The organism is Aeromonas sp. ASNIH4, from assembly GCF_002934425.1.
Taxonomy (GTDB): Bacteria; Pseudomonadota; Gammaproteobacteria; order Enterobacterales; family Aeromonadaceae; genus Aeromonas; species Aeromonas hydrophila.
Map to the genome: position 1 here is coordinate 5027501 of NZ_CP026217.1, position 114129 is coordinate 5141629.

Consider the following 114129-nt stretch of genomic DNA (forward strand, 5'->3'; position numbering starts at 1 on the left):
AGGGTGTGACACCTGCCCGGTGCCGGAAGGTTAATTGATGGGGTTAGCGCAAGCGAAGCTCTTGATCGAAGCCCCGGTAAACGGCGGCCGTAACTATAACGGTCCTAAGGTAGCGAAATTCCTTGTCGGGTAAGTTCCGACCTGCACGAATGGTGTAACCATGGCCATGCTGTCTCCACCCGAGACTCAGTGAAATCGAATTCGCCGTGAAGATGCGGTGTACCCGCGGCTAGACGGAAAGACCCCGTGAACCTTTACTACAGCTTGGCACTGAACATTGAACCTACATGTGTAGGATAGGTGGGAGGCTTTGAAGGCGTGACGCCAGTTGCGCTGGAGCCGTCCTTGAAATACCACCCTTGTATGTTTGATGTTCTAACGCAGGCCCATGAATCTGGGTCGCGGACAGTGCCTGGTGGGTAGTTTGACTGGGGCGGTCTCCTCCCAAAGAGTAACGGAGGAGCACGAAGGTTGGCTAATCCTGGTCGGACATCAGGAGGTTAGTGCAATGGCATAAGCCAGCTTAACTGCGAGACGGACAGGTCGAGCAGGTACGAAAGTAGGTCATAGTGATCCGGTGGTTCTGAATGGAAGGGCCATCGCTCAACGGATAAAAGGTACTCCGGGGATAACAGGCTGATACCGCCCAAGAGTTCATATCGACGGCGGTGTTTGGCACCTCGATGTCGGCTCATCACATCCTGGGGCTGAAGTCGGTCCCAAGGGTATGGCTGTTCGCCATTTAAAGTGGTACGCGAGCTGGGTTCAGAACGTCGTGAGACAGTTCGGTCCCTATCTGCCGTGGGCGTTGGATGATTGAAGGGAGTTGCTCCTAGTACGAGAGGACCGGAGTGAACGAACCTCTGGTGTTCGGGTTGTCACGCCAGTGGCACTGCCCGGTAGCTAAGTTCGGAATCGATAACCGCTGAAAGCATCTAAGCGGGAAGCGAGCCCTGAGATGAGTCATCCCTGACCCCTTGAGGGTCCTAAAGGGCCGTTGGAGACCACAACGTTGATAGGTGGGGTGTGTAAGCGCGGCGACGTGTTGAGCTAACCCATACTAATTACCCGTGAGGCTTAACCATACAACACCCAAGAAGTGTTCTAAGGCTTGTAGCAGATACCGAGAACGAACAACAAAATCAGCTTTCTTAGATTGAAGAATTTGCCTGGCGGCCATAGCGCCGTGGAACCACCTGAACCCATGCCGAACTCAGAAGTGAAACGCGGTAGCGCCGATGGTAGTGTGGCATTCGCCATGCGAGAGTAGGACACTGCCAGGCATCAATTAAGCAATCACAGCGATGTGGTTGGTCGCGATACAACGTCAGGTTGTATTGGACAAAAGATTTAGATAGCGCACACAGTGCGGTCTTTACCGGTTAGTGTGCTGATATGGCTCAGTTGGTAGAGCGCATCCTTGGTAAGGATGAGGTCCCCAGTTCGACTCTGGGTATCAGCACCATTATTGAAGTAGTAAAGCTTTTGCCTGACGGCAATAGCGCCGTGGAACCACCTGATCCCATACCGAACTCAGAAGTGAAACGCGGTAGCGCCGATGGTAGTGTGGCATTCGCCATGCGAGAGTAGGACACTGTCAGGCACCTATTTAGAAGAGGCCTCCCATTCGGGAGGCCTTTTTGCATAGGAATTTTGCCGTCCTGATGGGTTTCTTTTAGTAAAAATGCTGGGATGTCAGCACGTTGCCCGTTACTCTTGGTCTGGTATTGTCGGGAGTCATCGCCAGAGGAGTATGCATGGCCACGTTGAAGGAAATTGCACTGGAGGCAGGGGTTTCCCAGGCTACCGTGTCGCGGGTGCTCAATGAAGATCCGACGCTGAGCGTCAAGGAAGAGACCAAGCAGAAGATCTTCGAGATCGCCGAGCGGTTGGAGTACAAGACCAGCGGCGCCCGCAAGGGGGTTCACAAGAGCAAACTGCACTTCCTGGCGGTCTATGCCTACCCGCAGAGCACCGAGGTCAACGACCCCTATTATCTGGCCATCCGCTATGGCATCGAGACCCAGTGTGCCCGACTCAACATCGAGCTGACCCACTTCTACAACGGTGCCGAGGGGCGCGATCTCTCCGCCGTCGACGGTATCCTGGTCATCGGCCATCTTCCCGCAGAGCGTCTTGCCGCGCTCCACTCCCTCTCTGCCCAGCTGGTGTTCGTGGATTGCCGTTCTCAGGGTGACTTTGACTCGATTGACGTGGATCTGGCGCTGATCAGCCAGCAGGTAGTGGACTTCTTCATCGCCCAGGGACACCAGCGCATCGGTTATATCGGCGGCCAGGATGATGGCCCGGATCTGCGCGAGCTGGCCTTCCTCGACTACGGTCAGCGCCTTGGTGTGGTGCAGGAGAGCGACCTCTATCGCGGAGATTTCTCCAGCGCCTCCGGCTACAAGTTGGCCAAAGAGATGCTGGCCGGCGACTGGCCCAAGGCGCTGTTCGTCGCCTCCGACTCCATCGCCATCGGCGTGCTGCGTGCCATCCACGAGAAGGGACTAGCGATTCCCCAGCAGATCGAGCTGATCAGCGTCAACGATATTCCGACCGCCAAGTTCACCTTCCCGCCGCTCTCCACGGTGCGGATCCACTCCGAGTTGATGGGCTCCCAGGGGGTCAATCTGCTGGTTGAGCGGCTGCGTGACGAGCGCGATATCCCGCTGCGGGTGCTGGTACCGAGCAAGTTGACCCTGCGCGGTACTACGCGATAATTTTAGTAAAACTATCCTGTTTTTAGTCGCACCATCTTGCGGTGGTGCGACCACCCTCCCAAGCAAACCGCCTTCCCATATCATCCCACGACGTCATATCATATTGTTTTATAGTTGATTTTATTGCAGTTCAGCCAACTATTATCAACATCCATGCCACTCCTCTATAGCTTGCTCTCCTTTATCTCCCGCCTCTGATCTCGCTCACAAAACCATCCATACATTGTGATCAGGTTAAAACTTTACCAATACAAAACTGATATTTAGTAAATGTTTATCTAGAGTTTACCCAGTTAACGTTGCCTTGTTCCGGGAGGACATGTGAATAATTGGGAAAACGTCCAATTCGTTGGTGAAAACAGGCTGGCTCCGCATGCCTACTTCTTCTCCTATGCCGACCATGCGCTGGCGGCCACCATGCAGCGCGAGCTGAGCCGCCGTTTTCTGGGCCTTAGCGGCCAGTGGCAGTTCCACTACTTCGACCACCCCCTGCAGGTGCCGGAGGCCTTCTATCACAGCCCCATGAGCGAGTGGGACCAGATCACCGTGCCCAACATGTGGCAGATGGAAGGACATGGTCAGCTGCAGTACACCGACGAAGGTTTTCCCTTCCCCATCGACGTACCTTTCGTGCCGACCAACAACCCCACCGGCGCCTATCAACGCAGCTTCACGCTGAGCCCGGCCTGGGACGGCGAACAGGTGATCATCAAGTTTGACGGAGTGGAGACCTACTTCGAGGTCTATGTGAACGGCCACTACGTCGGTTTCAGCAAGGGCAGTCGCCTCACCGCCGAGTTCGATATCAGTGCCTACGCCAATATTGGCGAGAACCTGCTGTCAGTGCGGGTGATGCAGTGGGCTGACTCCACCTATATCGAAGATCAGGATATGTGGTGGATGGCGGGGATCTTCCGCGACGTCTATCTGGTGGGCAAACCGGCCGCCCATGTGCAGGACTTCTTCATCCGCACTGTGCTGGCGGATGACAATCAGAGCGCTACCCTGAGCTGCGATATCCAGCTGGAAAACCTGGGGGCACCTGCCCGTGATCACCGTCTGGTCTGGTCGCTGCTGGATCAGGGCAGCGAGATCGCCAGCGGCTCGCTCGATCATCTCGCCATCGATGGCAAGTGTGATTGCCGCTTCACGCTGGATCTGGCCAACCCCCATCTGTGGAGCGCCGAAGACCCTTACCTCTACCAGCTGCAACTTTCCCTCTACAACGGTCAGGGCGAGCTGCTGGAGGTGATCCCGCAGCGGGTCGGGGTGCGTGAAATCAAGGTCAAGGATGGCCTCTTCTACGTCAACGGCCACTACCTCAAGCTGCACGGGGTGAACCGCCACGACAACGACCACCTCAAGAGCCGCGCGGTCGGCATGGACCGTGTTGAACGCGACATAGTGCTGATGAAGCAGCACAACCTCAACTCGGTACGCACCGCCCACTACCCGAACGACCCGCGCTTCTACGAGCTGTGCGATCAGTACGGTCTGTTCGTGATGGCGGAGACCGACGTGGAGACCCACGGCTTTGCCAACGTAGGCGATCTCAGCCGCATCACCGATGACCCCTTCTGGGAGCCGGTGTTCGTGGATCGCATCGAGCGCCACGTGCACGCCCAGAAGAACCATCCCTCCATCATCATCTGGTCGCTCGGCAATGAGTCCGGCTACGGCTGCAACATCAGAACCATGTACCAGCGCTGCAAGGCGATCGACCCGACCCGGCTGGTGCACTACGAAGAGGATCGCGATGCCGAGGTGGTGGATGTGGTCAGTACCATGTATTCCCGCGTCTCCCAGATGAACTGCTTCGGCGAGTTCCCGATGGAGAAGCCGCGTATTCTCTGCGAATACGCCCATGCCATGGGCAATGGCCCGGGTGGCCTGAGCGAATATCAGCAGGTGTTCGACCGTCATCCCCACATTCAGGGCCACTACATCTGGGAGTGGTGCGATCACGGCATTCTGGATCAGGACGAGCAGGGGCGCCCCGTTTACAAATACGGCGGCGACTACGGCGACTATCCCAACAACTACAACTTCTGCATGGATGGCCTCATCTATCCGGATCAGACCCCGGGGCCGGGCCTGCGCGAATACAAGCAGGTGATCTGCCCGGTCAAGGTGCGCGCGCTGGATCTGGCGAGCGGCCGGCTTGAGCTGGAAAACCGCTACTGGTTCTCCAATCTCGACGACATCCGCCTGCTGGTCGAGGTGAAGGCCGAAGGCGAACTGCTGGCCAGCCAGCAGATCCGGCTGGAAGGGGTGGCTCCCGGTGCCACCACTGAGTTGCAGCTTGAGCTGCCGTCCCTCGATGGGCGGGAAACCTTCGTCCAGCTGCGGGTCATCAAGGCCAGTGCCACCCGCTACAGCGCCGCGGAGCACGAGTTGGGCCAGTACCAGTTCCAGCTGAAAGAGTCGACTCGTCAGCTGCAGCCCTTTGCCAATCCCAACGCCACACCGTTGCATATCGCCGACGAGCGCCTCGACCTGACCCTGAGCGGCAGCGGCTTTGCCCTGCGCTTCTCGCGCCTCGATGGCAAGCTGGTGAGCTGGCAGCAGGATGGCAATGAGCTTATCGAGCACTCGCCGCGTCTCACCTTCTTCAAGCCGATGATCGACAACCACAAGCAGGAGTACGAGAGCCTGTGGCACCCGAACCACCTGCAGATCATGCAGGAGCACTTCCGCACGTTGAGCTGGCGTCAGCTGGGCGAGGCGGTCGAGGTAACGGTGGAGAGTCTGATCGCGCCGCCGGTGTTCGATTTCGGCATGCGTTGCCGCTACGTCTACACCCTGAGTCCGAACGGCCAGCTGCACGTGGCGCTGTCCGGTCAGCCCTACGGCGGCTATGACGACATCATTCCCAAGATCGGCTTCGAGCTGGGCATTCGTCAGGATCTCGACCGGGTGCACTACTACGGCATGGGGCCGGGCGAGAACTATCAGGACAGCCGCCAGAGCAACTGGATCGACAGTTTCCAGAGCTCGGTGGGCGAGATGTGGGAGCACTACCCCTTCCCGCAGGACAACGGCAACCGTCAACAGGTGCGCTGGGCGACATTGACCAACCGTCACGGCGCCGGTCTCTACGTGCGGCCCGATGCCCCCATCAACCTGAGCGTCTGGCCCTACAGCTGGGAGCATATCCACGCGGCGCAGCACATCAACGAGCTGGAGCCCTGTGGTTATCTCACCCTCAATCTGGATCACAAGGTGCTGGGACTCGGTTCCAACTCCTGGGGCTCCGAGGTGCTGGACTCCTGGCGGGTGCGCTTCGAGCCGTTCAGCTTCGGTCTGACCCTGCTGCCCATCGCCCGTGGCAACCTCAATCCGGCTGCGCTGGCCGGGCTCGATCTCACCATCAACGGCGGGAGGAACCTCGCATGATCACCCTGGACAACCTGACCCTGTTCAAAAACATCTACCGGGAGGGCAAGAAGTGGGGCCGCTGCGTGGAGGCCATCAACAACTTGCCGAACCTCAAGCCCGGCATCTGCCACTCCATCGGCGACTCCCTCACCTACCGCTTGCAGGAGGGGGCCAGCCCGGCCACCTCACTGTTCGAGGGGCAGCGCCGCTACTTCGACGTTCACTACTACCTGGAAGGGGTGGAGACGGTGGAGTGGGCTGCCAAGTCGGATCTGCGGGTCGAGCGGGCCTATGACGACACCACAGACCGCGAGTGGCTGGCTGGCGAGGTGCGTGAGCGCCAGCAGGTGGGCAACGGGCAGGTGGTGATCTTCGAGAACGACGAGGCGTACCGGTTCACAGGCGACAGCCCGGTGCGCAAGCTGATCATCAAGGTCACCGTCGAAGGCGGCTACTTCAAAAACAAATAACAAGCCGCCGGTTCTGCACTGACAAAGCCGGAAGGGCGGGGCTCACCCTACAAATCATGCCCCGCTCTTTCGCGAGATAACTACAGGTCTGGAGATGCACCATGTCTGATTCCAAACGCAATACGATAGGCAAGTTTGGTCTGCTGTCGCTCACCTTCGCGGCGGTATTCAGCTTCAACAACGTCATCAACAACAACATCGAAATCGGTCTGGCCTCGGCACCGATGTTCTTTCTGGCCACCATTTTTTACTTCATTCCGTTTTGCCTGATCATTGCGGAATTTGTGTCACTGAATAAGAACTCCGAAGCGGGGGTGTATGCCTGGGTGAAGAGTTCCCTCGGCGGTCGCTGGGCCTTTATCTCCGCCTACACCTACTGGTTCGTGAACCTTTTCTTCTTCACCTCCTTGCTGCCGCGGGTCATCGCCTACGCCTCCTATGCCTTCCTCGGCTACGAGTACATTCTCACCCCGGTGGCGACCACGGCCTTGAGCATGGTGCTGTTTGCCTTTGCCACCTACGTCTCCACCAACGGCGCCAAGATGCTGGGCCCCATCACTTCGGTGACCTCGTCCCTGATGCTGCTATTGACCCTCTCCTACACCCTGCTGGCGGGTGCGGCACTGGTGGGCGGCGTGCAGCCAGCCGACCCCATCACGGTAGAGGCCATGGTCCCCGATTTCAGCTGGGCCTTCCTCGGCATTACCACCTGGATCTTCATGGCAGCCGGTGGCGCCGAGTCGGTGGCGGTCTACGTCAATGACGTGAAGGGCGGCTCCAAGTCCTTCGTCAAGGTGATCATCGTCGCCGGGATCTTTATCGGCGTGCTCTACTCCATCGCGTCTCTGTTGATCAACGTGTTCGTCCACAGCGACACCCTGAAATATACCGGCGGCTCGGTACAGGTGTTCGAGGGGCTGGCAGCCTACTTCGGCCTGCCGGAGATCCTGATGAACCGCTTCGTCGGGCTGGTCTCCTTCACCGCCATGTTCGGTTCCCTGCTGATGTGGACCGCGACCCCGGTGAAGATCTTCTTCTCCGAGATCCCGGCCGGCATCTTCGGCAAGAAGACGGTCGAGCTGAACGAGAACGGCGTGCCTGCCCGTGCAGCCTGGATCCAGTACCTCATCGTGCTGCCGCTGATGGTGATCCCGACCCTGGGCTCCAACACAGCGCAGGATCTGATGAACACCGTCATCAACATGACCGCCGCCGCCTCCATGCTGCCGCCGCTGTTCATCATGCTGGCCTACCTCAATCTGCGGCTGAAGCTCGACCATCTGCCGCGGGATTTCAAGATGGGTTCGCGCACCACCGGCATCGCCGTGGTCTCGGTGCTGATAGCCATCTTCTCGGTGGGCTTCCTCGCCTCCACCTTCCCGACCGGCGCCGACATCATGACCATCGTCTTCTACAACGTCGGCGGGATCCTGATCTTCCTCGGCTTCGCCTGGTGGAAGTACAACCGATACGAGGCCTCCCTCAGTGCCGAGGCGCGTGCGAAAGAGGCCCAGCCGGCGGCGCAGGCGGTCATCCAGCCGTCATGAGCACTGCATTGACTCCCCATCAAGCCGGGTGGCTGTTGGCCACCCGCAAACCGTTGAACCAGAAAAGGAAAAGAGCATGAGCGAGACGATCGAGTTTGCCGAATTCAAGCGGGTCGAGATGAAGGTGGGCAAGGTGCTGGAGGTGGTGCGCCACCCCGGTGCCGACAAACTCTATATCGTCCAGATCGACGTGGGTGGCGAGCGGCCACTGCAGACCGTCACCAGTCTGGTGCCTTACTACAGCGAAGATGAGCTGATGGGCAGCGAGGTGGTGGTGCTGACCAACCTCAAGCCCACCAGGATGCGCGGCGAGCGCTCCGAATGCATGTTGCTCTGCGCCGAGACCCCGGATGAGAGCCAGAGCGTGCTGTTGCAACCGCGGGTGCCGATGGCGCCGGGCACCCCGATCGTCTGAACGGGATTGCGAGCCGGTGCGGTGAGATTGCACCGGTTTACCAACGAGGCCGTCCAAGCGGCCCGATCATAACAAGAGAGTAAAGCGCAGGGCCGACAGACCCTTGCCGAACACATCACAGAGTCACAGCGTTACCCGCAGGGAGCGCGAGTCCACTGGAGGACACCATGTCTGAATCCGTACGCGGCACCATAGGCAAGTTTGCCCTGTTGTCGATGACCTTTGCCGCCGTGTTCAACGTGCGCAACATCGTCAACAACAACATCGAGCTGGGGCTCAGCTCCGCCCCCATCTTCCTGCTGGCGACCCTGGTCTACTTCATCCCGTTCGTCTTCATCATCGCCGAGTTTGTCTCGGCCAACAAAAACTCCGAGTCGGGGATGTACGACTGGCTTAAAAAACCGCTCGGCACCCGGATGGCCTATCTGGGCTCGTTTCTCTACTGGTTCGTGAACCTGTTCTGGTTCGTTTCCCTGCTGCCCAATGTCATCGCCTACGCCTCCTACGCCATGTTGGGCTATGAGTACAGCTTCTCGCCCATGGTCACCTCGGTCATCTCCATCGTGCTGTTTGCGGCGGCGACCCACATCTCCACCAAGGGGGCGAGCTGGCTCGGCAAGATTGCCGAGATCGTGGCCTACGGCGTGTTTGCCCTGTTCGCCATCTATGTGCTGGGCGCCCTGATGGCTCTGAGTGGCGATCATGTGCCGGCCCAGCCCATCACCCTGGAAGCCATGACTCCCACCATCAACTGGGCGACGCTCGGTATCATGTGCTGGATCTTCCAGGCGGCGGGCGGTGCCGAAACGGCGGCGGCCTACCTCAATGACGTGAAGGGCGGCCAGAAGTCCTTCATCAAGGTGATCATCAGTGCCGGCATCGTCATCGGTGCCATGTATGCGGTCGGTTCCCTGCTGGTGAACGTGTTCGTGCCGCGCGAGAGCCTCACCTATGCCGGTGGCATGGTGGAGATCTTCACCGGCATGGCGCAGTACTTCCAGCTGTCGGAGGCGCTGGTGGGCCGCTTCGTCGGCGTGGTGCTGTTCATCGCCATGTTCGGCTCCATGATGATGTGGACCTCGGCGCCGGTGAAGATCCACTTCTCCGAGATCCCGCAGGGGGTTTACGGCGAGAAGACCACCCAGCTCAACGAGCACGGCGTGCCGGTGCGTGCCGCCTGGTGGCAGTTTGTCTTCGTGTTCGTGATGCTGGTGGTCAACGGGTTCGGCTCCGAGTCGGTGCAGCAGATGATGAACACCGCCATCAATCTCACTGCAGGGACTGCCATGCTGCCGCCGATCTTCATCATGGTGGCCTACTTCGTGTTCCGCTGGAAACATGACGACACCCCGCGCGAGTTCCGCATGGGATCGCGCACCTTCGGGATGGCGGTGGTGTCGGTGCTGATCGCCATCTTCGTGGTGAGCATGAGCGCCTCCGCCTTCCCGAGCGGGGTAGATCTGGTGCGCGCCTTCTTCATCAATGTCTTCATGACCGCGGTTTTCTCGGCGCTGGCCTACTGGTGGATCTCCCGCTTCGAGAAGCGCCAAGCCCGCAAGCAGGCCACCGGCACAGCCGGCGGCAAGCTGGCCAAGCAGAGTTGAAGCACAAGGCTGGCCGGATCCGGTGGCCAGCCGGGCTTGCTTAATTTCCGGCAGATAAAGAGGGGTCGCTCAACTTTGCGCCTTCCGTTTATCGGGGTAAGCTGGGGATTCGTTTCAACAGGAGCTGTGCCACAGCTCCTGTTGTGTTTCCTGTCGTCCCCGATCACCGGCCCCGCGCGGGGACGGGATCTGCTTTCACCGGAGACCGCTCGTGCGTCTGGATCCCTTTACCTCTGTACTGATTGTGGTGGTCGCGCTGGCCTCCTTCTTCCCCTGCGAGGGGCAGGTGGCCGTCTGGTTCGGTCTGCTGACCAAGCTGGCGGTGGCGCTGCTGTTCTTCATGCATGGCGCCAAGCTGTCGCGCCAGAACCTGCTGGCGGGCCTCGGCCACTGGCGGCTGCACCTGGTGGTGATGGCCAGCACCTTCGTGCTGTTCCCGCTGCTGGGGCTGCTGCTCACGCCGCTGGTGCCCCACTGGCTGAGCCCGGCCATCTACCTCGGTTTCCTCTACCTCTGTGCCCTGCCCGCCACCGTGCAGTCGGCCATCGCCTTCACCTCCATGGCTGGCGGCAATGTGTCGGCGGCGGTGTGCAGCGCCTCGGCCTCTAGCATCCTCGGCATCTTCCTCTCGCCGGTGCTGGTGGGGCTGATGATCAATGTGCAGGGGGAGGGGGTCGATACCTGGCACTCCATTCAGGCCATCATGGTGCAGCTGATGCTGCCGTTCGTGGTGGGCCACCTGTCGCGCCCGCTCATCGGCCGTTGGGTCGACAGCCACCGGCCGCTCATTGGCAAGCTGGACCAGAGCTCCATCCTGCTGGTGGTCTATGTGGCCTTCAGCGAGGCGGTGGTGCAGGGGATCTGGCATCAAGTAGGCTGGTACGATCTGGCCAGTATCGTGCTGCTGAGCTGTGTGCTGCTGGCACTGGTGCTGGGCTGGAACATCTGGATCAGCCGCCGCCTCGGCTTCAACAGGGCGGATGAGATCACCATCGTCTTCTGCGGCTCCAAGAAGAGCCTGGCCAACGGGGTGCCGATGGCCAACGTCATGTTCCCGGCCGCTAGCGTCGGGGTCATGGTGCTGCCGCTGATGATCTTCCACCAGATCCAGCTGATGGTGTGCGCCGTGCTGGCCCGTCGCTACCGCGAGCAGGAGGCCGCGCCCCAGGTTCAACAAGGGTAAGCGGTCCGGATAAAAAAGAGGGAGGCCATGGGCCTCCCTCTTTCGTTTGTCGCCTCGTCAGCGTTTGCGCCAGACGGTGAGCTGGGCCACCGTGTGCTGGTACTTGCGGGCGGTCTCGCGGATGACGAAGGGGACGTCCCGCGGGGGCATCTGCTCCTCGAACTCCGCCGCCAGCAGCCGCTGCAGCGCCTGATAGGTGCCGAGGGCCTCGCCGTTCTCGCGCACACCGCCGAGCCAGTTGGCCTTGGGGGTGTAGTCGGTCAGCCAGGTGTAGGGGCTGGTGAGCACCAGCAGGCCGCCGCTGCGAAGGCGCGGAGCAATGTCCCGCAGGAAGCGGGCGGGTTCCCGCAGCCGGTCGATCAGATTGGAGGCGAGCACCAGGTCGTAGTCGCCGTACCTGGGCTTGAGGTTGCAGGCATCCCCCTGGCTGAAGTGGACCCGCTCGCTCTGCTGGCGGCCGAGCTCATGGCGGGAGAGCCGCGCCTCGCAATACTCCACCAGCTCCCCTTCCACCGGCACCGCGTAGCGGAAGCTGTCCTGGCTGGCGAGCGCCAGCGCCACGTCGATGAAGCGGGCCGAGTAGTCGACCCCGTCCACGTGGGCGAAGTGGCGCGCCAGTTCGAAGCTGGCACGGCCGGTGGCGCAGCCGATGTCGAGCGCCCGCTCATGGCGGCGGCACAGCTCGCTGGCCAGGCCGGCCAGGGTCTGGGCGTAGTTGGCGACCCCGAAGTGGGTCGGTCCGTACTGGAAGTCGAGATACTGAGCGACCAGCGTGTCGGTTTCATAGGGATTCACGATAACGGGTTCCTGATAACGGGAGACCAGATAGCGGAAACCCGCATGCTGGAAGAAGTGACGGCGGAAGGCGTAGCGGGAGGACTTGAGCGCCTCGTTGCCGGTACTGATCCAGCTGCCCCCCTTGATCAGGGTGTGCTTGCCGTCGAAGGTGGGGGTGGAGAAGTCGTCGTAGAGGGGATGCACCTTGAACCCCTCGAAGCCGTCAATGGCGGTGCTGGTCCATTGCCAGACGTTGCCCACCAGATCGAAGAAGCTGCCCTGCGGGCAGGCATCCACCGGACAGGACGATGCGAAGCGGGCCAGGTTGATGTTGCCGGGTGCCTCGATCCAGTCCGGCTGATCGCCGGCCAGCTGTTCGCGCAGCCGCATCCACTCCGCCTCGCTCGGCAACTGGACGGGCAGGCCGGTCTGGGCCGCCTGCCAGCGGCAGAAGGCGGCAGCCTCCAGCTGGTTGACCTCCACCGGCCAGTCCCAGGGCATAGGGACCTGCTCGGTCATCTGCCGCAGTTGCAGTTGCTCGGGTTCGAGGGGGTCGCCGACCCAGAAGGTGGGCATGCGGGCCTTGGCATACTGGCGCCAACCCCAGCCTTCGTCATCCCACCAGGCGCGGGTCTGGTAGCCACCCGCCTGCACGAAGTCGAAAAATTCTGCGTTGCTCACCAGCATGCGGCTGGCCTGGAAGGGGGCCAGTTCGATGTGGCGCTCGCCGTATTCGTTGTCCCAGCCGTAGGTGGCGTCCTGTTTGCCGAGCCGCACCCGGCCACCGGCGACCGGCAGCAGGCTGTTGGCGGGCACCTCGTCACGGCGATGGCGCGCCTCGGGGCAGACCGGCCACCGGGGCTGGCTGCGCACCCAGGCCAGCGGCAGCTGGCGGATCAGCACGCTGGAGGTCTCGAGATGGATGCGCTCGTGCTCTATCCCCATCAATATGACCCAGGCCGGGCTCTGCCAATGGATGGGCAGCTCGATCGGCATCCGCTCGATGAAATCACACACCAGGGCGCGCACCCGGCCGCGATAGTCGCGCAGCTCGCTGACGGAGGGCCAGTCGTAGTGGGTTTCATCGAGATCGTCCCAGCTCATCTCGTCCACCCCGATGGCGACCATGGCCTCGATGCGGGCATCGAGCCGACCCTCGATGAGGCGGGCCGCCAGCAGCTTGTTGATGAAGAAGGCGGCGGTGTGGCCGTAGTAGAAAATGAGCGGGTGGCGCAGGGGGATCGCCTTGTCAAACCAGGCCCGCTCGTCGGCCAGACAGTCGAACAGCGAGTCGTAGAGATCGAAGGTCTGGCAGAAGTAGGCGAGCAGCTCGCGGCGCTTGTGTTCGGGATCGCTGCCGGTCAGCTGCGGGGTACGGGTCGGTTCCGGCAGGCCGGTGGCGGTGGAATAGAGAAGAGTGGCTTGGGTCACGCTCTGACTCCTTGTTGGCAGTGAAGACTGACAAGACAGTGGTAATGGCATTACCGCAATGGAGAGCTTTGTACGCACAAGGTACCACTATTGGCTCAACAGACCGGCTCGGCAACCAAAAACTTCCACGGCTTGTCAGCATAGCGACCCCGTGAACGGCTCGCCAATCGGCCGTTCGCCTGCCCGTTCGGGGATGGTCAGATTCGCCAGTTTATGGTCTGAATGACTCTCCACTTGTTGTGCTCATGTGGCGTAAAAATAGATATTTTCTTTTAAATCATGCAGTTGATTAACTGGCGCAGGCTTTGCAATGGATGCTGACCAAGGGGCCACGACTGGCCAATACACAATGAGGAGAGTGGCGATGAAATGGATGATGGGCGTGGTGCTGGCGGTCGGGCTCAGCGGGTGCAGCTGGCTGGATGATACCCGGGTGAGCGGGGCGGGGGCCGTGATCGAACAGCAGCACGGGGTGGGCCGGCAGGTGACCCGGGTGCTGGCCGGGGTACCTGCCAGTGTTCATCTGGTGGCCGGCGAGCCGCGCGGATTGCGCATCCGCGGGCAGGAGAACCTGTTGCCCTACCTGGTGCTGAGCGAGCGGGGCGACAAGCTGGAGATCGAGGTGAAGGACGGTTACCGGCTCGATCCGACCGAGCCGCTGGAGATCACCATCACCCTGCCTGCGCTCCATGAGCTGGCACTGGCAGGGGTCGCCAACGGCGAGCTGCGCGGCTTCAAGGGGGAGGCGCTGGTGCTGTCGGTGGCCGGGGTCGGTGACATCGTCGCCGACGGGCTCGAGCTGGATCGGCTGGAGGGCAACATCGCGGGCGCAGGCAGCCTGGATCTGGGGAACAGCACGGCCAGGGCCATCGAGCTCAACATCGCCGGCTCGGGGGATGTGTTGGGGGCCGAGCTGAAGGGGCGCGAGGTGGAGGTCAATATCGCCGGCAGCGGCGACGTGGAGGTTCGGGCCCAGGAGCGGCTCAAGGTGGGCATCGCCGGCTCGGGCTCGGTCAGCTACTGGGGCGATCCCGTGCTGCAGAGCGAGATCGCCGGCTCCGGCGAGGTGAGCCGGCAGGGCAGCTGACTAGTTTTGTCCACCGACCAGAAAAAACAGGCCCGTCACGGGCCTGTTTCGATCAGAGGTGGCGAGCGTGAAAGCGCAGGTGCGCCTCGATGAAGCTCGCCACGAAGTAGTAGCTGTGATCGTACCCGGGGTGGCGGTTGAGCTCCAGCGGCCACTCCTTGCCGGCGGCCGCATCGGCCAGGGCGTCGATGTGCAGCTGTTCGGCCAGGAAGGGATCGTCCAGCCCCACGTCCACCAGGGTCGGTAGCGGCGTCACCGGGTGGTGGCGCAGCAGCTGGCAGGCGTCCCACTCCTGCCACAGCAAGGGGTTGTTGCCGAGGTAGGCGCCAAGCGCCTTCTGGCCCCAGGGGCAGCGGCTCGGGTGGCTGATGGGGCTGAAGGCCGACACCGAGCGGTAGCGACCTGGCTCGCGCAGGGCGGCGATAAGCGCCCCGTGGCCACCCATGGAGTGGCCGCTGATGGCGCGCTTCGTCGAGACCGGGAAGTGGGTCTCGATGAGCTCGGGCAGCTCGCGGGTGACGTAGTCGTACATCTGGTAGTGATCGCGCCAGGGATGCTGGGTGGCGTTGACGTAGAAGCCGGCGCCCATGCCGAGATCGTAACCGGGGTCGTCCGCCACGTCTTCGCCGCGTGGGCTGGTGTCCGGTGCCACCAGGGCGATGCCGAGCTCGGCGGCGATGCGCTGGGCGCCCGCCTTCTGCATGAAGTTTTCATCGGTGCAGGTGAGGCCGGAGAGCCAGTAGAGCACGGGCACCTTCTGGCCGGTGAGGGCCTGGGGCGGCAAATAGATGGCGAAGCGCATCTCGCAACCCAGCATCTCGGAGGCGTGGCTGTAGCGCTTGTGCCAGCCGCCGAAGCTCTTGTTGCTGCTGATTATGTCCAGATTCATCGGGGGAACTCCTGCACCCCGCCCACGATGGCGGGCGGGGTGATCATGCTCAGTAGTGGATGACGCTGCGGATGCTCTTGCCTTCGTGCATCAGATCGAACGCCTCGTTGATCTGCTCAAGGCCCATGGTGTGGGTGATGAAGTCGTCCAGCTTGAACTCGCCCTGCATGTAGCGCTGCACGTAGCTCGGCAGTTCGCTGCGACCGCGCACGCCGCCGAAGGCGCTGCCGCGCCAGACCCGGCCGGTGACCAGCTGGAACGGACGGGTGCTGATCTCCTGGCCGGCGCCGGCCACGCCAATGATGACCGACTCGCCCCAGCCCTTGTGGCAGCACTCGAGCGCTGCACGCATCACCTTGACGTTGCCGATGCACTCGAACGAGAAGTCGACGCCGCCGTCGGTGAGCTCGACGATCACCTCCTGGATGGGCTTGTCGTAGTCGTTCGGGTTGATGCAGTCGGTGGCGCCCAGCTTGCGAGCCAGTTCGAACTTGCTCTCGTTGATGTCGATGGCGATGATGCGGCCGGCCTTGGCCAGGCGAGCGCCGATCACGGCGGAGAGGCCGATGCCACCCAGCCCGAAGATGGCGACGCTCTCACCCTCTTTCACCTTGGCGGTGTTCATCACGGCACCGATGCCGGTGGTGACGCCGCAGCCGAGCAGGCAGACCTCTTCCAGCGGGGCGGCCGGGTCCACCTTGGCGATGGAGATCTCGGGCAGCACCGTGTATTCGCTGAAGGTGGAGGTGCCCATGTAGTGATAGATGGGCTGGCCATCCTTGGAGAAGCGGGTGGTGCCGTCCGGCATCAGCCCCTTGCCCTGGGTGGCGCGGATCTTCTGGCACAGGTTGGTCTTGCCGGATTTGCAGAACTTGCACTCGCCGCACTCGGGGGTGTAGAGCGGGATCACGTGATCGCCTACCTTGACGCTGGTGACGCCCTCGCCGACGGATTCGACGATACCGCCCCCCTCGTGGCCGAGGATGCAGGGGAAGACCCCTTCCGGATCTTCACCGGAGAGGGTGAAGGCATCGGTGTGGCAGACGCCGGTGGCGACGATGCGCACCCGCACTTCGCCCGCCTGGGGCGGCATGACCTCGACTTCTTCGATGGAGAGGGGCTGGCCCGGGCCCCAGGCGATGGCGGCCTTACACTTGATGCTTTGAACCTGTGCCATGACGGATGTCCTTATTGTTGAGCAGGGTGAGGAGAATGGGTTCGGACATCCAGTGTAGTTTCCCGCTTATTTGGTGATAATAAGGCGAAATCTGAAATCACTTTTACAGACAGGTAATAATGTTCGGCTGGGAAGGGATCTGTGAATTTGTCAGCGTGGCGGAGCAGGGGGGCTTTACCCCGGCGGCGCGCAAGCTGGGGGTGTCGGTGGCGCAAGTCAGCCGGCAGGTGGCACAGCTGGAGGATCGGCTGCAGGCCAAGCTGCTGCTGCGCACCACCCGCCAGGTGCGGCTCACCGAGCTCGGCGAGATCTACTATCGCCACTGTCGCCAGCTGCTGGACAACCTCTACGAGGCGGAGCTGGCGGTGGGGCGTCATCAGGCGGTGCCGCAGGGCACTCTGCGCATCACAGCTCCGGTCTCCTACGGTGAGAGTCGCATCGCCCCACTGGTGAACGACTTCATGGTGCGTTTTCCCCAGCTGGAGGTGACCCTCAACCTCACCAACCAGCTGCTGGATCTGGTGCACGAAGGCTACGATCTGGCGCTGCGACTCGGCCACCTCAAGGACTCCAGCCTGGTGGCGCGCAAGCTGGCGCAACGGGTACCCTATGTGTGCGCCTCGCCCGCCTACACCGCCCGCCACGGCATGCCCAACAGTCTCTCCGAGCTCACCCGCCACACCTGCCTGGTGGGCAACAGCGACGAGTGGCACTTCACCCTGGATGGCCGTCCCCACAGAGTGCGGGTGCACGGTCTGCTGCACTGCAACAGCGGCCACGCCCTGCTGGATGCGGCGCTCAAGGGGATCGGCATCATCCAGCTGCCGGACTACTACGTGAGCGACCACCTGGCCCAAGGCGAGCTTATCGAGCTGCTGCCGGAGCTGCGGGCGCCGGCGGAGGGGATCTGGGCCCTCTATCCCCACAACCGCCATCTCTCTCCCAAGGTGCGGCTGCTGGTGGACTATCTGGCGGAGCGGCTGAGCGATCCCCTTCAGCCTGCGCTGGTGCGCCCCGTCGGCTGACTTCGCTCAATAAAAAAGGCCCGCATGTGCGGGCCTTTTGCATGGCATGAAGGGCGGGACTATTCCCGCTCCTTGACGTAGGGGGTGCCGAGCGCCTTGGGTGCCACCGCCTTGCCGATGAAGCCGGCCAGCAGGAACACGGTCAGGATGTAGGGCAGTGCCTCGATGGCCTGTACCGGGATCGGGAAACCACCGATGCTGACCCCTTGCAGCCGGATGGCGACCGCATCGAGGAAGCCGAACAGCAGGCAGGCCGCCATGGCGTTCCAGGGGCGCCACTTGCCAAACACCAGCGCCGCCAGCGCCATGAAGCCCTTGCCGGCGCTCATGTTGGGGATGAACTGGGCGGTCTGGGCCACCGCCAGGTAGGTGCCGCCGATGCCGGCCAGCAGGCCGCCGATGATGAGCGCGGTGTAGCGCATGCGCACCACAGAGATACCGGCGGTGTCGACTGCTGCCGGGGCCTCGCCTACCGCCCGCAGGCGCAGGCCGAAGCGGGTACGGAACAGCACCCACCAGGCCAGCGGTACGGCGGCAAACGCCACGTACTCCAGCAGGGAGTGGCCGCTCAGCAGCTCGCTGTAGAGCTGGCCGATGACCGGCACGTCATACAGCTCCTTGGCATAGGGCAGGTCGATGGGGGCGAAGCGGGCCGCGCCGGACAGTGCCGGGGTCTGGCCGCCCTGATCGAACCAGTAACGGCCCAGGGTGACGGTCAGGCCGGCCGCCAGGATGTTGATGGCCATGCCGCTCACCACCTGATCACCGCGGTGGGTGATGGTGGCAAAGCCGTGCATCAGGGCGAACAGGATGGAGACGCCCACCCCGGCACCCAGCCCAATCCAGGCAGAGCCGGAGACGGCTGCCGCCGCCGCACTGGCGAACGCCGCCGCCAGCAGCTTGCCCTCCAGGGCGATGTTGACCACCCCGGAGCGCTCGCAGAACATGCCGGCCATGGCGGCCAGGATCAGCGGTGGCGCGGTGCGGATGGTGGCATCCAGCATCAGGATCAGAATTTCGAACATGATCAGGCCCCCTTAACTTGCGCAGAGCGGTTGGCAAACGCCAGATAGAGCTGCTCGATGCGCGGACGCATCATGTGCTCAAGGGCGCCACAGAACAGGATCACCAGACCCTGCAACACCACCACTATGTTGCGGTCCACCCCGAACTCGAAGCTGAGCTCGGCGCCACCCTGATAGAGGAAGCCGAACAACAGGCTGGCGATGATGACGCCGACTGGGTGGTTGCGCCCCATCAGCGCCACCGCGATGCCGGTGAAGCCGAAGCCTTCCACGAAGTTGAGCTTGATCTGGTGCAGTTCACCCTGCAGCACGTTGAGGGCGAAGAAGCCCGACAGCATGCCGGAGATCACCATGGCCAGGATCACCACCTTGGGATAGGAGATGCCGGCATAGGCGGACGCACTCTGGCTGGCGCCGACCGAGCGGATCTCGTAGCCCCAGCGGGTATGCCAGATGAAGATCCACACCAGGGCCGCGCAGAGCAGTGCCCAGAAGAAGCTGATGTTGAGCGGGCTGTTCGACATCTCCATGCCGAATGCCCCCGCCAGTTCGCTCATCTTCGGCAGCCAGCTCGCCTCGGCGAACACCTTGCTCTCGGTGGCCATGGAGCCCGCCGGCTTGAACACCTCGACCAGCAGGTAGGCCATCAGGGAGGCGGCGATGAAGTTGAACATGATGGTGGTGATGACGATGTGGCTGCCGCGCTTGGCTTGCAGCCAGGCCGGGATGAAGGCCCAGGCCGCGCCGAACAGGCCGCCGGCGATGATGGCCAGCGGCAGCAGCAGGGCGAACGGCAGGGAGTCACCCAGCAGCAGACAGACCAGACCGACGCCGAGGCCGCCGATATAGGCCTGCCCCTCGCCACCGATGTTGAACAGGCCGGCGTGGAAGGCCACCGCCACCGACAGACCGGTAAAGATGAAGCCGGTCGCGTAGTAGAGGGTGAAACCGACCCCTTCACCGGTGCCGAAGGCGCCGTACCACATGATCTCGGCGGCATCGACCGGGTTGATGTCGAGGTAATAGAACAGGATGGCCGACACCAGGAAGGCCAGCAGGATGTTGACCGCGGGCAGTACGCCCACGGAGATCCAGGCAGGGATACGTGCTTGGCTCATGGGCGAGCCTCCTTGGCAATCTGGTCGGTGACGGGGGTGTTGACCATCAGCAGGCCGAATCCGTTACAAGTGGCTGTGACCTTCATGATGTGGCTCCTTGTGATTGGCTGGCCGCCACGTCGTCAGGAACTATGTTCGCCATCATCAGACCGATAGTGCGCTCATCCGCCTTGGCTGCATCCAGCTCACCGACGATGCGACCGTCGGCGATGACCAGGATACGGTCAGAGAGGCTCATGATCTCGTCCAGCTCCACCGATACCAGCAGCACGGCTTTGCCCTTGTCGCGCATGGCGATGATCTGCTGGTGGATGTACTCGATGGCGCCGATGTCGACCCCGCGGGTCGGCTGGCCGATCAGCAGCACATCCGGGTCCTGCTCCACTTCCCGGGCGATCACCAGCTTCTGCTGGTTGCCGCCGGAGAAGTTGGCGGTCTTGTGCTCGGGGTGGGGCGGGCGCACGTCCCACTTGTCCATCTTGGCCTGGCAATCCTGCAGGATCGCCTCTTTGTTCTGCAGCCAGCCCTTGTTGTACTGGGGACGGCGGTGATAGCCGAGGATGAAGGCCTCTTTCGCCTCGAAGCGGTTGATGAGACCCATCTTGTGTCTGTCTTCCGGCACGTGGCCGAGACCGAAGTTGCGCACCCGCTCCGGGTCGGCCGGGTGGCTCACGCTCACTTCGTGGGCCTGGCCGCCACCGGTGATGGTGAAGCTGCCCTTGCTGGGCTTGAGGATGCCACCGAGCAGGCTGAGCAGCTCGGACTGGCCGTTGCCGGAGACGCCGGCGATGCCGACCACTTCACCGGCCCGCACCTCGAAGCTGACGGATTTGACCCGCTCCACCCTGGCGTCGTCCACATAGCTGAGGCCATCGACCTTGAGCTTGGCGTCGCCCGGCTGGGTCGGCCCCTTGTCGACCTTGAGGCGCACCTTGCGGCCCACCATCAGTTCGGCCAGCTGCTCCTTGTCGGTATCCTTGGTGGCGACGTGGGCCACCATTTCACCCCGGCGCATGATGGAGACCTGATCCGTGATGGCCAGGATCTCGCGCAGCTTGTGGGTGATGAGGATGATGGTGGCGCCCTGATCGCGCAGCTTCTTGAGCACCTCGAACAGGTGATCCGCCTCTTGCGGGGTCAGTACCCCGGTCGGCTCGTCCAGGATCAGGATGCGGGCGCCGCGATAGAGCGCCTTGAGGATCTCGACCCGCTGTTGCAGGCCCACCGGCAGATCCTCGACCTTCTCGTGCAGCGGCACTTCGAGACCATAGTCCCGTGCCAGCTCGCCCAGCAGCTTTTCGGCCGCCGCCAGGCTCTTGCCCAGGTGCCAGCCGTTTTCCGCGCCGAGAATGACGTTTTCCAAAACCGTGAAGTTGTTCACCAGCATGAAGTGCTGGTGCACCATGCCCACGCCTGCGGCAATCGCATCTTGTGAGCCATGGGGTTTGAACGGGTTGCCGTCGATGAACATCTCGCCTTTGTCGGCGTGGTAGAAACCGTAGATGATGCTCATCAGGGTCGACTTGCCGGCGCCATTTTCGCCGACGATACCGTGAATGCTGCCTTTACGAACCTTAAGGTCGATCTGCTTGTTGGCGTACACTTCGCCAAACCGCTTATCGATACCCCTTAATTCGATGGCATAGCGATCTGTCTGGTCCATGATGCAGTCCTTGCGGGTCATGAAAAGAGACTAAAAACCGGCCCGTGCGGGCCGGTCGTTGGGTTGAGAGTAGTAGCGGTTACTCAGTATTTGCAGGTGCTGTCGCTCATGTAGTCGTGCACCTTGACCTTGCCGGAGATGATTTCGGCCTTGATGGCGTCCACCTTGGCTTTCATCTCGGGGGTGATCAGCTTCTCGTTGTCTTTGTCGAGTGCCCAATCCACACCACCCTCGGCCAGGCCCAGGTTCTTGATACCCGGTTTCCAGGTGCCCTTGGCGGCGTCATCCCAGGTCTGGTAGGCGGCCAGGCCAACCGACTTGACCATGGAAGTCAGCATGGTGCCCGGTTGCAGGTGGTTCTGGTTGGAATCCACGCCGATGGCCAGCTTGCCTTCGTCCTTGGCGGCCTGGTAAACACCGATGCCGGTACCGCCGGCGGCGGCATAGACTACGTCGGCGCCCTTGGCGAACTGGGACTTGGCCAGTTCTGCACCCTTGGCCGGGTCAGCAAACGCCGCCGGGGTGGAGCCGGTCATGTTCTGGAACACTTCGATCTTCGGATTGACGTACTTGGCACCCTGCTCGTAGCCGCACTCGAACTTGCGGATCAGCGGGATGTCCATGCCGCCCACGAAGCCGACCTTGCCGGTCTTGGAGGCGATGGCAGCCAGGGCGCCCACCAGGAAGGAACCTTCATGCTCCTTGAAGATGACGGACTGGACGTTCGGCTTGTCGACCACCATGTCGATGATGGTGAACTGGGTTTTCGGGAATTCGGTCGCTACTTTCTCTACCGCGGAACCCATGTTGAAGCCGACGGCAACGATCGGGCCGTTACCACGGCTGGCCAGACGACGCAGACCCTGCTCACGCTGGGCTTCGTTCTGGGGTTCGAACTCCTTGACCTTGACGCCTTTGTCTTTGTTGTAGACCTCGACGCCATTGCGGAACACGGCTTCGTTGAACGATTTGTCGAATTTGCCTGCGGTGTCGTAGATGACGGCGGGCTGGGAGGCTGCCTGAGCAGAAAGGGCAGCGAGAGTGAGGGCGGCAACGGTGGCCAGCTTGAGCACTTTAGTCACGATCGTATCCTTGATTGTTATGTGAGGGTCCACAACCTGCCGGGGCAGGCCATAAAGCACGCTGGCTAACTGTAAGTGAGCCACGGTGTGGGTCAAGGAGATCATAAAGGAAAAACGTTTGCGTTAACGGTTTGAAATATAAGCAAATCGCTTTATAAGTGGTTGTTTTGATGCCTGTTTTCAGATTTAAATTCTGTGAATAATTAGCTCCAAATGACATTTCTGTTTGTATTCATAAGGTTATAAGCAAGCGTTTTCTTCAAATTGTACAAAAAGTGGCTTCCAATGGTGCCGGCTGATGGATTTTTCCCAGTTGGAACGCGTCATCCTCGGTGGCAAGCAATCGGCTTGCAGCGATCACCGACAAGCCGATTTGGTCTGTGGCGCCGCAGGTCGTATAATCCCCGCCTGTATAAATAAACAGGAGTGGTGATGGACGTTTCAACCCTGCTCGACGGGCTCAATGACAAGCAAAGAGACGCGGTGGCGGCCCCTCGTTGCAACCTGCTGGTGCTGGCCGGTGCCGGTTCGGGCAAGACCCGGGTGCTGGTGCACCGTATCGCCTGGCTGATGCAGGTGGAACGCTGTTCACCCTTCTCCATCATCGCGGTGACCTTTACCAACAAGGCGGCGGCCGAGATGCGCGGCCGGGTCGAGAAAGTGATCGGTGACGGCGTGCGCGGCATGTGGATCGGCACCTTCCACGGTATCGCCCACCGCCTGCTGCGGGCCCACCATCTGGATGCGGGGCTGCCGCAGGATTTCCAGATCCTCGACTCCGACGACCAGTACCGCCTCATTCGCCGGGTGCTCAAGGCGCTCAACCTCGACGAGAAGCACTGGGCCCCGCGCGCCGTGATGGGCTATATCAACGGCAAGAAGGACGAGGGGCTGCGCCCCGGCGACATCGACCTCTACGGCGACCCCGTCACCCGCACCTATCAGCAGATCTACAAGACCTATCAGGAGACCTGCGATCGCTCCGGGCTGGTGGACTTTGCCGAGCTGCTGCTGCGCGCCCACGAGCTGTGGCTCAACAAGCCGCACATCCTCGAGCACTACCGCGACCGCTTCCAGAACATCCTGGTGGACGAGTTCCAGGATACCAACGGCATCCAGTACGCCTGGCTGCGCATGCTGGCCGGCGACAGCGGCAAGGTGATGATCGTCGGCGACGATGACCAGTCCATCTACGGCTGGCGCGGCGCCAAGATCGAGAACATCCAGCGCTTCCTGACCGACTATCAGGGGGCCGAGACCATTCGCCTCGAGCAGAACTACCGCTCCACCGCCAATATCCTGAAAGCTGCCAACTGCGTTATCGCCAACAACGCCGAGCGCCTTGGCAAGGAGCTGTGGACCGAGGGCGCCGAGGGCGAGCCAATTTCGCTCTACGCCGCCTTCAACGAGGTGGACGAGGCGCGCTTCGTGGTCGGCCGCCTCAAGGACTGGAAAGAGAAGGGTGGTTTGCTCGCCGACTGTGCCATCCTCTATCGCTCCAACGCCCAGTCCCGGGTGCTGGAAGAGGCGCTGATGCAGGACGCCATGCCTTATCGCATCTACGGCGGCCTGCGCTTCTTCGAGCGGCAGGAGATCAAGGATGCCATGGCCTACCTGCGGCTTATCAACAACCGTGGCGACGACGCCAGCTTCGAGCGGGTAGTCAACACTCCGACCCGCGGCATCGGCGATCGCACCCTCGAAATCCTGCGCAATAACGCTCGCGATCAGGGCCAGAACCTGTGGCAGTCCGCCAAGACGCTACTGAACGACAAGGTGCTGACCGGCCGCGCCGGCAACGCGGTGCGTGGCTTCGTGGATCTGATCGATGCGCTGGAGGAGCAGGTCTCCCTGCTGCCGCTGCACCAGCAGGCGGACATCGCCATCCAGAACTCCGGCCTCAAGGCCATGTATCTGGCGGAAAAAGGCGAGAAATCCCAGGCGCGGGTAGAGAACCTGGACGAACTGGTCACCGCCTGCCGCCAGTACCAGCGCCCGGACGAGCTGGAAGACATGAGCGATCTCTCCGCCTTCCTCGCCCACGCGGCGCTGGAATCCGGCGAGAATCAGGCGGACGAATATGCCGACGCGGTGCAGCTGATGACGCTGCACAGCGCCAAGGGGCTGGAGTTCCCGCTGGTGCTGCTGGTCGGCGTCGAAGAAGGGATGTTCCCCAGCCAGCAATCCACCGAGGAGTCAGGCCGGTTGGAGGAGGAGCGGCGCCTCTGTTACGTCGGCATGACCCGCGCCATGGAGAAGCTCTACATCTGTTATGCCGAGAGCCGCCGCATCTATGGCCGCGAGATGTTCCACAAGCCGAGCCGCTTTATCCGCGAAATGCCTGCCGAGTGTCTGGAGGAGATCCGGCTGCGCACCCAGGTCAGCCGCCCCACGCAATATGGCCGTTTCAGCCAGAACGAGGTGCAGCAGAGCTTTGACGCCAGCGGCATCAAGCTCGGCCAGCGGGTGCTCCATCCGAAATTCGGGGAAGGGATAGTGCTCAACTTCGAAGGGGTCGGCCAGCAGAGCCGGGTGCAGATCCAGTTCGACGACGTCGGCGCCAAGTGGCTGGTAACGGCGTATGCCAGATTGGAAGCGCTTTGATTTTTCCTGCCTTTTGATAAAACCAACCCGGCTTAGGCCGGGTTGGTTTATATATCATAGCTTTCTTATGCAAGAATTTTTATTTATAAGAAAAATCCAAAGTTGCTAACTCACTCATAATCTCTAGGCGAACCACTAATAGTTAATTTGTAATCTGACAAACCGAATCTACCTATCTGTGGTGTACAACTAGCGATTATATTAACTGACAATTCTCGACCGAGAACATCATCTTCTTTTCGATGATGACCGCTAGCATAACCACTCATTGAGACTTCAAATTCGTCATTAAATTTAAAACTATCGACGGCTATCTCTAGGTCATCAAATATAGTGTCAGTCTCAGCCATTGGGCCTGATAATTCCTCACTATTAAGAATGTCATAACTTGTTTCATTGACCATATCACATATCTTTTCCGCTAATTCATCAGCAGATAACAAATCTATGTTGAAACCCTCCAATATCATCTGAACATGATCAAAAAGTAACTCTCCAGATATTATTTCTTCATTGTCATTTTCAGCACTTGCTATATTGCTAAGCTTATCAGCCAAATATACTGAATCGTGATAGATGAATTTTATTTCATCTAACTTTGAGTTGTTGAAATTTTTATCATTGATCAGCATATCTATGGTGTCATACCCAAACATGGCAGCGATAGTGTTAGTTAATCCACTAAGGCTCATGGTCACGCCATCTTGTTGGATGCTATTTGAAAGCAAATTCATCCATTGATACAAGATAGGAAAGCGATTTGAAGCTAACGTTGCCCTATGAATTGCGGCTTGCCTTTCAAATTTCATTTTTTCTGTGTCCTCTTGTCGTTTTTTCACTTCAAGCTCGACACGTAACTTCTCTGCCTGAGAACTTTTTATTTCCAACTCTGCACGTTTGTTTTTTGTCTTTAAATCTATATATTCCATTATCTTGTTACGGCGTTCACTTTTCCGCATCTCCTCTTGAAGATCCATTTCAATTTCTTGAGTAAGAAACTCTTTTTCAGGATTTGCTCTAAGCCTGACTTTGTTAAGTTGTTTCTGAGCCTTTGCCTGGTTAATATCCAATTCTATAGCTTGTTTGTGCTGTGATAAAATAACGGCATTCTGTTTTTGTTTTACCCATAGTGATAAATGTGGAAATACAAACAGATATAATATCGTCAGCATTAATGGAAGGATTATCAGATCTACATCATAAAGTAGATTTGTGATGTGCATGGTATCAACCATGTATTTTATTCTTTCATCAATTGAGGCTGTTCCTAAAAAGAGGGTTGCCAACTTATCCCAGTTACATATACACCAAGAGAAAATAAAGGTGCCAATTATAGGGTCTTTAACCCTTATTCTGGCATTACCTTTAATGGAACTCCATATATCCTCTAATATTCCCACTCTCACTCCCATCGGCAAAATAAGTTTTAATTTCTGATTGTTAATGTAACAAAAACACGCCTAATCTTATGATATATTTACATAAAATCTGTGACATCGATCTTTTAGTAGATGGCGTAGCTGGTGAAGCTACGCCGTTTTCTTTAATTGAAGGGCCGTAGGTTCGATTAGCGAAGCGTAATCGGACAATCGCGTAAGACGTTCACGTTATCGGACGCTTACAATGGAACAACCCTTTAGGGGTTTACTCCAATCCCTCCAACATCCCATCCACCGACCCGCACCAATCCAACGGATAGACGCCGCTCGCCACATAACGATGGAAGGTGGAATACGGCCAATCAGCCACCCGCGTAACATGACCATGTTTGAGCGGGTTGATATGGATGTAATCCATATGGTGGCGGTAATCCTGCTCATCCCGGATCAGGTGTTCCCAATAATGACGTTGCCAGATTCCCCGCTCCCCGTGGCGTAACCGGGTCTGGCTGCGCCGCTCGTTCACCGGCAAGGCGTGGGAAAAGTGGCTCTTGATCAACCGCCACCGCAGGGGGAAATCGGTGTCCCCTTCCGGCAAAGAGAGAATGCAGTGGAGATGGTCGGGCAACACCACCCAGGCGTGAATGGCGAAGGGGTGAGCCTGTTGCACCTTGGCAACGCTATGGCGCAGCAGGTCGATCTGCTCCACCAGCAACCGGTTGTTGCGCCGCTCCAGCAGGTTGACGGTAAAGAACCAGGTTCCTCCGGGCCACCATGCCCGCCGCCAGTTGGCCATACCCTTCCTCTCGCCTCGGCCGAAAAGCCAAGCATAGCCTTGCCTCACTTCGATCTGCTTGCAGGCCATGATGACGCGGATGTTCCATTACGCGATCGTCCGATTACGCTTCGCTAATCGAACCTACACGCTACATACAGGTATCGTGGCCGAGAGGCACAAACCCCAAGCTCCCGCCTGTCTGGCTCACCTCAGCTGAAACGCCTTGACGATAAATTCGATAAAGAGCCGCACGTTGGGGGACTGCTCTTTGTGGAAGGGGTAGACGGCGAACAGGGCGTGGGGGTCGGGTTGCCAGTCGGGGAGCAGGGTCACCAGGGTGCCATCCGCCAGTTCGCTCGCCACGAACTCGTGCGGCACCAGGATCACCCCAAGCCCTTGTACTGCCGCCTGTTTCAGGGCGATGCCGTTGTTGGCGGTGAAGCTGGCAGGTCGCACGTCCACCGTCACGCTCTCCTCTGCCCGGCTAAAGCACCACTTGTCGGGGGAGGACGAGAGGCTGTAGCGCAGGCAGTTGTGCGCCTTGAGATCCGCCGGGTGGGTGGGCTGGCCCGCTTCTTTGAGATAGTCGGGGGCCGCGCAGAGCACCCGCTGCACTTGGCACAGGGGTTTGGCGCGCAGGGTAGAGTCCTCCAGGGTGCTAGCCCCCCGGATCACCACATCCAGCCCCTGATCCACCAGATCCATGTAGGTGTCGCTCAGGATCACCTCGATGCCGATCGCTGGATAGCGGTGCTGGAACTCGCAGACAAGGGGGTTGAGCCGGATCAGCCCGTAGGACATGGGCATGCCGATCCTCAGCCGACCCCTGGGGGTGAAGGAGGCGGCCATGATGGACTGGTCGGCGGCCTCCAGGCCGTCCAGCACGGCGCAAATCTGGCGGTAATAGGTCATGCCGGCTTCGGTGACGCTCAGCCGCCTTGTGGTGCGGTTGATGAGGGCGATGCCGAGATAGGCTTCCAGCTCGTTGATGTTCTTGCTGACCGCCGCCTGTGAGAGGTGCAGGTCATCTGCCGCCGCCCTGAAGGTGCCCATCTCCACCACTCGGCGAAAGACGTTCAGCGCCGTGATCTTGTGCATTCTGCCCTCGATAATTCACCACTGGTAAACGATGGTGCCATCATGGCGCGGTGAATTCACCGTCTCCGGCTCGTCGGGCGCCAGGTAACAGAGAGGCGCAACAAGGGCGGCAGGGCCTTGACCCGACCGCCCGGTGCCGCGGTGGCCTATTGCGCCTTGCCCGGTGCGGGGGGCAGGTTGATGCCGACATCGGCCCAGGGGTTGGTGCCGAGCAGTTGGGCGTGGGGCACGTCGGCCTGGTAGCGCATGGTAAATTCCTTTGGACCGTGGGCGAAGGCCACCAGCAGCCCCTGTTTAGCATCCATCAGTCCGGCGTGCATGCCCAGCCCGTGATAGCTGATCCGCACGGCCTTGTCCGCAAGGCCCACCTTGTCTATCTGGAAGCGGGCGATGCTGCCGTCTTTGAGGGTAAAGCCCCAGCGGAACGGCCCGCCGCTGACCACCGTCATCACCTCGTCGATGTCGGTGCCGTCCTCGGCGGAGTTGACGTGCATGCGGCCATATTTGCCGAGCACGGCGCTGCGGGTGCGCTCGTCCAGCGCCATCAGGTCATAGACCTTGGGGTAGGGGCCGACGCCGGTCTCCTCGGTGGCGACGCCGCCCCCTTGCACCGAGGGCTCGCGGCCTGCGAGCCTGGCCTGCTCCAGCAGCCCCCCCTGACTCAGGTTGAAGGCTGCAATCAGAGTGCCGTGCTCCGCTTTGGTCAACGCGCGGCGGTGGGAGGCGGCGAGCAGCGGCCTGGCGGCGTCGGGGATGTCGACGGTGACCACGTGGACGCCGATGGGGTTCAGTGCTTTGTTGACCGCCTCGACCCCGCTGACGGCGGGGCGGCCATCGCTGAACTGCACCGAGACCAGATCACCGGCGAAGGTGTTGAAAGAGAGGGCCGACGCGATAACGCCGGTCAGCAATGCGAGATTGGTGAGTTTCATACAAGACTCCTCGTTAAGGTTCGATGAGCAGTCTAGGGTGGTGGAAAGTGCACTGAAATGGCACTCGGATGATATGAAAATTCACTGCCAGTAATGAATAGCAGGGGGGCAGGGGGGCAGGGGGGCTACTTCGGGGGATAGTATCCCCTGCCAGAGGATGTGAGCCCGGATAACACAACGGGGCCTGGATTGTGGTATGACTCGGGGCGTCACCCATCAGAACCCGTCGGAGGACACGATGATGCTGGCGTTGATCACCACGGCACACCACACCTGTTACCCCAATCCCATCGTCTTTCGGGTCGGAGAGCGGGTGCGCATCGGCCACGAGGATGACGAGTTTCCGGGCTGGGTGCGCACCTTTACCGCAGACGGTAACGAGGGGTGGGCGCCCCTGTCGCTGCTGACGCCGATCAGCACGGAGGAGGCGCTGGCACGCCAGGACTATACCGCCCGCGAGCTGGATGTGGCGGCGGGGGAGCGGGTACGGGTGGAGCGGGAGCTGGCAGGCTGGCTCTGGGTACATAACGATCAAGGGCAATCGGGCTGGATCCCGGCCAGCGCCATCGCGCGCGTCTCTTGAGGTCGTTGATGGTGGCGGGTGAGGTGTTGTGATCACCCGCCGTAACGATATGGCGCAGCAGGCTGGCGGATTCAGAGTGAATGTTGCGCCGCGCGCTCAATCAAGAGGGGGCGTTTTTCCCTGTCGCATCAGCTGATAAATCAGACGGCCATGTTCTTTGCGATAGATGTCACTGTGCGCGCCGCCACCACTTAGATAGGCGTTCTCACTGATGAGACTGCTCGCATCGATATAGGTGATGTTGCTGCGGGCTGAGCCGCTGACACCGAACAGGTTACCGTGATGATCGGCGAAGGCGCAGCGAATAAGGGTGTTGGTATTGGAGCAAGTATCTGCATAGCTCCTGGCATCGCCGGCATAGCCTCCCCCGGGCGCCTTGCTCATGGCTTGGTCATTGATCGATGCCGTCAGCGCTACCTGCTTCACCAGAGGGCAAAATACCGTCGCTGAGGTTGATGTGGCGTTATCGGTCAGCTGGGTCAGTTTAAAGGCTCCTTGCAGGTTGATCAGGTTATCAATACCCGCAGTGGGGGGCTGGTAGTGATCCTGATAAATGGCCGGACCAAAGCAGGCAGCCACATTGGAAGCGCGGCTGCCAAAGCTATGGCCAATCAGCGAGGTCGTGAGTTGCGCTTGCTGGGCTTGAGGCAATGCGGCTTTTACTTCCGGCAGTGTCTGCTGTATCAGCACTCCCAGCCAGCTCAGGCCAAGTTCGTCGGCGTCGCCGGCCTTGGTGGGGAAGCTGGTGAGTCGATAAATCGGTTCAATCCAACTGCTGCTCCATTGGCTAGGCCAGGTGACACCGATAACCAGGGGATTGAAATCGGCAGGGGCACTGCGTTTCACATTGAGCATGATGGAGTTGAAGTTGCGAATGGCTTCTTCTTGCACCGTATTCCAGCCCATGACAATGACCACGATGTCGCTGTAAGGCTTGCCTGTATTGGCCTGTGTCATCAGGCGCTGAATCATGCTCTGTTTTAACAGCTTCAGCGCATCCCAACTGTCGTCATAACCGCAGACCTCTTTATCCTGGCAACGCCGATGCGTGACGGCCATCGGTAGCACATTCTGCTCGGCACAGGGTTCAACCAGCTGGGATTGTGCGGGCTCCAGTCGTTGATAAAGGTTATACAAGGCACAGGTATGGTTTTCGGCGGATTGGGGTTGCGCCTGCTCTCGCAGAATATGTGAGATATACAACAACTTGGGCTGGTTTAATAATGCGTCTGTTGATGTCTTTAAGGTCTTCTCTGAGGGGGTACTGACCTTCACGCTTTGCGGTGTAGAGACCAGATCACGCGGGCTTTTTTCCACGCCAATCAGATAACCATCAAAACGCAAACTCAGTTCATCTGGGTAATAAAGAACAGAGTGATACAACATGGTGGTTTCACCATCCGTACTCAATTGCTTTTCTGCCGAGGCAAGCCGGCGTTGAGGAGCATTGGTACAACCCTGTAATAACAGACAGACGATCAGAAGGATTTTCCCGTACATGATTCACTCTCCTTGTTATGTGTCACCCCGATGAGGGTAGTCCGTACTGGTGAGTCGATGTAGTGGAAGGGGTTGAGCCGCCCCTTGTTCATGGTGATCCCCCGTGCCGATAGCGTACATGTTCCCATGACGCGGCGTGGGGACTGGGGTAGAGCGCAGAAACCCGGCCACTGACGGGGCGCGGTGGCCGGGTGAATTGTAAAGAGTAGGGTGACAGAGAACGTTGGGTATCAGCCTAGTCTAATCAACTCGATGGGGGCGTACTGCTCCCGGGAGTTGGCCAGCAGCACGCACTTTTCATGCTCGGCCTGATAGGGGGTCAGGTTGTCGGTGTGGGCCTCTTTCAGAAAGTCGACGGCGCCGGTGGCGGCGATCATCACGCGCTGACCGGGTGTGAGCGCATTGCGGTTTCGGTCATAGATTTTCATGGCACTCTCCTTTTGTGGGGCCCGGCGGTATGCCCGGGCTGCACGAATCAGCCTACGCTCCTGCCAAAGCGTGATGCATGTCACAGATCAAAAAAGAGCCAAAGAGGGACTCAGTGCGTCGGCAAGGGCGAGCGGACCTGCCGCGCGGGGTCGTCCAATCCTGTCGCTGGGAAGGCAGGTGGATTCTGCTTTTTGCGGGGGCGGGCTCGAACAAACGGGGGGATACGCTATAGTGGATGCCGCTCGTATAACTGCCTTCAACCAACCGAGAGCGCATTATGAATCGTGATATCGTCGCCCAGTTTATCAAGATGCTGACCAACCTCGATCAGTGCCTGGCCAAGGCCGAAGCCCACGCCGCCGCCAAGAAATTCAACGTGGAGAACTTCTTCGGCGATCGGCTGATCGTCGACATGCTGCCATTCAGCAAGCAGGTGCTGATCTGCTGCGACAGCGCCCGCGCCGTGGTGGCTACCGCCAGCCTGAGCGAGCCGCCGGTACTGGGGGATGACCCCAAGACCATGGCGGATCTGCGCGCCCACCTGGCCAAGACCCTCACCTATCTGCAGAGCAAGCTGGATGCCGATTTCAGCCAGTATGCGAGCGGCCACTACTACCCCTACTGGGCCGGTGGCAAGGGGATGGACGGCTACACCTGCGTGCATGAGTACGGCATCCCCAACTTCTACTTCCACCTCACCATGACCTATGCCCTGCTGCGCAAGGCCGGGGTCGAGCTTGGCAAGGGGGATTACCTGGGCGCCATCAACCTGCAATAAGCTCTTCCAGTCGTCCGGGCTTTGGCCCCGCATAAAAAGAGCCTGCCACTGTGGCAGGCTCTGTCGTTTTCGGGGTCACCGTGGGTGGGTTACTGCGCCGGGATTTCGGGCTCCACCAGGGCGGCCAGCTGGGCCAGCGACTCCTGCCAGCCGAGATAGCACATCTCCACCGGAATGACCTCGGGGATCCCCTCCTGCACGATGGCGAGCTCGGTACCGCACACCACCCCGGTCAGGATCACGGTCACGTGCATCACTCCCGGCAGGTTGGGATCGTCGAACCGGTCGGTGTAGCGGATGCGCTTGCCCGGTTCGAGCTCCAGGTATTCGCCGCCAAAGGCGTGGCTGTTGCCGTTGCCAAAATGGGTAAACGCCATCCGGAAGTGGCCGCCCACCTGGGCCTCCAGCTGTTCCACCCGGCAGGTGAAGCCATAGGGCGGCAGCCACTTGGCCAGCGCATCGGCCTCGATAAAGGCCCGGTAGATCCGCATCGGCGGTGCCTTGAGCACCCGGTGCAGCCGCACTGTTCCTGTCCTCATCTCTCTGTTCCTCGTTGCCTTGGGTCCATCAAGGATAGTCGGTTGCGTCCGTTTGCCGATGACTGGCCGGCTGCGAGCCCTAGAAGGGGCCGTTGCGCTCGCGCAGCTGGTCGGGCAGGCCGTCGTGATCCCCCAGCTCGCGCTCGGGTACCGCATCCCAGTGCCGCGCGCCGATGAAGCGGTTGCGCTCGGGGTGCACGGCGTAGTGGATGTGGTTGTCCGCCCGATCGGTGTCGCCCACGCAGAGCAGTCGCACCGGCTGATCGGTATTGTTGATGAAGGTGTGGGCCAGCCCGTCGCCGGCCTTGAAGCCGACCGAGTCACCGGGCTGCAGCCGATGCAGCACGCCGTCGAGCCAGACGTCCGGGGTGCCTTCCAGCACGTGGACGAACTCGTCCTCGGTCTCCTCGGCGTGGGGCCAGCTGGTGCGCCGGCCCGGCGGCAGCAGCTCGTGGTGAATGCCGAGGCGGGCAAAGCCGTAGTGCCTGCCGAGGGCGCTGCCCAGGGAGAGTGGCTCCTCGCTGCCGGAGTAGCGGCCGGGCTCGGGCTCCTGCAGTTCGCGCCAGTGCTTGATGCTGGGGGGACGGTTCATGACGGCTCCTTGTCGAAGTCAGGGGGAAACAAGCGGCCCCGGACTGGGCGCACGGGGCCGGGAATGGGCGTCTTGCGCCCGAGTGGCGATGAGCCGGACTAGCGGCCCAGGTTGTCGGCCAGTTGCTTGGCGCGGCCGGCGGCCCACTGGTCGATCATCTTCTCCATCTCGCTGGCGGTGATGGGGCTGTCCTTGTGGGTGGTGTCCGGGCTCTCGCGCGCATCCATCACCCGCACCAGCAGCTTGCCGTTCTGGGAGTCGAGCAGCTGGGCCATGCTGCCCACCTTAAGCAGATAGGGCTCCTTGCCGATCACCTCGCGGGTGACGTTGATGGCGATCTTGGCGGGCAGCAGATCCCGCAGCTTGGGGTCGGGCCGGGTCAGGTCGAAGTTGGTGATGGCGGCCTGCACCCGCATCACGCCGGGGCCGGGGGCGCTGGCAATCTTGACGCCGTGGCTCATCAGCTCGCGCTGGAAGGTGGCGTGGTAGTAGCGGCCGATTTCGTTCTGTTCGTTGGCGGTCAGCAGGTACCACTGGCCGTTCTCCTGGCGGATGAACTGCAAGGGATCGAGCAGCACCTGATGGTACTGGCGCAGATCCACGCCGGGCTCCTTGTAGATGCGCTGGTTGGGGTTGCTTTCGCTCTGCTGGAAGGCGGTCAGCGGAATCGCCTGCAGGCTGTGGGAGACCTGGTTCTTCACCGCGCAGCCACCCAGCAGAATGGCCACCATGCCCGCGATTACGGCTCTTTTCATCTTTTGCTCCTGATTGCGGCGCTTGCCCGACCCTGGCATCCGGTGCGCAGGGCATTGCAAGAGAAATAACCGATTCAAAGAGCGCCCACAAGCGAAGAGTGCGGCGGCGTTCAGGCGGGATCCAGCCCGCAGGCGGCCGCCACCCGTTGGCCGGGACGTGACGCTAATACGATGATTTTGCTTCGGATCGGCAATCATTTGATCAAGGTTGCGGATATTGGCGCCGTTCGCTCATATAATCGCCGCCATGAAACTGATTCGGAAGGATTCGATGACCAGCCTGATGGCGGCCCTGTGCGGGCTGCTGCTCTCCTGCCTGGCCTGGGCGGCACCCACTCCCTTCGTCACCACGCCCCCTGACAGCACCACCACGGCACCCTCCGCCAGCATGGAGCCGCTGCTCTCCTGGTTTACCGGCGAGTTCTCCAGTCGCGAGCAGGCCAGCTACGACAACCGCTTTACCAGCGCCGAGTTGCGGCTGGTGGAGATCTGGCCCGGCTACAAGGGGTTTCGCTGGGTCTATGCCGAGCAGTTCCTGACCGAGCGGGCGGTACGCCCCTTTCGCCAGCGCATCTACCGCTTCTCGCTGGTACCCGACGGCCGCATCCTGATGGCCGAGCTGACCATGCCACGGGCCATCGACTTCGCCGGCGCCTGGCGCCAGCCCGAGCTGCTCGACTCCCTCACGCCACAGCAGCTCTCTTTGCGTCAGGGCTGCGAGATCTGGCTGACCCGCCAGCCGTCGGGGGAGTACGCCGGCCACAGCAAGGTGGGCAGCTGCTCCACCAATTTCGGTGGCGCCAGCACCCTGGTGCAGTACCTCTGGATCGGTCCCCACAGCGTGAGACTGCTGGATCGGGCCTATGACACCGAGGCCCATCAGCGCTGGGGCAGCCCGGGGGAGGGCTATGTCTATCTGCGCCGGGTGAAACAGCGCGGCGAGTAAGGCTGCGCCCTACAGCTGGTGGCGCTGCTCGCTCAGATAGTCGATGAGCAGCCGCAGGCGCAGTGGCAGGGGCTCCCTGGCCGGGTAGAGCAGGTTGACCGGGCGCGGGGCGGGCAGGGCATCCGCCAGGATCTCCTGCAGGGTGCCGCGTTCTAGCTCCTCGCTCAGCAGGGCGCGCGGCTGCAGCAGGATGCCGGCATGGTTGAGGGCGGCCACCTTGAGGGCGCTGCCGTGGTTGCTGATGAAGGGGCTGTCCCACAAGTGCAGCTGTTCGAGCGGAAAGGCCTCGGCCAGGCTCGACTGGCCGAGCCAGGGACTGAATCCCAGGCAGTGGTGGCGGGCCAGATCCGCCAGCGTGAGGGGAGTACCGTGGCGTTGCAGGTAGTGCGGGGATGCGCAGAACACCGAATCGGAGCTGGCCAGCGGCCGGGCGATGTAGCCGGCGTCCTTGGGCTGACCGACCCGGAAGATGAGATCGAAGCCGTCGCCGATGACGTCCACCAAGCGATCCGACAGATCCAGCTCGATGCGGATCTGCGGGTAGCGCTCCATGAAGCGGCACAGCAGCGGCGTCAGCCGGTAGCTGCCGAAGGTGACGGGGGCATTGATGCGGATCCTGCCTGCCGCCTGGCCGGTATTGGCCAGGGTGTTCTGCTCCAGCTCCCGATAGTGTTGCAACAGGTTCTGGCAGCCGGCGAGGTACGCCTGGCCCGCCTCGGTCAGGCTCTGGCAACGGGTGTTGCGATTGAGCAGGCGGGAGCCGACCCTGGCCTCCAGCCACTTGATGTACTTGCCGATCATGGCCGGCGTCATCGCGAAACGATCCGCCACGGCGGCGAAACTGCCCGCGCGGGCCACCTCGACGAAGATCTCGATGGCCGTCAAGCGATCCACTCTAAACTCCTGGTTTATAAAGCCGAGCGCCACTATGTCTGGCTGGCGTCGCGGCTGTCAATATACTGGGCGGCAGCCAATCCACGCTGGAATCTCTCCCGATGACACTCGACTATTACGCCCTCTATCTGCTGCTCGCCATCGGCACCGTGCTGAGCCCGGGGCCCGCCGTGATCTACACCATAGGCAACACCCTGACCCGGGGCACCCGCCACGCCATCGCCGGCTTTTGCGGGGTGGCGGTGGGCATCCTGCTGGTGGCGAGCCTGGCCTCGCTGGCGGTGCTCTGGTTCACCCGCTGGCTGGCCGCGGGCCAGCAGATCCTCACCCTGGGCGGTGCGCTCTATCTGCTCTATCTGGGGCTCAACTCCTGGCGTCAACGGGCGGTGAGCCCGGTGCCGGGGTCCGGGCCGGATCGGGATTGCCGTCGCAGCTTCATCAAGGGGGCGCTCATCAGCCTGCTCAACCCCAAGGCGATCATCTTCTTCACCAGCCTGTTTCCCCAGTTCATCGACTTTCGTCATGGGGCGCTGGGCCAGTGCATGCTGCTGGCGGTCACCTTCAGCGCCGTGGTGCTGGTGGTGCATGGCGGTTACTGCCTGGTGTTCCACTGGGTGGGGGCGCAAGGCTATGGCGAACGCTTCGCCAGGGGGATCAACCGGCTGTCGGCGGTGATGTTCACCGGCTTCGCCCTGTTGCTGCTGTTCAAGGGGTTGAGGTAGGCGAGGACCCGGACTGGGTTCCTGTTGGCTGCAGTGCAGCGTGTATCCCGAATGGGGTGAGCAGGAAAAATAAGATTCCATTGGTGCTCTTTGTGCCGCATGCTCCCCGGTTCAGGGAGTGGGGCAAGGATAATCAGGACCCCAACTGACATGGTCGAGGCGATGCCCATGGCATGGCCTTTCAACAAGGTTGGCAACATGTCCTATTACGAACACGAGGTGGTCGGTCATCCCGACGTGGAATTGGGGTTGTGTGGCGAGCGTCAGGTACGCTATCGGATCCATGGTGCCGAACAGGCCGGCAGCGGCCTGGTGGTCTATATCCCGGGATTTGGCGGTGATCTGGGAGCTTACAGCCAGGTCTTTTGCGAGAAGGTGGCCGCGCAGCACGGTATGGCTGCACTTTGTGTCGACTATTTCTGCATGCGTTCGCGTCCGGCGGTGGGGGCCGCCATCTCCTTGCTGCCAGAGGAGCGTGAGCGTGCACTCGCTTTGCTGGGTTTGCCGGCCAAAACACCCGACATCGCGCTGCTGCGTGTGCTGGATGGTGTGCAGCCAGCTGCACCGTTGCGCTTTCAGGGGGTGTTGGTACCCCCCGATGGGGCCTACCAGAACTTCGGGGTGATGGCTGCCCTCGATATCCTCAATGCCATCGAAGATGCGATGCTCCGTTACGGTGGCAATCGCGACAACCTGATACTGGTTGGCTCCTCCTACGGTGGCTACCTGGCGCAGCTGGTCAACAAGTTTCGCCCTGGCTATGCCCGCGCCCTGTTTGACAACTCCTCATGGGCCGAGCCCAATCTGGCCTATGTGGTGGGACGGGACATCGGCGCGGTGGAGTACCAGTGCAGCCTGCAAGGCGGAGTGGAGCTGGCGCTGTGCGTGGACTCCCCCTGGCGGATGGTGGCCGGGCACCCGCACGAGTTCGATGTGGATGCCTTCATCATCCGGGCGTTCAGTGCCTCCCAGCTCGATCAGATGGCCGCGCAGGGGGGGACGCAGACCTTCTGTTTGATGGTGCACGCCATCCATGACGCCATCGCCCCTGCCGATGCCAAACTGGCCATGGCACGCGCCATGCTGGCACGGGACTTCAATGCCGAGCTGATCTTGTTCGACGAGTCGAGTGTCGATGGTGAGTTCATTCGCAACATGGAGCACGGTATGGGGCTTTCCATGCTGCAGTTCTTCGCGCAGGGGCTGACGCTGCTGGTCGAACGCTCGCCTGCCTTTACGGCCACTCACGCCGCCGAGGTGACTCTGCATGCCGGTCACTCGGTCTATCAGCTGAACTTTGCCAACCCTGAGGTGCGGCTGCAACGCCAGCGGATCGAGGCCTGACGGCCTCAGCCGAGAGCCTGGAGCTGGGTGCTTGCCAATAAACAACGGGGGCTTGGCCCCCGTTGTTGTTTCGATGGCTCGCGGCTCAGAGCTTGAACAGCGGGCGCAGGCGGATGCCGATCAGGCTGCCGGCGAGGGCCATCAGCATCCAGACCCAGCCGTGCAGGCTGCCGGAGGCGGTGCCGTCGAAGAAACCGCCGAGGTTGCAGGCGCTGTACATGGCGCCCATCCCCATCAGCAGGCCGCCGATGATGGAGGCCAGACTGTTGCCGAGCCGCATCGGGGCGAAGGTGCCGCCACCGCTGATGCAGCGCGCCAGCATGGCCCCCAGAATGCCAAGCCAGAACATGCCGACCATGGGGTTGATGAACAGCGGCTGGGCCAGCTTGGGGTTGCCCTCGAACAGACCGAACAGGGAGGCGCCGCGCAGCGCCATGTCATAGACGGCGCCGGTGATGGTCCAGGCCGAACCGTGCAGGGCGACGACGCTGGAGTTGAGTGTGGCGATGATGATGCCGCCTGTCAGCACGGTGAAGCGGCCGTCGCGCCAGAACAGGTTGCTACCGCTGAAGAGGGGCTTGAGCTCGCCGGTACGCTTGAGTTCGCTCTTGCGAAACAGCAGGAACAGCGCGGCGACCAGCGCCAGGTTGAGCAGCATGCCGCTCCAGATATTGCCGGTCAAATCCTTGGCCAGCACAACATGGCTGGTGAAGGTGGCCTCCAGTTCGGGGCGGAACTGGTTGCTGATCAGGGTGCCGATGCCGTAACAGAGCAGCACCAGCCAGAAGCGGGGTTGCCCCTCGCCGCAGCAGTAAAGAGTGCCGGTGGCGCAGACGCCCGCCAGCTGCATGCCGATGCCGAACAGGAAGGCGCCGACGATGAAGGGAATGCCGATGGCCATCACGTTGCCCACCATGGCATCGCCAAACAGGGCGTGGCTAAAGGAGAGGAAGCAGGTGAACAGCAGAATCTCGATGGCGATGGTGAGCAGGTGAACCCGCACGTAGTAGCTGTTGCGCTTGGTCAGCATCTCGCGCCAACCGAACACGATGCCGAAGCGGCTGAAGGAGAGGGTGAAGCCGAAGCCGAATCCGATCAGGGCCATCAGAGCCCATTTCATACCAAAGGTGTTGCCGAGCCAGAGTAACGCTCCCCCCGCGATTGCCACGATGGGGAGCGACCATTTTCGATTCATGCCTGTTGATCCTTATAGCTGGATGAAGAATTGGGAGTGCGGATCCTATTCCCTCATTGAGTCCAAGGCTATCGATTTAACCCTGCTGGGCGCGAATGGGGGCAGGACAGACCCTGCCCCCGGAGATCAGTGGCGGGGTGGTGGCGCGAGGTGAAAGTGCTGGGTCTGGCGGGTCAGTGCCTGGGAGTTAGTCGCTACCGTATCGGCTTCGCTCGCCGCATGGCGGGCGCTGTCGTTGACCTTGGCCGCAAGGCGGGACATCTCGCCGACGTTGCTGTTGATGGCCTGGAGCAGGCTCTTCTCCTGCTCCAGCAGGGCCCCGACCTGATCGATCCGTTGGCAGATATCGCCACAGCTCTGCTCAATGCTGGTGATGCTCTGCTTGGCGTCGGCCACGTGCTCAACCGTCTTGCTGACTCTGGCCAGCTCGGTGTCCATCTCGTTGACGGCCCGCTGGCTGGTATCCTGGATCTGGCCGATGATGCTGGTGATCTCCGTCGTGGCCTCGCCGGTGCGGCTGGCAAGGGAGCGTACCTCGTCGGCCACGACCGCAAAGCCGCGCCCCTGTTCGCCGGCCCGGGCCGCCTCGATGGCGGCGTTGAGCGCCAGCAGGTTGGTCTGTTCGGCGATGCCGTGAATGGCCCCCGCCAGGCCGGAGATCTGCTGGGACAGGCCGGCCAGGTCGCCGATGGTGCCGGAGACCCGCTTCACCCCATCGGCCTGGGCACGGATCACCTGTTCCACCTCCTGAATGACCAGCCGGGTGGCATTGGCGTGGGCCTCGGAGCCCGAGGTCATGCCGGTGACCTGCTGCAGCTGGGCGTCGCTTTGCTGGATCAGGGCCTGCAGCTGTTCAAGCACCTCCTCCACCTGATGGGCTGCATCCACCTGGGTCAGGCTGTCGTCCACATGCTGGCGGGAGAGGTTGCTCAAGCCGGTGGCCTGCTGATGCAGCGTCCCCGCACTCTGTTGCAGAGAGGCGACCAGAGTGGAGAGTTGATCCCGCATCCGGCCGATGCGCTGGATCAGATCGCCGATGGCATCGTCGCCGGGAGGCGGCATGGGGCTGTCGAGGGCACCCTCTGCGATGGCAGCGGTCGCCTTGCCGGCGGCCAGCAGCCGTTGCTGGGTAGGGCGGCCCAGCCAGAAGACCAGGGCGCAGCCGGTCAGTGCGGCGACGAGCAGTAGCCAGTAGCACATCCGGGTGGTGCTACTGAGCTGTGCCAGCTGCTCGGCGGCATACTGGTTGCCACGGCTGACGGTGGCATCGACTCCGAGCCGGTGGGCCAGATACAGGGGGCGCAGCTGGGTGGCGATGGCCGCTGCCTGCTCAAACCGTCCCTCCTTGATGGCTGGAATGAACTGGCCATCGAGCAGTTGCCAGAAGCGCTCACCCTGGGTGCGCTGTTCCCCCAGCAGGCTCTGCTTGAGCTGGTCGTCGAGTGTGCTCTCCTGCCAGAAGTGATTACGGTCGTTGAACTCCTGCTCCAGGCGGGCGAGCGATTGCAGCAACCCCTCCCGCTCGCTCGCCGCGGCATGCAGCAGGGTATAGACCTGCAGTTGCGCCTCGATGAGGTAGAGCGGGGGCGGCAGTATGTCCGCGACGACATCCTTGCCTTCGCCCATCTTGTCCGCTGCGCTCTTCACCGAGTCGAGGCCAAAGAAGCTGATGGATATCAGGATGATGAAGATCAATATGCCCAGCGCCTGGCTGAACAGCAGCGAACGATCATGGATTGCCTTGAACATGTAACCCCCATATGAATCCGGCACATGGATAGCATAGCCCCATCCCGTATAAAGGCCTGCCGCGCTGGCCATATTGCGGCGGGCGTTGCTGTCAGTGGGGACTGACGGAGCGATCGACATCACGGCCGGTCGGTTGAGCCATTCTCAAATGGGCGTTGAGAAGCGTTCGCGAAAAAATAGGAGAATGGCAATTCATGGCTGGTGATTTATTAAAATATGAATTTATATTTTGCGCCGCCAAATATTTCTGGGTAGAATCTTGGTGTGTTATCAACAGATGGAAGGATATTATGGAAAGCGACAGTTGTAGCCGATTGCACAGCGCGATGTGGGCTAATCAGAACTGAGGTTGATATCCCTTCTTCTCCCTCACTCTGATCGCTCAGAGTGTGGCATCTAGCGAGTCATCCCGACTCTTGCAACCCAGTCCCGCCGGGACCTGCGTTGCTCCCCGGATTGTTCCACTCCCTCTGCGAGCCATGCCGCCTCGCGCCCCAGCAATTGCACGCCTTGCCACGTACGCCCTTTGTCATGGGCCCGGGGCTGCCCGTTGCGCCCGCTCACCGGATCTTTGGCGAGCAGGGACAAACAGGCCGGCGTGAAATAACAGGATGGACAGCTCGTATTGAAAACAATGTGGTTTTCGATAGGATGCGCTGCGAATTTAAATAATGAAGGTCTCTTCTTTATATATTTTGAAATATGCGCTGGCTATTTCTCAATATATTCATGGGGTGCGGTTGATTGCTCATGTGACCGGACCATGAACCCTCCTCATTATTATTCGGCCATCATGCCGTTATTGTTGCCTGTGGTTATCCTGATCTCCTTTATCGGTCCTGGCCGCCCCGTTGCGGCCCTTGCCTCCTGTCGATAACGCCGCCGCGCGGATCTGCCCGCCGGCGATGACCTGCCGTGCCCTCGATATGCCGGGGCCGGCTTGCTGCCGCTCAACTCGGAGGAACCGTCATGACCGAAGAGCCCAAACCTAGACCCTCGGGGTCCACGCCTACCCACTCCTGATCCCCTGCGGGGAACGGGATGCGGTGTCCTGACCCCTGATCCGACCCGAGCATGCCGGTGTGGTCGCGCAGACTGCTGTCTGCGGGCCCCCAGTGTGCGGCGGCTATTTGCCCGCTGCCGGGTCCATTGCATTTCACTTCAGTACTGACGCCAGGCCCGGCCCGCGACAGGGCCCGCTTGCGCGTAGAAATCAGGATAACGAGTCATGAAACAACAACATACCGCCAGCCGGCACAAGCAGCAGGGGTTCGTTGCCCCGGCCAGTGCCAGGGAGAAGCTCTCCTCCCGGGTGCTCGATGAGGCCGACAAGTCCCTCGAGTACACCCTCACCGCCGTGCGCGGCAACATCGATGGCCTCACCGCGACCGAGGCCGCCAACCGCCTGATCCAGTTTGGTCCCAACGAGGTGACCCACGACAAGCCGCCCCATGCGCTGATCCAGCTGCTGCAGGCGTTCAAGAACCCCTTCGTGATGGTGCTGATCGTGCTCGGGCTGGTCAGCTATGTGATGGACGTGCTGATGGCCGAGCCGGGCGACGAGGACTGGGTCAAGGTGATCATCCTCGGCGTCATGGTGGGCCTGAGCGGTCTGCTGCGCTTCTGGCAGGAGTACCGCTCCGCCAAGGCGGCCGAAGCGCTCAAGTCGCTGGTACGTAACACCGCCACCGTGCAGCGCCGCCCTTCGCCCGGGGTCGCCCCCCAGCGCAAGGAGGTGGCGATGACCGAGCTGGTGGCCGGTGACATAGTGCACCTGCAGGCGGGGGACATGATCCCGGCTGACATCAAGCTGATCGAATCCCGCGATCTCTTCATCAGCCAGGCGGTGCTGACCGGCGAAGCGCTGCCGGTGGAGAAGTACGACACCCTGGGTGCCGTGGCCGGCAAGTCGGCGGACGGCGCCGGTGCAGGGGAGGCTGGGTTGCTCGATCTGCCCAACATCTGCTTCATGGGCACCAATGTGGTGAGCGGTACCGCCCGCGCCGTGGTGGTGGCCACCGGCAGCGACACCTATTTCGGTTCGCTGGCCCGCAACGTGGTGAGCCACAAGCGCATCGAGACCAGCTTCGATCGCGGCGTGAACAGCGTCACCAAGCTGCTTATCCGCTTCATGCTGGTGATGGTGCCCATCGTCTTCATGCTGAGCGGCGTCAGCAGCGGTGACTGGATGTCGGCGCTCACCTTCGCGCTGGCGGTGGCGGTGGGGCTCACCCCCGAGATGCTGCCGATGATCGTCTCCGCTAACCTGGCGCGCGGTGCGGTGGCCATGGCCAAGCGCAAGGTGGTGGTGAAGCGGCTCAACTCGGTGCAGAACTTCGGCGCCATGGACGTGCTCTGCACCGACAAGACCGGCACCCTGACCCAGGACAAGATCATCCTCGAGCACCACTACGACGTGCGTGGCCAGCGGGACGACCGGATCCTGCAGCTGGCCTGGCTCAACAGCTTTCACCAGAGCGGCATGAAGAACCTGATGGACATCGCGGTGGTCGAGCACGCCGATGCGCTGGGGGAGAGCTGCAAGCCGGCCAATTACAGTAAGGTGGACGAGCTGCCGTTCGACTTCGTGCGCCGGCGCCTGTCGGTGATTGTGCAGGATGATCTGGGCCAGCAGCTGATGGTCTCCAAGGGGGCGGTGGAAGAGATGCTGGCCGTCTCCAGCCAGATCGCCGATGGCCAGGAGGTGCGGGAGCTGACCGACGCCGATCGCCGCGCCCTGCTGCGCCAGAGCGAGGAATTCAACGCCGAGGGCTATCGGGTGCTGATCGTGGCGACCCGCGAGATCCCGGCTACCGAGTGCAAGCAGAGCTATCGCACCAACGACGAGGTCAAGCTGGTGGTGCGCGGCTTCCTCACCTTCTTTGATCCGCCCAAGGATTCGGCCGCACCGGCCATCCGCGCCCTCAATGAGTACGGCGTAGCGGTCAAGGTGCTGACCGGCGACAACCCCATCATCACCAGCAAGGTGTGTCGCGATGTGGGGCTGGAGCCCGGCGTGCCGCTGCTTGGCAAGGATATCGAGGTGATGGACGACGTGGCGCTGTGCACAGTCGTCAAGCACACCACCATCTTCGCCAAGCTCACCCCGCTGCAGAAGTCGCGGGTGGTGAAGGCGCTGCAGGCCAACGGCAACACTGTGGGTTTCCTCGGCGACGGCATCAACGATGCGCCGGCGCTACGGGATGCGGACGTGGGGATCTCGGTGGACAGCGGTGCCGACATCGCCAAAGAGACCGCCGACATCATCCTGCTGGAGAAGAGCCTGATGGTGCTGGAAGAGGGGGTGATCAAGGGGCGCGAGACCTTTGGCAACATCTTGAAGTACCTCAACATGACCGCCAGCTCCAACTTCGGCAACGTCTTCTCGGTGCTGGTGGCCTCCGCCTGGCTGCCCTGGGCGCCCATGCTGGCGATGCAGATGCTGATCCAGAACCTGGTGTACGACGTTTCCCAGATGTTGCTGCCGTGGGACAAGATGGACCCCGAGTTCCTCAAGCGGCCGCGCAAGTGGGAGGCGAGCAACATCAAGCGCTTCATGCTGTGGCTCGGCCCGACCTCGTCGGTGTTCGATATCAGCACCTACTGCCTGATGTGGTTCGTGTTCGGTGCCGGTGCCCTCTATGCCACCGCCAACGGCAGCATGGATCCGCTGGTCAACGGTCAGGCCATCATGAACTCCGGCTGGTTCATCGAGGGGTTGGTGTCGCAGACCCTGGTGGTGCACATGCTGCGTACTCGCAAGATCCCCTTCCTGCAGAGTACCGCCACCCTGCCGGTGCTGCTCTCCACCTCGATCGCCATCGCCATCGGCTGCTACCAGCCGTTCTCGCCGCTGGCCGAGCACTTCGGCTTCATCACCCTGGATGGGCCCAAGTACTTCATGTGGCTGGTGATCACCATGCTGGCCTACATGGGGCTGACTCAGACCGTCAAGAGCATCTACATCAAGCGCCACGGCCAGTGGTTCTGATGAAGGGCTAGTGAGAGGGTCGGTTACCCGGCCAGGAACAATGAACGCAAAGAGGGATGGCCTGGGCCATCCCTCTTTTTCATGGCTGGCACACGGGGGTCAGTGCGGGACCAGGGCGTAGGCCTCGCCAGCCATGCCGGTCAGGATGGAGAGGCTGACCGCGCCAAACAGCAGGCCGGTGACCAGATTGAGCGGACGCTGCACGCGGCCGAGCAGGCGCTGGGCCCGCACGGTGGAGAGGCTCCAGGCCAGCACGCCGAACCAGACCAGGGAAAGCAGGAACAGCTCCAGCACCAGCAGGCCACGGGTCAGGCCGTCTACCTGCGGCGTCACCATGGCGGCCAGCAGCCCCATGAAGAACAGCAGTGCCTTGGGGTTGAGCAGGTTGGTGGCAATGCCGCGCTGCACCCCCTTGCGCCAGCCCTGCGCCTCGCCGCCGGCGTGCAGGGCGAGCTCGGCCGAGCTGCGCCAGGCCGCCTTGAGCGCCCCCCAGCCGAGCCAGCCCAGATAGAGGGCGCCGACCACCTTCACCGTCATGAACAGCCAGGGGTGTTCGGCAATCAGCAGGCTGATGCCGGTGAGACTGAGGGTGGCGTGCACCACAATCGCCAAGGCGATGCCCAGCGCAGCCCCGAGGGCGGTGGGCCTGTGCAGGCTGGTGCGCAGGATCAGCGCGAAGTCTGGGCCCGGGCTCGCCAGAGCGATGAGATGGATGAGACCTATGGTCAGAAACAGGCTGGTGAACATGGAAACCTCTGCGACAGTATCGAGTTCACAGCATGGCGGATTGCGGGGTCGCCGGATTGTAAAAGATTGCAGTGCGGAGTTAGTCGATGCGCCCGCTGGCGGCCAGCATCTGCTGGCGAAAATCGGCAGGAGTGAGGCCGAACGCCTGGCGAAAGCCGTGGTGGAAGTGGCTCTGATCGAAGAAACCGACCGCCAGCGCCACCTCGCTCACCGGCAGGCCGCTGCCGAGCAGGCGCTTGCTCTGCTCGAGCCGCAACCGCTTGAGCCAGGCATAGGGGGTCATGCCGGTCTTTTTCTTGAACTGGCGCAGAAAGGCGAAGCGATCCAGCCCGAACAGGGCGGCCAGATCCTCCAGGCTGTGGCGTTCATCCAGCCGGGCCAGCAGATGGTCGCGCAGGAACCTGAGCTGAGGGTCGGCCAGGGCGTGGCGCTCGGGGGCGATGTGCAGCAGCTCGCCGAGCAGGGCCAGCAGCTGGCTCTCCGCCAGCAGGCCGTCTGGGCTGGGATTGTCCAGGTACATGTGCAGCCGGGCGAAGCCCTGATAGAGGTCGGGGCGGCTCTGCAGCCCCTTGTCGAAGAAGGGCTCCGGGCTGTCCGGCAGCCAGCGGGCCAGCTGTTCGGGGGCGATGGCGAACACCCGCACCTCGTACCCTTCCGGCCGCAGGCTGAGGCCGTCGTGCATCTCGTCCGGGTTGACGGTGGAGAGCTCGCCGCGCACCAGGTGGTGGCTGCTGCCCTTGTGGATGAATTTCTGGCCGCCCTGCTGCACCAGACCTATGTGGTAGTCCAGGTGCACATGGCGGCCATAGCTGAACTCCCTGTGGTGGGAGTGGGAGAGTTCAACCCCCGGCAGCAGCCGGGATTGCCAGTAGTGGATGCGGGATTGGGGTGTGCTCATCGGCTATTGATAACCTGAAACCCATGGGTGGGCTTGTAGATTATTGCAGCGTCAGGCGAGCGTCCCGTCAAGCCTGCTCCGCAGCCTGCCGGCGCTTGCCGCTGCGCAGCCCGTCCAGACTGAACAGCACCAGCGCGCTCCAGATAAAGGCGAAGGTGATCATCTTGTCCAGCGCCAGCGCCTCGCCATAGAGGGTGACCGCCAGGATGAACATCAGGCTCGGCCCTATGTACTGGAAGAAGCCCAGGGTGGAGAGCTTGAGCCGGGTGGCGGCGGCGGTGAAGCAGAGCAGGGGCGCCGTGGTGACCGCACCGGCGGCGATCAGCAGCAAGTTGAGGTGCCAGTCATTCTGGGTGAGATGGCTGGTGGGGCTGTCGGCAAAGCCCCACAGATAGATGGCGGCGGGCGGCAGCATGATCAGGGTCTCGATCAAGAGGCCGGTCAGCGCATCGAGGGCCAGCTTCTTGCGGATCAGGCCGTAGATGGCGAAGCTCGAGGCCAGTACCAGCGCGATCCAGGGCAGGGAGCCGAAGGCGATGATCTGGATGGCGACACCGATCGCCGCCAGCCCGACCGCCCACCACTGCAGCCGGCGCAGCTTCTCGCTCAGGAACAGCATGCCGAGCAGCACGTTGAACAGCGGGTTGATGTAGTAGCCGAGGCTGGCATCCAGCATGTGGCCGTTGTTGATGGCCCAGATGAACAGCAGCCAGTTGCCGCCGACCGTGATGGAGGTAAAGGCCAGGGTGAGCAGCACTTTCGGCTGGCGCAGCACCGCCTGTACCTTGTGCCACTGGCGGCCAAGCAGGGTCAGCACCATCAGCAGGGCGCACGACCAGATCATCCGGTGGGTCAGGATCTCGGCGGCCGGCACGGCGGCAATGGTCTTGAAGTAGATGGGCGCCAGGCCCCAAAGGGTATAGGCGCACAAGGCGTAGATGACGCCCTGGCGCTGAACGTGTTGCTGCATGCGGATAACCTTCACTGGAGAGTTGGATGCGGGAAAACATCGCAAAAAATCAGTGTAGCGATCCTTTTACGGGGAAAGAAGCGAATAAATGGTGATCAGCGGATTTTAACGGCGTACTGCCCGGCTCAGCGGCCTCCGCCGCGGCGGATCTTGTCCACGTCCAGCAGCAGCCACAGCATGAGTGCGATGGCGGAGATCCACGGACCCCAGGTCACGTAGGCCTCGCCGTGTCCCAGCATGTAGAACAGTAGCGGCAGTCCTATCACCAGAAACAGTACACTTCCCAGAAAAAATAACATTTTTATCTTTATATTTAAGGGCTTGTCTATTTGATGATTATATCGATTGAGGCCGGCGATGAAAGGGCAAAAATGAAAAAGGGGGATTTCTCCCCCCAATTCGCAGATAAGCGTCATTTCTGATGCTATTCGAGCTGGATCCAGGTGCTTTTCAGCTCGGTGTACTTCTCCAGCGCATGCAGTGACTTGTCGCGGCCGTTGCCGGACTGCTTGAAGCCGCCGAACGGCATGGTCATGTCGCCGCCATCCCAGTTGTTGACGAACACGGTGCCGGCACGCAGGGCGCGGGAGCCTTTCACCGCCTTGTTGAGATCCGCCGTCCAGATCGCGGCGGCCAGGCCGTAATCGGTGTTGTTGCCGAGCGCAATGGCCTCTTCCAGCGTGTCGAAGCCGGTTACTGCCAGCACCGGGCCGAAGATCTCCTCGCGGAAGATGCGCATCTCGGGGGTCACTTCGTCGAAGATGGTGGGCTCGATGTAGAAGCCGCCGCTCTCGGTATTGGTGCGCTTGCCCCCCAGCAGCAGCTTGGCGCCCTCCTGCTGGCCGATGGCGATGTAGTTGAGCACCTGCTCCATCTGGATGTGGTCCACCATGGCGCCGATGCGGGTGGCAGGGTCGAGCGGGTTGGCCGAGATCCATTCGCGGGCATGGGCCAGCAGCCGGTCCATGAACTGCGGTTTGATGCTGTTTTGCACCAGCAGGCGGGAGGCGGCGGTGCACACCTCGCCCTGGTTGTAGAAGATGGCGCCAGCGGCGCTTTTGGCGGCGGCGTCCAGGTCAGGTGCGTCCGCCAGTATGATGTTGGGGCTCTTGCCGCCGCACTCCATAAAGGCGCGCTTGAGGTTCGACTTGCCGGAGCACTGCACCAGATACTTGCCGATCTTGGTGGAGCCGGTGAAGGTGATGCAGTCCACGTCCATGTGCATGGCCAGCGCCTCGCCCACGGTATGGCCAAAGCCGGGCAGCACGTTGAACACGCCGTCGGGGATGCCTGCCTCCTTGGCCAGACCTGCGATGCGCAGGGCGGTGAGCGGGGATTTCTCGGAGGGTTTCAGGATCACCGAGTTGCCGGTGGCGAGCGCCGGCCCCAGCTTCCAGCAGGCCATCACCAGCGGGAAGTTCCACGGCACGATGGCGGCGACCACTCCCAGCGGTTCGCGGGTTACCAGTGCCAGGGCGGACTCCTCGACCGGCGCGACCTGATCGTAAATCTTGTCGATGGCTTCGGCGTTCCAGGCGATGCAGTTGGCGGCGGCGGGGGCGTCATAGCCCATGGCGTCGCCGATGGGCTTGCCCATGTCGAGCGACTCCAGCAGCGCCAGCTCCACCTTGTTGAGCCGCATCAGTTCGGCGAAGCGCTGCAGGATCTGCTTGCGCTGCTTGGGCGGCAGACCGCTCCAGCGTTTGTCGTCGAAGGCGGCGCGGGCAGCCTGCACCGCCAGTTCGGCATCGGCGGCGTCGCAGGCGGCGACCTTGGTCAGTAGCTTGCCGTTGGCCGGGTTGATGCAGTCGAAGGTGGCGCCGTTGATGGCGTCCCGGTAGCTGCCGTCGATGAAGGCTTGCGAGGGCAGGGTCAGGTGGGAGGCCTTGTGTTGCCACTGGGCCAGGGTCAGGTCACTCATGTTCACTCCTTGAACCGGCAAAAAGTCAGTTTCCGCGTATCAATATGCTAAACATCTTGCCGCTTGTAAATCCATCTTGTAACAATTCGTTAAACACTTTGCCGATTTGGCCTCATCCGGAATCCGTCCCGGCGAGGCTATCCGGCGGGGCAAACCGTACCGCAAGCGCGGGCCATCGGCGCCTGCCGAAGCGGAGGCCGGCACGAAGAGGTTGGTCGCTGTGCTGGGTCCGCCAAGGGGCGGGATCTCCCCTCTCATGGCTTAGAAGCTGGCGGGGGTGTTGGCCGAGATCAGCACGCATTCGTGCTCATCCACATTGCGGAAACGGTGCGGGGTGCGGCTGTCGAAGTAGTAGCCGTCTCCCGGCGTCAGCAGGTAGACCTGCTCGCCGACGGTGACCTCCACCTGGCCCTGGATGACGATGCCGCACTCTTCGCCTTCGTGGCTCAGCATGTCGTCACCGGTGTCGGCGCCCGGTGGGAGTATCTCCTGCATCATGCCGATGGCACGGTTGGCGCGGCTGTGGCCCACCAGGCGGTAGCTGATGGGGTGGGTGCCGAGATCCGGCATGTCGGCGGCGCGGAAGATCACCTCGGAGTCCATCTCCGTCTCATCGGTGAAGAAGGTGGCCAGCGACATGGGAATGCCTTCCAGCACCTTGCGTAGAGAAGCGACCGAGGGGCTCACCTGATTTTTCTCGATCTGGGAGATAAAGCCGTTGGTCACACCGGAGCGTTTCGCCAGCTCGCGCTGGGAGAGGGCCGCCTTGGTGCGAACCGCCTTGAGGCGGTGACCGATATCCATCGATAGACACTCCTTGACTGTTTACTATTATTAAATTTGTGTTAAATATCTTATACCACCCCGCTCAGAGCAGCTAGCCGGGTGATACCATATGGGGCAATTTTGAGCCCTTTTTTAAGATTTCAGGTGTTTAATTTAATAGGCATTGGCCGATAGTTACTAAACACCTTAAGGATGAGGTGACCATGAAACCGATCAGCGACATCAATACTCCCTCCGACATGTCCGCTTTCTGGATGCCGTTCACCGCCAACCAGCAGTTCAAGGCGGCGCCGCGCATCCTGAAGTCGGCAGAGGGGATGTATTATCACTCAGAGGATGGCCGCAAGATACTGGATGGCACTGCCGGGCTCTGGTGTTGCAACGCGGGTCATGGTCGGCGCGAGATTGCCGAGGCGGTTTCCCAGCAGATTTCCCACCTCGATTTTGCCCCCACCTTCCAGATGGGGCACCCCCTGCCGTTCGAGCTGGCCAACCGGCTGGTGGAGATCGCCCCCAAGGGGCTTGGCCACGTCTTCTATACCAACTCCGGTTCGGAATCGGTGGATACCGCGCTCAAGATCGCGCTGGCCTGGCAGCGGGCGCGCGGCCAGGGCACCCGTACCCGGCTGATCGGCCGTGAGCGCGGTTACCACGGGGTCGGCTTCGGCGGCATCTCGGTGGGGGGCATTCCCGGCAATCGCAAGTGGTTCGGCTCCCTGCTGACCGGGGTGGATCACCTGCCCCACACCCTCAACATCGCCAAGAATGCCTTCACCAAGGGGCTGCCCGAGGAGGATGTGGCGCTGGCCGACGAGCTGGAGAAGATAGTCTTCCTGCACGATGCCAGCAACATAGCGGCGGTGATTGTCGAACCCATCGCCGGCAGTACCGGCGTGCTGATGCCACCCAAAGGCTACCTCAAGCGGCTGCGGGAGATCTGCACCAAACACGGCATCCTGCTGATCTTCGACGAAGTGATCACCGGTTTTGGCCGCCTCGGTGCCCCCTTCGCCGCCCAGGAGTTCGACGTCATCCCCGACATGATCACCTGTGCCAAGGGGCTGACCAACGGCGCCATCCCCATGGGAGCCGTGCTGGTGAGCAACGCCATCTATGACGACATGATGGCGGCCGGCAAGGGAGCCATCGAGCTGTTCCACGGCTACACCTACTCCGGCCATCCGGTGGCCGCCGCCGCGGGCCTCGCGACCCTCGAGATCTATCGCAACGAGAACCTGCTGAGCCGCGCCGCCGATCTGGCGGGCTACTGGGAGGAGGCTACCCATTCGCTGAAGGGCTGCAAGCACGTGAAGGATGTGCGCAACTACGGGCTGGTGGCGGGCATCGAGCTCGAATCCATGCCGGATGCACCGGGCAAGCGCGCCTACGAGGTGTTCGTGCGCTGCTTCGAGAAGGGTCTGCTTATCCGCGTCACCGGCGACATCATCGCCCTGTCGCCGCCCCTCATCATCGAGCGCAGCCAGATCGACGATCTCTTCACCCTGCTGCAGGACGCCCTGCAGGCCCAGGACTGACTTTTAACCGGTTGATGGCGCCCGTCGCGGCGCCACTTGCCCGTGCCTGCTCCCCGGGGCGGCGCGGGCAGGCACGCATTACCCATCACGGAGGATTTATGACATACAGGGTCAGCAACTTCATCGACGGCGAGACGACCGAGAGCCGCAGCGAGCGCTTCGGGGCCATCTTCAATCCCGCCACCGGCCAGCAGCAGGGTCAGGTGGTGCTCAGCACCGCCGCCGAGTGCCAGGATGCCATCGCCAGCGCCGAGCGCGCCCTGGCTGACTGGGCGCAGACTCCGCCGCTGGTACGGGCCCGGGTGCTGTTTCGCTTCAAGGAGTTGATGGAGCAGCACAGAGACGATTTGGCCCGGCTGATCAGTCGCGAGCACGGCAAGGTGTTTTCAGACGCCCAGGGCGAGCTGACCCGCGGTCTGGAGGTGGTGGAGTTTGCCTGCGGCATTCCCCATCTGCTCAAGGGGGAGCACTCCCTCAACGTGGGCCGCGGGGTCGACAGCCACTCCATGATGCAGCCGGTGGGGGTCTGCGCCGGCATCACTCCGTTCAACTTCCCGGCCATGGTGCCGTTGTGGATGTTCCCGGTGGCCATCGCCTGCGGCAACACCTTCATCCTCAAGCCCTCCGAGAAGGATCCCTCCCTCTCCCTGCGCATGGCCGAGCTGCTCAAGCAGGCCGGCCTGCCGGACGGGGTGCTGAACGTGGTCAACGGCGACAAGGAGGTGGTGGACGTGCTGCTGACCGACCCGCGGGTCGGTGCCGTGTCGTTCGTCGGCTCCACTCCCATCGCCCAGTACATCTATGCCACCGCCTCGGCCCACGGCAAGCGGGTACAGGCGCTGGGCGGTGCCAAGAACCACATGCTGGTGATGCCGGATGCGGATCTTGAGCTGGCGGTCTCCGCCCTGATGGGGGCGGCCTACGGTGCGGCCGGCGAGCGCTGCATGGCCATTTCGGTGGCCGTGGTGGTGGGGGATGAGACGGCCGATGCGCTGGTGGCCAGGCTGTCGCCGCTGGTGGCGGCGCTGCGGGTGGGCCCGGGGCTGGGCCAGAGCCCGGAGAACGAGATGGGGCCGCTCATCAGCCGCGAGCACCTGGCCAAGGTGCGCGGCTATGTGGATCAGGGGGTGGCCGAGGGGGCCGAGCTGGTGGTGGACGGCCGGGGCCTGAGCCACGGGGAGGGGTACTTCATCGGCGGCAGCCTGTTCGACCGGGTCGGCCCCGAGATGCGCATCTACCGGGAGGAGATCTTCGGCCCTGTGTTGGCCATCGTGCGGGCGCCGGACTACGAGACGGCGCTCAGGCTCATCAACGAACACGAGTACGGCAACGGCACCGCCATCTTCACCTGTGACGGCGACACCGCGCGGGACTTCACCGCCCGCGTGCAGGTCGGTATGGTAGGGGTGAACGTTCCCATCCCGGTGCCCATGGCGTTTCACAGCTTTGGTGGCTGGAAGCGGTCCATCTTCGGGCCGCTCAACATGCACGGGCCGGATGGGGTGCGCTTCTATACCCGGATGAAGACGGTGACTGCCCGCTGGCCCCAGAGCCTGCGGGCGGGCGCGGAGTTCTCCATGCCGACCATGAAGTAATCAACCATGCAGCAGCTAGCCCGGACATGGCCCGGTGGCAGGAATCCACCTTCGTTCGCCGCTATCACTGTGAAGGAGTAACAGATGCGACTGGGAATTCTCGATTGTGACCGGCTGGACCCCGACTTGGTGGGGGATTTCGGCCCCGTTTACTCCGAGATGTTTATCAAGGGCTTCCGGGCACTGGCCCCCGGGCTGGAGTTTCGGGTCTGGTCGGCGCTCGATGGCGAGCTGCCGGCCGATCTGCACGAGTGCGATGCCTGGCTCATCACCGGCTCGCGCCACGATGCCTACAGCGACATCCACTGGATCCGGGCGCTGCGCGACTGGATCCGGCGTGCCCACGATGCCGACGTCAAGCTGGCCGGGGTCTGCTTCGGCCACCAGGTGATCGCCCAGGCGCTGGGGGGCGAGGTGATGAAGTCCACCAAAGGCTGGGGGCTGGGGGTATCGGTCCATCCCATGCTGGCGCGGCAACCCTGGATGGAGCCTGGGCTCGAGACCATCCGGATCCTGGCCAGCCACCAGGATCAGGTGGAGCAGCTGCCACCGGGGGCCACCCGGCTGGCGGGCAATGATTTTTGTCCCAATTTCATGTTTTTGCAGGGTGACCACATAGTGGCCATCCAGGGACATCCGGAATTCTCGGTGGAATACAACCGGGCGCTGATCGAGCGGCGGCGGGATCTGCTGCCGGACGATCGTTACCAGCGCAGCCTCTCCTCGCTGGAGGGAGAGGTGGATTCGGCCACCATGATGCAGTGGTTGTTGCAATTTTTGGGCATCCTGCCCGGCGCCGACACGGCCGCCGGCGGGATCACAGCAGGAGAGCGAGCATGATTATTGGCGTACCCAAGGAAATCAAAAACCATGAATACCGGGTCGGCATGACTCCCGCCGGAGTGCAGGAGCTGACGGCCCGGGGACACAAGGTGCTGGTGCAGCAGCAGGGAGGCGAGGCGATCGGGCTGTCCGACGCCGAGTACCAGGCAGCCGGTGCCGAACTGGTGGCCAGCGCGGCGGAGATCTTCGCCCGGGCCGAGATGATAGTGAAGGTGAAGGAGCCCCAGCCGGAGGAGTGTGAACTGCTCAGGCCGGGTCAGCTGCTGTTCACCTATCTGCACCTGGCGCCGGATCCGGTGCAGACCCAGCTGCTGGTGCACTCGGGGGCGGTGGCCATCGCCTACGAGACGGTGACCGACGAGCGCGGCGGCCTGCCGCTGCTGGCGCCCATGTCCGAGGTGGCGGGGCGGATGGCGATCCAGGCCGGTGCCCACAGCCTGGAGAAGGCGCAGGGAGGCAACGGCACCCTGCTGGGCGGAGTGCCTGCGGTGGCGCCCGCCAAGGTGGTGGTGCTGGGCGGCGGGGTGGTCGGCGTCAACTCGGCGCGCATGGCGCTGGGACTGGGGGCCGACGTCACCATCCTGGATCGCTCCCTGCCGCGACTGCGGGAGCTGGACAGCCTGTACGGCCCGGCCCTCAAGACCCTCTACTCCACCCGCACCAACATAGAGGCGTGCATCGCCCAGGCCGATCTGGTGATCGGTGCCGTGCTGATCCCGGGGGCGGCGGCGCCCAAGCTGCTGACCCGCGACATGCTCAAGCTGATGCGCAAGGGCTCGGTGCTGGTGGACGTGGCCATCGATCAGGGCGGCTGTTTCGAGACCTCCCACCCGACCACCCACGAGGAGCCCACCTACGTGGTGGACGGCATCATCCACTACTGCGTGGCCAACATGCCGGGCGGGGTGGCGCGCACCTCCACCTTCGCGCTGACCAACGCCACCCTGCCGTTCGTGCTGGCGCTGGCGGACAAGGGCTACGCCCGGGCGCTGCAGGACGATCGTCACCTGCGGGCCGGTCTGAACGTGTTCAAGGGCAAGATCACCCAGGCGGCGGTGGCGCAGGCGCTCGGCTACGAGTACGTCAGCGCCGAGTCGGTACTGGGCTGACGCAGCCGTCGCGCGCTCGCTCGGCAAACGTCGAGCGGGCTCACAAACCCCGCGATTTCAGGGAGGGCCGTCACGGCCCTTTCTCATATACTGGGCTCCCCTGTCAGTGAGGTCTCTTCATGTCCCGCATTCTGCTGCTCGCCAATCTCAACTGTGATCACGTGCTCTCCCTCTCTGAACCCCTGGTGGCTGGTGCCCGTCTGCAATACCTGGATCAGGGCCGCCGGCTCGGCGGCGGTGCCGCCAACACCGGCATCGGGCTGGTGTGGGCCGGCCACGAGGTGACCATCGCCTCGCGCATCGGGCTGGACGAAACCGGCGACTGGCTGCTGGAGCAGGCGGCGAGCTACGGCCTGGATTGCAGCCATGTGGAGCGCTTTGGCGGTGAGACCGGCGAGCTGCTGATCCTGGTGGACTCCACCGGCGAGCGCACCATCCTCAGGCGGCCACGGCGCCCGGATCTGCCCGGGGACCTGCCGAGCGAGGGGGTGGACTGCCTCTATGTGAATTACCCGGGCACCGCCATCATCGGCTACATGCGCCAGATGCTCGGCAAGAGCTTCGTGGTGGCCCAGTATCCCAAGGGCGGCCAGGCGCGTCGCCCCTGCCACGTGCTGGTGGCTTCCCGCTCCGATCTCGGCGAGGTGGACGACCCCTGGCAGCATGCCCGCCAGATCGCCGGCGAGCAGCTGGCCTGGCTGGTGCTGACCGAAGGCAAGGCGGGGGCGGTGGCCATTCACGGTGAGGAGCAGATCCGGGTGGCGGCGCGGCCGGTGTCGGTGGTGGACACCACGGGGGCGGGGGATGCCTTCGCCGGCGGCCTGATCCACGGGCTGGCACGGGGCATGGCGATCCGGGATGCGCTGCAGTGCGCGGTGGACTGGGGTGCCTTCGCGGTCGCCTCCGAGAGTTCCATCCCCTCCAGCGCCCTGAAAAACTGGCTCAGGCAGCCGCACTGAGCCGCCATGAACTGTTGCCGATGAGGTCGCCTTGTACGGGCCGAGGCGGAGGGGAAAACCGGCGAATTTAACCGCCATAACCCCCCAAAACCTTGGACTAACCCTGCAAGTTTGCGATCAATCAAAGAAAGTGTCGATTTATGTGCATCTTCATCGACACCCGCCTGAGCTGCTCTTAACCTTGTCATTCCACGACTCAGATTAAGATGCGGACCTTGCGCGGGCGCAAGCGCTTCCCCGCCTCTTAGCTTTAGGTTGTCGTCCTGATTTCTGACTTGTAGTAAGAGGCAAGTGCGACCATGCAACTGACACGATTTACCGACTATGCCCTGCGTACCCTGACTTTTCTGGCGGTCCAGCCGGGAGATCGCCTGTCGACCATCACCGAGGTGGCCGATACCTTTGCCATCTCCCGCAACCACGTGGTCAAGATAGTGCATCAGCTCGGTATCAAGGGGTACATAGAGACGGTGCGTGGCAAGCATGGCGGCATCCGCCTCGGCCGCTCCGCCGTCTCCATCAACCTGCGCGACGTGGTGATGGACATGGAGCACGTGCTCTGCCCGGTGGACTGCAAGCGCGAGAACTGCCGCCTCTCCGGTGGCTGCCGTATTCAGGGTATTCTGCGCCGCGCCATGAACGCCTTCCTCGAGGTGCTGGGGGAGTACACCCTGGCCGATGCGGTGCGCGATCCGACCCGGCTCTGCCACCTGCTCGGCATCGAACAGGATTCGATTCTGGCCATGGCATAAGCCAGGCAAGCATGACAAAGGGGCCCACGGGCCCCTTTGTCATCTCCGGGATTTGGGCTCAGAGCTGGGGGATCAGGGTGATGGCGCCGTGCAGGCAGGCGAGACCGCAGGCGCCGCAGCCGTCGCAGGCCGCCATGTTGATGCTGACACCGTCGGCGGTGGCCTTGATCGCTTGCTGGGGGCAGGCATCTTCGCACAGCAGGCAGTAGAAGCCCTGCCGGGCCTGGCAGCTGGCCTCGATCCGCACCCGGGTCTGCACCTGGCGGCCCAGCTGCAGGTCGAGGGCGCCGGTCGGACAGGCTCTGGCGCAGCTGCCGCAATAGCTGCACTGGCCGCAGGCGAGATCCAGCACGGGCGTGCCGGCGATGGGGGTGTCATCGTATTCGGGCTGGTTGGCCGGTTTGAGCAGGCCGTTGGGACAGGCCTTGAAGCATTCACCGCAGCGGGAGCAGAGAGAGAGGAATTGGGACTCTTCGATGGCCCAGGGGGGACGCGCTTCGTGACAAACCACCTCCGGTTTGCGAGAGCCCCCCAATGCTTGCGTCAGCCAGCGACAGAAAAAATGAGTCATGCTCACCCCTGATACCTATTAGGGGTTAATTTTATCCAAGTTTCCCTTCGCAAGCCAGAGAATAGCGCCGGCCAGGATCGCAAGCCGGGTTGCCCTTGTGTAAGCTAGGCGGGTCTTTTTGCAGGATTGAATGAACTCATGTGGTTATTTCTGTGGCGTGCTTCTCTGCTCTATGTCTTCCCCTTGCTGATGTGGGGCTACTGCCGCATCAAGGGGATCGAATTCGTCGAGCTCGACACCGGCGTTAACAGTCACAAGTGGGTGGTGCTGGCCGCCTATCTGCTCTACGTGCTGCTCTGGCTGCTGCTCAACCGCTATCTCGAACTCTTTCTGCGTCAGCGGAGCCGCAAATGATCGAGCCCGGGCTCTGGACCCTGCTGCTGGCTGCCGCCGTGCTGGCGGTCGGCCTTGGCTGGTTGGTGGGCCGGCGTGGTGCGGCCCAGCTGGCCCAACAGGTGCTGCTGAGCCAGGAGCGCCAGCAGGCGCTGCAGGATCGCTGTGACGAGCTGCAGGATGAAAAACTGCAGGGCCAGCAGAAGCTGGAGCAGCAGCAGACCCTGCTCATCAAGCTCACCGCCCGCCTCAAGGATGCCGAAGCCACCCTGCGTAGCGAGCGACTGGCCGCCGCCGAGAAGCTGCAACTGCAACAGGAGGCGGAGCAGCGCCTCAGCCAGCAGTTCGAGAACCTCGCCAACCGGATCTTCGAGCAAAACTCGGGCAACTTCCGCGAACTGAACCAGAACAGCCTGGATCTGCTGCTGACGCCGCTGAAAGAGCAGCTCGAGGGCTTTCGCCGCCAGGTGGGGGAGACCCACGCCCAGGAGACGGCCCAGCGCCATAGCCTCAAGTTCGAGCTGGAGCGCCTGGCCGAGCTCAACGCCCGCATGACCGAGGAGGCTGCGGCGCTGACCCGCGCCCTCAAGGGCGACAGCAAGCAGCAGGGCAACTGGGGCGAGGTGGTGCTGGCGCGGATCCTCAGCGAATGCGGCCTGCGCGAGGGCCATGAGTACCATACCCAGGTCAACATCGAGGTGGACAAGGGCAAGCGCTACCAGCCCGACGTCATCGTCCACCTGCCGCAGGACAAGGACATCATCATCGATGCCAAGGTGTCGCTGACCGCCTACGAGCGCTGGTACAACAGCGATGACGAGCTGGAGAAGGCGGTGGCGCTGAAAGAGCACGTCGCCTCGGTGCGCAACCACATCCGCGAGCTGGGCCGCAAGGATTACCAGCAGTTGCCCGGGGTGCGTACCCTCGATTACGTGCTGATGTTCGTGGCGGTGGAGCCCGCCTTCCTCACCGCGGTGGAGGCCGACCCCTCGCTGGTGCGATTCGGGCTCGACAACAACATCCTGCTGGTGAGCCCCACCAACCTGATGGTGGCGCTGCGCACCATAGAGAACCTGTGGCGCTACGAGCGGCAGAACCAGAATGCCCGCCAGATCGCCGAGCGGGCCGGCCGCCTCTACGAGAAGTTGCGGCTGTTCGTGGAGGAGATGCAGCAGCTGGGTGGCAGCCTGCACCGGGCGCAGGAGAGCTACGACAAGGCGATGGGGCGGCTGGTCAACGGGCGCGGCAACCTGATCGCCCAGGTGGAGCGCTTTCGCGAGCTGGGGGTGGAGGTGACCAAGACCCTGCCCGAGCCGCTGGTCAACCGGGCGCTGGAGCGGGAAGACCCGGCCGAGTGAGGCGAGGCCTCATGCTTCATGCAACAAGAAGGGCAGCCAGTGGCTGCCCTTCTGCATTGCTTCGTCTTGATACCCTTCGCCATTCGAGCTCGCGCGCTCGCCGGTTACTGCTTCCAGAAGGAGGGGAAGAAGAGCACCGCCACGGTCAGGATCTCGAGCCGTCCCAGCAGCATGCCGAACGACAGGATCCACTTGGCCGAGTCGGGCAGGCTGGCGAAGTTGGTGCTGGGGCCGATGATCGGCCCCATGCCCGGACCCACGTTGGCCACGGCGGTGATGGAACCCGAGATGGCGGTCAGGGGATCCAGCCCGATGGCGGCGAGCAGAGCGGCGATCAGCAGGATGACGGCGAAGTAGGCCAGCACGAACGAGATCATCGAGCGGATGATGGCGTCGTTGACCGGGCGGCCGTTGTACTTCTGCGGGAAGACGCCGGAGGGGTGCATCAGCTGGCGCATCTGCTTCTTGAACAGGGCGAACGCCACCTGTACCCGGAAGATCTTGAGACCGCCGGCGGTGGAGCCGGAGCAGGCGCCGAGGGCCAGCAGGATGATGAAGATGATGCTGGTGAGCGGGCCCCAGGTGCCGAAGTCACCGAGCCCGAAGCCGGTGGTGGTGAGCACGGAGACGATGTTGAAGCAGCTGATGCGCAGAGCATCCATGAAGCCGTAGATGTCCCTTAGCCACAGGTAGAAGGTGACCACCACGGTGACCCAGACCACCAGCCAGAAGAAACCCTGTACCTGGGCATCCTTGAGCAGGCTGTTGTCACGCCGGCTCAGGCTCTGCACATAGAGCAGGAAGGGCAGGCCGCCGAGGAACATGAAGACGGTACCGATCCAGTGCGCCGAGTTGGAGAAGTGGGACATGGATTGATCGGAGGTGGAGTAGCCGCCGGTGCTGAGAGTGGTCATCGAGTGGTTGACCGCCTCGAACAGGGTCATGCCGCTCACCCAGTAGGCCAGGAAGCAGAGCATGGAGAGCACCAGGTAGACCAGCACTATGTTGTTGGCCACCGTCTTGGCGCGTGGTGCACTCTTGTCGGACCAATCCGAGCTCTCGGTCTGGAACAGCTTCATGCCGCCCACGTTGAGGTAGGGCAGCACCGCCACCGCCATCACGATGAAGCCCACCCCGCCCAGCCACTGCAGGATGGAGCGCCACAGCAGTATGCTGTGGGCCATGCCGTCGAGCCCCGACAGCACGGTGGAGCCGGTGGTGGTGACCCCCGACATGGTCTCGAAGTAGGCGTCGGTGAAGTCGATGTGGTTGATGAAGAAGAAGGGCAGGGCGCCGAAGATGCAGGCAACCACCCAGACCGAGGTGGTGAGCAGGAACATCTCCCGCACGCCGAGGTGGAACACCGCCTTGCGGCCGTAATGCAGGCAAAGCAGGGCCGCGCCGTGAGTGATCAGCACCGACTTTAGAAACTCGACGAACCCCTCGGAGCCGGTCAGCAGGGCCAGCAGGGTGGGCAGCCACATGAACAGGGCCAGCTTGGAGAGCACCAGCCCGAGGGTGAAGATGATGGGACGCAGCTTGATCATGCAAGATAACCTGGTCGTTGATTGACAAAAGACCCGGACAATCCCTGGTAGAGGCTGTGCCGGGTCTGGGTTGTGCTGCCTGGGTGCATGGGCAGATTACAGGAAGAAGGGACTTGGCTGGAACAGACGTTCCACTTCCGGAATGTACTTCTTGTCCACCAGGAACATCACCACGTGGTCATCCTGCTGGATCTGGGTCCGGTCGTGGGCGATCAGCACCTCGTCACCGCGCACGATGGCGCCGATGGTGGTGCCGGGCGGCAGCTTGAGCTCACCCACCGTCTTGCCAACCACCTTGGAGGTGTTCTCGTCACCGTGGGCGATCGCCTCGATGGCCTCGGCCGCGCCGCGGCGCAGGCTGTAGACGTTGGCGATGTCGGCTCGGCGCACGTGGGTCAGCAGGGCCGAGATGGTGGCCTGCTGCGGCGAGATGGCGATGTCGATGGAACCGCCCTGCACCAGATCCACATAGGCGCTGCGCTGGATCAGCACCATGGTTTTCTTGGCGCCCATCTTCTTGGCGAGCAGGGCCGACATGATGTTGGCCTCGTCCTCGTTGGTCACCGCGATGAAGACGTCGATCTGGTCGATGTGCTCCTCCGCCAGCAGCTCCTGATCCGCCGCGTCGCCGCAGAAGACGATGGTGTTTTCCAACACCTCGGAGAGCTGCTCCGCCCGTTTCTGGTTGCGCTCGATCAGCTTCACGCTGTAGCGCTTTTCCAGCTGGCGGGCTAGACCGGCACCGATGTTGCCGCCGCCGACGATCATGATGCGCCGGTAGGGGCTCTCGAGCCGCTGCAGCTCCGACATCACGGCGCGGATATGGCCCGCCGCCGCCACGAAGAACACCTCGTCATCGGCTTCGATGATGGTGGTGCCCTGCGGGCGGATGGATCGGCCCTGACGGAAGATCGCCGCCACCCGGGTCTCGATGTTGGGCATGTGATCGCGCAGGGTGGAGAGGGCGTTGCCCACCAGCGGGCCGCCGTAGTAGGCCTTGACCGCCACCAGCCCCACCTTGCCGCCGGCGAAGTCCACCACCTGCAGGGCGCCCGGGTACTCGATCAGCCGGCGCACGTAGTCGGTCACCAGCTGCTCGGGGGCGATCAGGTGATCCACCGGCACGGATTCGGGCAGAAACAGCCGATCCCGCTCCACCAGATAGGCCGGCGAGCGGATCCGCGCCACCTTGTTGGGGGTGTTGAACAGGGAGTAGGCCACCTGGCAGGCGACCATGTTGGTCTCGTCGCTGTTGGTGACCGCGACCAGCATGTCGGCATCCTGGGCGCCCGCTTCACGCAGCACCTTGGGATGGGCACCGTGGCCGTTCACCACCCGCAGGTCGAACTTGTCCTGCAGCTCGCGCAGCCGGTCGCTGTCGGTGTCGACTATGGTGATGTCGTTGTTCTCGCCGGCCAGGTTCTCGGCCAGGGTGCCGCCGACCTGACCGGCGCCCAGAATGATGATCTTCATAGGACGGCCTCATGAGCGTCGCCGTTGCAACGGCGGCCAGGGTGCGTGGGGACGGTCATCAACAGGATGAATCTCATAGGGAAAGCGCGCTCGATGTTGGGCAGTAATGGGTGCCGCAAGCGGCACCCGTCGTGATGATGGCCCTGCTTACCGCTTGATCAGCTTGGCATAGTAGAAGCCGTCCATCTCGGCCTCGCCGGGCAGGAACTGGCGACCCGGGCACTCCGGGGTGTCCTGCGCATGCAGCGGCACCAGGGTGGCGTCCGGGTTGGCCGCAAGGAAGGCGCGGATCTGGTCGCGGTTCTCTTCCGGCAGCACGGAGCAGGTGGCATACAGCAGAGTACCGCCGCTTTTCAGTTTCGACCAGAGGGCGCCGAGGATGCGGTGTTGCAGCTCGGCCAGCTCACGGATGTCCTGATCCCGGCGCAGCCACTTGATGTCGGGGTGACGGCGGATGACGCCGGTGGCGGAGCAGGGGGCATCCAGCAGGATGCGGTCGAACTGACCCTCTGGCCACCACAGATCCGGGGTGCTGGCATCGCCGTGGATCACCCGGGCGGTGAGGCCGATGCGATCCAGGTTCTCCTGCACCCGCTTGAGGCGGTTGTCGTCGGCATCGACGGCGACTACGCCAGCCAGCGCGGGCTGGCGCTCCAGCAGGTGGGCGGTCTTGCCACCGGGGGCGGCGCAGGCATCCAGCACCCACTCACCCGGCTGCGGGTCGAGCAGCGCGGCGGCCTGTTGTGCTGCGCCATCCTGTACCGAGCAGTCGCCAACCTCGAAGCCGGGCAGCTTGGTCACGTCGCAGGGACGTTCCAGCAGGATGCAATCCTCACCCTCTTCACCGGCCATCGCATTGATGCCGGCCTCGGCCATGCGGGCCAGCATCTGCTCGCGGCTCTGGCGCTGGCTGTTGTTGCGGATCCACATGGGCGGGCGCTGGTTGTTGGCCTCCATGATGAACTCCCAATCTTCGGGATAGGCCTGGCGCAGCCGCTTGGTGAGCCACTCCGGGTGGCCGAGGCGAATGCTGGGAACGCGGTCGATACGCAGCAAGATGACTTCGGCGCTGCGCTGGAAGTTGCGCAGCACACCGTTGATGAGGCCGCGCAAGGAGGTGCCCTTGAGCAGCTTGACGGCGTTGACGGTCTCGGCCACCGCGGCGTGAGCCGGAATGCGGGTGTAGATGAGCTGATAGAGACCGACCAGGATCAGGTAGTGGAAGATGCGGCTCTTGTTCTTGAGCGGCTTGTCCATCATCTCGCCGACCGCCGCATCGAGGCGGGGCAGCCAGCGCAGGGTGCCGTAGCAGAGTTCTTGCAGGAGGGCGCGATCGCGGGGCGCAACCTTCTCCTGGGCAGCAGGCAGAACAGCGGAGAGGGATTGACCCTGATCCAGCACCTGTTGAATAACGAGAGCAGCCTGTGCGCGTGTTTTCATAATGTTACCTTAGATGCGCAAGTCGGGGCCTGGGCCCCGCCTTGTATCAATTCAGTTCAATTCAATTGCGTGCCGGGTTCAAACCAGTCGCGGCGAGAGTTGAGCAGGTCCGTCACGGACATGGCCTTCTTGCCGGGCGGCTGCAGGGTCAGCAGGCGCAGCACGCCCTTGCCGGTGGCGATGTCGATTCCCTGCTTGTCAGCCTTGAGCAGGGTACCGGCCGCCTGGCCGTGATCCTGTGCGACGACCTCGGCCTGCCATACCTTGACGGTCTGGCCGGCGACTTCAAACCAGCTGATGGGCCAGGGGTTGAAGGCGCGGATGCAGCGCTCGATGGCGACGGCTTCCATGGACCAGTCGATGCGGGCCTCTTCCTTGGAGAGCTTCTCGGCGTAGTTGGCCTGTGCATCGTCCTGCACTTCGGCGGCGGTGTTACCGGCAGCCATGGCATTGACGGTGTCGACCAGTGCCTGCGGGCCCAGCCCGGCCAGCTTGTCATAGAGGCTAGCGGAGGTTTCGTCGGCGGCGATGGGGCAGCTCACCTTGCGGATCATGGCGCCGGTATCCAGCCCTACATCCATCTGCATGATGGTGACGCCGGTTTCGGCATCACCCGCCCAGATGGAACGCTGGATCGGGGCGGCACCGCGCCAACGCGGCAGCAGGGAACCGTGCACGTTGATGCAACCCAGCCGTGGGGTATCGAGCACGGCCTTGGGCAGGATCAGGCCGTAGGCGACCACTACCATCAGGTCGGCGCCAAGGGCGGCCAGCTCGGCCTGGGCCTCTTCCTTGCGCAGGGAGGCGGGTTGATAGACCGGCAGATCGTGGGCCAGCGCCAACTCCTTGACCGGGCTGGCAGTGAGCTTCTGGCCGCGGCCGGCAGGCTTGTCGGGCTGGGTATAAACGGCGACGACCTCGTGGTCGGAAGACAACAACGCCGCCAGGTGACGGGCGGCGAAGTCGGGAGTACCGGCAAAAATCAGTTTCAGCTTATTCAATGGGGCAGATCCTCAGAGGACTTTGCGATCTTCACGGGCCATCTTTTCCAGCTTCTGGCGAATGCGCTGGCGCTTGAGCGGGGACAGGTAATCCACAAACAGCTTGCCGACCAGATGGTCCATCTCATGCTGGATGCAGATGGCGAGCAGATCGTCTGCTTCCAGCTCGAATGCCTTGCCGTGGCGATCCAGGGCGCGCACCTTGACCCACTCGGCGCGGGGCACCAAGGCACGACTGCCGGGCACGGAGAGGCACCCTTCCTCGATGCCGGTGCTGCCGGCCTGTTCGATGATCTCGGGGTTGATCAATACCAGAGGATCTTCACGGTTTTCAGAGACATCGATCACTATGATGCGCTGATGAATGTCGACCTGAGTGGCGGCGAGGCCGATGCCTTCCTCCGCGTACATGGTTTCGAACATATCATCTACAATGTGTTGTAACTCGGGTGTAAAGGTCTCGACAGGGGCTGCGACGGTACGCAGACGCTCATCGGGGAAACGCAATACATCTAGAATGGCCATAGTTTTTTCTTTAGTTTCGTATAAATGCAGTCAATATTGGCGTAATTCTAGTCATTTACGCCGACAAAAAACAGCAACACTTTGCGCGCAGAAGTAACAGGGAGTGTTATGTATCTGAAGCAAACCATCCTCGCCTGTCTGTTGGCCACCCTGAGCCAGGGCGTGCTGGCGGACCAGCTGAAACTGAAAGCGGGTTATCCCGAGACCTATGTGGTACAAAAAGGCGATACCCTCTGGGATATTTCCGGCCAGTATCTGGCAGAGCCCTGGCTATGGCCAAGGCTCTGGAACATCAATCCGCAGATCGCCAATCCGCACTGGATCTACCCGGGCGACGTGTTGCATCTGAGCTGGGTCAACGGCGAACCGCGGCTTGGCAAGGCGATGCAGGGCGGCAAGCAGGTTGTTCGTCTCTCTCCCAAAAGTCGTTACGAGAACAAGGCCAACCCCATTCCAACCCTGCCGCTCAGCGAGATCGGCCCCTTCCTGCAAACCGACCATATTCTGGCTGACAGCCAGCAGGCAAAGCAGCTGCCTTATGTGCTAGGCAATGATGAGGCGCACATCGGCATGCTGGAGGGAGATACCCTCTACGTACAGGGCTCGCTGATCCCGGGTCAGGACTATGGCATCTATCATCCGGGGACCATCTACAAAGACAAGAAGAGTGGCGAACAGCTGGGGCAAGAGGCGGTCTTCGTCGGCACGGCCAGGGCGGAAGCCCTGCTGCCGGACGGTCGCACCCGGGTTACCCTCAGCCACAATCAGCGCGAGGTGTATCAGGGGGACAAGCTGATGCCATTCCCGCCGCAAGAGAGCCTCTCCGCCGTGTTCACTCCCAAGGCTGCCCCCGTCATCTCGCCCGGCTATATCGTCGATTTGCCGAGCAAGGCCCGCGGTGGCGGCAAGTTCGATGTCGTGCTCATCAACAAGGGCATGCGTGATCAGGTTGCCCCCGGCGATGTGTTGGAGATACTGCGCCCCGGCGCCCGGCTGGTGAGCAAGAATGGCAAGGTCGCCTATCGGGAGTACTCCTCGGTCTATGACAAGGCGTTCTATTCGACCGGCAAGCCCCCCCTGCCGTCGGAGGCCGTGGCCCGAGTCATGTTGTTCAAGGTGTACGACAAGCTGAGTTATGGCCTGATCCTGCAGAGTCAGGACATGGTCAGCACCGGTTATCAGGTCAGCAACTTCTGACGTGCCTCTTCCATCTGGGCGACTCGCGCTGTGGTTGACGCTGGATGCCGTCACCGGCATTGGCCCGGTCACCGCCGCTCGCTTGCTGGCCCATTTTGGCGGGGACATCGTCACCCTGTTCGGCGTCGATGACGGCACCCTGCGATCCCTTGGTCTGCAGAGCGCTCAAATCCAGCAGATGAGGTGGCCCCAGTCGGTTGTCGAGCAGGCGCTGAGCTGGGCCGCCGAGCCCGGCAATCACCTCCTGTGTCCGGATGACCCCGTCTATCCCGCTTTGCTCAAAGAGATCCCCGCCGCCCCGCTGTTGCTCTACTGCCACGGTAATCTTGCCGCCTTGTCGGTGCCTCAGCTGGCGATGGTTGGCACGCGCCATCCCACCTATGCCGGCAAGGACAATGCTGCCCGCCTCTGCGGTGAGCTGGTCGCCTGCGGGCTGGCCATCACCTCCGGACTGGCGCTTGGTATCGATGGGGTGTGTCATCAGCAGGCGTTGGCGACAGGGGGGACTACCCTGGCCGTGCTGGGCTCAGGGCTCGACTGCCTCTATCCGAAGCGCCATCAGGGCTTGGCTATGGAAATCTTGGCGCGAGGCGGCTTGCTTATCTCCGAGCTGGCGCCCGACAAGGGACCGCTGGCCGAGCACTTTCCGCGGCGCAATCGCATCATCAGTGGCTTGTCGCTGGGTACTCTGGTGGTAGAGGCGGCCGAGCAGAGTGGTTCGCTCATCACGGCCCGTTATGCATTGGAACAGGGGCGAGAGGTCTTTGCCGTACCAGGTGCCCCGCAAAACGTGCAGGCACTGGGTTGCAACAAATTAATCCAGCAGGGGGCCAAACTTGTATTGAGCGCGGCCGATATAGTGGAAGAGCTGCCCGGATTTGTCGGTCTGCTGCAGCAAGTGGCTGACTTGTCTGAGCATTCGAATAATAGCGAATTGCCTTATGCCGATTTGTTGGATAACGTAGATTATGAGACCACGAGCGTGGATACCGTTGCCGAACGGTCCCAGCTTCCTGTCGAAGTGGTATTGGGCAGGTTGGTAGAGCTGGAGCTGGCCGGTGCAGTGATGGCGGTAGCCGGTGGATACGTCAGAGCGAGGAGGGCGAATCATGTTTGATGTATTGATGTACCTTTTCGAGACCTACATCCACAGCGATGCAGATGTGATGGTCGAGCAGAATGAACTGACCGACGAACTGAGCCGGGCAGGTTTCGACAAAGACGAGATCGAAAAGGCGCTCAACTGGCTGGAGCGACTGGCCAACCTGCATGACAGCGAGCGGGAGGTCTACGTGGCCGCCAGCGCGCAAGGCTCCATGCGTATCTATGCTCCACAAGAACTGGCACGCCTCAGTACCGAGTGCCGCGGTTTCCTGCTGTTTCTGGAACAAGCCCAGGTACTCAATGCCGAAACCCGCGAAATCTGCATCGAGCGCCTGCTCGAGCTTGATAAACCGGATATCGAGCTGGACGATCTGAAGTGGGTCGTCATGATGGTGCTGTTCAACGTACCGGGCAGTGAAAATGCCTACCAGCAGATGGAAGAGCTGGTGTTTGACGAGTCAGACGGCGTCATCCACTGACAGCCCGGTGCCGCGCTGGTAGAATTCAGGTCATCTGGATTTCAAGGCGCGGCCCATGTCAAAAATCGATCATCACCTCTTTTCAGCCCACGAACATGCCTTCGAGCGCGAACCGTGCCCGCAGTGTGGGGCCGAGCTGGTGATCCGCCAGGGCAAGCATGGTCCCTTCCTCGGTTGTTCTGCCTATCCTGTCTGTGATTACATCCGCTCCCTGACCCCGTCTGGTCGTGACATCGAGAAGGTACTCGAAGGCTCGGCCTGCCCGGATTGCGGCCAACCGCTGGCGATCAAGAAGGGGCGTTATGGCCTGTTTGTCGGCTGCACCCAGTACCCGGCCTGCCAGCACATCGAATCCCTGCAGGAGAGTGACGATACCCAGATCCTCTGCCCGGAGTGTGGCAAAGGGCACCTCATCAGCCGAACCTCCCGCTATGGCAAGCAGTTCTACTCTTGCGACGGTTACCCCCATTGCAAATATGTGGTGAATGACAAGCCGGTCCCCATGCCTTGCCCGCAATGTGGCTGGGGTATCATGGTCGAGAAAAAGGTGAGGGGAGCACTGCGCTGGATCTGTCCGCAAAAGAAATGCGGCCACCAGAGCGAGCAGGTATAATCCGGCCGCCACAAGCGAATTGAAACGTTTTCGGCGAACTTCAACCCCCCACTTGGAGTAAGGAAATTCCCACCATGAATAAACCCTTTGTTGCCGTATTGATGGGCTCTGATTCTGATTTTCCGGTGATGCAGACCACCCTCGAGGTGCTCAAGTCATTCGATATCGCGGTAGAAGTGAAAGTGACCTCCGCACACCGTACACCGGCTGCGACTCATCAGTACGTGACTGACGCCGAAGCCCGTGGCTGCAAGGTCTTTATCTGTGCCGCCGGCCTTGCCGCTCACCTGGCAGGCGCCGTGGCGGGTATCACGACTCGTCCCGTGATCGGTGTGCCCATCGATGGCGGCCCGCTCAAGGGGCTGGATGCGCTGCTTTCCACCGTGCAGATGCCGGGCGGGGTGCCGGTGGCGACCGTGGCGATCGGCAAGGCCGGCGCCAAGAATGCAGGCTATCTGGCAGCTCAGATGCTGGCAGTGGCAGATGATGAACTGGCGGCCAAGGTGCAGGCAGAACGCCAGAAAAATGCCGATGAGGTACTGGCCAAGGACGCTGCCTTGCAGGCCCTGCTCAAGTAAGCTCCGAGACGGCAACCACCACCCCGTTCGCCATCAGCCTCGCGCTGGTCGATAAAGGGGGACCGTCAGGGTTGCCGTTTCGTAGGTTCAATGTTAATCAATGATGAGGCGACAGCCCGGCTGTCGCATTTTTTATGCCCAATGAATTTGAACTTGCAGTTGCCGCCCTCCAGCGCGATGGGGTGATTGCCTATGCGACCGAGGCGGTATTTGGCCTGGGTTGTGATCCTGACTCCGAGTCGGCGGTACACCGTCTGCTGGCGATCAAGCAACGCCCGGTGGAGAAGGGATTGATCCTGATCGCTGCCGATCTGGCTCAGTTGCAGGATTATATCGATCTAGACCAGCTCACCAGCGAGCAGCTGGCCCGGGTGGAAGCGAGCTGGCCTGGCCCCTTCACCTGGATCATGCCGGCGCGCAGCAATACCCCGGCCTGGCTGACCGGTCAGTTCACTACCTTGGCTGTGCGTGTGACGGCCCATCCGCAGGTACAGGCCTTGTGCCGCGCGTTTGGCAAGCCGCTGGTCTCTACCAGTGCCAACCTGACGGGTGAGGAGCCTGCCCGCCGGGTGGCGGACATCGGCGAATTGCTGGCGAGTCAGCTGGCCTATATCCTGCCCGGCGAAGTGGGGGGACAGGCCAATCCGTCCGAGATCAAGGATGCCAGAACCGGCGCCATCATTCGCCCCTCTTGAACCGCTCGGAGAGCGGCAATGCGGATCGGCTTAGCCCATCCGGCGACATCACAATAATAGGGTCAGGCGACGATCCTGGCTGACTGGAGACAAGATGAGCAAACCGGATGTGGCCCAGGTCAAGGCCTTCCTGCTGCAGTTGCAGGACGAGATCTGCCGTGGTCTGGAACTGGCCGACGGCGCCGGACACTTTGTGGAAGATGCCTGGCGCCGCGAAGGAGGTGGCGGTGGCCGCACTCGTGTGCTGCGTCACGGTGCTGTGATCGAGCAGGGAGGGGTCAACTTCTCCCACGTTCATGGTGACGCCATGCCTGCCTCGGCAACGGCCCATCGGCCGGAACTGGCGGGCCGCCGGTTTGAGGCCATGGGGGTGTCGCTGGTGATCCACCCACACAATCCGTACGTGCCGACCAGCCACGCCAATGTGCGCTTCTTCATCGCCGAGAAAGAGGGTGAGGAGCCGATCTGGTGGTTTGGTGGCGGCTTCGATCTCACCCCGTTTTATCCGTTCGAAGAGGACGTGCGGCATTGGCATCAGCTCTCCCGCGATCTTTGTCAGCCGTTCGGCACCGACATTTATCCCGAGTTCAAATCCTGGTGTGATCGCTACTTCTTCCTCAAGCACCGGGACGAGACGCGCGGCGTCGGCGGCCTCTTCTTCGATGATCTGAATCGCTGGCCGTTTGCCGACTGTTTCGCCTTTATGCAGGCGGTCGGCAAGGGCTATCTCGATGCCTACCTGCCGATTGTCGAGCGCCGCAAGGCGCTGGCTTATGGCGAACGGGAGCGGGAATTCCAGCTCTATCGTCGTGGCCGCTATGTGGAGTTCAATCTGGTGTATGACCGTGGCACCCTGTTCGGCTTGCAGACAGGCGGGCGTACCGAGTCGATCCTGATGTCGATGCCACCGCTGGCGCGCTGGGAATATGACTGGCAGCCGTCCGCGGGCAGCCCGGAGGCATTGCTCTACAGCGACTACCTCAAACCACGCGAGTGGTTGTGACCAGAGGGGCCATGATGGCCCCTTCTTATTGGCCGATATTCGGCTTGTTCCTGAGTGCGAAAACCCGTTAAATCGGGAGATTGCCCTCTGAAGGAACTCTTTGATGGATCGTTATCTGGTTTTTGGCCACCCGGTGCGCCACAGCAAATCTCCCTTTATTCATACCCTATTTGCCAGACAAACCCAGCAGGAGCTGGAATATGGTCTGGCCGAGCCTGCCGTCGAAGAGTTCGCCACCAGTCTGAGAGCTTTCTTTGCCCAAGGTGGCAAGGGATGCAATGTCACCGTCCCCTTCAAGGAGCAGGCATTCGCCCTGGTCGATCGACTGAGCCCTCGGGCCCGGCGGGCGGGGGCAGTCAACACCATCAAGCTGACCGATGATGGCGTACTGCTGGGTGACAACACTGATGGTGCCGGGTTGGTGGCCGATCTCAAGGCGCATGGTGTGGCACTTGCCGGCAGCAGGATCCTGTTGCTGGGTGCGGGTGGCGCGGCGCGCGGTGCGCTGGCTCCGCTGCTGGCCGAGCAACCCGAGGCATTGGTTATCGCCAACCGTACTCACGCCAGGGCGGAGCAGCTGGCTGCCGAGTTTCGTGATCTGGGGGCGGTCAGTGCCCAGACCTATGAGCGGCTGGGCGGCCATTTCGATCTGATCATCAACTCCACCTCCGCCAGTCTGCAAGGAGAGCTGCCTCCGCTGGTGCCTGCCCTGATCCACGCCGATATCGCCATCTACGACATGATGTATGGCGCGACCGATACTCCCTTTATCACATGGGCAAAGGGGCAAGGGGCTCGCCAGACCGTAGATGGCCTCGGCATGTTGGTGGAACAGGCAGCAGAGGCCTTTACCGTGTGGCGCGGAATCCGGCCAGGGACTAAACAGGTATTGAGAGAACTGAAACGAAATCTGGGGACCCTATGAACCAAGGCATCTTGTTTCCCGAGCTGGCCGACTGGCAAGCGCACGAACAGCGGATCCACTTTCCTGCCCAGCAGATGGGGGCGCTGGTGGATTGTTACATCAGTCGCCGGCGTCTGGAGAAAATGACCGGGCTCTCCCTCGCGAGAGAGGAAGACATCCTGCGAGCCTTCGAAAGCGTGCGTTTTGACATCGAGGAAATTGCTGAAAAACTCATTGAGGAACAAGAGTTTGCAGAAGATGGCGCCATCTACCTCTGATTTTTTCAAGTTTTTTCTCAAAGCAGCGGAACTTGCGCCAAGTTGTGCTGACTAACTAGATAGTTGAGGAAGTGCTAGCTAGTCACTTTTATAACTCCCCGGTATTCGTACTGGGGATTTTTTTATCTATATGAAAAATAACATGATTTATGTAATTCATTTTTCGTGAAACTTAATTACATAAATTACTTTCACTTTCTGCTGCTTTGCTATACAGTTAGCAACGTAGGGTACAGAGGTAAGATGTTCTATCTTTCAGACCTTTTATTTCACGTAATTGAATGTGGCTGAATAGCGGCCCCGGTGAGTCATCATCGGGGTGTTTTTTTATGGGTTACGTTTAGAGTAAATGCTTTAATGTTGGCGAATGTTTGTTAGAATGAAGGGGCTTCTTGAGGAAAACCAGTCGTCTTTGTTCTCAAGATTTAGCTTCTTCCCAATTTTTGAACTGATTGTTTAAGGCCGGTACTGCGTTTGCAGAACCGGCCTCATTTTTATCCTTTCCATTGACTGCTTTGTAATAAAATTTCACTTTGGTACTTATTTGGTGAGGAAGCGCCCCCGCCGGCATCTATTTTTGAAAACGTTGCCAATGGGATGAAAAGTTAATTGTTATATAGAATTAACTATTTATCCCATTGATAAAAATAGTGTTTCAAGAACTCATCGTAGGGAGTGGGCGATGTCACTGGCGAGAGGGGTTATGGCAAGCAGACTGAAAGCCTTTCAATCAGCGGAGGAGCTGCTCCGCCAATTGCAGGGTTTGGTTGTGGTGTATACAGGACGTAGCTTACTCCTCGAGCGGTGCTTGCTCACCGTCAGCCATTTCATCGGCGCCCGCCAGATACCAGCCAGTCAGCGTCTGTGCCAGTTTTTCGACCCCGATCTGGGTCAGGGAAGAGAAGGCTTCCACCTGGATCTGCGGACCCAGCTCGGCTACGGCCTGACGTACCTTGATGACCTGATTGTTGCGCGGACCTGGGCTCAGCTTGTCGGCCTTGGTCAGCAGCAGCATGACCGGCAGTTTGCGGTGAGAGCTCCACTCCAGCATATTCATATCGGTATCTTTGAGCGGATGGCGGATGTCCATCAGGATCACCAGACCTTTCAATGACTCACGACGCTGCAGATATTCCGCCAGCGACTTTTGCCACTTGAGCTTCATTTCCAGCGGAACCTGCGCATAACCGTAGCCCGGCAGGTCGACCAGACGCTTGCCTGGTTCCAGCTCAAACAGGTTGATCAGCTGGGTACGTCCCGGCGTCTTACTGGTGCGGGCCAGGTTCTTGTGTTTGGTCAAGGTATTCAATGCAGATGACTTACCGGCGTTGGAACGGCCGGCAAACGCAATCTCGACACCCCCATCATTTGGCAGGTGACGGATGTCGGGTGCGCTGGTCACAAAATGCACCTTATTGAAATTCAGAGTTTGTGTATCCAACGTAAATTCCCCATAGAGATAGAGGGTTATAGAGTTACTTTTTTGTGAAATCGTGTAAAATGGCGTCGCTTAAACGCGTTTATTTTAACATGCCTTCAGCGGCATGGGATCTGGAAGCCTAATAACGAGAAGTTGGAACGCCATGAAGAACCTAGTCATTACTCTTGCTCTGATGGTTGGCGTAACGGGGATGGCACAAGCCAAGGGCGATGCCGCTGCGGGACAAACCAAGGCTGCCGTTTGCGCGGCTTGTCATGGACCGGACGGCAACAGCCTAGTCGATATGTACCCCAAGATTGCTGGTCAGCACGCATCATATATCAAAAAGCAGTTAGTTGAACTGAAGGCTGCAGCTTCTGGTCAAACTGGCCGGGTTGCTCCCATCATGGGGCCGATGGCGCTTCCTCTGTCTGAACAGGACATGGAAGACCTGGCTGCCTACTTCTCCAGTCAGAAGGTGACGCCGCTCGCGGTACCCGATGACGCCGTCGCTGCAGGCAAGGCGCTGTACATGGGAGGGGACATGAGCCGTGGTCTGGCTGCCTGTACTGCCTGCCATGGTCCGCGCGGTTCGGGCGTCGAGCAGGCCAAGTATCCGAGCCTGTCCGGCCAGCATCCTGCCTACATCAAGGCCCAGCTCACGGCCTTTAGGGCCGCAGCCCGTGACAACGACCCGAACAGCATGATGCGGGACGTTGCCAAGAAGCTGACCGATCAGGATATCGAAGTACTGTCCAAATATGTGGCAGGTCTGCACTGATCAAGCCGGATGATATTATCTCATTGATATTGACGAGGAGCCGCCGGCTCCTCGTTTCTTTTTGGCCTTTAACACCATTTGGCCAATTTTTTCTCGCATTGTTGTAAGAGATCTCCCATTCATCAGCCTGGCCAGGGCTTAAACATTTTTAGAAAAATGCTTAGTAATTCATTAATTTCAATATGTTAAGTGACAATAAGTCGTTTATCTCCGTTTGAAAACGTTCCTGATGGATTGAGTCACTTTATTAAATTGATACAGTGGATGCATGGAATGACCCACGCGGCGGTTCACGACCGGGATGTCGTGAAGACAGGATGTCGATGAGGCTGGATGCCAAGGGCCACGCGAGTGGCAGGCAATGGATTGAAAGACCAGGATGGTGACCGTTCAGGAAGAGCGGGGCTGCGGGAAGCAACCACCCCAGAAGATGACCGGACGTCGTCTGCATGGGTCAGGCAAGCACACGCACATTCAGGATCGACCAATTAAGGTCAGGATGACCATACACAAGATATGATGCGCAGAAGTATCACCATGGACAGGGTGATTTGCAGCCAGGGATGGGACTCGCATAAACATATCAAGGCAGCTTCGGCTGCCTTTTTTCTTTTGGGTCATTAACCCGCTTGGTCATTCTGTGTCAAAATACCAGCAACATGCCCAGAGGATGCCGATCCTGCGGTATTCGAAGGCCATTTATGGCCGGATTGGTGCGGGATCCCGCTCTGTTTCTAATCCATCGTCCCCCGTGTCAGCATCCTCTTCCGGACCCTTTCGAACCGGAAACGGGTTTCAATCCAGTTATTTGTCGGAGTCATTCATTCATGTCGGCTAAACAACCCAATCGCAAACCTGCCGGTAAGCGCAAAGAATCAGATGCCAGTGCCCAGGAAGGCCGTGAGCGCAAACGCGCCGCCAAGCGCAAGGGCTTGAAGGCAGGATCCCGCCAGCAGGTCGAGCAGGCCGGCAAGAAGAGTGGAAGCAAACAGGCCAAGGATCCGCGCATCGGTTCCCGCAAGCCGGTTGCCCTGATCGTGGAAGAGAAGAGCAGCAAGCCGGTCGCGCCCAAGCAGCTCAAAGAGAAGAAGCTGGTGATGACGCCGGAGCAGGAGCTGGCCTCCATCGAGAATGATGATCGCCTGAATGACCTGCTGGATCGGCTCGATGCCGGTGAAACCCTGGAGGCAACCGAGCAGGCCTGGGTCGATCAACGGGTTGACCGCTATCAGGAGCTGATGGACGAGCTTGGCATCATCGACACCGATGATGACGAAGACGAGGCTGACTTTGATGAGGCCGACTTTGACGAGCCGGGCCAGCCAGCCTCCGAAGAGGAGCTGTGGGATCGTTTCACCCAGGTCGACTATCAGCCAGAGCCCAAGCCTGAGCCGAAGAAAAAGTGATGAGTGGATGGATGCTGGCCGCCTTGTTGGGCGGCCTGATTTTGTTGGGACTGGCCTGGTATGCCGGTACCCTGCTGGCGCGTCTCAAGCGCCAGCATGACAGTCAGCAGCAGGCTATCGCGGCCCGCAATGAACGGATCCTCGAGAGTGTCAGGGTGATTGCCCATGCGGTACGGGATGGTCAGTGCGACTACTCCGAAGGCGCCATCCGGTTGACCAATCTGCTGGATGCATTGCAGATCAAGGGCGGTCGCGCCTTTGCCGGCGAATTTCCGGGTTTGTACGGTCTCTACGAGAAGGTGAAGGAGATGCCGACTCATGAGGCGAGACGGGCCCTCAAACGCAATGAAGTAATGAAGATGGATCTCGAACGCAGTGGCTATGAGGCCGAGCTGGAGGCGCAGATCCTCGAGGATGTGGCCAGACTGAAGGATTTTCAGTTAAGCCGGTGAGCCGATAACAAAAAAGAGGAAGCAAGCGTGCAAGCAGAACAGATTGTGTGGGATCAGGCCCTGATCGAGAAATATAACTACAGCGGTCCGCGTTACACCTCCTATCCCACTGCGCTGGAGTTCAACGAGGGTTTCGGTTATCCGGACTTCGTCCAGGCCGCGAGCCAGTATCCGGCGCGCAACCTGTCGCTCTACGTGCATATCCCCTTCTGTCACAAGCTCTGCTACTACTGCGGCTGCAACAAGGTGATCACCCGTCACCGCCACAAGGCCGATCAGTACCTCGATTTCCTCGAGCAGGAGATCAAGGCGCAGGCCCCGCTGTTCAAGCAGCGGCTGGTGACCCAGCTGCACTGGGGCGGCGGCACGCCCACCTATCTGGATGAACCCCAGACTCGCCGACTGATGGCCATGTTGCGGGAGCATTTCCACTTCGCCGAAGAGGGCGAAATCAGCATCGAAGTGGATCCGCGCGAGATCGAGCTCTCCATGCTGGACGTGCTGCGGGAGATCGGCTTCAACCGCATCAGCCTCGGCGTGCAGGATTTCAACAAGGAGGTCCAGGTCGCGGTCAACCGCGAGCAGGACAACGACTTCATCCGCGCCATGCTGGAGCGGGCTCGCGAACTGGGCTTTCGTTCCACCAACCTGGATCTCATCTACGGTCTGCCGCACCAGAACCGGGAGAGCTTCCATCACACCCTGGAAGAGGTGCTCAAGACCGATCCGGCCCGCCTCTCCATCTTCAACTATGCCCACCTGCCCAGTCGTTTTGCCGCCCAGCACAAGCTGAAAGAGGCCGACATGCCGGCGCCGCAGGAAAAACTGGCCATGCTGCAGGATACCATCGCCTTCCTGACCGGCCGTGGTTATCAGTTCATCGGCATGGATCACTTCGCCAAGCCGGACGACGAGCTGGCGGTGGCCCAGCGTGAGGGCAAGCTGCACCGCAACTTCCAGGGCTATACCACCCAGGGGGATTGCGATCTGCTGGGGCTGGGGGTCTCCTCCATCAGCATGATCGGCGATGCCTATTCCCAGAACCAGAAAGAGCTCAAGGCCTACTATGGCCAGGTGGAAACGCTGGGTCACGCCCAGTGGAAGGGGTGCTCTCTCAATCAGGATGACTTGATCCGCCGCGAGGTGATCAAGCGCCTCATCTGCGATTTCCGCCTGAACTTTGCCGCCGTCGAGCAGGCCCATGGTCTGGTGTTCAGGGAGTACTTCGCGGAGGATCTCAAGCTGCTGCAGACCTTCATCGATGATGGCCTGGTGCGCATGACCGAAGAGGGGCTGGAGGTGGTCTCCACCGGTCAGCTGCTGATCCGCAACATCTGCATGTGTTTCGATGTCTACCTGCGCAACAAGGCGCGCCAGCAGCAGTTCTCCCGGGTGATCTAAGCCGGTCGATGTCGTTGGAAAATAAAAAAACCGCCGAGAGGCGGTTTTTTTATTTGGGTTTGCCCGTACTCAGCGCCGGGCTGCGCGGGCGCTCAGCTCGGCCTTTTCGGTCTCGCTCAGGAAGGCCAGGGTCAGGCCGTTCTGCTGGGCGGAGCGGATCTCGTTGGCGGTCATGCCGGCAGCCGGGGCCGCCACCTGGTATTCGTGGGGCAGGTCGATGCCTTCCACCGCCGGGTCGTCGGTGTTGAGGCAAGCCAGCACGCCGGCGGCCAGGAACTGGCGGATCGGGTGCTCGATCAGGCTCGCCACCGTGGTGGTCTGAACGTTGGAGGTGAGGCAGGACTCGATGCCGATGCGGTGCTCGGCCAGATAGGCCATCAGGGCCGGATCCTGAATGGCTTTGACGCCGTGGCCGATGCGTTCGGCACCCAGCTCGCGAATGGCCTGCCACATGCTCTCGGGGCCGGCGGCTTCACCGGCGTGCACGGTGACGCGCATGCCCGCATCACGCACCCGGCGGAAGTGATCGGTGAACAGCTCGCCCGGGAAGCCCAGCTCGTCGCCGGCCAGATCGATGGCGACCAGCCGATCGCGATGGGCCAGACAGGCATCCAGCTCTTGTTTGCACTGCTCGGTGCCGAAGGTGCGGCTCATGATGCCGATGAGGTTGGTCTTGATGCCGAAGTCGCGGCTGCCGGCCGCCACGCCGTCGATGATGGCTTCGACCACGCCCTGCGGGTGCAGCTTGTGGGCCATCGCCATGTAGGCCGGGCTGAAACGCAGTTCGGCATAGTCGATGCCGGCGCGCAGCAGATCTTCCACGTTCTCGTAGGCGACCCGGCGGCAGGCGTCATAGTCGGCCAGCACGGCCACGCCCCAGTCCAGCTTCTTGAGGAAGGCGACCAGGCTCGGTTCATTCTCGACGATCTGCACATGGGGGCGCAGCGCCTCCAGCTCGAAGGCGGGCAGTTGGATGTTGTGCTGACGGCCCAGCTCGAGGATGGTCTGCGGGCGGATGTTGCCGTCCAGATGGCGGTGCAGGTCGGTCAGGGGAAGAGATCTGTCAATCATGATGGCGCCTTCTTCGAGTCGGGTGTGAAAGCCTGCCATTCTAGGCAGGGATCTCAAAAAAGATACCCCGTTTGAAATCAAACGGGGTCTTATTGGTCGGTGATTTGCCAAGGCGTGATGGGAATCGTTTTTCCCAAGGACTCAGGAGAGGTCGAGTTCCTTCAGCTTGCGGGTGAGGGTGTTGCGCCCCCAACCAAGCAGCCGTGCCGCCTCCTGTTTGTGACCATGGGTATGGTCCAGCGCGGTTTCCAGCATGATCCGCTCGAACTGGGGCAGGGCATCGGCCAGTATGTCGGTCTCTCCCAGCGCCAGCTTGGCGGCGACCCAATCCTGCAACTGCTGCTGCCAGCCGCCGGACAGGGCCGGCTGACCCGGTTCGGCGGTGCTGGTGATGGGGGTGAGCAGCTCGGTGGGCAGATCGCTTACCAGCACCTCCTGGCCCGAGGCCATTACGGTGAGCCAGCGGCAGACGTTCTCCAGCTGGCGCACGTTGCCAGGCCAGGGCAGGCGGCTGATGTAGGCCTGGGTATCCGGATGCAGGCTCTTGGCCTCCACGTTCAGCTCCTTGGCCGCCCGCAGCAGGAAGTGCTGGGCCAGCTGGGGAATGTCCTCACGCCGTTCCTTGAGGGCGGGAATGTGGATCCGGATGACATTGAGACGGTGGAACAGGTCTTCCCGAAACTCGCCGTCAGCCACCCGCTTCTCCAGATTCTGGTGGGTGGCGGCGATGATCCGCACATCCACCTGCACCGGCTGATGGCCGCCGACCCGGTAGAACTGGCCGTCGGCCAGTACCCGCAGCAGCCGGGTCTGCACATCCAGCGGCATGTCGCCGATCTCGTCGAGAAACAGGGTGCCGCCGTCGGCCTGTTCGAAGCGGCCGTGGCGAATGTTGTTGGCGCCGGTGAAGGCTCCCTTCTCATGACCGAACAGCTCCGATTCGATGAGATCTTTCGGGATGGCGGCCATGTTGAGGGCGATGAAGTTCTTGTGGGCGCGCGGGCTGTGCTTGTGCAGGGCGTGGGCGACCAGCTCCTTGCCGGTGCCGCTCTGGCCGTTGATCAGCACCGAGATGCTGGAGCGCGACAGCCGGCCGATGGCCCGGAACACCTCCTGCATGGCCGGTGCTTCGCCGATGATCTCCGGGCTGCTGGCCGGATCCTGCTGGCGTGCCTTGCGCTTGGTGCGCTGCTCTTTGAGGTGATTCTCGGCGCGACGCACCAGGGTGACCGCCTCGTCGATGTCGAATGGCTTGGGCAGGTATTCGAAGGCGCCGCGCTGGTAGGCGTTGACCGCACTGTCGAGATCCGAGTGGGCGGTCATGATGATGATGGGCAGATCGGCCTGGCGGCGATGGATCTGCTCCAGCAGGCTGAGACCGTCGATGCCGGGCATGCGGATGTCGGAGAGGATCACGTCCGGCGAGCGCATTTCCAGCGAGCTCAGCAGCGCCTCGCCATCGGCGAAGCTCTCGCACTCGAAACCTTCACTGCCGAGGGTGCGCTCCAGCACCCAGCGGATAGAACTGTCATCATCGACGATCCACACTTTTGCTGTCATGACGTTCCCTTATTTGCGAAGCGGTAGAAAGATGGTGAATTCGGTGTGGCCGGGCCAGCTGATGCAGTCGATCCGCCCCTTGTGCTGGTCGATCAGGTTCTGGGCGATGGAGAGGCCCAGCCCGGTGCCGCCCTCCTTGCCGGTGATCATGGGGTAGAAGAGGGTGTCGCGGATGGCGTCCGGGATGCCGGGGCCGTTGTCGATGATCTTGATCTCGGCAGCCAGCCGGTAGCGCTGGCCGTGGATGGTGATCTGGAACGCGGTGCGGGTCTTAATGCGGATGAGGCCGGTCTGCTCGCCGATGGCCTCGGCGGCATTGCGCACCATGTTGAGGAAGGCTTGCTGCAGCTGGTCCGGCTCCATCTCGAACTCCGGGATGCTGGGATCGTAATCCCGCTCGATGCGCACCGTCGGCGGCAGCTCCAGCTCCACTAGCCGGCGCACCTGCTCCAGCACCGAGTGCACGTTGTGCATCTGGTGACGACCCGGCCGCTGGGGGCCGAGCAACCGGTCGACCAGCACCCGTAGCCGGTCGGCCTGTTCGATGATGATACCGGTGTATTCGCGCAGGGCGGGGTCGGGCAACTCCTTTTGCAGCAGCTGGGCCGCGCCGCGCAGACCGCCGAGGGGATTCTTGATCTCGTGGGCCAGGCCGCGTACCAGCTCCTTGGCCGCCTGCTGCTGGGCATGCTGCTGCAGCTCCTGGCTGATCTTCTTCTGCTGGTCGATCTTGCGCAGTTCCACCACCATCAGCCGCTGCTCATGATCGGCCAGCGGGCTGACGCTCATCTCCACCAGTCTGGGCTCTCCTTCCACCACCAGGGTGACTTCGCTGTCGGTAAAACCCTGCCCCGAGCTGAGGCACTGCTTTAGCCGCTGCAGATCGAGGGAGATATGCTCCAGCAGATGGGGCAGTTCGATACCGATCAGCCGGCGCTGACTGAGGGAGAGCAGCTGCTCGGCGGCCGGGTTGACGAACTGGATGCAGAGCCGTTCATCCATCAGGATGACGGCGGTCAGCAAGTTATCGAGCAGTATCTTGGCTTGATCCGGGCGGGTTGGCACAGGTTTCTCCCTAAAACGGTGCTATACACCAGCAATGCACCAATGTGGTGCATTTAGTCTACCCGTATCGAGGCACAGGATCACCCCTTGTTGTTGAGGGGGGTCACTTTGGGTGCAGGATTGATGCTGGCCCGGTGCAGGTAGAAGGTGACTGGCTTAGATTTAGCAAGGATCGTACCGTCTTTGGCGAGCAGCTCGAGCTGGGCCTCATGGGCACCGCGATCGAGGTTTTCGACCCGGATGGCGAGCGAGTTTTTAACGATGGGGGCCGCCTTGCCGTCCAGGGTCAGGCGCACATCGTACTGGGTCGGCGGTTGGGGGCTGATCTGACCCTGAAACACCACGTTGCCGGTGTTGTCGCGCAGGGTGCTGCCCTGTTCCGGGGAGAGCAGTTCGATCACCAGCTTGGCCGCTTCCTTCTCTTTCTTGGCATCGACGCCGGTGAGGCTGTTGAAGTTGTCAACTTGCACCGAGCGGGGTGAACTGCCGATGAAGGGGGCGACGCGCAGATCGACCTCCTTGGCTTTCTGGCCGGGGGGAGGGGCATCCGTGTAGTGAACGACCCCCTGGCTGTCGGTCCAGGAGTATACCTTGGCAGCCTGGGCGCCGGTGGCGGCCAGCAGCAACAGGCTCAGCATCCATACTGGGTTGGCGTTTTTCATCCATCTCTCCTTGACGGGATTTTGCTTAATCCTATCAGAGAAAAAACCCGCCTGTCGGCGGGTTTGGTCAAGTTCTGAGCTGGCTTCCGGATTAAACGGAGTAGTACAGTTCGAACTCCAGCGGGTGCGGGGTCATGCGCACGCGGTCAACGTCCTGCTGCTTCAGCTCCAGGTAGGAGTTGATGAAGTCGTCGCTGAATACGCCGCCGCGGGTCAGGAACTCGCGATCCGCATCCAGTGCAGCCAGGGCTTCGTCCAGAGAGCCGGCCACGGTCGGCACTTCGGCAGCCTCTTCCGGCGGCAGGTCATACAAGTTCTTGTCCATGGCATCGCCCGGGTGGATCTTGTTGATGATGCCGTCGAGACCGGCCATCAGCTGGGCTGCGAAGGCCAGATACGGGTTGGCAGCCGGATCCGGGAAGCGTACTTCGATGCGGCGAGCTTTCGGGCTCGGCACGACCGGGATACGGATGGAGGCAGAGCGGTTGCGGGCAGAGTAGGCCAGCATGACCGGTGCTTCATAACCCGGTACCAGACGCTTGTAGGAGTTGGTGGTCGGGTTGGCGAAGGCGTTGATGGCCTTGGCGTGCTTGATGATGCCGCCGATGTAGTGCAGCGCCATCTCGGACAGACCGCCGTACAGGTCGCCGGCGAACAGGTTGACGCCGTTCTTGGCCAGGGACTGGTGGCAGTGCATGCCGGAGCCGTTGTCACCGAACATGGGTTTCGGCATGAAGGTGACGGTCTTGTTGTAGGCGTGGGCCACGTTGTGGATCACGTACTTCAGCACCTGCACTTCATCCGCTTTCAGAGTGAGGGTGTTGAAACGGGTCGCGATCTCGTTCTGACCGGCAGTCGCCACTTCGTGGTGGTGAGCTTCAACGACCTGGCCCATCTCTTCCAGCACCAGACACATGGCGGCACGGATGTCCTGGGAGGAGTCAACCGGTGCAACCGGGAAATAGCCACCCTTGACGAAAGGACGGTGACCCTTGTTGCCGTGCTCGTAATCGGTACCGGAGTTCCAGGCGGCTTCTTCGGATTCGATCTTCACGAAGCTGTGGCCCATGGTGTTCGAGAAGGTGATGTTGTCGAACATGAAGAATTCCGGCTCCGGCCCGAACAGCACAGTGTCGGCGATGCCGCTGGACTTCAGGAAGTCTTCGGCACGCTTGGCGATGGAGCGCGGATCGCGGTCGTAGCCCTGCATGGTAGCCGGTTCCAGCACGTCACAGACGATGTTCAGGGTGGTCTCTTCGGTGAACGGATCCAGTTTGGCGGAGGCCGCATCTGGCATCAGCACCATGTCTGATTCGTTGATGCCCTTCCAGCCGCCGATGGAAGAGCCATCGAACATCTTGCCATCTTCGAAGAAATCTTCGTCAACCTGATGGGAAGGGATGGATACGTGCTGCTCTTTACCCTTGGTGTCGGTAAAGCGCAGGTCGACAAACTTGACTTCGTGTTCCTGGATCAGGGCCAAAACGTTCTGGGCTGACATGCTAAGTAACCTCCGGTGTTAAAACTCTTAGGGTGAATGCGTCATCACATTCACATAAGCCAGTATCGTGCCAAGTTTGTGACAGCTTGATTTCAGGGCATTTGGGGCTATAAGCCAGCCCTGAGACCCGCCATCTCAGCGCGTTACGCCTCAAAGTAGTGCATCCATGGATCGTTTTGGTGCACTAAAATGGTGCGCGTTATACGGTCAGCCCCCATCTAAGCAGGCTTTGATCGGAAGGTCTATGATCCTGATCCCCTGTTGTGCGCGAATGTACTGCAATTCTGCTAGGCAGATCACAAAGGCGAGAGTACAATTAGCGCCCAATTTTACCCGGTGATTGAGGCGAGAATGTTAGAGAATTTACGCAATATTGCGATTATTGCGCACGTTGACCACGGCAAAACGACTCTGGTTGATAAGCTGCTGCAGCAGTCCGGCACCCTGGACCGCTCCACGGAAGGCCAGGAACGGATCATGGACTCCAATGATCTGGAACGGGAACGTGGCATCACCATTCTCGCCAAGAACACTGCGATCCGCTGGAACGACTACCGCATCAACATCGTTGATACCCCGGGTCACGCCGACTTCGGTGGTGAGGTAGAGCGCGTACTGTCCATGGTTGACTCCGTGCTGCTGCTGGTTGACGCCGTTGACGGCCCGATGCCGCAAACCCGTTTCGTGACCCAGAAGGCATTCGCCCAGGGTCTGAAGCCGATCGTGGTCATCAACAAGATCGACCGTCCGGGTGCTCGTCCTGACTGGGTAATGGATCAGGTATTCGATCTGTTTGACAACCTGGGTGCCACCGACGAACAGCTGGACTTCAAAGTTGTTTACGCCTCTGCACTGAACGGTTGGGCCACCATGGATCAGGACGTTGAGTCCGATAACATGGAACCCCTGTTCCAGGCCATCGTCGACAACGTGGAAGCGCCCAAGGCTGATGCCGACGGTGGTTTCCAGATGCAGATCTCCCAGCTGGACTACAACTCCTATGTTGGCGTCATCGGCATCGGTCGCATCACCCGTGGTCGTGTCAAGACCAACCAGCAGGTCACCATCGTCGGTGCCGACGGCAAGTCCCGTACCGGCAAGGTCGGTCAGGTGCTGGGTTATCTGGGTCTGTCCCGTACCGAAGTGGCCGATGCGCAAGCTGGCGACATCATCGCCATCACCGGTCTGGGCGAGCTGAAGATCTCCGACACCATCTGTGACAACGGCGCCGTTGAAGCGCTGCCGCCGCTCTCCGTTGACGAGCCGACCGTGAACATGACCTTCCAGGTCAACACCTCACCGTTCGCCGGCAAAGAGGGCAAGTTCGTGACCTCCCGCAACATCCTGGAGCGTCTGAACCAGGAGCTGGTCCACAACGTGGCCCTGCGCGTGGAAGAGACCGATGATCCGGACAAGTTCCGTGTCTCCGGCCGTGGTGAACTGCACCTGTCCATCCTGATCGAAAACATGCGTCGCGAAGGTTACGAGCTGGCGGTATCCCGTCCGGAAGTTATCCTGCGCACCGTAGACGGCGTTCTGCAAGAACCGTTCGAAACCGTAACCGTGGACGTGGAAGAAGCACACCAGGGTTCCGTGATGGAGCAACTCGGCCTGCGTAAGGGCGAGATGACCAACATGACCCCGGATGGAAAAGGCCGTGTTCGCCTTGACTTCATGATCCCGAGCCGTGGCCTGATCGGCTTCCAGACCGAGTTCATGACCCTGACTTCCGGTACCGGTCTGCTGTACCACACCTTCGACCACTACGGTCCGCACAAGGGTGGCAGCATCGGCGAGCGTCAGAACGGCGTGCTGATCTCCAACGCCACCGGCAAGGCGCTGACCTATGCCCTGTTCGGTCTGCAAGACCGCGGTCGTCTGTTCATCGGTCACGCGACCGAAGTGTACGAAGGCCAGGTGATCGGTATTCACTCCCGTTCCAACGACCTGACCGTGAACTGCCTGAAGGGCAAGCAGCTGACCAACATGCGTGCCTCCGGTACCGACGAAGCCCAGGTGCTGACTCCGCCGATCCGCATGTCGCTGGAACAGGCTCTGGAGTTCATCGACAACGACGAACTGGTTGAAGTCACTCCGAAGAGCATCCGTATCCGCAAGAAACTGCTGACCGAGATGGATCGCAAGCGCGCCGGTCGTGCTTGATATCTGTTCATCGACAGACAGAGAGAGGCCTTCGGGCCTCTTTTTTTAGGTTCTTCGCGGGATCTTGGGGAAGTGGAAGTTGACAGACAGGGTGCTGGTAAACTGGCTGTCTCCAAACACACCACCACCATCACCCTGCTGTCGCCGTGCATCATATTGATATTGCCTCCTTCTGGCCAGGTTATACCGTCATCGCCCAAGCGCTTTCTGCCAACCATCACACCCTGTTTACCCTTGAGCCTCGCGCCGACTTCTTGCCCCGTTGTCGCCGATGCCTGCAACCCACGCCATTGATCCACGACCAACGTATCCGCCGGGTGCGTGAGCGAGACCTATTTGACCGACAAGTCTGGTTACAACTGCCTGTTCGCCGCGTCGACTGTCTGCGCTGTGGTCGCGTCAGTGAACATATCGACTGGCTCCCCTCTGGCTCCCGCCTCACCCGGCGCATGCAGTGCTGGATTGAAGCGCTCGTTCAGTACCTCCCCATCCGCCATGTCAGCCAGCTCACCGGGGTCGGTTGGCACACCATCAAGGAGATCGACAAGCGCCGTTTGCAGACCAGTGTGGGCACCATCGAACTTGGGGAGGTGCGGCGGCTGGTGATGGATGAGTTTGCCCTGCACAAGGGACACCGCTATGCCACCGTGATCATGGATGCCGAGCGAACCCGCGTCCTGTGGGTGGGGCACGGCAACAGCCGGGCCGCTATCCGTCCCTTCTTCGAGCAGCTCGGCGAGCGATGCCAGCAGATTGAAGCGGTGGCGATGGACATGAACACGGCGTTCGACCTGGAGGTGAAGCAACACTGCCCGCAGGCGGAGGTGGTCTACGACCTGTTCCACGTGGTGGCTCGCTATGGCCGAGAGGTGGTGGACCGGGTGCGAGTGGAGCAGGCGAATGCACTGAAAAGCGATAAACCGGCGCGAAAAGTGGTCAAAAGTGCGCGTTGGTTGCTGCTACGTAATCGGGCGAAGTTGAGTGAAAAACAGGATGTGAAGTTGCAGGAGCTGTTGGCGGCGAATCAACCGCTGGCGATGGTGTACGTGCTGAAAGAGGGGTTGAAGGGCATCTGGTATGCGCCGAGCGTGTGGGAAGGATGGCGACGATGGCGGAGCTGGATGCGGCAGGTGAAGGAAAGCGGGCTAGCGCCGCTGCAACGATTTGGTCGAAATTTATCGAAATATATGCGGGGGATCCTGGCGAGTGCAAACTACCCGATGCACACGAGTGTGCTGGAAGGGGTGAACAACAAGATCAAAGTGATAAAGCGTATGGCATATGGATTTAGGGACTCAGAATACTTTTTTCTGAAAATCAAGGCGGCCTTCCCCGGAAAGCCGCGATGAACCTTTTTTTATGCCTGCTCGCAGCGGGCAGGCGATTGCAGGTGCCGGTGCGAGTCGCACCCGGCCGGCCCACGGGTGGTCAAATGACCATGCTATCTGACACAATGTCTGCACTATGAAGACGTTGGGAGCGACAATGCAGCAGAAATTCGGCGGCCGTCTTGGCCATGCCCTCTCTTTTTTACGCCACGATGGTGGCCACTTCGCCCAGTTCGTCTGGGGCCGTTTCCAGCAGGACAGGCTGACGGTCACCGCCGGCTATCTGGCCTATGTGACCCTGCTCTCCCTGGTGCCCATGATCGCCGTGGTATTCGGCATGATGTCGGCCTTTCCGGTGTTTCAGAGCCTGAAGCAGGCGATGGAGCAGTTCGTCTATCACAACTTCGTGCCTACCGCCGGCGAGATGCTCAAGGAGTACATCGACGGCTTCGTGGCCAACGCCACCAACACCACGGCAGTCGGCATCGGCGCCCTGATCGTGGTGGCGCTGATGCTGATCTCGGCCATCGACAAGAACCTCAACTACATCTGGCGTTCCACCCAGAGCCGGCCGCTGGCGCAGGCATTCGCCATGTACTGGATGATCCTGACGCTGGGGCCGGTGCTCATCGGGGCCAGCATCGCCATCTCCTCCTACATTTTCTCGCTGCGGCTGTTCGGGGCCGAGAGCCTGTTCGGCATCGGCTATCTGTTGCTGCGGGGCCTGCCGTTCCTGTTCTCGGTACTGACCTTCCTGCTGGTCTATACCGTGGTACCCAACTGCAAGGTGCGGCTGATGCACGCCTTCATCGGCGCGCTGGTGGCGGCCACCCTGTTCGAGCTGGCCAAGCGCGGCTTTGCCATCTACATCACCAACTTCCCCTCCTATCAGGCCATCTATGGCGCGCTGGCGACCATCCCCATCCTGTTTGTCTGGGTCTACCTGAGCTGGCTGGTGGTCTTGCTTGGTGCGGAAACCACCGCCTGCCTCGGCGAATATGAGCGACCGGGTGCCGATGAGTTGGCCTGATCCGGCCTCTTGCTGTTAGCATCGACGACCGCCCCCACCAGTAGATGGGGGCGGTCGTTTCGTTTTGAGAGGAGAGGGATGTGATTGCACTGATTCAGCGGGTCAGCGAGGCCAGCGTAACGGTAGAGGGCGAGGTGACCGGGGCCATCGGTCAGGGTCTGCTGGTGTTGCTCGGGGTGGAGCAAGGGGATGACGAGGCCAAGGCCGACAAGCTGCTGCACAAGGTGAGCGGTTACCGCATCTTCTCCGATGAGAATGGCAAGATGAACCTCAACGTAAGCCAGGCCGGCGGCAGCCTGCTGGTGGTCTCCCAGTTCACCCTGGCAGCGGATACCAACAAAGGGATGAGGCCCAGCTTCTCCGGCGGCGCCCATCCGGCCGAGGCCGAGCGGCTGTATGACTATTTCGTGGCGCAGGCCGCTGTCAGCGGCACCCCGACCGCCACTGGCCGCTTCGCCGCCGACATGAAGGTGGCGCTGGTCAACGACGGCCCGGTCACCTTCTGGCTACAGGTCTGACGCCAGCTCGTAGCGGGGGGCCGTGTGCAGCAGGACATTGCGCAGCCCCGGCACCGGGTAGGGGGTGGTGGGGCCGACCCACTGCTCCAGCAGCATCAGCACCCGGGTCAGCTCGAGACGGGTGCGTGGCAGCAGGTTGATGATGAGCTCGCCGTTCAGGCGGGGGGCCAGCGCCTGATAGATCCGCTCCTGGAACAGCAGCGGCGGATTGCCGTCCTGGCTGAACAGGTCGAGCAGGATGAGGTCGTACTGCGCCTCGCTCTGCTCCAGAAAGGCGAGGGCATCGGCCTGGTGCAGGGTTGGCGTACGCTGCGGGTGTTGGTCGGGCTGAAAGAAAAGCTGATAGAGGGTGATCACCTCTTCATCGAGGTCGACGCACTCGTGACGGGCATCTGGCCAGCGTTGGTGCAGATGGCGGGTGAGATCGCCGCCCCCCAACCCCAGCTCGAGGATGCTGTCGGCCTGCTCGGGCAGCAGACAGGCGATCACCTGCTGGTGCGGCAGGCAGAGGGTGGCGGGTTCGGCCAGGGACATGGCCGACTGCACCACGCCGTCGATCTCCAACCAGCGATGATGGGCATTTTCCTGTACGGTGAGCCGGCGCTGGGGCTTGGCGCTGAGGTGCAATAAGTGGTCGGCTTGGTACGCTTGCAGATTGAAGTCCATGAATTTGCACGGCAAGATGGTTTTCGACCAGTGTAACTCAAGGATGGAACTATGTACCGGGTGGTCACCCCCCAGACGGCAGCCGAACCGGATGCCCATTATCAGTTGAGGTGGGAGGCATGGGGACGCAAGCCCTTCCGTCTGTCCGTCGGCGCTAACTCAAGGATCGCTTTATGTACCGGGTAGTCACTCCTCAAACGGCCGCCGAGCTGGACTCTTACTACCAGTTACGCTGGGAACTACTGCGTAAACCCTTCAATCTGCCCGTCGGTTCCGAGCGGGATGAATACGATACCGTCGCCATTCACCGGCTGATGCTGGCCCCCGACGACACGCCCATCGCGGTGGGGCGGCTGTTTGTCGGCGGTGACGAGGCCCAGATCCGCTTCATGGCGCTGCGCCCCGAATTTCGAGGTCAGGGGCTGGGTGCCCGCATGGTGGAAGATCTCGAGCAGCTGGCCCGCAGCGAGAAGGTGAAGCGGCTGGTGATGAATGCCCGCCAGGAGGCGGTGGAGTTCTACCGCAAGTGCGGCTTTCTGGAGGTGGGGGAAGGCCCTGTCTCCTTCGGCCGCATTCCGCACCGCCAGATGATCAAGTCCCTGAGCCCGCTACAGACCATCCAGTACCGGCCGGAGTGGTGTCAGGACCTCACCACCCGCTGGTCGCGCGGCATTCCCATCAGCGAGAAGATGGGGGTGCACATCACCCACTACGATGGCCAGACCTTCCACCTCAAGGCCAATCTGGCGGCCAATCTCAACGTGCACGACACCATGTTCGCCGGCAGCATCTACAGCCAGTGCGTGCTGGCGGGTTGGGGCCTGATCTGGCTGCAACTCAAGGAGGCGGGGCTGGTGGGGGATACAGTGCTGGCGGAGGGCAACATCAAGTACTACCGGCCGGTCAAGGAGGAGCCGGAGGCGCGGGTGGCGCGCGAAGGCATGCCCGCCGTGCTCGAGCCACTTAAGGCCGGCGAATCCGCCAAGTTCAGCCTCAAGATCAAACTGTTCAGCGGCGACAAGCTGGCAGCCGAGTTCCTCGGTCACTACGTGGTGCAGCCGGTGAAGCGGCCGGGCCAGTAGCGGCGCGCTGGCTCCCATCAAGCAACAAGGCCTCATCGCGAGGCCTTGTTGTTTTCTATCGGCTAGCCGTTGGCCGCCTGTGCGGCCGGGGCCTTCGGCGCCGGTCGCCAGAGCGGACTGCTGTTGCCCTGGGGTGGGTAGCGTACGCCGGTCTCCCAGCCGCAGCCGTTTGGTTTTTGCTGGAAGCCCCAGCTGAGCGTCGGTTCGGCGAGCGGCCCGCGCCACTGGCCGAGCAGCTCGGCGCAGTTCTGGCCGTTGAGGACGCCCAGATCCAGCTGCCACTGCTCATTGACCAGATCGACGCTGCCCTGCACCCCCAGCAGGTGAGTGATGGTGGAAGCGCCGGCCTGCTCGATCTTCAGCTGGCCCTGTGCCACCTTGCCCTGCAGCTTGATGCGATAGAAGGGGGTGTCGCCCTCCTGCATCGCCTGCCAGAGCTCGGCCGGGGTGAGGGTTGGGGCCGCCGCCTGCTTGAACCACTGATCCAGCAGCGGATCTATCTTCACCTTGTCCCAGAACGGCTCGGTGGCATCGAGTGCAATGTTCCCCTGCAGGGAGCTGCGCCAGGCGCCCGGAGTGCCACCGTGCAGCGCCTGCAGATCGGCGCTCAGATCCACCTTGCCGGCGAAGGAGACGGGGGAGTGGAGGAGCTTGCCCCACTGCACCAGATCCAGTTTCTCGCCCTTGAGCTGCAACCGGCTGGTCTGGCCCGGCTCGCGTCCCCACTGGCCGCTCAGGCTGAGGCTGCCCTCATCCGGCAGCGAGCTGGTGAGCTTGTTGAGCTGCCAGGAGCCGGCCGTCAGCTCGCCATCCAGCTCGCCGTTGCGGGCGCTGAGGCCGTCCCACACCAGTTCGAACCAGGCGCTCTCGAGCCGGGCCCGGCCCAGCAGCGGGCCCGGCTGGTTGCCGCGCAGGCTGAGATCGGTCAGATAGAACTGCCAGCCGGTCAGCGACAGGGGCAGGGTATCGTCGAAGGAGAGCACCTTGAGCTTGTCGAAGGCCAGCTTGCGGATGTCGATCTGCTGCGGGCGCCAGCGCTGCCAATCCTGCCACCACCCTTCCGGCAGACTGATGTCCATGCCGCTCAGCGCCATGTCTTTGAGGGTCAGCTTCTGCTGCAGGGGATCGAGAGAGAGTTCCAGGTTGAACTCCCCTTCATAGGCCTTGCCCTGCAACTCGGCATCCAGCTGCTGGGGCGAGAAGGCGACCTTGCCCTGGATGGATTCCAGCTGGAACAGGCCGCGGCCGAGATCGCCGAGGGTCCCCGAGAAGTAGCCGCTGGGCGTGCTGCCGGCTTGCCAGTTGAAGGCGGTCAGCTGGCCGTTGAGGTTGTTGAGGGCCAGCTCCTGCTCGATGTCGTTGAAGCTGAGATCCCGGATTTGGCCGAGATCCAGGCTGACCTGGCGCAGGGGGGATTCGGCTTTGGCAAGGGTGCCCCACTCGATGCGCATGCCCTGGGTCTTGAGTTTGTTCAGCCGCAGGCTGCGGGCGGGCCAGTCCAGCACCATGCCGGTTTCGAGCAGACCGTCGAACAGGTTGGCGGTCAGCTTGTCGGTACTCAGCACCTGCCCCTCCAGCCGGCCGGCCAGGTTGAGGCGGGAGAGTGCCCAGGCCGGGGTCGCCAGCTCATTGATGTTGAGGGTCAGGTTGGCCTGGGGTGGGCGCACCGGATTGAGCAGCTGCCAGTCGCTCAGGGTGGCGTTGAGGCCGCGCAGGGTCAGCCCGTCGCTCTCCAGGCTGAGCCGGTCTATGGTGCTGTCGGCGATGGTGAGGGAGTGCACCGGCAGGCTCGGCAGCTGGTTGGGCAACGGCAGCTTGATGGCCGGGCGAATGAGATCGAGATGGGCGATGCGCACGTCCCGGCTCAACCAGTCGATGCTCTCTATCTCGAGATAGATCTTGTCGAGGGTCACGGCGTTGCCGTAACTCACCTGCTCCGCCAGCAGGGTGTAGGGGTGGAGCGGGTTGAACACCAGCCGGCCTATGGTGACCGGCACGCCGGTCTGCTGGCTGAGCCAGCCGGCGATGGACCCCTTGGCCCGCTCGGCGTCGAACAGGCCGAGCCCGACCCAGACAAAGAGCAACAGGAAGGCAAGGGTGTAGAGCAGGCCGCGCAGCCAGGAATTCATAAGCGCTTTCCTCCTGTATTGATTGAGTGATCAGGCGTTGGCAGCGTGATCCCGCAGGTCAGGCATTCGAGTAGTGATCCCGTAGGCCGAGCCAGCGCCGTATCAAGGGTTCGACATGGCTCGGGTGGCGGTCCATCAGGAAGCGCGCCATCTTCTGCACCTGCGGGATGAGCGATTGGTCGCGTACCAGATCGGCGATCTTGAGGTCGGCCAGCCCGGTCTGGCGGGTGCCGAGCAACTCCCCCGGGCCGCGCAGCTCCAGATCCCGCTGGGCGATGAGAAAGCCGTCGTTGGTCTCCCGCAGCACCCCGAGCCGGCTCTGGGCCGTCTTGGACAAGGGGGCATGATAGAGCAGCACGCAGTGGGAGGCCACCGAGCCGCGCCCGACCCGGCCGCGCAGCTGGTGCAGCTGCGCCAGCCCCAGTCGCTCCGGGTTTTCGATGATCATCAGGCTGGCGTTGGGCACGTCCACCCCCACCTCGATGACGGTGGTGGCGACCAGCAGCTGCAGTATGCCCGCCTTGAACTCCTCCATCACCCGCTGTTTCTCGACCGGCCGCATCCGGCCGTGCACCAGCCCGATGTGCAGGCCGGGCAGCAGGTTCTGCAGCTCGGCGGCGGTGTCCTCGGCGGCCTGGCACTCCAGCACCTCCGACTCCTCGATCAGGGTGCAGACCCAGTAGGCCTGCTTGCCCTCTTCGCAGGCCAGTCTGACCCGTTCGATCACGTCCTGGCGGCGGCTGTCGGGCAGCGCCACCGTGGTGATGGGAGTACGGCCCGGTGGCAGCTCGTCGATGATGGAGGTATCGAGGTCGGCATAGGCGGTCATCGCCAGGGTACGGGGGATGGGGGTGGCGGTCATGATCAGCTGATGGGGATGTACCCCTTCCCGCTCCCCTTTTTCCCGCAGTGCGAGCCGCTGATGCACCCCGAATCTGTGTTGTTCATCGATGATGACCAGGGCGAGGCGCTGGAACACCACCTGCTCCTGGAAGATGGCGTGGGTGCCCACCACCATCTTGACGCTGCCATCGGCGATGGCGGCCAGCGCTTCTTCTCGTGCCTTGCCCTTCTGCTTGCCCGCCAGCCAGCCGACTCCGATGCCGAGCGGTTCCAGCCACTTGGCGAAGTTGATGGCGTGCTGCTCGGCCAGCAGCTCGGTCGGCGCCATCAGCCCCACCTGGCAGCCGTTGCCGATGGCCTGCAGGGCGGCCAGCGCCGCGACCAGCGTTTTACCTGAGCCCACGTCCCCCTGCACCAGCCGCATCATGGGGTGGCTCTGTTGCAGATCCCGGCCGATCTCCGCCACCACCCGGTTCTGCGCTCCGGTGGGGGTGAACGGCAGGGCGCCGAGCAGCTGTTCGACCAGTGCCGGGGCCGGCTTGAGGGCGCGGGCCAGCTGGGTTTGTGCCTGGGCCCGCACTTTCAAGACCGAGAGGTTGTGGGCCAGCAGCTCCTCCAGCACCAGCCGCTGCTGGGCCGGGTGCTGGCCGCTCTCGAGCAGGGCCAGCGCCACCGAGGGGGGCGGACGGTGCAGCAGCTTCAGGGCCGCGGCCAGATCGATCTGCTGGGGATAGAGGCCGGCGGGCAGCAGCTCCTCTACCCCGTAGAGGTCGAGCTGGGCCAGCGCCTGATCGGTGAGGCTGCGCAGGGTGAGCTGGCGCAGCCCTTCGGTGGTCGGGTAGACGGGGGTGAGCGCCTCTTCGGTCTGGCCGGCCTGCTCCTCGCCGAGCAGCTTGTACTCGGGGTGGGCCATCTCCAGCCCGTATTTGCCGGGGCGCACCTCGCCGAAGCAGCGCATCAGGCGGCCCGGGCTCAGGCTGTTCTTCTGGGCGGCGGTGAAGTTGAAGAAGCGCAGGGTGAGGGTGCCGGTACCGTCGCTGATGCGGCACACCAGCATGCGGCGACGCCCCATCACCAGCTGAGTGTCCTGGATCTCCCCCTCGACGGCGCCGTGCAGGCCGGGCGGCAGATCGCCGATGGGCCACACCTGGGTGCGGTCCTCGTAGCGCAGGGGGAGGTGGAACAGCAGATCCTGCACCGTGGCCAGTCCCAGCCGCTCGAGCTTTTCCTGCATCTTGCTGCCGACGCCCTTGAGGCTGTCGAGGGAGATTTTATCCAATTTCATCAATTAGATGCCCGAAAACACTGTAAATATGTCCAGATGATAGGGTTTATTGCTGTCTCGACGCAAGCCGCGTCGTACGGTTGGGGCTCGGCTGGTGGGGAGCGGAGCCCCCAATGACAAGGGCCTGCCGATGTGCGGCAGGCCCTTGTGAGGATCCCTGAGGGTGCGATGCGTCCCGGTCAGATGATGCGCTTGAGCAGGATGTGGGCTTTGACCCTGTGGATCCGGGCCAGCAGCTTGCGTACCTGATCCGGGTAGTCCTGGATCTGCTCGATCTGATCGAAGTGGCTGATGCGCTTGGTGTTGGCCAGGATGTTCTCGCGCTCGGCGTTGAACTGGGGCCGCAGCAGGTGACGGCGATCGTAGACCAGCAGACCGTTCTCCAGATCCAGCGCCCAGGCGCGGGGATTGAGGTTGTTGCCGGTGAGCAGGGCCCACTCGTCATCCACGAAGATCCCCTTGAGGTGGTAGGAGTTGCGCTCGCAGCACCAGAGCATCAGGTTGAGACGGCCGGCATCGATGTGATGCTGGTTGCGCTCGGCGAACTTGCGCAGGTTGGTCTCGTACAGATAGGGCAGACCGCCGATGGTGGAGAATTTCTCCTCCGGCGGAATGAAGAAGTCGTTGGCGGTCTTGTCGCCCACCACGATCGTCACCTTGCAGCCGCGCTTGAGCAGGGCCTCGATATCCTTGTTCAACTCCTTGGGCGGGTTGAAGTAGGGGGTGCAGATGAAGATCTCCCGCTCGGTGGCCCGCACCAGAGTACGGATCATCTTGTTGAGCTGGTTGCCACGCTTGCCCAGGCCGCTCATCGGGGTGATGGCCACCTCCTGGCTGTTTACCGGCATGGTGTCGAAGCGGTACTGACCGAGGCGCAGGTTGTGCTTGAAGCGGCGGATCGGCCCCTTCAGCTGCTTGGCGCTGGGGATGTCGATGCGATCCAGCCGCTGCACCGCCTCGCTGCGCAGGAACAGGTCATCCACGTAGTTGACCATGCTGCGGGTCAGCTCCGGGCTGGTGATCTGGTGATAGCGGTCGAAACGGTAGCGATCCTGCTGGTGCAGGTAGATGTCGTTGAGGCTGGCACCGGAGTAGAGCAGGGTGTCATCGAAGATGAAGCCCTTGAGGTGCAGCACCCCGAGCAGCTCACGCCCCTTCACCGGCACGCCGTAGATGGCGATCTGGTGCTCATGGCGAGCGGCCATCTCCTGATACATCAGGTGGTTGCCGCCTTGCTTGCCCTTGCCGATCAGGCCGCGCTGGGCACGGTGGAAGTCGACGAACACCTTGACGTCGAGGGCCGGGTTGCGCTGCTTGGCGGCGTAGAGGGCGGAGAGGATCTCCCGTCCCGCCTCGTCATCCTGCAGATAGAGCGCCACCAGATAGATGCGCTGACGCGCGCTGGCGATGAGCGAAAGGATCCGGCTCTTGAAGTCCTTGGCGCTGTTGAGCACTTCAAACTGGTCTGCGGCGACGGCGATCTGGGGCAGACGCGCCAGCAGCTGTCGATAATGTGCCGATGAATGCATAGAGAAACCTGAAATCACTGCGTTAAGCGTTCCACTCGGAGCGATGGATAGGCGATTCTAGCAATCTCGCCCTGTTAGCCAAAGAAAGAATCGTCATAAAGATGAAAAAGGCCTCACATTGGAGGCCTTTTTCCGCACGGTTGCGATCAGAGGAAGCTGTAGATGATCATCGCCATCACGCCGCCGGTGGTGCCTATGATGGTCTCCATCACGGTCCAGGTCTGCAGGGTCTGCTTCTCGGTGAGGCCGAGGTAGCGGTTGGCCAGCCAGAAGCCGGAGTCATTGACGTGGGAGAGCACGATGGCCCCGCCGCCGATGGCGATGGTGACCGCCGCCAGCTGGGCGCCGTTCAGGCCGAGCGGCTCCAGCATCGGCAGCACCAGACCGCAGGCGGTCAGCATGGCGACGGTGGCGGAACCCTGAATGACCCGCACCGCGGCCGCCAGGATGAAGGCCAGCGCGACGATGGGCAGGCCGGAGTCCGCCAGCATGTTGCCAAGGGCGGCACCCACGCCGGAATCCACCAGGATCTGCTTGAACACGCCACCGGCACCGGTCACCAGGATGATGACGCCGGCTGGCTGGATGGCGCTGTTGCAGACGTTCATCACCTCGTCACGGGACATGCCGCGACGGATCCCCAGCAGGTAGAAGGCGGCCAGACAGGCGACCATGATGGCGGTGAAGGGGTGGCCGATGAACTCCAGCCAGCCGTGCAGGGGTGTGCCGGCCTCGACGAAGCGGCCAACGATGGTCTTGAGACCGATCAGCAGCAGCGGCAGGCCGATGAGACCCATGGCCAGCCCGAAGGAGGGCAGGTTATGGCCGTCGTCGTGGGCGCTGCTCTGGGCGTCGGCCGGCAGCGGCACGTCGACCACCTTGCTGATCAGCTCGCCAAACAGCGGGCCGGCCAGGATCAGGGCCGGAACGGCGGCGATCAGGCCGAACAGGATCATGTAGCCGAAGTCGGCGCCCAGCTGGGATGCCACCAGGATGGGGCCCGGCGCCGGGATCAGGAAGGCCTGGCAGGTGGCGATACCCGCCAGCAGGGCGATGCCGATCTTCACCACGCTGCCGCCACCACGGCGGACGATGGCGAAGGCGACGCCGATCAGCAGCACCACGGCCACGTCGAAGAACAGCGGCAGTGCGCAGACGAAGCCGGTCAGCGCCATGGCCCAGTTGGCGCGCTTGACGCCGAACTTGCCGAGCAGGGTATGGGCCACCCGGTCGAGGGCGCCGGTGACTTCCATCACCTTGCCGAACATGGCGCCCAGTGCCACCACCACGGCGACGAAGCCGAGGGTGCCGCCCATCCCTTTCTGGATGGTGGCGGCGATGTCGGCCGGGTTCATGCCGGCGGCGAGCCCCGCCACCATGGAGACCAGGATGAGGGAGACGACCGCGTGCAGGCGGGCCTTCATCACCAGAAAGAGCAGCAGCACGATGGAGCCGGCGGCCGTCATGATCAGGGAGAGGTCAGACATTGTTGTGCATTCCTTGTTCCAAGTTCAGTGTCGACACCCTGCCGATCCGTCGGCAGACCATATCTTTATGATTTATTTAGATTTATGGCCAGGGCTCAAACTCGATTGCCCAGGTGACTATGAGTGCGCTCAGTCTGTGGCAGACTTCACAATTCTTGTTGTTACCGGTAACATGTTACCGGTAACGTGCTAAGTTAGAACCCATCGGCAGCACGTTTTTTGAAAAATGAGATAGAGGTCAAACAATGGCGGGTAAGAGCATTATCGTGATGGGTGTATGTGGTAGCGGCAAGTCCAGCGTGGGCCTCAAGGTGGCCAGCGTGCTGGGCGCCAAGTTCATCGACGGTGATGATCTGCACCCCAGGGCCAACATCCAGAAGATGGCCGGCGGCAACCCCCTCAACGACGAGGACCGCGCCCCCTGGCTGGAGCGGATCCGCGACGCGGCCTACAGCCTGGAGCAGAAAAACGAGGTGGGCGTCATCGTCTGCTCGGCCCTCAAGAAGCAGTACCGCGACCAGATCCGTGAAGGTAACGAGTCGGTCAGCTTCCTCTTCCTCGACGGCAGCCAGCCGCTGATCCTCGAGCGGATGCGGGCCCGCAAGGGCCACTTCATGCGCGAAAGCATGGTACAAAGTCAGTTCGATACCCTGGAGCGCCCGGACGGCGAAGCCGGTGTATTCCACATCGATATCGACGGCACCTTCGAACAGGTGGTTGATCGCGCCGTCACAGCATTGGAGCAAGCCCAATGATCCATCAGGTCATTTCCAGCGTCACCGCCCGCATTCGCGAGCGCAGTGCCGCCCGTCGCCAGGCCTTCCTGGCCCGCATCCAGCGTCAGGCCGATCAGGGCAAGACCCGCGCCGCGCTGGCCTGCGGCAACCTGGCCCATGCCGTGGCCGCCTCCAGCTGTGACGAGAAGGGGCGCATCCTCGACATGACCCGTGCCAACGTCGGCATCGTCACCGCCTACAACGACATGCTGAGCGCCCATCAGCCCTATCAGGGCTATCCGGACATCATCAAGGCCGCGCTGGCCGAGCTGGGCCACAGCGCCCAGGTGGCCGGCGGCGTGCCCGCCATGTGCGACGGCGTGACCCAGGGGCAGCCGGGGATGGACATGTCTCTGTTCTCCCGCGATCTGATCGCCCAGGCGACCGCGCTGTCGCTCTCCCACAACACCTTCGACGCCACCCTGCTGCTCGGCATCTGCGACAAGATAGCGCCGGGCCAGATCATGGGGGCGCTCTCCCACGCCCACCTGCCCACCGCCTTCGTGCCAGCCGGCCCGATGGCGAGCGGCATCAGCAATGACGAGAAGGTGAAGGTGCGCCAGCAGTACGCCGCCGGCGAAGTGGGCCGTGACGCCCTGCTGCAGATGGAGTGCGGCGCCTACCACGCGGCGGGCACCTGCACCTTCTACGGCACCGCCAACACCAACCAGCTGGTGTTCGAGGCCATGGGTCTGATGCTGCCCGGCTCCGCCTTCGTCCACCCGCACAGCGAGCTGCGCCGCGCCCTCACCGAGGAGGCGGCCCGCCGCATCAGCGCAATGATCCCGGGTTCCCCGGCCTATCGCCCCCTGAGTGCGGTGATCGACGAGCGCTCGCTGGTCAACGGACTGGTGGCCCTGCTCGCCTCCGGCGGCAGCACCAACCACAGCATCCACATGGTGGCGCTGGCCCGCGCCGCCGGCCTGCACCTGACCTGGGATGACATCAGCGATCTCTCCGACGTGGTGCCGCTGTTGGTACGCATGTACCCGAACGGCCCGGCCGACGTCAACGCCTTCGAACAGGCGGGCGGTGTGCCCGGCCTGATGCGCCGGCTGGCGCAAGAAGGGCTGATCCACCTGGATGCCACTCCGGTGTTTGGCGAGATGCAGGATTACCTCAGCCGTCCGGCACTGGTGGATGGCCAGCTGGTATGGCAGCCGGTGGGCGAGAGCGGTGATGCGAGCGTGTTGTCGCCTTCCGGCAGCGTATTTCAGGCCACCGGCGGCACCAAGCTGCTGGCGGGCAATCTGGGCCGCGCCGTGGTCAAGGTCTCCGCCGTGGCTCCCGAGTATCGCGTCATCGAGGCGCCGGCACGGGTCTTCTCCTCCCAGCATGCGGTGGAGGCGGCCTACAAGGCGGGCGATCTCAATCAGGACGCCGTCATCGTGGTGCGCCACAATGGCCCGGCCGCCAATGGCATGCCGGAGCTGCACAAGCTGATGCCGGTGCTCGGCAACCTGCAAAAGGCGGGTTACAAGGTGGCGCTGGTCACCGATGGCCGCCTCTCCGGCGCCTCCGGCAAGATCCCGGCCGCCATCCACGTCACCCCGGAAGCGCTGCACGGCGGGACCATCGGTCTGCTTGCCGATGGCGACCTGCTGCGGGTGGACGCGGTAAACGGCAGCCTCGACTGCCTGACCAATTTGAGTGGCCGTACCCAGGCCGAGATCGACCTCACTCTGGAACAAGAGGGGTGGGGCCGTGAACTGTTCAGCGTGATGCGTCGCGCGGTATCGAGCGCCGAGTGTGGCGCCACCATTTTTGACTAAGGAAGAGCTATGCAGAACTGGAAAGTGAGCCCGGCCGAGGTGTTTGCCACCTCCCCGCTGGTACCCGTGATGGTCATCAACGAGCTGGAGCAGGCCCTGCCGATGGCCAAGGCGCTGCTGGACGGCGGCATCTCGGTGTTCGAGATCACCCTGCGCACCCCGGTCGCACTGGAGGCCATCGCCCTCATCGCCAAGGCGATGCCGGATGCCATGGTCGGTGCCGGCACCGTGCTCAACTGCGCGCAGTTTGATGCTGCCGTGGCCGCCGGTGCCCGCTTCGTCATCTCCCCGGGGATGACCCCGGCCCTGCTGGCCCACGCGGCCAACAGCACGGCGCCGCTGATCCCGGGCGTGGCCACCCCGTCCGAGGTGATGCAGGCGCTGGAAGCCGGTTACGACCACCTCAAATTCTTCCCGGCCGAAGCGAACGGCGGCACCAAGGCGCTCTCCGCCATCGCCGCGCCGCTGCCCCAGGTGAAGTTCTGTCCCACCGGCGGTATCGGCCCGAAAAACGTGGCCGATTACCTGGCGCTGAAATGCGTGGCCACCGTCGGCGGCTCCTGGATGCTGCCGGCCGAGGCCGTCAAGAACGGCAACTGGGAAGAGGTGACCCGCCTCTCCCGCGAAGCCGTCGCCCTGGTCGCATCCTGATTTGACACCGGCGTGAGCCGGACCTTCCGTTTGCCAAGCAAGCAGGCCACCCTCGGGTGGCCTGCTCTGTTTTGGCTGCATGGTGTGGATCTGGGCCTCAGCCCAGACTGTCCCCCTCGTACAGGGAGAAGCCCATGTCGAGGCGGGTGTCGGCCAGTGGCTGGCCGTTGAGGCGGGCCAGCAGCATGGTGGCGGCCGCACGGCCGATCTCCTTGCGGGGTGTGACGATACTGGCCAGTTTGGGGGTCATGGCGTGGCCGATGTCGAGGGCGTTGCTGCCGGCGATGGCGATCTGCTGGGGCACGGGTATCCACTTGGCCTGACACTGCAGCAGGGCGCCCACCGCCAGGTCATCGTTGGTGCAGAACAGGCCGTCCAGATCGGGATAGCGCACCAGTGCCTGCTCCAGCAGCTGGCCGCCGAGGGTGAAGCTGGAGGATTGCTCGGTCAGCAGGTGCTGGCCGTTCAGGCCGAAATCCTGCATCGCCTGGTAGTAGCCTTCCATCCGCAGCTGGGTGCGCACGTCGAGCCGCGCGCCCAGATAGACCAGCTTGCGTCGGCCCCGGCGCAGCATCTCTGTTACCATGGCCCGGGCGGCTGCCCGGTGATCCATGCCGACCACCATGTCGATGGGGCTCTGCGGCAGATCCATGGTCTCCACCACCGGGATGCCGGCGGTGGCGATCATCTTGCGGGTGCGCTCGGTGTGCTGGCTGTCGGAGAGGATCAGCCCATCCACGTGATAGGAGAGCAGGGAGGCGACCTGCTCCTCTTCCCGCTCCGGGCTGTAGCCGTAGTGGGCCAGCAGGGTCTGGTAGCCGGCGGGCCGGGTCACCGACTCGATGCCGTGCACCACGGCGGAGAAGACCTGGTTGGAGAGGGAGGGGATCAGGATGCCGATCGCCTTGCTGGTGGCATTGGAGAGAATGTCCGGCGCCCGGTTGGGGATGTAGCCGAGCTCCTCTACCGCGGCGGCGATCCGCTCGCGGGTGCCCTCGGCCACGGCCTGCGGGTCGCGCAGGTAGCGGCTGACGGTCATCTTGGTGACCCCGGTCAGGTCGGCTATGTCCTGCAGGGTGGGGCGGCGCTTGCGGGTGTCGTTCATCTCGGGATCCGGCAGAAATGTTACACGTAACATTACCGTTTTTGTTTAACAAAGTCAGCATATGACGCCATCAACAGGGGGAGTCGCGGGATGATCAAGGACAAGTGCTTCGAGGGCGTGCGCTTCGAGCAGCAAGACCTGGAGGGGGAGCAGTTCCAGGGTTGCCGTTTCATCGGCTGCAACTTCTCCTGGCTCGATCTGGCCGAATGCCGCTTCGTCGACTGCAGCTTCTATGACCGGGAGAGCGAGCAGAGCTGTCTGCTGCAGGGTTGCGACCTGCGCGAGGCGAGTTTTCTGCGCTGCGATCTCACCATGGCCGACTGCAGCCAAAGCCAATGTCTGGGGCTGGAGCTGCGCGACTGTCAGGCGCTGGGGATCAACTTCTCCCGCGCCAGCTTTGCCAACCAGATCACCGTAAAGAGCTACTTCTGCGAAGCGCACCTGACCGGCAACAACTTCAGTTACGCCAATTTCGAAGGGTGCCTGCTGGAGCAATGCGAATTGAGCGGCAATCGCTGGCAGGGGGCCAACCTGTTCGGCGCCTCGCTGGCGGGCTCCGATATCAGCGGATCCGAGTTTGGCCAAATAGACTGGGCCAGCGTCAACCTGCAGGGTTGTGACCTGCGCCAGTGCGATCTGCCCGGGCTGGATCTGCGGCGGGTCAATCTGGACGGGGTGCAGATCAACGAAGATCAGCAGCAGGCCTTGCTGGAGCAGATCGGGCTGATCGTCTTCCCCTGAGCCGGCAGGAAAAGAGGTAAGTTTTCGTCATCCGCCGTCTTGCCCGCTGCCGGCGGCGATCAAAAAAGCCTGCATCATGCAGGCTCTTCTGGATGGCAGGTTGGCGGCCGGGTGGCGGTGATCAGCGCTTGGCCAGCCACTTGGTGGGGTTGATCGCCTCGCCCTGATAACGGATCTCGAAGTAGAGGCCGGGTCTGTCCTGGCCGCCGCTGTCGCCGACCAGCGCCACCGGTTCACCCTGTTCCACGTTCTGGCCCACCTGACGCAGCAGCGACTGGTTGTGACCGTAGAGGCTCATGTAGCCGCGGCCGTGATCGATCACCAGCAGCATGCCGAAGCCGTCGAGCCAGTCGGCATAGACCACCTGGCCCGGTGCCACCGCCTTGACCTGGGTGCCTTCACTGGCGCCGATCAGGGTGCCTTTCCACTTCAGTTCGGCGGTGCGCGGCGAGCCGTAGGCGATGAGGATGGGGCCCTGCACCGGCCAGCGCAGGCTGCCGTTGGTCTTGAGTCCGCTGTAATAGCCGGCGCTGCTGATCCCAGAACCCCGCTCGGGTTTGTTGCTGGCCACTTCCTCGGCCGGTTGCTGTTGCTGGGCCGCCTTGTTTTGCTGGGCAGCGAGCCGCTGTTGTTCGGCACGGCGCTGCTCTGCCAGCTTGCGCTGCCGCTCCTGCTCCGCCTTCAGCTTGGCGAGGCGTTCCCGCTCGGCCCGTTCGCGGCGTTCCTGCTCTTCCCGCTGGCGGCGCAGCTCTTCCAGCCGGGCCTTCAAGGTTTTTTCTGCCTTGACCAGCTTGCTCAGCTTCTGTTCGTCATTCTGTACCGATTGCTGCAGCTGGTTGCGCACCTTGGCGCGGCTCTGCTGGCTGGCCAGCAGGCTCTGGTGATGTTGCTGCTGTTCGCTCAGCAGGCTTTGCAGCCGGCTTTCGGTCTCTTTGGTGGCCTGCTGGTTTTTGGCCAGCTTGGTGCGGGTGGCACGCAGCGCCTCGATGGCTTCGATGCGGGCCTTGTTGAGGTAGTCGTAGTAGTCGAGGGAACGGCTCAGTTTGGCCGGATCCTGCTGATTGAGCAGCAGTTTGAGGTAATCGTGGTTGCCGGCGGAGAAGGCGCTCTCGGCCTGCTTGGCCAGCAACTGCTTCTGATGGCTGGCCTGCTGTTCCAGATCCAGCTTGTCCTGTTGCAGCACCACCAGTTTCTGCTGGTTCTCTCTGAGCTGCTGCTTGGTCTGCTCGAGCTTGGCGGCGGCGGCCGAGATAGCCTGCTCATCAGCCTTGAGCTGGGTGTTGAGCTTGGCAAGCTCCTGCTTGCTGAGCTTGATGGTCTGCTGCTGTTCCTTGATCTGGGACTGCATGGCACCGAGCTGCTGGTTGGCAGCCCGTGCCGTGGCCGGCCCGAACGACAGACAAAAAAACAGCGCGCCGGCCAACAGGCCGACGCGACTGGTTTTGGTTGAAATAACTTCGCATCCCCGCATGGGGAAGGATTATTTCAGAATCATCAGGGGCTTGCCAGTCATTTCCGGCGGTACCGGCAGACCCATCAGGGTCAGCATGGTGGGGGCCAGATCGGACAATTTGCCGCCTTCAGCTACCTCGGCCTTGCGACCGAAATAGATGAGCGGAACCGGCAGATTGGTGTGGGCGGTGTGCGCCTGACCGGTCTCTTCGTCCATCATCTTCTCGGCGTTGCCGTGGTCTGCGGTGATCAGGCACTCGCCACCCACTTCGGCCAGCGCCTCGGTGACGCGACCGATGCAGTGGTCGACTGCTTCACAGGCCTTGACCGCGGCGTCGAACACGCCGGTGTGGCCAACCATGTCGCCGTTCGGGTAGTTGCAGATGATGACGTCGTACTTGCCGCTCTTGATGGCGCCGACCAGCTTGTCGGTCAGCTCTTCGGAGCTCATCTCCGGCTGCAGGTCGTAGGTGGCCACTTTCGGGCTGGCGACGATTTCTCGATCTTCGCCAGTGAAGCAGGCCTCTTCGCCACCGTTGAAGAAGAAGGTGACGTGAGCGTACTTCTCGGTTTCGGAGATGCGCAGCTGGGTCTTGCCCTGCTTGGCCAGCCATTCACCCAGGGTGTTGACCAGCGCGGTCGGCGGGTAGGCACAGGCGGTTTTGATGTCGGCCGCGTATTCGGTCAGCATCACGAAGTTCAGCGCCGGGGTGGCGGTGCGGGCGAAGCCGGTGAAGTCGCTGTCGACGAAGGCGCGGGTGATCTCGCGGGCACGGTCGGCACGGAAGTTCATGAAGATCAGCGCATCGCCATCCTGCATGGGGGCGGCGGCACCGATGCGGGTGGCTTTGACGAATTCGTCGTTCTCGTCGCGAGCGTAGGCTGCGGCCAGGGCTTCGCTGGCGCTGTCGGCGGTGAACTCGCCCTTGCCCTGGGTCATCAGGTCATAGGCTTGCTGCACGCGATCCCAGCGGTTGTCGCGGTCCATGGCGTAGTAACGGCCGATCATGGAGGCGAAGCGACCCTTGCCCAGACGGGCGAACAGGGCATCGAACTGCTCGATGGAGGACTGGGCGGAGCGCGGCGGCACGTCACGGCCATCCAGGAAGGCGTGGAAGTAGATCTGCTCGGCGCCACGCTTGGCGGCCATTTCGATCATGCCCATGATGTGCTCTTCGTGGCTGTGCACGCCACCCGGGGACATCAGGCCCATGATGTGTACGGCCTTGCCCTTGGTCACGGCAGCATCGACCGCCTTGGCCAGCTCGACGTTCTGGAAGAAGTCGCCGTCCTGGATGTCTTTGGAGATGCGGGTCAGTTCCTGATAGACGATGCGACCGGCGCCGATGTTGACGTGGCCCACTTCGGAGTTCCCCATCTGACCATCCGGCAGACCCACGTCCAGGCCGGAGCCGGAGATCAGGGTGCTGGTGTAGTCACGGGCGAGACGGTCGAGGTTGGGAGTCTTGGCGGCAGCGACGGCGTTGTGCTCTTGCTTGGTGCTGTAGCCCCAACCGTCCATGATGACCAGAACCAAAGGTTTCTTAGCTGTTGACATAAGGCTATGTCCTCTCGGATAGGAATGAATTGCGGGAAGTGAAACTAGCGTAATATTACTACATCTGCCGAAATAGTCACCTGATAGCCAAGCCCCGTCCGGCGGGGGCCGCACGCTGTTGCCGAGCTGTTTCTTCTTTGTCGCCGGCTTGTCGCACCACTCGACGAATCCTCGCCCTAGCGGGCTGAATGCCACTTTTTATGCCGCCGCTTTCCCCCGTCCCCGTCTGGTGGGAGCCCGCTCCCGCTTTGCCGCCAAGATGGCTGATCTTGGCTGGGTCCCCATGTATACTCGGGCACTTGTCTTGGTCCCTGGATAGTAGAAGATGCAAGAGTATTTGGATTTTGCGGCCCGCAACCCGCTGCTGACCGCAGCTTGGTTCGGCCTGGCAGGCACCCTGGTTTACACCACGGTGCGTGCTCGTTTTTCTCCGGTAAAGTCGGTGAACAACCACACCGCAACCCTGCTGATCAACCGTGAAAACGCCACCGTGGTGGATATTCGCAGTCAGGAAGAGTTTGCCAAGGGCCATCTGGCCGGTGCCCAGCACCTGCCGCTCAGCCAGATCCAGAGCAATAATCTGGGCCCGGTTGAAAAGCATAAAGATGCCCCCATCATAGTGGTGTGCGAGTCGGGGATGACCGCTGGTGGCGCGGGTCGCCAATTGAGCAAAGCCGGCTTCAAGCAGGTGTATGTGCTCAGCGGTGGCATGGCCCAGTGGCGTGCAGAGAATCTGCCGGTGACCAAAAAACGCTGATTTAAGGGCCTGCGCCCACCTATTTTCATAAAAAGGAATCAAACAAAATGGCTGAAGAGATCAACAACCAGGAAGTACAACCGGAATTCCACATCCAGCGCGTCTACACCAAGGACGTCTCCTTCGAAGCGCCGAATACCCCGCACATCTTCCAGAAAGAGTGGCAGCCGGACGTCAAGCTGGACATGGACACCAAGACCAACATCCTGGCCGACAGCGTCTATGAAGTGGTACTGACCCTGACAGTGACCTGCAAGCTGGAAACCGAAACTGCCTTCCTGTGTGAAGTTCAGCAAGCCGGTATCTTCACCATCGGCAACCTGCCGGAGCCGCAACTGGCACATTGCCTGGCTGCCTTCTGCCCGAACATCCTGTTCCCGTATGCCCGCGAAGCGGTGTCCAACCTGGTGAGCAAGGGTTCCTTCCCGCAGCTGAACCTGGCACCGGTCAACTTCGATGCCCTGTTTGCCCAGCACATGGCGCAGGCACAGGCCCAGCAGGCGACTGCGGAAGCCTGATAATGGCCGACCAGATCGCTATCTCGGTCTTGGGGGCGGGGTCTTATGGCTCCGCCCTTGCCATTTCTCTGGCGCGCAACGGTCATCCGACCCTGCTGTGGGGTCACGACCCTGCCCATGTCGCCGAGCTGGAACAAGACCGCTGCAACAAGGCTTTTCTGCCGGATGTCCCTTTTCCTGCCGATCTGCAGCTGACCGCCGATCTGCAACAGGCGGTACAAGCTGCCCCCGTGCTGCTGCTGGTGGTGCCGAGCCATGTGTTCGGTCAGGTACTGGCCCAGGTCAAACCCTTCCTGCGCCCGGATACCCGTATCGCCTGGGCCACCAAGGGGCTGGAGCCGGACAGCGGCCGTCTGCTGCAAGACGTGGCACGCGAGGTGCTGGGTGACGAGATGCCGCTGGCGGTCATCTCCGGCCCCACCTTCGCCAAGGAGCTGGCCGCCGGTCTGCCGACCGCCATCTCGGTGGCATCGACCCACGACGACTTCGCCGACGATCTCTCCCTGCTGCTGCACTGTGGCCGTTCGTTCCGGGTCTATACCAATCCGGACTTCATCGGTCTGCAACTGGGCGGGGCGGTCAAGAACGTCATCGCCATCGGTGCGGGTCTCTCCGACGGGCTGGGTTTTGGCGCCAACGCCAGGACCGCGCTCATCACCCGGGGTCTGGTAGAGATGCAGCGCCTGGGCGCCGCGCTCGGGGCCGACGCCAAGACCTTCATGGGGATGGCGGGGCTCGGGGATCTGGTGCTGACCTGCACCGACAACCAGTCGCGCAACCGTCGCTTCGGGCTGGCCCTCGGGGCCGGCAAGGACGTGAACACCGCCATGGCCGAGATCGGTCAGGTAGTGGAAGGCTATCGCAACACCAAGGAGGTGCATCTGCTGGCGGCCCGCTGTGGCGTCGAGATGCCCATCTGCGAGCAGATCTTCAAGGTGCTGTACGAAGGCAAGAATCCGAAAGAGGCGGCCATCGCCCTGCTGTCGCGAGACAAGAAGGACGAGTGATCCGCTCGCCACAGAATGCAAAAGGCCCCGCCAGCTGGCGGGGCCTTTTCTTTGCTGCAAGAGCAGCAAATCAGTAGTAGGAGTGATCGCCGCGCTGGTGCTCGGTGGCATCCCTGACGCCGTTGAGCTCGCCCGGGAATTTCTCCAGCAGCTGCTTCTCGATCCCCTCTTTCAGGGTGTAGTCGACCATGGAGCAACCGTTGCAACCGCCGCCGAACTGCAGGATGGCCAGCTTGTCCTCGGTCAGCTCGACCAGGGTGACCTTGCCGCCATGACCGGCCAGCATGGGGTTCACCTCGGACATCAACACGTACTCGATACGGTCGATCAGCGGAGCGTCGTCGGCCACTTTGCGCATCTTGGCGTTCGGGGCTTTCAGGGTGAGCTGGGAGCCCATCTGATCGGTGACGAAATCGATGGTGGCATCCACCAGGAAGGGGGCGCTCAGGGGATCGACCAGGCAGTCGAAGCCGCTGAAGGGCAGGTGTTGATCTTCCGGATCGACCGCGTCGGGTGGGCAATATGATACGCCGCACTCGGCATTCTGGGTTCCCGGATTGACCACAAACACCCGGATATTGGTGCCATCAGGCTGTTTTTCCAGCAGTTTACGGAAATGGGCCTGGGCGGTGTCGGAAATGCTGATCATCACTATCCTCATAAACCTGAGTGTACGACTAGGGTATTCATGATAACTCTCTTGGCAAGGCTTGGGTAGCATGCCGATGGTTACTTGAGATGCTTGAGGGTGCGACAGACGGCCCACACTTCCACCTTTGTGACTCCGCTCTCATGGAGCAAGCGGGTGAGATGGCCGGCGGTCGCGCCCGTGGTGACCACATCATCGAGCAGCGCCACGTGCTGGTAGGCGTGGGGCCTGATCTGGAAGGCTCCGCGCAGATTGCGCCGCCGCTGGCCGGCACTGAGCCTGGTTTGCTGCGGGGTTGCCCTGACCCGGCGCAGCAGGCGTTTGTCACAAGGAATGCCGGTCAGCTCGCTGAGGGTGATGGCTATCTCTTCCGCCTGATTAAAGCCGCGCCACCATTGGCGCCACCAGTGCAGAGGCACCGGAATGATGGCCTCTGGCGGCTCGCTGAGATCCAGATGATCGGCCAGCAGCCGGGCGAGCAGCGGGGCCAGCAGGATCTGGCCGGAATACTTCAGCCGGGGGATCAGCATGGGGTAGGGTGGCCGGTAGTTACCGATGACCTGCAGCCGCTCCCATGGCGGCGGCCTGCGCTGGCAACGACCGCAGATCGGCAGGCGCTCTTCATGCAATACCGGCAAGGGGGCCGCACACAAGCGGCAGGTGTGGTCAGCCTGCTGCAGTGCCTGCCGGCACCAGCTGCACAGCAAGGGGTCAACATCGCAAGGCTGCTGGCAGAGCAGGCAGTTGCCCTGCCAGTCGGCATGGCGGCCGAGGATCGGACTTGCTTTGGCGAGCAACCGCTTTAACATGCTGACCCCAACAGAGTGAACAGGATCTGAGTCTAGATGAGCGTGTCGGTTGAGCGGTTTGGTCAGGGGCCCGATCTGGTGCTGTTGCACGGATGGGGAATGAATGGCGCGGTCTGGCATGGCATTGTGCCGGCCCTGGCGTCTCGCTATCGCGTCCATCTGGTGGATCTGCCCGGCTTTGGCAACAGTCCGCTGGCAGGCGAGGTGAAGTACAGTCTGCCCTGGCTGGCTGAAGAGGTGGCAGCCATCCTGCCGGAGCAGTGCCATTTGCTGGGGTGGTCCCTCGGTGGTCTGGTGGCAAGCCAGTTGGCCTTGAGCCATCCCGAGCGACTGTACTCTCTCATCACGGTGGCCAGCTCCCCCTGTTTCATGGCCCGCGGCGAATGGCCGGGGATCGCCCCCAAGGTACTGGCCGGTTTCAACCAGATGCTGGCGGGGGACTTCAAGCAGACCATCGAACGCTTCCTGGCGATCCAGGCGATGGGTAGCGAACATGCCAGGGATGACATCCGCCAGTTGCGCCACTGGCTGGCGGAGCGGCCCGCTCCCCAGCTGGCGGCGCTGGAGGCCGGACTCGGTTTGCTGGCTGAGGTCGATCTGCGTGATGAGTTGACACCATTGAGCCTGCCTTGGCTGCGAGTCTACGGTCGGCTGGATTCACTGGTGCCCAAGGCATCGATCCCTCTGCTGGACGAGCGTTACCCAAGCAGCCGCAGTGTGGTGCTGGAAAAGGCCTCACACGCGCCCTTTATTTCCCATCCACAACAGTTCATTGAAATCATTGAACATTTTGTAGGTTGAAAAATAGCCAATTTACTTCATTAATCCTCTGGCGTGGCGGATAATTAATCCAGTGTCAGAGGAGAGTTGTCATGCGTATAGATTCAGCATTGAACAGCGGTGTGCAAGGCTTTCAGCGTGCAGAGCAGATCGCCGACAAGGCGTCCAGCCAGATCGCCAGGCTCAATACCCCGAGCGGTGACAAGGTGCAGCTGCCCGACGAGCTGGTGAACCTCAAGAGTGCCGAGGTGCAGGCCGGTGCCTCTGCCAAGGTGATCCAGACCGCCAGCGACATGATGGGAACCCTGATAGACATCCGGGTGTGACATGAACATCAATGTCAGTCTGCCGACCATCATTCCCAACCAGCTGCAACCGCAGACGGAATCGGCACGCACTGACAATCGTCGCGCGGCACTCATCCCCCAGAGCCGTCAGAGCGAGGCTTTCAACGCCGAGTCCGAAGTCGGCTCCCAGAAAGAGAAGTCCAGAGCCAGCCAGGCCAATCCCAATCAGACTTCCCAGCAGGCGCGAGATGGTGCCCAGACCGGCAACCCGCAGGCGGCGATCGACAACCGCTTCGTCGAGGCCACCGGTGAGGATGGCCAGCGCAACAAACAGCAAGATCCCAAGCAGCAGGAGCAACAGCAGAAGCAGGAGCTGCAGGTCAAGGAGCTGGCCGACAGGGATCAGGAGGTGCGCACTCACGAGCAGGCGCACCAGAGCACCGGTGGTCAGTATGCGGGCAGCCCTACCTATGAATTTGCCATGGGGCCGGATGGCAAGCGTTACGCGACCGGCGGTGGCGTCTCCATCGATATCGGGACCATCCCCGGCGATCCCAGAGCCACCATCGCCAAGATGCAACAGGTGCGGGCCGCCGCACTGGCGCCTGCCGAGCCCTCCTCTCAGGATCTGAGCGTAGCCAGAAGTGCTGCGGCCAAGGAGGCGCAGGCCCGCAAGGCACTGCTCTCTTCCAACCCTGATACTGCCCTGGCTGCCGACGGCAGCGCCAAGACGGGTGTGCTGAACGGCTACATGGAGCAGCGCAACCAGGTCATCGCCCAGCGTTATCAGCAGGCAGTCAAGCCTGCTGCCCAGCAGAACCTGAGCCTGAGTGTCTGAGGTTTCCAGTGTATTTCAGCCCGGTTTTTTCCCTCGCGAGCAGGCATTTGCAACTAATCTGAGGGGTAATCCCATCCACGCTCACAGGAGTCGTCATGCACTTTGATGAAGTCAAACCGGAAGATTTTGCCACCTTCTCCCGTGTACCACCGCCGCACCTCCAGATGGAGCAGTTCTTGATGCAGCTCGGTGGGGGCGGTACCGAAGGCACCCATTTCAAGAAGAAGGTGATGTTGGCAGCAGGCTGGAGCCATACCGGCGTGGTTTCCTATGGCAAGTATCCGCAAGAGGCCTGCAAGGCATTCAACCGGCTGCGGGAAGTACTGGCAGCCCATCGGGAGGCTGACGCCATTCTGGCTGCGCTGGCCCAATGAGGCCGAGCAACAGCGACAAAAAAGCCCCTCGCGGGGCTTTTTGCATTCTAGGGGCTTATTTCTTCAGCTTTGACAGGGCGGCCGCGAAGGCGTTGCCCATGGCACCCTCGGTCGGAGCGTTCTGACGGGGCGCCTGTTTCGGCTTGGTATTGCCGGTGTGGCGCGGCTCGGCCGGTTTGCGGGCTGGCTGGCCGGCTTTCTCATCCAGACGCATGGTCAGACTGATGCGTTTGCGCGGTACGTCGACCTCCAGCACCTTGACTCGGACGATGTCGCCGGCCTTGACCACCTCGCGGGGATCCTTGACGAAGCGATCGGTTAGGGAGGAGATGTGCACCAGCCCGTCCTGATGGACGCCGATGTCGACGAAGGCGCCAAAGTTGGTGACGTTGGTGACCACCCCCTCCAGCACCATCTCGGGCACCAGATCGCTGATTTTCTCTACCCCTTCCTTGAAGGTGGCGGTCTTGAACTCGGGACGCGGGTCGCGGCCAGGCTTGTCCAGTTCACCGATGATGTCGGTGACAGTAGGCACCCCGAACTGCTCGTCGGTGTAGTCGGCGGGTTTGAGAGTGCGCAGCAGGCTGCTGTTGCCGAGCAGGCTGTCCACGGTCTGCTCCAGCTTGGCGAGGATCCGCTCCACCACAGGGTAGGATTCCGGGTGCACCGCCGAGCCGTCCAGCGGGTTGCTGCCGCCACGAATGCGCAGGAAGCCGGCGCACTGCTCGAATGCCTTTGGCCCGAGTCGGCTTACTTTCAGCAGTTGCTGACGACTCTTGAAGGCGCCGTTCTCGTCGCGGTAGGCGACGATGTTCTGAGCCAGGGTCTGGGAGAGGCCGGAAACCCGGTTGAGCAGGGCGACCGAGGCGGTATTCACATCCACCCCGACCGCGTTCACGCAATCCTCGACCACCGCATCGAGGCGGCGGGCCAGCTGGCTCTGGCCGACGTCGTGCTGGTACTGGCCGACACCTATGCTCTTGGGATCGATCTTGACCAACTCGGCCAGCGGATCCTGCAGCCGGCGGGCGATGGAGACGGCGCCACGAATGGAGACGTCGAGCTCCGGGAACTCCTGGGAAGCGAGCTCGGAGGCGGAGTAGACCGATGCCCCCGCTTCACTCACCACGATTTTCTGCGCCTTGGCGGCCGGGTAGCGCTCGAACAGATCGCTCACCAGGCGGTCGGTTTCCCGCGAGGCGGTACCGTTGCCGATGCTGATGAGTTCGACCTTGTGCTTCTGGCACAGCTCGCTCAGGGTCTTGAGACTCTGGTCAACCTGGCGCTTGGGTTCGAACGGATAGATGGTCGCGTGATCGACCAGCTTGCCGGTGGCATCGACCACCGCCACCTTGACCCCGGTGCGGATGCCGGGATCCAGCCCCATGGTGCAGCGCATGCCAGCCGGCGCTGCCATCAGCAGATCCTTGAGGTTCATGGTGAATACCTTGATCGCCTCCTCTTCTGCTGACTCGCGGATGCGGCCGATCAGCTCGGTCTCCATCTGCAAGGAGAGCTTGATCTTCCAGGTCCAGCTCACCACCCCCTGCAGCCACTTGTCGGCCGGGCGGTGTTGCAAGTTGAGCCTGAGGTGATGGGCAATGATCCCTTCGCAGGGGCTGGCACCCTCATCGTCGCCGGCAACCAGCGCCAGGTTGAGGATCCCTTCGTTGCGGCCACGCAACATGGCCAGTACCCGGTGGGAGGGGGCCTTGTGCAGCGGTTCGTCGTGCTCGAAGTAGTCCTTGAACTTGGCCCCTTCCTGTTCCTTGCCGGCCACTACGCGGGCGCGCAGGGTGGCGTTGTGCCACAGATAGTCGCGCAGCTTCTCGAGGAGATCCGCCTGCTCGGCGAAGCGCTCCATCAGGATGTAGCGGGCACCGTCGAGGGCGGCCTTGCCGTCGGTGATCCCCTGTTCGGCATTGAGGAAGCGAACCGCCTCTTGCTCGGGATCTTTCATAGGGTCGCTCAGCAGCAGGTCGGCCAGTGGCTCCAGCCCCGCCTCGATGGCCATCTGCCCCTTGGTGCGGCGCTTGGGTTTGTAGGGGAGGTAGAGGTCT

At 61.9% G+C, this 114129-nt stretch carries 101 protein-coding genes, 1 tRNA gene and 3 rRNA genes (2 of these 105 only partly in view); 57 read left to right on the forward strand and 48 right to left on the reverse strand.

Annotation, left to right across the window (positions count from 1 at the left end; genetic code table 11):
* From C2U40_RS23585 to C2U40_RS23635, 11 genes are all read left to right on the forward strand, one after another.
* A 23S ribosomal RNA gene (locus C2U40_RS23585) occupies positions 1–1085 on the forward strand (it extends 1804 nt beyond the left edge of the window).
* An 83-nt stretch (positions 1086–1168) separates the two neighbouring features.
* A 5S ribosomal RNA gene (gene rrf, locus C2U40_RS23590) occupies positions 1169–1283 on the forward strand.
* 106 nt (positions 1284–1389) lie between these two features.
* Positions 1390–1465: transfer RNA gene (locus tag C2U40_RS23595), tRNA-Thr, on the forward strand.
* A 23-nt stretch (positions 1466–1488) separates the two neighbouring features.
* Positions 1489–1603 (forward strand): 5S ribosomal RNA (rrf, locus tag C2U40_RS23600).
* A gap of 154 nt (positions 1604–1757) precedes the next feature.
* Positions 1758–2723: a transcriptional regulator EbgR gene (gene ebgR, locus C2U40_RS23605; RefSeq protein ID WP_029302426.1), complete on the forward strand. Its 966-nt coding sequence runs from the start codon at positions 1758–1760 to the stop codon at positions 2721–2723.
* A 321-nt stretch (positions 2724–3044) separates the two neighbouring features.
* Positions 3045–6119, forward strand: coding sequence for a beta-galactosidase subunit alpha (gene ebgA / locus C2U40_RS23610; RefSeq protein WP_103829002.1), 3075 nt, complete (start codon positions 3045–3047; stop codon positions 6117–6119).
* On the forward strand, positions 6116–6571 hold the full coding sequence (locus C2U40_RS23615) for a beta-galactosidase subunit beta (protein ID WP_103829003.1): 456 nt from the start codon (positions 6116–6118) through the stop codon (positions 6569–6571). Before ebgA ends, C2U40_RS23615 begins: the two co-directional genes overlap by 4 nt.
* A 101-nt stretch (positions 6572–6672) precedes the next feature.
* The gene (locus tag C2U40_RS23620) at positions 6673–8118 is read left to right on the forward strand and encodes an amino acid permease (protein WP_103829004.1); all 1446 of its coding nucleotides are present in this window, start codon (positions 6673–6675) and stop codon (positions 8116–8118) included.
* A 76-nt stretch (positions 8119–8194) separates the two neighbouring features.
* Positions 8195–8533, forward strand: coding sequence for a tRNA-binding protein (locus C2U40_RS23625; RefSeq protein ID WP_005357433.1), 339 nt, complete (start codon positions 8195–8197; stop codon positions 8531–8533).
* Between the two features lie 167 nt (positions 8534–8700).
* A complete protein-coding gene (locus tag C2U40_RS23630; protein ID WP_103829005.1) occupies positions 8701–10137 on the forward strand; it encodes an amino acid permease in 1437 nt (478 codons plus the stop codon).
* Positions 10138–10348: 211 nt separating this feature from the next.
* Entirely contained in the window at positions 10349–11320 is a 972-nt protein-coding gene (locus tag C2U40_RS23635) for a bile acid:sodium symporter family protein (RefSeq protein ID WP_103829006.1), read from the forward strand.
* A gap of 57 nt (positions 11321–11377) precedes the next feature.
* Here C2U40_RS23635 and ovoA read toward each other — a convergent pair whose 3' ends face one another.
* Positions 11378–13528, reverse strand: coding sequence for a 5-histidylcysteine sulfoxide synthase (gene ovoA / locus C2U40_RS23640; RefSeq protein ID WP_103829007.1), 2151 nt, complete (start codon positions 13526–13528; stop codon positions 11378–11380).
* A gap of 364 nt (positions 13529–13892) precedes the next feature.
* On the opposite strand from ovoA, the gene C2U40_RS23645 reads away from it, so the two are divergent.
* Positions 13893–14615, forward strand: coding sequence for a head GIN domain-containing protein (locus C2U40_RS23645; RefSeq protein ID WP_103829008.1), 723 nt, complete (start codon positions 13893–13895; stop codon positions 14613–14615).
* A 52-nt stretch (positions 14616–14667) separates the two neighbouring features.
* On the opposite strand, the gene fghA is transcribed toward C2U40_RS23645, so the two are convergent.
* Both fghA and C2U40_RS23655 read right to left on the reverse strand, forming a co-directional pair.
* Complete coding sequence (gene fghA / locus C2U40_RS23650; RefSeq protein WP_103829009.1) at positions 14668–15504, reverse strand: S-formylglutathione hydrolase; 837 nt, start codon at positions 15502–15504, stop codon at positions 14668–14670.
* Positions 15505–15553: 49 nt separating this feature from the next.
* Complete coding sequence (locus C2U40_RS23655) at positions 15554–16681, reverse strand: S-(hydroxymethyl)glutathione dehydrogenase/class III alcohol dehydrogenase (RefSeq protein ID WP_005307638.1); 1128 nt, start codon at positions 16679–16681, stop codon at positions 15554–15556.
* A 119-nt stretch (positions 16682–16800) separates the two neighbouring features.
* Here C2U40_RS23655 and C2U40_RS23660 point away from each other — a divergent pair, with 119 nt between their 5' ends.
* Positions 16801–17706 (forward strand): LysR substrate-binding domain-containing protein, encoded by a 906-nt coding sequence (locus tag C2U40_RS23660; RefSeq protein WP_103829010.1) that lies wholly within the window; start codon positions 16801–16803, stop codon positions 17704–17706.
* Between the two features lie 59 nt (positions 17707–17765).
* On the opposite strand, the gene C2U40_RS23665 is transcribed toward C2U40_RS23660, so the two are convergent.
* The 4 genes from C2U40_RS23665 to C2U40_RS23680 form a co-directional block, all read right to left on the reverse strand.
* Entirely contained in the window at positions 17766–18731 is a 966-nt protein-coding gene (locus tag C2U40_RS23665; protein ID WP_016349044.1) for an ABC transporter permease, read from the reverse strand.
* Between the two features lie 2 nt (positions 18732–18733).
* Positions 18734–19849: an ABC transporter permease gene (locus tag C2U40_RS23670; RefSeq protein ID WP_101617528.1), complete on the reverse strand. Its 1116-nt coding sequence runs from the start codon at positions 19847–19849 to the stop codon at positions 18734–18736.
* 82 nt (positions 19850–19931) lie between these two features.
* Positions 19932–21512: an ABC transporter ATP-binding protein gene (locus C2U40_RS23675; protein WP_039214817.1), complete on the reverse strand. Its 1581-nt coding sequence runs from the start codon at positions 21510–21512 to the stop codon at positions 19932–19934.
* Between the two features lie 83 nt (positions 21513–21595).
* Positions 21596–22594, reverse strand: a complete 999-nt coding sequence (locus tag C2U40_RS23680; protein ID WP_024944638.1) for a BMP family lipoprotein — start codon at positions 22592–22594, stop codon at positions 21596–21598.
* Between the two features lie 432 nt (positions 22595–23026).
* Here C2U40_RS23680 and uvrD point away from each other — a divergent pair, with 432 nt between their 5' ends.
* Positions 23027–25198, forward strand: a complete 2172-nt coding sequence (uvrD, locus tag C2U40_RS23685) for a DNA helicase II (protein WP_103829011.1) — start codon at positions 23027–23029, stop codon at positions 25196–25198.
* Positions 25199–25308: 110 nt separating this feature from the next.
* On the opposite strand, the gene C2U40_RS23690 is transcribed toward uvrD, so the two are convergent.
* From C2U40_RS23690 to C2U40_RS23705, 4 genes are all read right to left on the reverse strand, one after another.
* Positions 25309–26598, reverse strand: coding sequence for a hypothetical protein (locus C2U40_RS23690; protein WP_103829014.1), 1290 nt, complete (start codon positions 26596–26598; stop codon positions 25309–25311).
* A gap of 244 nt (positions 26599–26842) precedes the next feature.
* Positions 26843–27373 carry an REP-associated tyrosine transposase gene (locus tag C2U40_RS23695; protein WP_103829015.1) on the reverse strand — a complete coding sequence of 177 codons (531 nt, stop codon included), beginning with the start codon at positions 27371–27373 and terminating at the stop codon, positions 26843–26845.
* 186 nt (positions 27374–27559) lie between these two features.
* On the reverse strand, positions 27560–28453 hold the full coding sequence (locus C2U40_RS23700; protein WP_103829012.1) for a LysR family transcriptional regulator: 894 nt from the start codon (positions 28451–28453) through the stop codon (positions 27560–27562).
* 146 nt (positions 28454–28599) lie between these two features.
* Entirely contained in the window at positions 28600–29385 is a 786-nt protein-coding gene (locus C2U40_RS23705) for a hypothetical protein (protein ID WP_103829013.1), read from the reverse strand.
* A gap of 238 nt (positions 29386–29623) precedes the next feature.
* Here C2U40_RS23705 and C2U40_RS23710 point away from each other — a divergent pair, with 238 nt between their 5' ends.
* Entirely contained in the window at positions 29624–29968 is a 345-nt protein-coding gene (locus tag C2U40_RS23710) for an SH3 domain-containing protein (protein WP_233768802.1), read from the forward strand.
* 96 nt (positions 29969–30064) lie between these two features.
* On the opposite strand, the gene C2U40_RS23715 is transcribed toward C2U40_RS23710, so the two are convergent.
* Together C2U40_RS23715 and ydfZ are read right to left on the reverse strand one after the other, a co-directional pair.
* Complete coding sequence (locus C2U40_RS23715; RefSeq protein ID WP_103828383.1) at positions 30065–31468, reverse strand: hypothetical protein; 1404 nt, start codon at positions 31466–31468, stop codon at positions 30065–30067.
* A gap of 230 nt (positions 31469–31698) precedes the next feature.
* Positions 31699–31896, reverse strand: coding sequence for a putative selenium delivery protein YdfZ (gene ydfZ, locus C2U40_RS23720; protein WP_011704234.1), 198 nt, complete (start codon positions 31894–31896; stop codon positions 31699–31701).
* 278 nt (positions 31897–32174) lie between these two features.
* Here ydfZ and C2U40_RS23725 point away from each other — a divergent pair, with 278 nt between their 5' ends.
* On the forward strand, positions 32175–32675 hold the full coding sequence (locus C2U40_RS23725; protein ID WP_024944643.1) for a DUF1993 domain-containing protein: 501 nt from the start codon (positions 32175–32177) through the stop codon (positions 32673–32675).
* Between the two features lie 89 nt (positions 32676–32764).
* Here the strand turns inward: C2U40_RS23725 and C2U40_RS23730 are convergent, their stop codons facing one another.
* The 3 genes from C2U40_RS23730 to C2U40_RS23740 all read right to left on the reverse strand — a co-directional run bounded on the left by C2U40_RS23730 (position 32765) and on the right by C2U40_RS23740 (position 34561).
* A complete protein-coding gene (locus tag C2U40_RS23730; protein WP_011704236.1) occupies positions 32765–33214 on the reverse strand; it encodes an SRPBCC family protein in 450 nt (149 codons plus the stop codon).
* 79 nt (positions 33215–33293) lie between these two features.
* The gene (locus tag C2U40_RS23735) at positions 33294–33806 is read right to left on the reverse strand and encodes a cupin domain-containing protein (protein ID WP_103828384.1); all 513 of its coding nucleotides are present in this window, start codon (positions 33804–33806) and stop codon (positions 33294–33296) included.
* A gap of 98 nt (positions 33807–33904) precedes the next feature.
* Positions 33905–34561, reverse strand: coding sequence for a DUF3313 domain-containing protein (locus C2U40_RS23740; RefSeq protein WP_024944646.1), 657 nt, complete (start codon positions 34559–34561; stop codon positions 33905–33907).
* Positions 34562–34832: 271 nt separating this feature from the next.
* On the opposite strand from C2U40_RS23740, the gene C2U40_RS23745 reads away from it, so the two are divergent.
* Complete coding sequence (locus C2U40_RS23745) at positions 34833–35507, forward strand: chromophore lyase CpcT/CpeT (RefSeq protein ID WP_041213570.1); 675 nt, start codon at positions 34833–34835, stop codon at positions 35505–35507.
* Positions 35508–35516: 9 nt separating this feature from the next.
* Here the strand turns inward: C2U40_RS23745 and C2U40_RS23750 are convergent, their stop codons facing one another.
* Positions 35517–36401: a LysR family transcriptional regulator gene (locus tag C2U40_RS23750; RefSeq protein ID WP_103828385.1), complete on the reverse strand. Its 885-nt coding sequence runs from the start codon at positions 36399–36401 to the stop codon at positions 35517–35519.
* A 101-nt stretch (positions 36402–36502) separates the two neighbouring features.
* Here C2U40_RS23750 and C2U40_RS23755 point away from each other — a divergent pair, with 101 nt between their 5' ends.
* Complete coding sequence (locus C2U40_RS23755) at positions 36503–37123, forward strand: LysE family translocator (protein WP_103828386.1); 621 nt, start codon at positions 36503–36505, stop codon at positions 37121–37123.
* A gap of 150 nt (positions 37124–37273) precedes the next feature.
* Positions 37274–38467 (forward strand): DUF2920 family protein, encoded by a 1194-nt coding sequence (locus C2U40_RS23760; protein WP_181014873.1) that lies wholly within the window; start codon positions 37274–37276, stop codon positions 38465–38467.
* Positions 38468–38552: 85 nt separating this feature from the next.
* Here C2U40_RS23760 and C2U40_RS23765 read toward each other — a convergent pair whose 3' ends face one another.
* A complete protein-coding gene (locus C2U40_RS23765) occupies positions 38553–39662 on the reverse strand; it encodes a YeeE/YedE thiosulfate transporter family protein (RefSeq protein WP_181014874.1) in 1110 nt (369 codons plus the stop codon).
* 126 nt (positions 39663–39788) lie between these two features.
* Complete coding sequence (locus C2U40_RS23770) at positions 39789–41411, reverse strand: methyl-accepting chemotaxis protein (RefSeq protein ID WP_181014875.1); 1623 nt, start codon at positions 41409–41411, stop codon at positions 39789–39791.
* A gap of 1228 nt (positions 41412–42639) precedes the next feature.
* On the opposite strand from C2U40_RS23770, the gene mgtA reads away from it, so the two are divergent.
* The gene (mgtA, locus tag C2U40_RS23775) at positions 42640–45402 is read left to right on the forward strand and encodes a magnesium-translocating P-type ATPase (protein WP_103828389.1); all 2763 of its coding nucleotides are present in this window, start codon (positions 42640–42642) and stop codon (positions 45400–45402) included.
* A 99-nt stretch (positions 45403–45501) separates the two neighbouring features.
* On the opposite strand, the gene C2U40_RS23780 is transcribed toward mgtA, so the two are convergent.
* The 6 genes from C2U40_RS23780 to C2U40_RS23805 form a co-directional block, all read right to left on the reverse strand.
* A complete protein-coding gene (locus C2U40_RS23780) occupies positions 45502–46149 on the reverse strand; it encodes a LysE family translocator (protein WP_181014876.1) in 648 nt (215 codons plus the stop codon).
* Between the two features lie 79 nt (positions 46150–46228).
* Positions 46229–47047: an AraC family transcriptional regulator gene (locus C2U40_RS23785; protein WP_103828391.1), complete on the reverse strand. Its 819-nt coding sequence runs from the start codon at positions 47045–47047 to the stop codon at positions 46229–46231.
* 67 nt (positions 47048–47114) lie between these two features.
* Positions 47115–48017 carry an EamA family transporter RarD gene (rarD, locus tag C2U40_RS23790; protein WP_011704249.1) on the reverse strand — a complete coding sequence of 301 codons (903 nt, stop codon included), beginning with the start codon at positions 48015–48017 and terminating at the stop codon, positions 47115–47117.
* 125 nt (positions 48018–48142) lie between these two features.
* Positions 48143–48316 (reverse strand): hypothetical protein, encoded by a 174-nt coding sequence (locus tag C2U40_RS26615; protein ID WP_016349064.1) that lies wholly within the window; start codon positions 48314–48316, stop codon positions 48143–48145.
* Between the two features lie 125 nt (positions 48317–48441).
* Positions 48442–49938, reverse strand: coding sequence for an aldehyde dehydrogenase (locus tag C2U40_RS23800; protein WP_103828392.1), 1497 nt, complete (start codon positions 49936–49938; stop codon positions 48442–48444).
* A 261-nt stretch (positions 49939–50199) separates the two neighbouring features.
* A complete protein-coding gene (locus tag C2U40_RS23805; protein WP_011704252.1) occupies positions 50200–50742 on the reverse strand; it encodes a cupin domain-containing protein in 543 nt (180 codons plus the stop codon).
* A gap of 185 nt (positions 50743–50927) precedes the next feature.
* Here C2U40_RS23805 and C2U40_RS23810 point away from each other — a divergent pair, with 185 nt between their 5' ends.
* The 6 genes from C2U40_RS23810 to C2U40_RS23835 all read left to right on the forward strand — a co-directional run bounded on the left by C2U40_RS23810 (position 50928) and on the right by C2U40_RS23835 (position 57517).
* On the forward strand, positions 50928–52259 hold the full coding sequence (locus tag C2U40_RS23810) for an aspartate aminotransferase family protein (protein WP_103828393.1): 1332 nt from the start codon (positions 50928–50930) through the stop codon (positions 52257–52259).
* 98 nt (positions 52260–52357) lie between these two features.
* The gene (locus C2U40_RS23815) at positions 52358–53854 is read left to right on the forward strand and encodes a CoA-acylating methylmalonate-semialdehyde dehydrogenase (protein WP_011704254.1); all 1497 of its coding nucleotides are present in this window, start codon (positions 52358–52360) and stop codon (positions 53852–53854) included.
* Between the two features lie 84 nt (positions 53855–53938).
* Complete coding sequence (locus C2U40_RS23820; protein ID WP_103828394.1) at positions 53939–54694, forward strand: glutamine amidotransferase-related protein; 756 nt, start codon at positions 53939–53941, stop codon at positions 54692–54694.
* Complete coding sequence (gene ald / locus C2U40_RS23825) at positions 54691–55806, forward strand: alanine dehydrogenase (protein ID WP_017410574.1); 1116 nt, start codon at positions 54691–54693, stop codon at positions 55804–55806. The genes C2U40_RS23820 and ald overlap by 4 nt, the downstream gene beginning before the upstream one ends.
* 119 nt (positions 55807–55925) lie before the next feature.
* On the forward strand, positions 55926–56765 hold the full coding sequence (locus tag C2U40_RS23830; protein WP_103828395.1) for a PfkB family carbohydrate kinase: 840 nt from the start codon (positions 55926–55928) through the stop codon (positions 56763–56765).
* 299 nt (positions 56766–57064) lie between these two features.
* Positions 57065–57517: an Rrf2 family transcriptional regulator gene (locus C2U40_RS23835; RefSeq protein ID WP_011704258.1), complete on the forward strand. Its 453-nt coding sequence runs from the start codon at positions 57065–57067 to the stop codon at positions 57515–57517.
* 58 nt (positions 57518–57575) lie between these two features.
* Here the strand turns inward: C2U40_RS23835 and C2U40_RS23840 are convergent, their stop codons facing one another.
* Positions 57576–58088: a ferredoxin-type protein NapF gene (locus C2U40_RS23840; RefSeq protein ID WP_011704259.1), complete on the reverse strand. Its 513-nt coding sequence runs from the start codon at positions 58086–58088 to the stop codon at positions 57576–57578.
* Positions 58089–58226: 138 nt separating this feature from the next.
* On the opposite strand from C2U40_RS23840, the gene C2U40_RS23845 reads away from it, so the two are divergent.
* Positions 58227–58442, forward strand: a complete 216-nt coding sequence (locus C2U40_RS23845; protein WP_016349071.1) for a hypothetical protein — start codon at positions 58227–58229, stop codon at positions 58440–58442.
* Complete coding sequence (gene rmuC / locus C2U40_RS23850) at positions 58439–59779, forward strand: DNA recombination protein RmuC (protein ID WP_103828396.1); 1341 nt, start codon at positions 58439–58441, stop codon at positions 59777–59779. The genes C2U40_RS23845 and rmuC overlap by 4 nt, the downstream gene beginning before the upstream one ends.
* Before the next feature lie 104 nt (positions 59780–59883).
* Here rmuC and C2U40_RS23855 read toward each other — a convergent pair whose 3' ends face one another.
* The 5 genes from C2U40_RS23855 to def form a co-directional block, all read right to left on the reverse strand.
* On the reverse strand, positions 59884–61326 hold the full coding sequence (locus C2U40_RS23855) for a TrkH family potassium uptake protein (protein WP_103828397.1): 1443 nt from the start codon (positions 61324–61326) through the stop codon (positions 59884–59886).
* A 96-nt stretch (positions 61327–61422) separates the two neighbouring features.
* Positions 61423–62799, reverse strand: coding sequence for a Trk system potassium transporter TrkA (gene trkA, locus C2U40_RS23860; RefSeq protein WP_011704263.1), 1377 nt, complete (start codon positions 62797–62799; stop codon positions 61423–61425).
* 147 nt (positions 62800–62946) lie between these two features.
* The gene (gene rsmB / locus C2U40_RS23865; RefSeq protein ID WP_103828398.1) at positions 62947–64239 is read right to left on the reverse strand and encodes a 16S rRNA (cytosine(967)-C(5))-methyltransferase RsmB; all 1293 of its coding nucleotides are present in this window, start codon (positions 64237–64239) and stop codon (positions 62947–62949) included.
* A gap of 56 nt (positions 64240–64295) precedes the next feature.
* On the reverse strand, positions 64296–65240 hold the full coding sequence (gene fmt, locus C2U40_RS23870; RefSeq protein WP_065480192.1) for a methionyl-tRNA formyltransferase: 945 nt from the start codon (positions 65238–65240) through the stop codon (positions 64296–64298).
* Positions 65241–65252: 12 nt separating this feature from the next.
* A complete protein-coding gene (def, locus tag C2U40_RS23875) occupies positions 65253–65765 on the reverse strand; it encodes a peptide deformylase (protein WP_011704266.1) in 513 nt (170 codons plus the stop codon).
* A gap of 108 nt (positions 65766–65873) precedes the next feature.
* On the opposite strand from def, the gene C2U40_RS23880 reads away from it, so the two are divergent.
* The 9 genes from C2U40_RS23880 (at position 65874) to C2U40_RS23920 (ending at position 72616) form a co-directional block, all read left to right on the forward strand.
* Positions 65874–66962 (forward strand): LysM peptidoglycan-binding domain-containing protein, encoded by a 1089-nt coding sequence (locus tag C2U40_RS23880; protein WP_103828399.1) that lies wholly within the window; start codon positions 65874–65876, stop codon positions 66960–66962.
* A 1-nt stretch (position 66963) separates the two neighbouring features.
* A complete protein-coding gene (dprA, locus tag C2U40_RS23885; RefSeq protein WP_103828400.1) occupies positions 66964–68079 on the forward strand; it encodes a DNA-processing protein DprA in 1116 nt (371 codons plus the stop codon).
* Complete coding sequence (locus C2U40_RS23890) at positions 68072–68545, forward strand: DUF494 family protein (protein ID WP_011704269.1); 474 nt, start codon at positions 68072–68074, stop codon at positions 68543–68545. The genes dprA and C2U40_RS23890 overlap by 8 nt, the downstream gene beginning before the upstream one ends.
* Positions 68546–68600: 55 nt before the next feature.
* The gene (locus C2U40_RS23895; protein ID WP_011704270.1) at positions 68601–69158 is read left to right on the forward strand and encodes a DNA topoisomerase family protein; all 558 of its coding nucleotides are present in this window, start codon (positions 68601–68603) and stop codon (positions 69156–69158) included.
* A 74-nt stretch (positions 69159–69232) separates the two neighbouring features.
* Positions 69233–69736 (forward strand): 5-(carboxyamino)imidazole ribonucleotide mutase, encoded by a 504-nt coding sequence (gene purE / locus C2U40_RS23900; protein ID WP_011704271.1) that lies wholly within the window; start codon positions 69233–69235, stop codon positions 69734–69736.
* 134 nt (positions 69737–69870) lie between these two features.
* Complete coding sequence (locus tag C2U40_RS23905) at positions 69871–70431, forward strand: Sua5/YciO/YrdC/YwlC family protein (protein ID WP_011704272.1); 561 nt, start codon at positions 69871–69873, stop codon at positions 70429–70431.
* Positions 70432–70525: 94 nt separating this feature from the next.
* Complete coding sequence (gene hemF / locus C2U40_RS23910) at positions 70526–71434, forward strand: oxygen-dependent coproporphyrinogen oxidase (protein WP_011704273.1); 909 nt, start codon at positions 70526–70528, stop codon at positions 71432–71434.
* Positions 71435–71537: 103 nt separating this feature from the next.
* Complete coding sequence (aroE, locus tag C2U40_RS23915) at positions 71538–72359, forward strand: shikimate dehydrogenase (RefSeq protein ID WP_103828401.1); 822 nt, start codon at positions 71538–71540, stop codon at positions 72357–72359.
* Positions 72356–72616: a DUF1488 domain-containing protein gene (locus C2U40_RS23920; protein WP_016349082.1), complete on the forward strand. Its 261-nt coding sequence runs from the start codon at positions 72356–72358 to the stop codon at positions 72614–72616. Before aroE ends, C2U40_RS23920 begins: the two co-directional genes overlap by 4 nt.
* A 790-nt stretch (positions 72617–73406) precedes the next feature.
* Here C2U40_RS23920 and yihA read toward each other — a convergent pair.
* Positions 73407–74057, reverse strand: a complete 651-nt coding sequence (gene yihA, locus C2U40_RS23925; RefSeq protein ID WP_076362593.1) for a ribosome biogenesis GTP-binding protein YihA/YsxC — start codon at positions 74055–74057, stop codon at positions 73407–73409.
* Between the two features lie 142 nt (positions 74058–74199).
* On the opposite strand from yihA, the gene C2U40_RS23930 reads away from it, so the two are divergent.
* The 4 genes from C2U40_RS23930 (at position 74200) to hemN (ending at position 78076) form a co-directional block, all read left to right on the forward strand.
* Positions 74200–74817: a c-type cytochrome gene (locus tag C2U40_RS23930; protein WP_016349084.1), complete on the forward strand. Its 618-nt coding sequence runs from the start codon at positions 74200–74202 to the stop codon at positions 74815–74817.
* An 827-nt stretch (positions 74818–75644) separates the two neighbouring features.
* On the forward strand, positions 75645–76223 hold the full coding sequence (yihI, locus tag C2U40_RS23940; RefSeq protein ID WP_171281929.1) for a Der GTPase-activating protein YihI: 579 nt from the start codon (positions 75645–75647) through the stop codon (positions 76221–76223).
* An 11-nt stretch (positions 76224–76234) separates the two neighbouring features.
* Positions 76235–76675, forward strand: a complete 441-nt coding sequence (locus C2U40_RS23945; RefSeq protein WP_016349087.1) for a DUF2489 domain-containing protein — start codon at positions 76235–76237, stop codon at positions 76673–76675.
* 27 nt (positions 76676–76702) lie between these two features.
* Positions 76703–78076 carry an oxygen-independent coproporphyrinogen III oxidase gene (gene hemN, locus C2U40_RS23950; protein WP_043126552.1) on the forward strand — a complete coding sequence of 458 codons (1374 nt, stop codon included), beginning with the start codon at positions 76703–76705 and terminating at the stop codon, positions 78074–78076.
* A gap of 69 nt (positions 78077–78145) precedes the next feature.
* Here the strand turns inward: hemN and add are convergent, their stop codons facing one another.
* From add to glnA, 5 genes are all read right to left on the reverse strand, one after another.
* Complete coding sequence (gene add / locus C2U40_RS23955; RefSeq protein ID WP_103828405.1) at positions 78146–79147, reverse strand: adenosine deaminase; 1002 nt, start codon at positions 79145–79147, stop codon at positions 78146–78148.
* 141 nt (positions 79148–79288) lie between these two features.
* Entirely contained in the window at positions 79289–80707 is a 1419-nt protein-coding gene (gene glnG / locus C2U40_RS23960; RefSeq protein WP_010635441.1) for a nitrogen regulation protein NR(I), read from the reverse strand.
* A gap of 9 nt (positions 80708–80716) precedes the next feature.
* A complete protein-coding gene (glnL, locus tag C2U40_RS23965) occupies positions 80717–81772 on the reverse strand; it encodes a nitrogen regulation protein NR(II) (protein ID WP_011704282.1) in 1056 nt (351 codons plus the stop codon).
* Positions 81773–81852: 80 nt separating this feature from the next.
* Positions 81853–82434 carry a DUF4124 domain-containing protein gene (locus C2U40_RS23970; protein ID WP_016349091.1) on the reverse strand — a complete coding sequence of 194 codons (582 nt, stop codon included), beginning with the start codon at positions 82432–82434 and terminating at the stop codon, positions 81853–81855.
* Between the two features lie 91 nt (positions 82435–82525).
* Positions 82526–83935: a glutamate--ammonia ligase gene (gene glnA, locus C2U40_RS23975; protein ID WP_011704284.1), complete on the reverse strand. Its 1410-nt coding sequence runs from the start codon at positions 83933–83935 to the stop codon at positions 82526–82528.
* 351 nt (positions 83936–84286) lie between these two features.
* On the opposite strand from glnA, the gene typA reads away from it, so the two are divergent.
* The 4 genes from typA to dtd all read left to right on the forward strand — a co-directional run bounded on the left by typA (position 84287) and on the right by dtd (position 88974).
* Entirely contained in the window at positions 84287–86098 is a 1812-nt protein-coding gene (typA, locus tag C2U40_RS23980) for a translational GTPase TypA (protein ID WP_011704285.1), read from the forward strand.
* A 146-nt stretch (positions 86099–86244) separates the two neighbouring features.
* On the forward strand, positions 86245–87447 hold the full coding sequence (locus tag C2U40_RS23985; RefSeq protein WP_081000878.1) for an ISL3-like element ISAeme19 family transposase: 1203 nt from the start codon (positions 86245–86247) through the stop codon (positions 87445–87447).
* Positions 87448–87583: 136 nt separating this feature from the next.
* Entirely contained in the window at positions 87584–88456 is an 873-nt protein-coding gene (locus C2U40_RS23990) for a virulence factor BrkB family protein (protein ID WP_011704286.1), read from the forward strand.
* A gap of 80 nt (positions 88457–88536) precedes the next feature.
* The gene (gene dtd / locus C2U40_RS23995; protein WP_103828651.1) at positions 88537–88974 is read left to right on the forward strand and encodes a D-aminoacyl-tRNA deacylase; all 438 of its coding nucleotides are present in this window, start codon (positions 88537–88539) and stop codon (positions 88972–88974) included.
* On the opposite strand, the gene C2U40_RS24000 is transcribed toward dtd, so the two are convergent.
* Entirely contained in the window at positions 88963–89640 is a 678-nt protein-coding gene (locus tag C2U40_RS24000) for a spermidine synthase (RefSeq protein ID WP_181014910.1), read from the reverse strand. The genes dtd and C2U40_RS24000 overlap by 12 nt on opposite strands.
* Positions 89641–89813: 173 nt before the next feature.
* Here C2U40_RS24000 and C2U40_RS24005 point away from each other — a divergent pair, with 173 nt between their 5' ends.
* Positions 89814–90722: a bifunctional GNAT family N-acetyltransferase/hotdog fold thioesterase gene (locus C2U40_RS24005; RefSeq protein WP_103828653.1), complete on the forward strand. Its 909-nt coding sequence runs from the start codon at positions 89814–89816 to the stop codon at positions 90720–90722.
* Positions 90723–90784: 62 nt separating this feature from the next.
* On the opposite strand, the gene C2U40_RS24010 is transcribed toward C2U40_RS24005, so the two are convergent.
* The 4 genes from C2U40_RS24010 to gntU all read right to left on the reverse strand — a co-directional run bounded on the left by C2U40_RS24010 (position 90785) and on the right by gntU (position 97995).
* The gene (locus C2U40_RS24010; RefSeq protein WP_103828654.1) at positions 90785–92851 is read right to left on the reverse strand and encodes an AsmA-like C-terminal region-containing protein; all 2067 of its coding nucleotides are present in this window, start codon (positions 92849–92851) and stop codon (positions 90785–90787) included.
* Between the two features lie 58 nt (positions 92852–92909).
* On the reverse strand, positions 92910–94979 hold the full coding sequence (gene recG, locus C2U40_RS24015) for an ATP-dependent DNA helicase RecG (protein WP_039215264.1): 2070 nt from the start codon (positions 94977–94979) through the stop codon (positions 92910–92912).
* Positions 94980–95158: 179 nt separating this feature from the next.
* Positions 95159–96508, reverse strand: a complete 1350-nt coding sequence (pssA, locus tag C2U40_RS24020; protein ID WP_181014911.1) for a CDP-diacylglycerol--serine O-phosphatidyltransferase — start codon at positions 96506–96508, stop codon at positions 95159–95161.
* A 146-nt stretch (positions 96509–96654) separates the two neighbouring features.
* Positions 96655–97995 carry a gluconate transporter gene (gene gntU / locus C2U40_RS24025; RefSeq protein WP_103828656.1) on the reverse strand — a complete coding sequence of 447 codons (1341 nt, stop codon included), beginning with the start codon at positions 97993–97995 and terminating at the stop codon, positions 96655–96657.
* Between the two features lie 245 nt (positions 97996–98240).
* Here gntU and C2U40_RS24030 point away from each other — a divergent pair, with 245 nt between their 5' ends.
* The 3 genes from C2U40_RS24030 to C2U40_RS24040 are packed head-to-tail and all read left to right on the forward strand — an operon-like array spanning position 98241 to position 101194.
* On the forward strand, positions 98241–98750 hold the full coding sequence (locus C2U40_RS24030) for a gluconokinase (protein ID WP_005307862.1): 510 nt from the start codon (positions 98241–98243) through the stop codon (positions 98748–98750).
* A complete protein-coding gene (gene edd / locus C2U40_RS24035; protein ID WP_103828657.1) occupies positions 98747–100543 on the forward strand; it encodes a phosphogluconate dehydratase in 1797 nt (598 codons plus the stop codon). The genes C2U40_RS24030 and edd overlap by 4 nt, the downstream gene beginning before the upstream one ends.
* 9 nt (positions 100544–100552) lie before the next feature.
* Positions 100553–101194 carry a bifunctional 4-hydroxy-2-oxoglutarate aldolase/2-dehydro-3-deoxy-phosphogluconate aldolase gene (locus C2U40_RS24040; RefSeq protein WP_103828658.1) on the forward strand — a complete coding sequence of 214 codons (642 nt, stop codon included), beginning with the start codon at positions 100553–100555 and terminating at the stop codon, positions 101192–101194.
* 97 nt (positions 101195–101291) lie between these two features.
* On the opposite strand, the gene C2U40_RS24045 is transcribed toward C2U40_RS24040, so the two are convergent.
* On the reverse strand, positions 101292–102299 hold the full coding sequence (locus C2U40_RS24045) for a substrate-binding domain-containing protein (RefSeq protein WP_103828659.1): 1008 nt from the start codon (positions 102297–102299) through the stop codon (positions 101292–101294).
* A 90-nt stretch (positions 102300–102389) separates the two neighbouring features.
* Here C2U40_RS24045 and C2U40_RS24050 point away from each other — a divergent pair, with 90 nt between their 5' ends.
* The gene (locus tag C2U40_RS24050) at positions 102390–103040 is read left to right on the forward strand and encodes a Qnr family pentapeptide repeat protein (protein WP_103828660.1); all 651 of its coding nucleotides are present in this window, start codon (positions 102390–102392) and stop codon (positions 103038–103040) included.
* 121 nt (positions 103041–103161) lie between these two features.
* Here the strand turns inward: C2U40_RS24050 and C2U40_RS24055 are convergent, their stop codons facing one another.
* Both C2U40_RS24055 and gpmM read right to left on the reverse strand, forming a co-directional pair.
* Positions 103162–104511 (reverse strand): peptidoglycan DD-metalloendopeptidase family protein, encoded by a 1350-nt coding sequence (locus C2U40_RS24055; RefSeq protein WP_103828661.1) that lies wholly within the window; start codon positions 104509–104511, stop codon positions 103162–103164.
* 9 nt (positions 104512–104520) lie between these two features.
* The gene (gene gpmM, locus C2U40_RS24060) at positions 104521–106050 is read right to left on the reverse strand and encodes a 2,3-bisphosphoglycerate-independent phosphoglycerate mutase (protein WP_041217283.1); all 1530 of its coding nucleotides are present in this window, start codon (positions 106048–106050) and stop codon (positions 104521–104523) included.
* Positions 106051–106375: 325 nt separating this feature from the next.
* Between gpmM and C2U40_RS24065 the strand changes: the two genes are divergently transcribed.
* From C2U40_RS24065 to gpsA, 3 genes are read left to right on the forward strand one after another with little or no spacing between them, the layout of a single operon-like run.
* Complete coding sequence (locus C2U40_RS24065; protein WP_005307875.1) at positions 106376–106807, forward strand: rhodanese-like domain-containing protein; 432 nt, start codon at positions 106376–106378, stop codon at positions 106805–106807.
* A gap of 47 nt (positions 106808–106854) precedes the next feature.
* The gene (gene secB, locus C2U40_RS24070; protein ID WP_011704300.1) at positions 106855–107325 is read left to right on the forward strand and encodes a protein-export chaperone SecB; all 471 of its coding nucleotides are present in this window, start codon (positions 106855–106857) and stop codon (positions 107323–107325) included.
* A 2-nt stretch (positions 107326–107327) separates the two neighbouring features.
* Positions 107328–108332 (forward strand): NAD(P)H-dependent glycerol-3-phosphate dehydrogenase, encoded by a 1005-nt coding sequence (gene gpsA, locus C2U40_RS24075; protein ID WP_011704301.1) that lies wholly within the window; start codon positions 107328–107330, stop codon positions 108330–108332.
* A 70-nt stretch (positions 108333–108402) separates the two neighbouring features.
* On the opposite strand, the gene nfuA is transcribed toward gpsA, so the two are convergent.
* Together nfuA and C2U40_RS24085 are read right to left on the reverse strand one after the other, a co-directional pair.
* Complete coding sequence (nfuA, locus tag C2U40_RS24080; RefSeq protein ID WP_103828662.1) at positions 108403–108981, reverse strand: Fe-S biogenesis protein NfuA; 579 nt, start codon at positions 108979–108981, stop codon at positions 108403–108405.
* 80 nt (positions 108982–109061) lie between these two features.
* Positions 109062–109790, reverse strand: a complete 729-nt coding sequence (locus tag C2U40_RS24085) for a ComF family protein (RefSeq protein WP_103828663.1) — start codon at positions 109788–109790, stop codon at positions 109062–109064.
* Between the two features lie 36 nt (positions 109791–109826).
* Here C2U40_RS24085 and bioH point away from each other — a divergent pair, with 36 nt between their 5' ends.
* The 4 genes from bioH to C2U40_RS24105 all read left to right on the forward strand — a co-directional run bounded on the left by bioH (position 109827) and on the right by C2U40_RS24105 (position 112069).
* A complete protein-coding gene (gene bioH / locus C2U40_RS24090) occupies positions 109827–110591 on the forward strand; it encodes a pimeloyl-ACP methyl ester esterase BioH (protein ID WP_103828664.1) in 765 nt (254 codons plus the stop codon).
* A gap of 71 nt (positions 110592–110662) precedes the next feature.
* Entirely contained in the window at positions 110663–110896 is a 234-nt protein-coding gene (locus tag C2U40_RS24095; RefSeq protein ID WP_042065963.1) for a flagellar hook protein FlgE, read from the forward strand.
* Position 110897: 1 nt separating this feature from the next.
* Positions 110898–111695 (forward strand): putative metalloprotease CJM1_0395 family protein, encoded by a 798-nt coding sequence (locus C2U40_RS24100; protein ID WP_103828665.1) that lies wholly within the window; start codon positions 110898–110900, stop codon positions 111693–111695.
* Positions 111696–111790: 95 nt separating this feature from the next.
* On the forward strand, positions 111791–112069 hold the full coding sequence (locus C2U40_RS24105; protein WP_011704307.1) for a hypothetical protein: 279 nt from the start codon (positions 111791–111793) through the stop codon (positions 112067–112069).
* A 55-nt stretch (positions 112070–112124) separates the two neighbouring features.
* Here C2U40_RS24105 and C2U40_RS24110 read toward each other — a convergent pair whose 3' ends face one another.
* On the reverse strand, positions 112125–114129 hold the 3' portion of the coding sequence (locus tag C2U40_RS24110) for a Tex family protein (RefSeq protein WP_181025005.1). Its footprint extends 302 nt past the window's final position; only the last 2005 of its 2307 coding nucleotides appear in the window; the start codon falls outside the window, past its right edge; its stop codon occupies positions 112125–112127.

What these genes read in the sequence shown, in the direction of transcription:
- C2U40_RS23675 (WP_039214817.1), bottom strand. Translation starts at nt 21,512, where the DNA reads ATGGACCAGACAGATCGCTATGCCATCGAATTAAGGGGTATCGATAAG.
- C2U40_RS23805 (WP_011704252.1), bottom strand. Translation starts at nt 50,742, where the DNA reads ATGGATATCGGTCACCGCCTCAAGGCGGTTCGCACCAAGGCGGCCCTC.
- glnA (WP_011704284.1), bottom strand. Translation starts at nt 83,935, where the DNA reads ATGTCAGCCCAGAACGTTTTGGCCCTGATCCAGGAACACGAAGTCAAG.
- C2U40_RS23840 (WP_011704259.1), bottom strand. Translation starts at nt 58,088, where the DNA reads ATGACTCATTTTTTCTGTCGCTGGCTGACGCAAGCATTGGGGGGCTCT.
- C2U40_RS23740 (WP_024944646.1), bottom strand. Translation starts at nt 34,561, where the DNA reads ATGAAAAGAGCCGTAATCGCGGGCATGGTGGCCATTCTGCTGGGTGGC.
- pssA (WP_181014911.1), bottom strand. Translation starts at nt 96,508, where the DNA reads ATGCATTCATCGGCACATTATCGACAGCTGCTGGCGCGTCTGCCCCAG.
- C2U40_RS23615 (WP_103829003.1), top strand. Translation starts at nt 6,116, where the DNA reads ATGATCACCCTGGACAACCTGACCCTGTTCAAAAACATCTACCGGGAG.
- uvrD (WP_103829011.1), top strand. Translation starts at nt 23,027, where the DNA reads ATGGACGTTTCAACCCTGCTCGACGGGCTCAATGACAAGCAAAGAGAC.
- C2U40_RS23630 (WP_103829005.1), top strand. Translation starts at nt 8,701, where the DNA reads ATGTCTGAATCCGTACGCGGCACCATAGGCAAGTTTGCCCTGTTGTCG.
- add (WP_103828405.1), bottom strand. Translation starts at nt 79,147, where the DNA reads ATGATTGACAGATCTCTTCCCCTGACCGACCTGCACCGCCATCTGGAC.
- C2U40_RS23765 (WP_181014874.1), bottom strand. Translation starts at nt 39,662, where the DNA reads ATGAATCGAAAATGGTCGCTCCCCATCGTGGCAATCGCGGGGGGAGCG.
- C2U40_RS24045 (WP_103828659.1), bottom strand. Translation starts at nt 102,299, where the DNA reads ATGAACGACACCCGCAAGCGCCGCCCCACCCTGCAGGACATAGCCGAC.
- bioH (WP_103828664.1), top strand. Translation starts at nt 109,827, where the DNA reads ATGAGCGTGTCGGTTGAGCGGTTTGGTCAGGGGCCCGATCTGGTGCTG.
- C2U40_RS23880 (WP_103828399.1), top strand. Translation starts at nt 65,874, where the DNA reads ATGTATCTGAAGCAAACCATCCTCGCCTGTCTGTTGGCCACCCTGAGC.
- glnG (WP_010635441.1), bottom strand. Translation starts at nt 80,707, where the DNA reads ATGACAGCAAAAGTGTGGATCGTCGATGATGACAGTTCTATCCGCTGG.
- ebgR (WP_029302426.1), top strand. Translation starts at nt 1,758, where the DNA reads ATGGCCACGTTGAAGGAAATTGCACTGGAGGCAGGGGTTTCCCAGGCT.
- C2U40_RS23655 (WP_005307638.1), bottom strand. Translation starts at nt 16,681, where the DNA reads ATGGCACAGGTTCAAAGCATCAAGTGTAAGGCCGCCATCGCCTGGGGC.
- trkA (WP_011704263.1), bottom strand. Translation starts at nt 62,799, where the DNA reads ATGAAGATCATCATTCTGGGCGCCGGTCAGGTCGGCGGCACCCTGGCC.
- C2U40_RS24095 (WP_042065963.1), top strand. Translation starts at nt 110,663, where the DNA reads ATGCGTATAGATTCAGCATTGAACAGCGGTGTGCAAGGCTTTCAGCGT.
- C2U40_RS23815 (WP_011704254.1), top strand. Translation starts at nt 52,358, where the DNA reads ATGACATACAGGGTCAGCAACTTCATCGACGGCGAGACGACCGAGAGC.
- C2U40_RS23785 (WP_103828391.1), bottom strand. Translation starts at nt 47,047, where the DNA reads ATGAGCACACCCCAATCCCGCATCCACTACTGGCAATCCCGGCTGCTG.
- C2U40_RS23645 (WP_103829008.1), top strand. Translation starts at nt 13,893, where the DNA reads ATGAAATGGATGATGGGCGTGGTGCTGGCGGTCGGGCTCAGCGGGTGC.
- C2U40_RS23930 (WP_016349084.1), top strand. Translation starts at nt 74,200, where the DNA reads ATGAAGAACCTAGTCATTACTCTTGCTCTGATGGTTGGCGTAACGGGG.
- C2U40_RS23820 (WP_103828394.1), top strand. Translation starts at nt 53,939, where the DNA reads ATGCGACTGGGAATTCTCGATTGTGACCGGCTGGACCCCGACTTGGTG.
- C2U40_RS23800 (WP_103828392.1), bottom strand. Translation starts at nt 49,938, where the DNA reads ATGAGTGACCTGACCCTGGCCCAGTGGCAACACAAGGCCTCCCACCTG.
- C2U40_RS24005 (WP_103828653.1), top strand. Translation starts at nt 89,814, where the DNA reads ATGTACCGGGTAGTCACTCCTCAAACGGCCGCCGAGCTGGACTCTTAC.
- yihI (WP_171281929.1), top strand. Translation starts at nt 75,645, where the DNA reads ATGTCGGCTAAACAACCCAATCGCAAACCTGCCGGTAAGCGCAAAGAA.
- C2U40_RS23625 (WP_005357433.1), top strand. Translation starts at nt 8,195, where the DNA reads ATGAGCGAGACGATCGAGTTTGCCGAATTCAAGCGGGTCGAGATGAAG.
- C2U40_RS23715 (WP_103828383.1), bottom strand. Translation starts at nt 31,468, where the DNA reads ATGTACGGGAAAATCCTTCTGATCGTCTGTCTGTTATTACAGGGTTGT.
- C2U40_RS23895 (WP_011704270.1), top strand. Translation starts at nt 68,601, where the DNA reads ATGTCAAAAATCGATCATCACCTCTTTTCAGCCCACGAACATGCCTTC.
- C2U40_RS23735 (WP_103828384.1), bottom strand. Translation starts at nt 33,806, where the DNA reads ATGAACCGTCCCCCCAGCATCAAGCACTGGCGCGAACTGCAGGAGCCC.
- C2U40_RS23905 (WP_011704272.1), top strand. Translation starts at nt 69,871, where the DNA reads ATGCCCAATGAATTTGAACTTGCAGTTGCCGCCCTCCAGCGCGATGGG.
- C2U40_RS23695 (WP_103829015.1), bottom strand. Translation starts at nt 27,373, where the DNA reads ATGGCCAACTGGCGGCGGGCATGGTGGCCCGGAGGAACCTGGTTCTTT.
- C2U40_RS23890 (WP_011704269.1), top strand. Translation starts at nt 68,072, where the DNA reads ATGTTTGATGTATTGATGTACCTTTTCGAGACCTACATCCACAGCGAT.
- gpmM (WP_041217283.1), bottom strand. Translation starts at nt 106,050, where the DNA reads ATGTCAACAGCTAAGAAACCTTTGGTTCTGGTCATCATGGACGGTTGG.
- C2U40_RS23760 (WP_181014873.1), top strand. Translation starts at nt 37,274, where the DNA reads ATGGTCGAGGCGATGCCCATGGCATGGCCTTTCAACAAGGTTGGCAAC.
- purE (WP_011704271.1), top strand. Translation starts at nt 69,233, where the DNA reads ATGAATAAACCCTTTGTTGCCGTATTGATGGGCTCTGATTCTGATTTT.
- secB (WP_011704300.1), top strand. Translation starts at nt 106,855, where the DNA reads ATGGCTGAAGAGATCAACAACCAGGAAGTACAACCGGAATTCCACATC.
- C2U40_RS23730 (WP_011704236.1), bottom strand. Translation starts at nt 33,214, where the DNA reads ATGAGGACAGGAACAGTGCGGCTGCACCGGGTGCTCAAGGCACCGCCG.
- C2U40_RS23990 (WP_011704286.1), top strand. Translation starts at nt 87,584, where the DNA reads ATGCAGCAGAAATTCGGCGGCCGTCTTGGCCATGCCCTCTCTTTTTTA.
- C2U40_RS23755 (WP_103828386.1), top strand. Translation starts at nt 36,503, where the DNA reads ATGACACTCGACTATTACGCCCTCTATCTGCTGCTCGCCATCGGCACC.
- C2U40_RS23780 (WP_181014876.1), bottom strand. Translation starts at nt 46,149, where the DNA reads ATGTTCACCAGCCTGTTTCTGACCATAGGTCTCATCCATCTCATCGCT.
- gpsA (WP_011704301.1), top strand. Translation starts at nt 107,328, where the DNA reads ATGGCCGACCAGATCGCTATCTCGGTCTTGGGGGCGGGGTCTTATGGC.
- C2U40_RS23835 (WP_011704258.1), top strand. Translation starts at nt 57,065, where the DNA reads ATGCAACTGACACGATTTACCGACTATGCCCTGCGTACCCTGACTTTT.
- typA (WP_011704285.1), top strand. Translation starts at nt 84,287, where the DNA reads ATGTTAGAGAATTTACGCAATATTGCGATTATTGCGCACGTTGACCAC.
- C2U40_RS23855 (WP_103828397.1), bottom strand. Translation starts at nt 61,326, where the DNA reads ATGATCAAGCTGCGTCCCATCATCTTCACCCTCGGGCTGGTGCTCTCC.
- def (WP_011704266.1), bottom strand. Translation starts at nt 65,765, where the DNA reads ATGGCCATTCTAGATGTATTGCGTTTCCCCGATGAGCGTCTGCGTACC.
- C2U40_RS23660 (WP_103829010.1), top strand. Translation starts at nt 16,801, where the DNA reads ATGTTCGGCTGGGAAGGGATCTGTGAATTTGTCAGCGTGGCGGAGCAG.
- C2U40_RS24030 (WP_005307862.1), top strand. Translation starts at nt 98,241, where the DNA reads ATGGCGGGTAAGAGCATTATCGTGATGGGTGTATGTGGTAGCGGCAAG.
- C2U40_RS23920 (WP_016349082.1), top strand. Translation starts at nt 72,356, where the DNA reads ATGAACCAAGGCATCTTGTTTCCCGAGCTGGCCGACTGGCAAGCGCAC.
- C2U40_RS24085 (WP_103828663.1), bottom strand. Translation starts at nt 109,790, where the DNA reads ATGTTAAAGCGGTTGCTCGCCAAAGCAAGTCCGATCCTCGGCCGCCAT.
- edd (WP_103828657.1), top strand. Translation starts at nt 98,747, where the DNA reads ATGATCCATCAGGTCATTTCCAGCGTCACCGCCCGCATTCGCGAGCGC.
- C2U40_RS24010 (WP_103828654.1), bottom strand. Translation starts at nt 92,851, where the DNA reads ATGAATTCCTGGCTGCGCGGCCTGCTCTACACCCTTGCCTTCCTGTTG.
- C2U40_RS23845 (WP_016349071.1), top strand. Translation starts at nt 58,227, where the DNA reads ATGTGGTTATTTCTGTGGCGTGCTTCTCTGCTCTATGTCTTCCCCTTG.
- C2U40_RS23710 (WP_233768802.1), top strand. Translation starts at nt 29,624, where the DNA reads ATGATGCTGGCGTTGATCACCACGGCACACCACACCTGTTACCCCAAT.
- C2U40_RS24050 (WP_103828660.1), top strand. Translation starts at nt 102,390, where the DNA reads ATGATCAAGGACAAGTGCTTCGAGGGCGTGCGCTTCGAGCAGCAAGAC.
- C2U40_RS24000 (WP_181014910.1), bottom strand. Translation starts at nt 89,640, where the DNA reads ATGGACTTCAATCTGCAAGCGTACCAAGCCGACCACTTATTGCACCTC.
- gntU (WP_103828656.1), bottom strand. Translation starts at nt 97,995, where the DNA reads ATGTCTGACCTCTCCCTGATCATGACGGCCGCCGGCTCCATCGTGCTG.
- hemF (WP_011704273.1), top strand. Translation starts at nt 70,526, where the DNA reads ATGAGCAAACCGGATGTGGCCCAGGTCAAGGCCTTCCTGCTGCAGTTG.
- C2U40_RS24100 (WP_103828665.1), top strand. Translation starts at nt 110,898, where the DNA reads ATGAACATCAATGTCAGTCTGCCGACCATCATTCCCAACCAGCTGCAA.
- C2U40_RS24055 (WP_103828661.1), bottom strand. Translation starts at nt 104,511, where the DNA reads ATGCGGGGATGCGAAGTTATTTCAACCAAAACCAGTCGCGTCGGCCTG.
- C2U40_RS23945 (WP_016349087.1), top strand. Translation starts at nt 76,235, where the DNA reads ATGCTGGCCGCCTTGTTGGGCGGCCTGATTTTGTTGGGACTGGCCTGG.
- C2U40_RS23665 (WP_016349044.1), bottom strand. Translation starts at nt 18,731, where the DNA reads ATGTTCGAAATTCTGATCCTGATGCTGGATGCCACCATCCGCACCGCG.
- C2U40_RS23970 (WP_016349091.1), bottom strand. Translation starts at nt 82,434, where the DNA reads ATGAAAAACGCCAACCCAGTATGGATGCTGAGCCTGTTGCTGCTGGCC.
- C2U40_RS24065 (WP_005307875.1), top strand. Translation starts at nt 106,376, where the DNA reads ATGCAAGAGTATTTGGATTTTGCGGCCCGCAACCCGCTGCTGACCGCA.
- rsmB (WP_103828398.1), bottom strand. Translation starts at nt 64,239, where the DNA reads ATGAAAACACGCGCACAGGCTGCTCTCGTTATTCAACAGGTGCTGGAT.
- C2U40_RS23770 (WP_181014875.1), bottom strand. Translation starts at nt 41,411, where the DNA reads ATGTTCAAGGCAATCCATGATCGTTCGCTGCTGTTCAGCCAGGCGCTG.
- C2U40_RS24105 (WP_011704307.1), top strand. Translation starts at nt 111,791, where the DNA reads ATGCACTTTGATGAAGTCAAACCGGAAGATTTTGCCACCTTCTCCCGT.
- C2U40_RS24040 (WP_103828658.1), top strand. Translation starts at nt 100,553, where the DNA reads ATGCAGAACTGGAAAGTGAGCCCGGCCGAGGTGTTTGCCACCTCCCCG.
- nfuA (WP_103828662.1), bottom strand. Translation starts at nt 108,981, where the DNA reads ATGATCAGCATTTCCGACACCGCCCAGGCCCATTTCCGTAAACTGCTG.
- C2U40_RS23670 (WP_101617528.1), bottom strand. Translation starts at nt 19,849, where the DNA reads ATGAGCCAAGCACGTATCCCTGCCTGGATCTCCGTGGGCGTACTGCCC.
- mgtA (WP_103828389.1), top strand. Translation starts at nt 42,640, where the DNA reads ATGAAACAACAACATACCGCCAGCCGGCACAAGCAGCAGGGGTTCGTT.
- aroE (WP_103828401.1), top strand. Translation starts at nt 71,538, where the DNA reads ATGGATCGTTATCTGGTTTTTGGCCACCCGGTGCGCCACAGCAAATCT.
- rmuC (WP_103828396.1), top strand. Translation starts at nt 58,439, where the DNA reads ATGATCGAGCCCGGGCTCTGGACCCTGCTGCTGGCTGCCGCCGTGCTG.
- recG (WP_039215264.1), bottom strand. Translation starts at nt 94,979, where the DNA reads ATGAAATTGGATAAAATCTCCCTCGACAGCCTCAAGGGCGTCGGCAGC.
- fghA (WP_103829009.1), bottom strand. Translation starts at nt 15,504, where the DNA reads ATGAATCTGGACATAATCAGCAGCAACAAGAGCTTCGGCGGCTGGCAC.
- C2U40_RS23705 (WP_103829013.1), bottom strand. Translation starts at nt 29,385, where the DNA reads ATGAAACTCACCAATCTCGCATTGCTGACCGGCGTTATCGCGTCGGCC.
- rarD (WP_011704249.1), bottom strand. Translation starts at nt 48,017, where the DNA reads ATGCAGCAACACGTTCAGCGCCAGGGCGTCATCTACGCCTTGTGCGCC.
- C2U40_RS26615 (WP_016349064.1), bottom strand. Translation starts at nt 48,316, where the DNA reads ATGTTATTTTTTCTGGGAAGTGTACTGTTTCTGGTGATAGGACTGCCG.
- ald (WP_017410574.1), top strand. Translation starts at nt 54,691, where the DNA reads ATGATTATTGGCGTACCCAAGGAAATCAAAAACCATGAATACCGGGTC.
- C2U40_RS23725 (WP_024944643.1), top strand. Translation starts at nt 32,175, where the DNA reads ATGAATCGTGATATCGTCGCCCAGTTTATCAAGATGCTGACCAACCTC.
- C2U40_RS23830 (WP_103828395.1), top strand. Translation starts at nt 55,926, where the DNA reads ATGTCCCGCATTCTGCTGCTCGCCAATCTCAACTGTGATCACGTGCTC.
- C2U40_RS23745 (WP_041213570.1), top strand. Translation starts at nt 34,833, where the DNA reads ATGACCAGCCTGATGGCGGCCCTGTGCGGGCTGCTGCTCTCCTGCCTG.
- C2U40_RS23810 (WP_103828393.1), top strand. Translation starts at nt 50,928, where the DNA reads ATGAAACCGATCAGCGACATCAATACTCCCTCCGACATGTCCGCTTTC.
- C2U40_RS23620 (WP_103829004.1), top strand. Translation starts at nt 6,673, where the DNA reads ATGTCTGATTCCAAACGCAATACGATAGGCAAGTTTGGTCTGCTGTCG.
- ydfZ (WP_011704234.1), bottom strand. Translation starts at nt 31,896, where the DNA reads ATGAAAATCTATGACCGAAACCGCAATGCGCTCACACCCGGTCAGCGC.
- C2U40_RS23700 (WP_103829012.1), bottom strand. Translation starts at nt 28,453, where the DNA reads ATGCACAAGATCACGGCGCTGAACGTCTTTCGCCGAGTGGTGGAGATG.